93 protein-coding genes, 13 tRNA genes and 1 pseudogene are annotated in these 115,343 nt (G+C 37.9%); 28 read left to right on the top strand and 79 right to left on the bottom strand.

Translation table 11 applies throughout. From position 1 onward, the window contains the following. Positions 1-750 precede the first annotated feature (750 nt). A pseudogene (locus tag RUMAL_RS17240) lies at positions 751-1,907 on the top strand (IS110 family transposase). A gap of 530 nt (positions 1,908-2,437) precedes the next feature. Continuing rightward, on the top strand, positions 2,438-3,310 hold the full coding sequence (locus tag RUMAL_RS17235; protein WP_154662931.1) for a hypothetical protein: 873 nt from the start codon (positions 2,438-2,440) through the stop codon (positions 3,308-3,310). 258 nt (positions 3,311-3,568) lie between these two features. Here RUMAL_RS17235 and RUMAL_RS20980 read toward each other — a convergent pair whose 3' ends face one another. Both RUMAL_RS20980 and RUMAL_RS17225 read right to left on the bottom strand, forming a co-directional pair. After that, positions 3,569-4,972, bottom strand: coding sequence for an Ig-like domain-containing protein (locus RUMAL_RS20980; protein WP_013483387.1), 1,404 nt, complete (start codon positions 4,970-4,972; stop codon positions 3,569-3,571). A 745-nt stretch (positions 4,973-5,717) separates the two neighbouring features. Continuing rightward, a complete protein-coding gene (locus RUMAL_RS17225; RefSeq protein ID WP_013483386.1) occupies positions 5,718-6,143 on the bottom strand; it encodes an SH3 domain-containing protein in 426 nt (141 codons plus the stop codon). A 417-nt stretch (positions 6,144-6,560) separates the two neighbouring features. Here RUMAL_RS17225 and RUMAL_RS17215 point away from each other — a divergent pair, with 417 nt between their 5' ends. From RUMAL_RS17215 to RUMAL_RS17205, 3 genes are read left to right on the top strand one after another with little or no spacing between them, the layout of a single operon-like run. Next, the gene (locus RUMAL_RS17215; protein ID WP_013483384.1) at positions 6,561-6,815 is read left to right on the top strand and encodes a hypothetical protein; all 255 of its coding nucleotides are present in this window, start codon (positions 6,561-6,563) and stop codon (positions 6,813-6,815) included. After that, entirely contained in the window at positions 6,812-7,042 is a 231-nt protein-coding gene (locus tag RUMAL_RS17210) for a DUF1653 domain-containing protein (RefSeq protein ID WP_013483383.1), read from the top strand. Before RUMAL_RS17215 ends, RUMAL_RS17210 begins: the two co-directional genes overlap by 4 nt. A gap of 1 nt (position 7,043) precedes the next feature. Beyond that, positions 7,044-7,826, top strand: coding sequence for a GIY-YIG nuclease family protein (locus RUMAL_RS17205; protein ID WP_013483382.1), 783 nt, complete (start codon positions 7,044-7,046; stop codon positions 7,824-7,826). 68 nt (positions 7,827-7,894) lie between these two features. Here the strand turns inward: RUMAL_RS17205 and RUMAL_RS17200 are convergent, their stop codons facing one another. Then, a complete protein-coding gene (locus RUMAL_RS17200) occupies positions 7,895-9,220 on the bottom strand; it encodes an IS200/IS605 family element transposase accessory protein TnpB (protein ID WP_013483381.1) in 1,326 nt (441 codons plus the stop codon). Positions 9,221-9,238: 18 nt separating this feature from the next. Further along, positions 9,239-9,328, bottom strand: coding sequence for a transposase (locus RUMAL_RS21455; protein WP_242843417.1), 90 nt, complete (start codon positions 9,326-9,328; stop codon positions 9,239-9,241). Between the two features lie 437 nt (positions 9,329-9,765). On the opposite strand from RUMAL_RS21455, the gene RUMAL_RS17195 reads away from it, so the two are divergent. Together RUMAL_RS17195 and RUMAL_RS17190 are read left to right on the top strand one after the other, a co-directional pair. Beyond that, complete coding sequence (locus RUMAL_RS17195) at positions 9,766-10,083, top strand: low molecular weight protein tyrosine phosphatase family protein (RefSeq protein ID WP_013483380.1); 318 nt, start codon at positions 9,766-9,768, stop codon at positions 10,081-10,083. 23 nt (positions 10,084-10,106) lie between these two features. Beyond that, positions 10,107-10,484 carry a hypothetical protein gene (locus RUMAL_RS17190; RefSeq protein ID WP_013483379.1) on the top strand — a complete coding sequence of 126 codons (378 nt, stop codon included), beginning with the start codon at positions 10,107-10,109 and terminating at the stop codon, positions 10,482-10,484. A gap of 62 nt (positions 10,485-10,546) precedes the next feature. On the opposite strand, the gene tnpB is transcribed toward RUMAL_RS17190, so the two are convergent. The 20 genes from tnpB to RUMAL_RS20975 all read right to left on the bottom strand — a co-directional run bounded on the left by tnpB (position 10,547) and on the right by RUMAL_RS20975 (position 21,724). After that, on the bottom strand, positions 10,547-11,665 hold the full coding sequence (gene tnpB, locus RUMAL_RS17185) for an IS200/IS605 family element RNA-guided endonuclease TnpB (protein ID WP_013483378.1): 1,119 nt from the start codon (positions 11,663-11,665) through the stop codon (positions 10,547-10,549). Positions 11,666-12,265: 600 nt separating this feature from the next. Beyond that, positions 12,266-12,352, bottom strand: a tRNA-Ser gene (locus RUMAL_RS21935). Positions 12,353-12,355: 3 nt separating this feature from the next. After that, positions 12,356-12,450 (bottom strand) — tRNA-Ser (locus RUMAL_RS17180). 3 nt (positions 12,451-12,453) lie between these two features. Then, a tRNA-Ser gene (locus RUMAL_RS17175) sits at positions 12,454-12,539 on the bottom strand. A gap of 101 nt (positions 12,540-12,640) precedes the next feature. Beyond that, positions 12,641-12,726, bottom strand: a tRNA-Tyr gene (locus tag RUMAL_RS21930). Positions 12,727-12,730: 4 nt separating this feature from the next. Continuing rightward, a tRNA-Tyr gene (locus RUMAL_RS17170) sits at positions 12,731-12,816 on the bottom strand. Positions 12,817-13,058: 242 nt separating this feature from the next. Continuing rightward, positions 13,059-13,130: transfer RNA gene (locus tag RUMAL_RS17165), tRNA-Trp, on the bottom strand. Positions 13,131-13,348: 218 nt separating this feature from the next. Beyond that, positions 13,349-13,421 (bottom strand) — tRNA-Phe (locus tag RUMAL_RS17155). 10 nt (positions 13,422-13,431) lie between these two features. Then, a tRNA-Cys gene (locus RUMAL_RS17150) sits at positions 13,432-13,502 on the bottom strand. A gap of 6 nt (positions 13,503-13,508) precedes the next feature. Continuing rightward, positions 13,509-13,579, bottom strand: a tRNA-Gln gene (locus RUMAL_RS17145). A 6-nt stretch (positions 13,580-13,585) separates the two neighbouring features. Then, a tRNA-Asp gene (locus RUMAL_RS17140) sits at positions 13,586-13,659 on the bottom strand. Between the two features lie 25 nt (positions 13,660-13,684). After that, positions 13,685-13,915 (bottom strand): helix-turn-helix domain-containing protein, encoded by a 231-nt coding sequence (locus RUMAL_RS17135; RefSeq protein WP_013483376.1) that lies wholly within the window; start codon positions 13,913-13,915, stop codon positions 13,685-13,687. Between the two features lie 334 nt (positions 13,916-14,249). Beyond that, positions 14,250-14,696: a hypothetical protein gene (locus tag RUMAL_RS17130; protein WP_013483375.1), complete on the bottom strand. Its 447-nt coding sequence runs from the start codon at positions 14,694-14,696 to the stop codon at positions 14,250-14,252. A 145-nt stretch (positions 14,697-14,841) separates the two neighbouring features. Beyond that, positions 14,842-14,913, bottom strand: a tRNA-Glu gene (locus RUMAL_RS17125). Positions 14,914-14,937: 24 nt separating this feature from the next. Next, on the bottom strand, positions 14,938-15,162 hold the full coding sequence (locus RUMAL_RS17120) for a helix-turn-helix domain-containing protein (protein WP_013483374.1): 225 nt from the start codon (positions 15,160-15,162) through the stop codon (positions 14,938-14,940). A gap of 35 nt (positions 15,163-15,197) precedes the next feature. Continuing rightward, positions 15,198-15,270: transfer RNA gene (locus RUMAL_RS17115), tRNA-Leu, on the bottom strand. 7 nt (positions 15,271-15,277) lie between these two features. Further along, positions 15,278-15,352 (bottom strand) — tRNA-Leu (locus tag RUMAL_RS17110). Positions 15,353-15,836: 484 nt separating this feature from the next. After that, positions 15,837-17,006, bottom strand: coding sequence for an ATP-binding protein (locus RUMAL_RS17105; RefSeq protein ID WP_013483372.1), 1,170 nt, complete (start codon positions 17,004-17,006; stop codon positions 15,837-15,839). 478 nt (positions 17,007-17,484) lie between these two features. Then, positions 17,485-20,160: a discoidin domain-containing protein gene (locus RUMAL_RS17100; RefSeq protein ID WP_013483371.1), complete on the bottom strand. Its 2,676-nt coding sequence runs from the start codon at positions 20,158-20,160 to the stop codon at positions 17,485-17,487. Between the two features lie 118 nt (positions 20,161-20,278). Next, a complete protein-coding gene (locus RUMAL_RS20975) occupies positions 20,279-21,724 on the bottom strand; it encodes a BspA family leucine-rich repeat surface protein (RefSeq protein WP_013483370.1) in 1,446 nt (481 codons plus the stop codon). 487 nt (positions 21,725-22,211) lie between these two features. Here RUMAL_RS20975 and RUMAL_RS17090 point away from each other — a divergent pair, with 487 nt between their 5' ends. The 3 genes from RUMAL_RS17090 to RUMAL_RS21450 all read left to right on the top strand — a co-directional run bounded on the left by RUMAL_RS17090 (position 22,212) and on the right by RUMAL_RS21450 (position 24,697). After that, a complete protein-coding gene (locus tag RUMAL_RS17090) occupies positions 22,212-22,391 on the top strand; it encodes a transposase domain-containing protein (RefSeq protein WP_050793323.1) in 180 nt (59 codons plus the stop codon). Between the two features lie 327 nt (positions 22,392-22,718). Further along, positions 22,719-24,245 (top strand): leucine-rich repeat domain-containing protein, encoded by a 1,527-nt coding sequence (locus RUMAL_RS17085; protein ID WP_013483369.1) that lies wholly within the window; start codon positions 22,719-22,721, stop codon positions 24,243-24,245. Between the two features lie 278 nt (positions 24,246-24,523). Next, entirely contained in the window at positions 24,524-24,697 is a 174-nt protein-coding gene (locus tag RUMAL_RS21450; protein WP_080557320.1) for a DUF434 domain-containing protein, read from the top strand. Positions 24,698-25,776: 1,079 nt separating this feature from the next. Here the strand turns inward: RUMAL_RS21450 and RUMAL_RS21445 are convergent. The 3 genes from RUMAL_RS21445 to RUMAL_RS21925 all read right to left on the bottom strand — a co-directional run bounded on the left by RUMAL_RS21445 (position 25,777) and on the right by RUMAL_RS21925 (position 29,047). Next, entirely contained in the window at positions 25,777-26,895 is a 1,119-nt protein-coding gene (locus RUMAL_RS21445; RefSeq protein WP_013483367.1) for an ISAs1 family transposase, read from the bottom strand. A 7-nt stretch (positions 26,896-26,902) separates the two neighbouring features. After that, positions 26,903-27,334: a hypothetical protein gene (locus tag RUMAL_RS17075; RefSeq protein WP_013483366.1), complete on the bottom strand. Its 432-nt coding sequence runs from the start codon at positions 27,332-27,334 to the stop codon at positions 26,903-26,905. A 1,539-nt stretch (positions 27,335-28,873) separates the two neighbouring features. Next, positions 28,874-29,047 carry a hypothetical protein gene (locus RUMAL_RS21925; protein ID WP_013483365.1) on the bottom strand — a complete coding sequence of 58 codons (174 nt, stop codon included), beginning with the start codon at positions 29,045-29,047 and terminating at the stop codon, positions 28,874-28,876. 468 nt (positions 29,048-29,515) lie between these two features. On the opposite strand from RUMAL_RS21925, the gene RUMAL_RS22605 reads away from it, so the two are divergent. The 7 genes from RUMAL_RS22605 to RUMAL_RS17035 all read left to right on the top strand — a co-directional run bounded on the left by RUMAL_RS22605 (position 29,516) and on the right by RUMAL_RS17035 (position 36,725). Beyond that, positions 29,516-29,848, top strand: a complete 333-nt coding sequence (locus RUMAL_RS22605) for a hypothetical protein (RefSeq protein ID WP_024859135.1) — start codon at positions 29,516-29,518, stop codon at positions 29,846-29,848. 136 nt (positions 29,849-29,984) lie between these two features. Continuing rightward, positions 29,985-30,428: a hypothetical protein gene (locus RUMAL_RS17060; protein WP_013483363.1), complete on the top strand. Its 444-nt coding sequence runs from the start codon at positions 29,985-29,987 to the stop codon at positions 30,426-30,428. A 749-nt stretch (positions 30,429-31,177) separates the two neighbouring features. Next, a complete protein-coding gene (locus RUMAL_RS17055) occupies positions 31,178-32,503 on the top strand; it encodes an IS200/IS605 family element transposase accessory protein TnpB (RefSeq protein ID WP_013483362.1) in 1,326 nt (441 codons plus the stop codon). Between the two features lie 164 nt (positions 32,504-32,667). Next, the gene (locus tag RUMAL_RS17050; protein WP_013483361.1) at positions 32,668-33,411 is read left to right on the top strand and encodes a DUF4046 domain-containing protein; all 744 of its coding nucleotides are present in this window, start codon (positions 32,668-32,670) and stop codon (positions 33,409-33,411) included. Position 33,412: 1 nt separating this feature from the next. Next, entirely contained in the window at positions 33,413-33,964 is a 552-nt protein-coding gene (locus RUMAL_RS17045; RefSeq protein WP_013483360.1) for a hypothetical protein, read from the top strand. Beyond that, complete coding sequence (locus RUMAL_RS17040; RefSeq protein ID WP_013483359.1) at positions 33,961-34,737, top strand: PP2C family protein-serine/threonine phosphatase; 777 nt, start codon at positions 33,961-33,963, stop codon at positions 34,735-34,737. Before RUMAL_RS17045 ends, RUMAL_RS17040 begins: the two co-directional genes overlap by 4 nt. Before the next feature lie 5 nt (positions 34,738-34,742). Continuing rightward, a complete protein-coding gene (locus RUMAL_RS17035) occupies positions 34,743-36,725 on the top strand; it encodes a DNA topoisomerase (protein WP_013483358.1) in 1,983 nt (660 codons plus the stop codon). A 167-nt stretch (positions 36,726-36,892) separates the two neighbouring features. Here the strand turns inward: RUMAL_RS17035 and RUMAL_RS17030 are convergent, their stop codons facing one another. From RUMAL_RS17030 to RUMAL_RS16995, 8 genes are all read right to left on the bottom strand, one after another. Further along, entirely contained in the window at positions 36,893-38,413 is a 1,521-nt protein-coding gene (locus tag RUMAL_RS17030; RefSeq protein ID WP_013483357.1) for a ribonuclease III domain-containing protein, read from the bottom strand. Positions 38,414-39,085: 672 nt separating this feature from the next. After that, complete coding sequence (locus RUMAL_RS17025) at positions 39,086-39,364, bottom strand: hypothetical protein (RefSeq protein WP_013483356.1); 279 nt, start codon at positions 39,362-39,364, stop codon at positions 39,086-39,088. Between the two features lie 21 nt (positions 39,365-39,385). Beyond that, positions 39,386-39,736, bottom strand: coding sequence for a hypothetical protein (locus RUMAL_RS17020; protein WP_013483355.1), 351 nt, complete (start codon positions 39,734-39,736; stop codon positions 39,386-39,388). Next, on the bottom strand, positions 39,733-39,948 hold the full coding sequence (locus RUMAL_RS17015; protein ID WP_013483354.1) for a hypothetical protein: 216 nt from the start codon (positions 39,946-39,948) through the stop codon (positions 39,733-39,735). Before RUMAL_RS17015 ends, RUMAL_RS17020 begins: the two co-directional genes overlap by 4 nt. A gap of 79 nt (positions 39,949-40,027) precedes the next feature. Then, complete coding sequence (locus RUMAL_RS17010) at positions 40,028-41,449, bottom strand: hypothetical protein (protein ID WP_013483353.1); 1,422 nt, start codon at positions 41,447-41,449, stop codon at positions 40,028-40,030. A 188-nt stretch (positions 41,450-41,637) separates the two neighbouring features. Then, positions 41,638-42,132, bottom strand: coding sequence for a hypothetical protein (locus RUMAL_RS17005; protein WP_013483352.1), 495 nt, complete (start codon positions 42,130-42,132; stop codon positions 41,638-41,640). Between the two features lie 4 nt (positions 42,133-42,136). Beyond that, positions 42,137-44,527, bottom strand: coding sequence for a cobaltochelatase CobT-related protein (locus tag RUMAL_RS17000; RefSeq protein ID WP_013483351.1), 2,391 nt, complete (start codon positions 44,525-44,527; stop codon positions 42,137-42,139). Between the two features lie 64 nt (positions 44,528-44,591). Then, positions 44,592-46,253 (bottom strand): AAA family ATPase, encoded by a 1,662-nt coding sequence (locus RUMAL_RS16995; RefSeq protein WP_013483350.1) that lies wholly within the window; start codon positions 46,251-46,253, stop codon positions 44,592-44,594. A gap of 323 nt (positions 46,254-46,576) precedes the next feature. Here RUMAL_RS16995 and RUMAL_RS16990 point away from each other — a divergent pair, with 323 nt between their 5' ends. Then, positions 46,577-48,319 carry a leucine-rich repeat protein gene (locus RUMAL_RS16990; RefSeq protein WP_013483349.1) on the top strand — a complete coding sequence of 581 codons (1,743 nt, stop codon included), beginning with the start codon at positions 46,577-46,579 and terminating at the stop codon, positions 48,317-48,319. A gap of 66 nt (positions 48,320-48,385) precedes the next feature. Here RUMAL_RS16990 and RUMAL_RS16985 read toward each other — a convergent pair whose 3' ends face one another. After that, entirely contained in the window at positions 48,386-49,579 is a 1,194-nt protein-coding gene (locus RUMAL_RS16985; protein ID WP_013483348.1) for a hypothetical protein, read from the bottom strand. 392 nt (positions 49,580-49,971) lie between these two features. Between RUMAL_RS16985 and RUMAL_RS16975 the strand changes: the two genes are divergently transcribed. After that, positions 49,972-50,241 carry a hypothetical protein gene (locus tag RUMAL_RS16975; RefSeq protein ID WP_013483346.1) on the top strand — a complete coding sequence of 90 codons (270 nt, stop codon included), beginning with the start codon at positions 49,972-49,974 and terminating at the stop codon, positions 50,239-50,241. 27 nt (positions 50,242-50,268) lie between these two features. Here the strand turns inward: RUMAL_RS16975 and RUMAL_RS16970 are convergent, their stop codons facing one another. Then, positions 50,269-50,526, bottom strand: a complete 258-nt coding sequence (locus RUMAL_RS16970) for a DUF370 domain-containing protein (RefSeq protein WP_013483345.1) — start codon at positions 50,524-50,526, stop codon at positions 50,269-50,271. A 332-nt stretch (positions 50,527-50,858) separates the two neighbouring features. Between RUMAL_RS16970 and RUMAL_RS16965 the strand changes: the two genes are divergently transcribed. From RUMAL_RS16965 to RUMAL_RS16955, 3 genes are all read left to right on the top strand, one after another. Then, positions 50,859-51,320: a hypothetical protein gene (locus RUMAL_RS16965; protein ID WP_013483344.1), complete on the top strand. Its 462-nt coding sequence runs from the start codon at positions 50,859-50,861 to the stop codon at positions 51,318-51,320. A gap of 306 nt (positions 51,321-51,626) precedes the next feature. Continuing rightward, a complete protein-coding gene (locus RUMAL_RS16960) occupies positions 51,627-51,938 on the top strand; it encodes a hypothetical protein (protein WP_013483343.1) in 312 nt (103 codons plus the stop codon). Positions 51,939-52,050: 112 nt separating this feature from the next. Beyond that, positions 52,051-54,759, top strand: a complete 2,709-nt coding sequence (locus RUMAL_RS16955; protein ID WP_028504252.1) for an RICIN domain-containing protein — start codon at positions 52,051-52,053, stop codon at positions 54,757-54,759. 68 nt (positions 54,760-54,827) lie between these two features. Here the strand turns inward: RUMAL_RS16955 and RUMAL_RS16950 are convergent, their stop codons facing one another. The 8 genes from RUMAL_RS16950 to RUMAL_RS16915 all read right to left on the bottom strand — a co-directional run bounded on the left by RUMAL_RS16950 (position 54,828) and on the right by RUMAL_RS16915 (position 69,737). Continuing rightward, the gene (locus RUMAL_RS16950; RefSeq protein ID WP_013483341.1) at positions 54,828-56,621 is read right to left on the bottom strand and encodes a coiled-coil domain-containing protein; all 1,794 of its coding nucleotides are present in this window, start codon (positions 56,619-56,621) and stop codon (positions 54,828-54,830) included. A 147-nt stretch (positions 56,622-56,768) separates the two neighbouring features. Then, complete coding sequence (locus RUMAL_RS16945) at positions 56,769-57,752, bottom strand: hypothetical protein (RefSeq protein ID WP_013483340.1); 984 nt, start codon at positions 57,750-57,752, stop codon at positions 56,769-56,771. Between the two features lie 15 nt (positions 57,753-57,767). Next, the gene (locus RUMAL_RS16940) at positions 57,768-59,429 is read right to left on the bottom strand and encodes a single-stranded-DNA-specific exonuclease RecJ (protein ID WP_013483339.1); all 1,662 of its coding nucleotides are present in this window, start codon (positions 59,427-59,429) and stop codon (positions 57,768-57,770) included. A gap of 165 nt (positions 59,430-59,594) precedes the next feature. Further along, positions 59,595-61,061, bottom strand: coding sequence for a CAP domain-containing protein (locus tag RUMAL_RS16935; protein ID WP_013483338.1), 1,467 nt, complete (start codon positions 61,059-61,061; stop codon positions 59,595-59,597). A gap of 14 nt (positions 61,062-61,075) precedes the next feature. Then, the gene (locus RUMAL_RS16930) at positions 61,076-61,966 is read right to left on the bottom strand and encodes a class B sortase (protein ID WP_013483337.1); all 891 of its coding nucleotides are present in this window, start codon (positions 61,964-61,966) and stop codon (positions 61,076-61,078) included. 58 nt (positions 61,967-62,024) lie between these two features. Beyond that, entirely contained in the window at positions 62,025-62,393 is a 369-nt protein-coding gene (locus RUMAL_RS16925; protein WP_013483336.1) for a hypothetical protein, read from the bottom strand. A gap of 77 nt (positions 62,394-62,470) precedes the next feature. Next, a complete protein-coding gene (locus RUMAL_RS16920; RefSeq protein WP_013483335.1) occupies positions 62,471-64,507 on the bottom strand; it encodes a midas domain-containing protein in 2,037 nt (678 codons plus the stop codon). 106 nt (positions 64,508-64,613) lie between these two features. Next, positions 64,614-69,737: a hypothetical protein gene (locus RUMAL_RS16915; RefSeq protein WP_013483334.1), complete on the bottom strand. Its 5,124-nt coding sequence runs from the start codon at positions 69,735-69,737 to the stop codon at positions 64,614-64,616. A 121-nt stretch (positions 69,738-69,858) separates the two neighbouring features. Here RUMAL_RS16915 and RUMAL_RS16910 point away from each other — a divergent pair, with 121 nt between their 5' ends. The 4 genes from RUMAL_RS16910 (at position 69,859) to RUMAL_RS16895 (ending at position 73,132) form a co-directional block, all read left to right on the top strand. Beyond that, positions 69,859-70,899, top strand: a complete 1,041-nt coding sequence (locus RUMAL_RS16910) for a hypothetical protein (RefSeq protein WP_013483333.1) — start codon at positions 69,859-69,861, stop codon at positions 70,897-70,899. A gap of 117 nt (positions 70,900-71,016) precedes the next feature. Then, the gene (locus RUMAL_RS16905) at positions 71,017-71,700 is read left to right on the top strand and encodes a helix-turn-helix domain-containing protein (protein WP_013483332.1); all 684 of its coding nucleotides are present in this window, start codon (positions 71,017-71,019) and stop codon (positions 71,698-71,700) included. After that, entirely contained in the window at positions 71,697-72,590 is an 894-nt protein-coding gene (locus RUMAL_RS16900) for an IS3 family transposase (protein WP_272868113.1), read from the top strand. Before RUMAL_RS16905 ends, RUMAL_RS16900 begins: the two co-directional genes overlap by 4 nt. A gap of 293 nt (positions 72,591-72,883) precedes the next feature. Next, on the top strand, positions 72,884-73,132 hold the full coding sequence (locus tag RUMAL_RS16895) for a transposase (RefSeq protein ID WP_161635457.1): 249 nt from the start codon (positions 72,884-72,886) through the stop codon (positions 73,130-73,132). A 186-nt stretch (positions 73,133-73,318) separates the two neighbouring features. Here the strand turns inward: RUMAL_RS16895 and RUMAL_RS16890 are convergent, their stop codons facing one another. From RUMAL_RS16890 to RUMAL_RS16865, 5 genes are all read right to left on the bottom strand, one after another. Continuing rightward, positions 73,319-73,945, bottom strand: a complete 627-nt coding sequence (locus tag RUMAL_RS16890) for an ABC transporter ATP-binding protein (RefSeq protein WP_013483330.1) — start codon at positions 73,943-73,945, stop codon at positions 73,319-73,321. Further along, the gene (locus tag RUMAL_RS16885) at positions 73,945-75,924 is read right to left on the bottom strand and encodes a hypothetical protein (protein WP_013483329.1); all 1,980 of its coding nucleotides are present in this window, start codon (positions 75,922-75,924) and stop codon (positions 73,945-73,947) included. Before RUMAL_RS16885 ends, RUMAL_RS16890 begins: the two co-directional genes overlap by 1 nt. A 78-nt stretch (positions 75,925-76,002) precedes the next feature. Continuing rightward, positions 76,003-76,551 carry a hypothetical protein gene (locus tag RUMAL_RS16880; RefSeq protein WP_013483328.1) on the bottom strand — a complete coding sequence of 183 codons (549 nt, stop codon included), beginning with the start codon at positions 76,549-76,551 and terminating at the stop codon, positions 76,003-76,005. 175 nt (positions 76,552-76,726) lie between these two features. Beyond that, positions 76,727-77,101: a hypothetical protein gene (locus RUMAL_RS16875; RefSeq protein WP_013483327.1), complete on the bottom strand. Its 375-nt coding sequence runs from the start codon at positions 77,099-77,101 to the stop codon at positions 76,727-76,729. 562 nt (positions 77,102-77,663) lie between these two features. Next, complete coding sequence (locus RUMAL_RS16865; RefSeq protein ID WP_013483326.1) at positions 77,664-78,314, bottom strand: phage tail family protein; 651 nt, start codon at positions 78,312-78,314, stop codon at positions 77,664-77,666. 89 nt (positions 78,315-78,403) lie between these two features. Here RUMAL_RS16865 and RUMAL_RS16860 point away from each other — a divergent pair, with 89 nt between their 5' ends. Beyond that, positions 78,404-79,087 (top strand): hypothetical protein, encoded by a 684-nt coding sequence (locus RUMAL_RS16860; RefSeq protein WP_013483325.1) that lies wholly within the window; start codon positions 78,404-78,406, stop codon positions 79,085-79,087. A gap of 47 nt (positions 79,088-79,134) precedes the next feature. On the opposite strand, the gene RUMAL_RS16855 is transcribed toward RUMAL_RS16860, so the two are convergent. From RUMAL_RS16855 to RUMAL_RS16820, 8 genes are all read right to left on the bottom strand, one after another. Continuing rightward, the gene (locus RUMAL_RS16855; RefSeq protein ID WP_028504256.1) at positions 79,135-79,347 is read right to left on the bottom strand and encodes a hypothetical protein; all 213 of its coding nucleotides are present in this window, start codon (positions 79,345-79,347) and stop codon (positions 79,135-79,137) included. A 27-nt stretch (positions 79,348-79,374) separates the two neighbouring features. Further along, a complete protein-coding gene (locus RUMAL_RS22180; RefSeq protein WP_013483324.1) occupies positions 79,375-79,764 on the bottom strand; it encodes a helix-turn-helix domain-containing protein in 390 nt (129 codons plus the stop codon). A gap of 97 nt (positions 79,765-79,861) precedes the next feature. Next, positions 79,862-80,224, bottom strand: coding sequence for a hypothetical protein (locus RUMAL_RS16845; protein ID WP_013483323.1), 363 nt, complete (start codon positions 80,222-80,224; stop codon positions 79,862-79,864). Next, entirely contained in the window at positions 80,175-80,603 is a 429-nt protein-coding gene (locus tag RUMAL_RS22985) for a prepilin peptidase (protein WP_419247560.1), read from the bottom strand. The genes RUMAL_RS16845 and RUMAL_RS22985 overlap by 50 nt, the downstream gene beginning before the upstream one ends. Before the next feature lie 5 nt (positions 80,604-80,608). Further along, entirely contained in the window at positions 80,609-81,463 is an 855-nt protein-coding gene (locus RUMAL_RS16835; RefSeq protein WP_013483321.1) for a 3'-5' exonuclease, read from the bottom strand. A gap of 51 nt (positions 81,464-81,514) precedes the next feature. Continuing rightward, positions 81,515-82,276 carry a hypothetical protein gene (locus tag RUMAL_RS16830; RefSeq protein WP_013483320.1) on the bottom strand — a complete coding sequence of 254 codons (762 nt, stop codon included), beginning with the start codon at positions 82,274-82,276 and terminating at the stop codon, positions 81,515-81,517. Positions 82,277-82,380: 104 nt separating this feature from the next. Beyond that, positions 82,381-83,661, bottom strand: coding sequence for a hypothetical protein (locus tag RUMAL_RS16825; protein ID WP_013483319.1), 1,281 nt, complete (start codon positions 83,659-83,661; stop codon positions 82,381-82,383). A 20-nt stretch (positions 83,662-83,681) separates the two neighbouring features. Then, positions 83,682-83,897, bottom strand: coding sequence for a hypothetical protein (locus RUMAL_RS16820; RefSeq protein ID WP_013483318.1), 216 nt, complete (start codon positions 83,895-83,897; stop codon positions 83,682-83,684). Positions 83,898-84,252: 355 nt separating this feature from the next. Here RUMAL_RS16820 and RUMAL_RS16815 point away from each other — a divergent pair, with 355 nt between their 5' ends. Beyond that, positions 84,253-85,158: a hypothetical protein gene (locus RUMAL_RS16815; RefSeq protein ID WP_013483317.1), complete on the top strand. Its 906-nt coding sequence runs from the start codon at positions 84,253-84,255 to the stop codon at positions 85,156-85,158. 68 nt (positions 85,159-85,226) lie between these two features. Here RUMAL_RS16815 and RUMAL_RS16810 read toward each other — a convergent pair whose 3' ends face one another. From RUMAL_RS16810 to recD2 (RUMAL_RS16705), 21 genes are all read right to left on the bottom strand, one after another. Next, positions 85,227-87,020, bottom strand: coding sequence for a hypothetical protein (locus RUMAL_RS16810; protein WP_013483316.1), 1,794 nt, complete (start codon positions 87,018-87,020; stop codon positions 85,227-85,229). 16 nt (positions 87,021-87,036) lie between these two features. Further along, complete coding sequence (locus RUMAL_RS16805; RefSeq protein WP_013483315.1) at positions 87,037-88,410, bottom strand: hypothetical protein; 1,374 nt, start codon at positions 88,408-88,410, stop codon at positions 87,037-87,039. Between the two features lie 13 nt (positions 88,411-88,423). Then, a complete protein-coding gene (locus tag RUMAL_RS16800; protein WP_013483314.1) occupies positions 88,424-88,930 on the bottom strand; it encodes a TadE/TadG family type IV pilus assembly protein in 507 nt (168 codons plus the stop codon). Further along, positions 88,927-89,439 carry a prepilin peptidase gene (locus RUMAL_RS16795; protein ID WP_013483313.1) on the bottom strand — a complete coding sequence of 171 codons (513 nt, stop codon included), beginning with the start codon at positions 89,437-89,439 and terminating at the stop codon, positions 88,927-88,929. The genes RUMAL_RS16800 and RUMAL_RS16795 overlap by 4 nt, the downstream gene beginning before the upstream one ends. 4 nt (positions 89,440-89,443) lie before the next feature. Continuing rightward, a complete protein-coding gene (locus tag RUMAL_RS16790; RefSeq protein WP_013483312.1) occupies positions 89,444-89,704 on the bottom strand; it encodes a hypothetical protein in 261 nt (86 codons plus the stop codon). A gap of 82 nt (positions 89,705-89,786) precedes the next feature. Continuing rightward, a complete protein-coding gene (locus tag RUMAL_RS16785) occupies positions 89,787-90,647 on the bottom strand; it encodes a type II secretion system F family protein (RefSeq protein ID WP_013483311.1) in 861 nt (286 codons plus the stop codon). Further along, the gene (locus tag RUMAL_RS16780) at positions 90,648-91,526 is read right to left on the bottom strand and encodes a type II secretion system F family protein (RefSeq protein ID WP_013483310.1); all 879 of its coding nucleotides are present in this window, start codon (positions 91,524-91,526) and stop codon (positions 90,648-90,650) included. 17 nt (positions 91,527-91,543) lie between these two features. Next, positions 91,544-92,869, bottom strand: a complete 1,326-nt coding sequence (locus RUMAL_RS16775) for a TadA family conjugal transfer-associated ATPase (protein ID WP_013483309.1) — start codon at positions 92,867-92,869, stop codon at positions 91,544-91,546. Between the two features lie 12 nt (positions 92,870-92,881). Continuing rightward, positions 92,882-94,423, bottom strand: a complete 1,542-nt coding sequence (locus RUMAL_RS16770) for an AAA family ATPase (RefSeq protein WP_013483308.1) — start codon at positions 94,421-94,423, stop codon at positions 92,882-92,884. 22 nt (positions 94,424-94,445) lie between these two features. After that, complete coding sequence (locus RUMAL_RS16765; protein ID WP_013483307.1) at positions 94,446-95,207, bottom strand: CpaB family protein; 762 nt, start codon at positions 95,205-95,207, stop codon at positions 94,446-94,448. A 121-nt stretch (positions 95,208-95,328) separates the two neighbouring features. Then, on the bottom strand, positions 95,329-99,774 hold the full coding sequence (locus tag RUMAL_RS16760; RefSeq protein WP_013483306.1) for a serine-rich protein: 4,446 nt from the start codon (positions 99,772-99,774) through the stop codon (positions 95,329-95,331). Positions 99,775-99,789: 15 nt separating this feature from the next. Beyond that, positions 99,790-100,308: a hypothetical protein gene (locus RUMAL_RS16755; RefSeq protein WP_013483305.1), complete on the bottom strand. Its 519-nt coding sequence runs from the start codon at positions 100,306-100,308 to the stop codon at positions 99,790-99,792. A gap of 249 nt (positions 100,309-100,557) precedes the next feature. Then, positions 100,558-102,066 (bottom strand): hypothetical protein, encoded by a 1,509-nt coding sequence (locus tag RUMAL_RS16745; RefSeq protein ID WP_013483303.1) that lies wholly within the window; start codon positions 102,064-102,066, stop codon positions 100,558-100,560. Continuing rightward, positions 102,067-102,900 carry a hypothetical protein gene (locus RUMAL_RS16740; RefSeq protein ID WP_013483302.1) on the bottom strand — a complete coding sequence of 278 codons (834 nt, stop codon included), beginning with the start codon at positions 102,898-102,900 and terminating at the stop codon, positions 102,067-102,069. Positions 102,901-102,917: 17 nt separating this feature from the next. Then, positions 102,918-103,652, bottom strand: a complete 735-nt coding sequence (locus RUMAL_RS16735; RefSeq protein WP_157865498.1) for a single-stranded DNA-binding protein — start codon at positions 103,650-103,652, stop codon at positions 102,918-102,920. A 169-nt stretch (positions 103,653-103,821) separates the two neighbouring features. Continuing rightward, the gene (locus tag RUMAL_RS16730; protein ID WP_013483300.1) at positions 103,822-104,313 is read right to left on the bottom strand and encodes a hypothetical protein; all 492 of its coding nucleotides are present in this window, start codon (positions 104,311-104,313) and stop codon (positions 103,822-103,824) included. Between the two features lie 115 nt (positions 104,314-104,428). After that, positions 104,429-108,472 (bottom strand): DNA polymerase III subunit alpha, encoded by a 4,044-nt coding sequence (gene dnaE / locus RUMAL_RS20965; RefSeq protein ID WP_013483299.1) that lies wholly within the window; start codon positions 108,470-108,472, stop codon positions 104,429-104,431. A 103-nt stretch (positions 108,473-108,575) separates the two neighbouring features. Next, positions 108,576-109,370, bottom strand: coding sequence for a CHC2 zinc finger domain-containing protein (locus RUMAL_RS16720; RefSeq protein WP_013483298.1), 795 nt, complete (start codon positions 109,368-109,370; stop codon positions 108,576-108,578). Positions 109,371-109,475: 105 nt separating this feature from the next. Next, positions 109,476-110,804, bottom strand: a complete 1,329-nt coding sequence (locus tag RUMAL_RS16715; protein WP_013483297.1) for a hypothetical protein — start codon at positions 110,802-110,804, stop codon at positions 109,476-109,478. Positions 110,805-110,898: 94 nt separating this feature from the next. Next, positions 110,899-113,076 (bottom strand): SF1B family DNA helicase RecD2, encoded by a 2,178-nt coding sequence (gene recD2, locus RUMAL_RS16710; protein ID WP_013483296.1) that lies wholly within the window; start codon positions 113,074-113,076, stop codon positions 110,899-110,901. Between the two features lie 17 nt (positions 113,077-113,093). After that, positions 113,094-115,271 (bottom strand): SF1B family DNA helicase RecD2, encoded by a 2,178-nt coding sequence (gene recD2 / locus RUMAL_RS16705; protein ID WP_013483295.1) that lies wholly within the window; start codon positions 115,269-115,271, stop codon positions 113,094-113,096. Between the last annotated feature and the right edge of the window lie 72 nt (positions 115,272-115,343).

Below are 115,343 nucleotides of genomic sequence, written 5' to 3'. Positions count from 1 at the left end.
TTTTTGATTTCGTTTAGTGCATCGTAGATATGCCTTTTGTTTTTTCTTCGCATGAAATCAAAGATGAAGGTTTTATTTGAAGAAATTTCTGAATAGTTTTTTGTCTGGAGGATACTGTCTAGAAGAGCAGCATAAATCAAACACTCGGATGCTCAGTAGTGTCAGAAAACTGACTTACAAAAAAAGTTGTCATATGTAGCAACCTTTAGGTCGTGTATAAACTGCTTGACATCGAGCGCTGTTTATGATATAATAATTTCGAATCATCAATCACTAATCCTCCTAAAATTTTTTTGGGGAAAACAATTAGAAAAGACCTCACTTTACCGGTGAGGTCTTTTTCTGAATTTTAACGGTCAGAGGAGTGGAATGCTTGCCTTGTTCCTAATGCGATTAAGCTTACTAATCTTGTAGTTGTTGCAACCAGTAAGTGAGTAGATAATTTGGAGACTTTGTCCACTATAAGAAAGTGAGCCTTTAGCTTGAATTTTCCATGTATAAAAATTACAGTTTATGATGGGACTGGTGGAATTACAACAATACATAACGGAATAGTATCTAAGTATTGATTACACAAAAATACTAGTCCTCAAATGCAGTACAAAGCAGTGTGATTGTTTTATAAATAAATTAAGGAGCTTCCTGTAACCAAACAAATCAAGGGGTTGCAAAAAAGAACACCTCAGTGTAGAATGTAAATACTGACGATGCGAAAGTTAGTAATACAAACTACAGAAAGGTGTCCCCTATATGTATTATACACAAAATGAAAAGATTTTGCAAGTAGGAGAAGAAAAAATAATTGTCGGGATCGATGTAGGCAGCGAAAAGCACCATGCCAGAGCATTTGACTGGAGAGGGATGGAATATTCAAAGAAGGCCTATGTGTTCACAAATGACGCAGAAGGATTCGCAGGCTTTTTTGAATGGATCACCGGGATCATGGAAAAGAGCGGAAAAGAAACCGTTATGCCGGCTATGGAGCCGACAGGACATTATTGGTTCGATCTCGCTAAGTTTATTCAGGATAACGGAATGCAGCCGGTACTGGTCAATCCGCTCCACGTTAAGCGAAGCAAAGAACTTGATGATCACCTTCCCAGCAAGAACGACAGGAAGGATCCCAAAACAATTGCGAAACTCGTCATCGAAGGCAGATACGCTTATCCGTATATGCCTGAGTGTATATACGCCGAGCTAAGAAATGCAACCGTTCTTAGGTTTCAGGCAGAGGCAGAACTCACACGGATCAAAAATCGCATACAGCGCTGGTTTACGATATACTTTCCGGAGTATAAAGACGTTTACGGTAGTTTCAGTGCAGTCAGCAGTATGATGATACTGAAAAAAGCCGCACTGCCGTGTGACATCATAGCGCTCGGAGAGGAAAAGATCAATGAGATATGGCGTGAAGCCAAGCTGAGAGCAGTCGGTAAAAAGAGGGCTAAGACCCTGGTAGAGGCTGCAAGGCGAAGCATCGGTCATACCGAGGGACATGAAACTGCGAGGTTGGAGATATTTCTGCTGCTTGAGGACTACGACAGACTTCAAAACCGACTTGAACAGATAATGGAACTGATCGAAACACTGGTCAGTAAGGTGCCTTATGCAAAGAAGCTGATGCAGATAAAGGGCAGTCAAGGATAAGTAAGCGAGGGCGGAAGCGGCTTAGGTTTCTTCTGTTTGAGGCAGTCTTATCACTGACAGCGACAAATCCGGAATTCAAGGAAATACATCACTATTACACAGGCAGAAAAACGAATCCGCTGAAAAAGAAACAGTCGCTAATGGTACTGTCAAACAAGCTGATACGAGTGTTTTATGCCATACTGAAAAGCGGTGCTGACTATGAGCCGGAAAAACTGTTAAGAGACATCAGGCGTCCCGAAGAGCCGCAAGCAGCTTAACGGGTGTAAGACCTACAAGCTGAAACTGCAGGCAGCGTCCGCCGAAAGGTGCTGCAGAGGAAGCAACATTAAGAAAACAACAAAGGATGAGCCGGCAGTCGGCAGGAATTATTACCAAGGGGCAAGACCTCGCAAAGGAGCTGCGCCGACGCCCTGTTATGGATAGGCAGAACGAAGGAAGTTGGGACTTCGCGTGACGAATGATCCCGTTGGACAGAGGAGATTTGCTGCCGTAACGGATATGGGTCGCATCAAGGCTGTCAAAACAGATCTCTCAAGACGTTTTGTTTGCTATACCCTGATAACGTTAAATCCGGCATTCAATGCTTTGGATCATCCATAACTTGGTTCATTTCTTGAACTTATCATTATGAAATACTGAGATTTCGCGAGTATTTACGAGATTTTACAAGATATTTTGAGGAGGGATAATTATGAAAAGTAAATATCCATGTATATACGAAGAACGGATCGACATTCAGGATTTCTTTGATTTCATTAAAGCGAATACAACGATGAAGTGTGAGCCGATGAATGAAACTGATATATCAACATTAATAGGCAGAGTAAGCCCCAAAATCATGCCGAAAGCATATATCGATTTCCTGAGAAATGCAGGACAGAATTTTGGTATGTGGGACGGTGATGATTATAAACAAATAGTCCATAATAAAGATGGTTCGCTCTCGTTTTTGGATATAAAGAAAGATATATTGTATGATAAACAACTTACAGAGAATTTCTGCAAATTTGGATTTGATATCGACGATTGTTTTTTCTTCAAGTCTCACGCGACAGAATGTATCAACTTCTTTAGGTTTGGTGATGGTGACGACCCGAAAGTATATTATCTTGATTCAAACAGCACCGATATATTGAGTTTGAAACGTCATACATTTACCGAATGTATTATTGGTCAATACAATTACATGGTTAAAATACAAGATAAGCTGGATGATCCGTACACTGTATTCAAAGAAGTATTTGTGAAAAACTTCACCTCGGATTGGGAAAGACGGTTTTCCTTTTCGCTGAAAGAACACCGCTTTGTACCGCCGATGCCATATGATGTATATACATATCACCCTTCTGATGATGTGCCCTATTCAGATGACTTATATAAATTGTTCGTGAATGTTATGGAAAATAGTGTAACAGATATTTCAAATGTGCGGATTTTTACGGACGGTGTATTCTACAATTATTGTATCGAAAGAGATAAAAACAGAAATAATTCTTTACAGATATCGCCTTTGCATGATTTTACTATTATAGTAGATTGGGATAGCTCCTGGGGTTGGATATCAAACAATGGCAATATTTTTGTTTGGGGAGAAAAATACAGAAAAGAAATTAGTGCTATTTCTGATAAACTTAAAATATACAAAAAAGAGAATATATGAAAAAACAAGTTTTGGCATAGAATGATTTTTCTTAAGAAACATATTCTTTTAATGAAAAAGCGCTTAGTATAACTTACCAAACGCTTTTTCTCTAATGGTGAATAACACCTCTCTTTTTTTCTCAAACAGCTTTCTTCGTTCTTGTAGTTTTTCTGTATTTTTTTCCTTCCAGTCTATCTTTAGGTGGTTTAACTTCTGCATGACAAAAACAGACCGCCCACTTGGGGCGGTCTGCTGTGTCAGATCAATATCAGATCATTATTCGTCTTTCTTCTTTGAAACGATAAGTGCTGCGGCTGCGAGGGCTGTTGCGCTTACTCCTGCTGCGGCTGAGCCTGTTGCAGGGTTAGAGGTCGTTGCTGCTGAGGCTGCCTTTGAAGAGCTGTCAGTCTTGGTCGAATCAGACTTGCTGTCTGCCTTGCTTTCATCTGCCTTGCTCTCTGCTTCGCTGCTTTCAGCTTCGCTACTGTCAACTGTGCTGCTGTCGGTCTCGGAGCTGTCGGGAGTGCTGCTGTCTTCGGGCTCTGCGATCGTTACCTTTACAGATACAGGCTCGCTGTCGTTGTGGTTCTCGTCACCGATGACCTTGTACCATACATAGTAATCGCCTGCTTCGGTGCCGCCCGGGATATTCTCGGAGAATGCATCGGCATTAGGTGCGGTATCTGCGCTCTCGCCGATAGCATATACGATCGTTCCGTCCTCGGTCTCACCCTTTGCTACAAGATCCTGTCCGCTGCCTGTGTAGGTCAGCTCGTTGGCTGTGGGGGCTACGGTAACGGTGCTGTCAGCCTTGTTTACGGTCACGGTCAGTACGGCAGATATGTCATCATCGATCGTATCTGTCCAGCTGTCACCGGTAAATGTTATAGTCGTTGTCCCAGCCTTCTTGCCTGTTACAATAATTCCATTGGGATTGGTCTGATCAAACTCATAATCAGCAATATCGGTGTCACCGACCAGAACGGTAAGACGCTTGTTCTCGGCATCAAACGGGAGCAAAGTTACCGATACAGTATCGCTCTCGCCGTAGGTCAGCTCCATTTCGGTCTTGTCAAGCGTCACTCCGGTCACATTTCTGGTAAATGTCGAGACAGGTGTATCCCTCGAAGTGCCGTTTACCGTGGCTTCGTTATCGTTGTATGCAAAAGAATAGTCATACGCTGACTCAAAATATGCATTATCCAGTGTGACACTGCTTGCTGAATTAGCAATATTAACAACACTATACGATGTATACAGATTAAGATCCTTCAATGTCAGTTTAACTGTAGCATAACCGTAAAAATAGCCACTACCCGATCCCTTGTTTATCGTACCGTTCTGAAACGTTACTTTACAGTCAGCATTGAACAGTATCCACGCCGAATGGGACAAGGTATAACCGTTAAGGTCTACTGTCAGATCTCTGTTGATATATATGGAAGAGCCAATGGTAATATCACCGGCGAACAGAATATACGAAACGGAGCTGTCATCCAAAGCGGCATACAGTTCATCGGTGGTCGATACAACAGTTATTGTACTGCTGTCCGCGCTCGCCACTATCGCCGTATCAAACAGCTTCACGCCGCCGCCGAGAGCCGCAGGCGCCGCACCTGCAACAACGAGCACAGCCAGTGTGCCTGCTATAAGCTTCTTCCATGAATTTCTGATAGTCATATAAATACCTCCTGTTTTTTACAAAAGCAAGCCTTTCGGGGAAAGACACCTCAAGAGAAAGCTTCTGTTACTATTTTGAAAAAAATCTTTACAACTAATTGGCATTATAACACGTTTTGGCAGATTCGTCAAGAAAATGTGTCGGTTATTATCTTTATTAACTAAATGTTTGGCGATAGTGACAAATGCGGCGGGTAAAATTGGGGCAGGGTGAGGAGAACGCTCAGCCTGCCTTTTTTGATTACGATATATTCCGCTGTCTTAGTCTGTCTTGGACAACTTTTGGTCAACAAAGTTATATGAAGCTGCCCGAAGATGTACGAATGTGATTTTTGCTGTCTTATCATAAATGATAAAAAACAGCAAATATATCATATAAATTGTTTTATCAAGCAACAAGAAGAAAAAAGCAGAACAGATAATATAAACAATATGCTGCAAATCCTATCTGACACTAATTTATTCGGAACACACCATAATATTGGTCATTATAGGTTATTAAAACCCATTAAAAGCTATGCAAAACAGCTTTAAATAAAAAGCGCTAAGTTCCCGTATTTTCGGGCTATTGTGAAAAACATTAAAAAACACCGTCATCAAAAAATACAATTCGATTTTGTGCATATCAGACACCTCTTTATCTGATGATGGGTTCTTTGATGTAATGATAGAAGAAAATTCGGGAAAATAAAAAAGAACTTGAAAGCTCAAGTTCTTCTAAATTCAACATATGTCTATGAAAATTCTACCATATATAGTCTCTATTAACAAAACCAATACCGTCATTCCATTCAATAACTATCCAATTATCGACATTTGCATCGCCGATATCCACAACTACATCCCCTATTTTAAGTTCACCTATCTGCTCGAAATCTTCTGAAGGTTCTGCATAGACGTAAGTATCGAGCCCGATCGTCGAGTGGTACGTATCACGACGATGCCATTCTTCGTCGGAAGTCGTCTTGGCTTCAGGTTCCGAGATCTCAATTATTTTAGTTACGCCCTTATGACGTGATGATTCGGTAGTTGTAGTGGTCGTTGCTGTTGTTTCACTCTGGGTAGATGTATTATCATGTTCTGGGTTTGTAACTGAACCGCAGGCAGTAAGACAGCATGCAGTAATTATAACTGTAACTATATTTTTCTCATAAAATAATCCTCTCGTCATTCAAAATATTATTCCTAGTTATCATTCTCTGAATCAGTTATATTTTTACAGATATAAGCGTTTATGCCATTGTTTTCACAAAATTGTTTATATTCCTTAGCGTCTTTATTGTGAAAAAACCATTTAAGATTGGAATTTTCAACTACTACGACCCAAGTTCCGAAGATTCTTTCTTCCTGTGTACGTTTATGCATTATAATCATCCTTTCTGAAAAGTCATTCAAGTAAATTATACACAAGAATTTTAAAAAAGTCAATTAGATTCAAATGATAATTCCAAAAGATGGAAGAATCTTTTATATGATAATAAGCCTTAAAGTTCGAATTTCAGGGCATTTTGCCAACAAATTTATTGACTATCGAATTTTGGTATGGTATAATTGTTATATTCTTTATAATGAAAGGAGTATCCATATAATGTCAGAAGAAAAAGATAATTCATTTGAACTGCCACGTTCCCTATACAAAGAGGTCAAGAAAATGAGCCGAGAGAAGATGCAGTCTGTACTCAGAAATATATACAATCAAGGCGTTGCAAGCGCCGAAAGTACATATGTTGACCTGACCGATCTGCGTAATGCGATAGGTAAAATCAACGGTATCGGCGAAAAGCGACTTGATGAAATAATGGCAGTTATAGAGAGCTTTATAACCGGAGATGATACTGAATGACCTATAAAGAAGCATTAAACACTATTCCAAAAGGCAAATACCGTCACTACAAAGGTAACGAATATGAAGTTCTTGAAATAGCACAGCACTCGGAAACACTTGAACCTATGGTCGTTTATCGTGCGCTTTACGGCGAACACGGTGTATGGGTGCGCCCCGCTGAGATGTGGAATGAGTTAGTTGAAAAGGACGGAAAGTCATTCAGGAGATTTGAGAGGCTGGAATAATATGGTAATACTGTATTTTTCTGATATTCTGAAAAAAGTAGGACTGGATCCCAAAAAAGTTAAGCTAATAAGACACGCACTTTCTGATAAGGTTTTCAAAGAGTGTGCTGACAATGGAAAAGTTTATGAATACTGGGTCGTATTTATAAGTGGTAAAGGCACTTTAGCTCAGCTTTATGCCATATACAAAGTTGGTGATTATGTTTCTGACACTCCAGATATGCTTCCCGAAGGAATGCCTGAAAAAGAAGCGGAATGCTATAAAGGCGATAATGCAATATACGAGCTAACAAAAGTTGATCTGCTAAAAGAATACGAAGGCAAACTGACCATTGATTGGGGTCCGTCTACTCGTAAGTGGGATCAAAAAGGAACGACAGAAAAGCCTGTTATCTCAATAATGCCCGACCAGAAGAAAGTATTTATGGGATATGATGAAGCGTTGCTTTCCTATGACCAGCTTAAAGAAATCGTGGATAACAAAGAGATATACGAAGCATGGCACATTGCGCTCAAATCCGTAAATGCCATCTATCTTATCGTTGACACGGAAACAGGAAAGCAATATGGCGGCTCGGCTTACGGTGAAGATGGTTTATTTGGCAGATGGTGCTGCTATGTAAATTCACATCACGGATACAACAAAAAGATGAAAGAACTTATCTGTTACTACCCTGAAAGATACCATGCTTTCCAGTTTTCGACACTGCAAATTCTCCCGAAAACAATCATCACAGAAGACGTTGTGAAGCCTCACACGACTAAAGTCGCGTGCTTCCTATAGTGTCTAGCGGACACGCCCACTTTAGGCAGGCGGACTACGTTTCTACCATACAGCCTGAACTCAGAAAATTATGCTGTTTGAGCAATAATTTCCGCATTCAGGTTAACTAAGGTAGAGAACGTGCAGGTGCTTCTCTTACTGCATTGAGGTACTTTTGCCTCAATGAGCAACCTTGAATTCTCATCCAAGGATTTTAATATTTCACGTATGAAATATCTTGCCCCAATATTATACGAAGCAGATAGATTACAGTTGTAGGACTTGCCATTTTGAAATTTGCATAGCTCATAGGTATTGAAACCACCGAATTTACCACGAAGTACAAAACCACTGCCATCGTAGGCAAGGCGTGACGTATTCCATGCACAGATATGGCTTACTCTCATACCCAGTCTGTGAGCTTTATTCGTTACAATAGACTGAACTTCCTGACTGCGCCACAGCTTGAGTTTCTGCTTTTTAGAACCGCGGACCTTACCGTTCTTGTCTAAATGCTCAAATACAATAACATCTGCATTATAAAGAACAGCTATATTTACGATGCAGTTCGCAGTTTTTATGGCAATGTCGTGATTGATGCCTTTGGCTTTTGCCCAAAGCCTTGGTGTTTTATAGTTACCATGCTGCTGAGCTTTTTTTATACGGTTAATGCTATGCATCAGATGGTCTGTTTCTTTGGTAAGCTTACAAAAATGCCTTCCAAGAATAGTGCCATCTGAACGCATTACGGAAACCGTAGCGGCAGTGTTGATACCAAGATCTACAGCAACAATGGTCTGTTCATACACAGATATATCTGCAAGTTTGACCTTTTCCTCAAACGGAAAGTCCAAAAACCACTCCTTGCCTCGTTTTTGAAGTGTTGGAGCGCATTGTTTGCGTAAGCGGCAATGTCTGTATATATAATCCATATCAGACTTTTTAAGGTTTATCGTTATCCAGTCCCATGTATTACGGATGTAGACTTTGATCTGGGCAGTATAATCACCGGTCTGATTGTACATTCCTGTACGATACATAGACGGGAATGAATAACCTGCTTTTGGATGCGATGGTTCTCTTCCGACCGGATCTTTGATCCAGTTATCGAGATTGCTTTTGTAAGATGATACCTTGCCTATAGCCTCGTTGATTGCACCACGGCGCAGATAGCTTGGCATCTTATAGAATTTGGCATCAAAATCATAAATTGGATCGGGATTATCTTTTGTAGCATGGATCAGTGTTTCAATATATGTGAGTCTACTCACCCCTTTGAATGTAACAATGTTATCCCAATGATCCAGACAAACGCTGATAAGGTAATCTACAGCATGTCTGTATACGATAACGGTATCTTTAAAGATGTTGTTGTAATGCTTGATCTTAACGCTGTAAGTCGTATATATCTGCATACTGCAGACTCCCTCCTTCTACTTGGTTTTTTGAGAATTAATGTAATCTGTTACCTGTTTAAGACTTCTGTCGCTTACAGTTGCTACAAAATACGATGGTTTCCATATATATTTATTATAGTAGATTTTTTTAAGAATTTAAAATTTTATATACTTAAAAGTTGTTCTGTGTTTGTGTCACGCGTGACAAAAACAGAATTCAATTTTTCTTTTTATGAGGTTTAAGATGCAGAAAGACAGCTAATCTTACTCACTTAGCTGTCTTTCACTTAAGAATTATAGTATCTGACGTTCTTAATTGAGGCTTACAGTTTACAAGACGAAGTATATGATCAGGACTTCCTGTATTTGGTAGCTCTTACGATATGGTATTACAATGAATATACATACCCTCGACCATGCTCAACAGAATGTCAAGAAATGCCGCCGCACGCTCATGACTAAAGTCACGAGCGTGCGGCGGCTAAATCGTCAAAATCGAGAACAAGTGGAAAGCCAGATTATTAAGCAAAAAATTCGGAATGAATGACAACTAAAGGAACTCCATGAAAATACTATTTCTATGTAGTCAAAACAAACGCCGAAGTCTTACAGCCGAGAAATACTTCGACGGATACAATGGACATCAGGTACGTTCTGCAGGAACGGAAAACAATTCTCGTGTGAAAGTCACGGAAGGTCTTATCGGCTGGGCCGACATGATCTTTTGTATGGAAAAGAAACATCTTCGTAGAATAAAGGATAAATACAGTTCGTCACTTTCGAACAAAAAGGTTATCTGCTTAAACATTCCCGATGAATATGGGTTTATGGACGAGGAACTTATCGCTTTGCTTGATAGCAGCGTAAGTGAATATTTGTAATTTTATTTTCGGAGGAATTGTCCATGAAAGTAGAGTATTATGATAACAACGAGTATGGGTTCTTCATCAAGGTCGCGTATGATGACTATATTGCAGGTGCTGAATCTGAAGAAGAACTCGACAGTCTTTGTTATGCTATCGAGGTTTTCACGTCAGCAACGGATTCTGATTTCATCTTCGACAGAAAGGTTTATGAAAAAATACTACAACAACTGATTCCCGACAGCACTGTTATAATAAGATATGTAGATGATGAATACAGCATGAGCGGACGTTCACTTCTGATACAGGTCAAGAATACAAATGAGCTTATTCCTGTAGTATACAAGGGTGACATCCTCCCCCGCCTAAAGAGGCGGGGGCTTCCCCTGACCTCAGCGAGTTCGGTTCTCGTTCGATAGTACTAATGCACTAAGCATAAGCGAGCTAACCCCGTGTGTCCCACGGTTTTTATGATTTAAGGCTACGCTAATGCTATACGCATACCTTCATTTCTTATATTTATTGCAGCATTTACATCTCTGTTATGGTGAGTTCCGCATTCGGGACAGTCCCATGCTCTTATAGCAAGGTTCTTTGTTTCCTTATTGATGTATCCACAGCACGAACAAGTCTGACTGCTCGCAAAGAATTTATCTATCTTTACAAGCCTTTTGCCTTGCTCTTCCAGTTTGTACTTCAGGAATGTTACAAACATTCCCCAGCCGTTATCTGAAACCGACTTGCCGAATTTAAGTGCCTGAGACATTGCTTGCATGTTTAGATCTTCTATACATACACAATCATAGGCATTGGCTATCTGTCTTGACTGTTTATGTAGAAAGTCCTTTCGTTGATTTGCAACTTTCTCATGCATTTTAGCAACCTTGATACGTTGTTTATCACGGTTTTTAGAGCCTTTCTGCATAAGAGAAAGTTTTTTTTGTTCTCTTTTTAGCTTTTTTTCAGCTCTTCTGTAGTATCCGGGGTAAGCCGGTTCATTGCCGTTGCTGTCTTTGTACAGCTCGTGCATCGAAAAGTCAAGCCCTAAGAAGTCATGCAGTTCCTGTTCCTGTACTTGGTTTTCGTACTCATACAGAATACTTGCATAGTATTTTCCGCTTGGAGTCTGACTTACTGTCACAGACTTGAGAACATATTCATTAGGAATGTTCCTGTGCTGTTTTACTTTGACTTGTCCGACTTTAGGTAATTTCAAGTATCCATTGGATATGGCTATGTTACCATTGATACAAACGGTAGAATAGCTGTTCTTTTTACATTTTTTTGATTTGAACCTGGGAAATCCTGTTTTAGGCTGTTTATAGAAGTTCTGAAACGCTGTATCCAGGTGTCGAAGCGACTGCTGCAATGATACGCTGTCCACTTCCCGTAAGAATGAGTATTTCTCCATTTTCTTAAGTTCAGCCATTTCTTTGGCACAAGCATTGTAATTTAAAGTTGTCTCATATTCTTTATACTGCTTGATCTTTTTGTATAACCAATAGTTATATACCAATCTCACACAGCCGAAGGTTTTGGCAAACAAAACCTTTTGCTCGTTATTTGGGTATATTCTGAATTTAAATGCTTTGTTTGCCATAGTGTTCACTCCTTTTATGGCTTTATGTTCCATAGTGTTATATTAGTAGTATTATTTGATCTGTCTGACCTCCAGTTATTAATTATTATCTACAATATTATTATACAAGAAAATTTATAAAAAATAAAAAACAGGGCTTCATCCCACAGCTAAAGTAGCGTGTGTTCTCGCCCTGTTAAAAAAATCGCTCCTCTTGTAAAGCAAGAATATGCTTTATTATCCAAATCAACTGTATTTTAGCCTCTACATTTTATTCGACTGAATATTTTATGCTATGAGCATAGTGAAAAGTCCAGTGAGTAAGAAACGCAATTCATCTCCCACCTAAGAGGTGGGAGTCTTCTTGCTGAAAGAGGATAAAGGTCATTGGTATCCCTTTGATTGTAATATACCCCAAAACAGAAAATATTATCTTTCTTAAAGCAAAACACTTGACAACAATCGCCCGAAGTGATATACTATAATTTGGGCAATACCGTAAGGCGAGACGGTATAAGGCAATGGACAATTGAGCTTCGGCTCAAAGATCGTGGGGCTACTGCGTGGTAGCCCCCTTTCTTTTTGCTAAAATCACATTCTAATGAATATAGTTTATTATAGCGCCGCGTGAGGGAATCGAACCCACGTACCGTTTTTTACGGTATACTGTTTTCAAGACAGTTTGCAGAGCCAGCCTGCATACACGGCAGATGGCGGCCACACCGAGATTTGAACTCGGACATCAGAATAACCCGATTACTCACGGTTTAGCAAACCGCTGCCTTACCAATTAGGCTTATGTGACCATATGGCGCTGTGTACAGGACTCGAACCTGTAAGTCCAAAAGGACGCTGCTTTTCGGGAGCAGTGTGTTACCAATTACACTAACACAGCGCATAACGTCGGCATTCGGATTCGAACCGAAACATCGGAAAACTCCGATTACTCTCGCCTTTCCAAGACGATCCCTTACCAGTTAGGGTTATGCCAACATATGGTGGGCAGGGTGGGTGCCGACCCCACTACGCATAAAGCAACGGTTTTACAGACCGCCGAGTTTGCCGATTCTCTGTACCTGCTCATATTGGTGGGAGAGGAAGGACTCGAACCTTCGATGTTTCTAATGTCACGGTTTTACGGACCGCTGCCCTCGCCGCTGGGTGACTCTCCCGAATAACAAATAAAAATACCGCCTGACCCGAAAGCCAAACGGTATATGCTGAAGCTTATCATCAAGCAGTATCAACATTCACGCATAGCCAAACGAGCCTTATTCTTCTGAACAACGCTTGAATAACTATATGAATATGAGAATGCAAATACTGTGTTTTTCATAATGAACTTCCTTTCTTGATTTCTTTAATGACATTATAACATAACTTAGTACAGATTTCAATAAACCTGTAGTATAGACAGGAGAACTCAGAGTCGAACTGAGATCTACGGTTTTGGAGACCGTCATTCTAGCCATTGAACTATTCTCCTATTTCTATCATCTCTATTACAAACTACTCCTTGAATTCTAAAGATGATACCCGATAGAATTTCAATACATAATTTGTAATAGAGACTTATTAGCTTCCGTTGAGAGGATCGAACTCCCATTGACAGAGTCAAAGTCTGTTGTCCTGCCTGTTAGACGAAACGGAAATTTAGTACAGATAACATTTGTGATATTCAAAAAACATTTGTACTTTTACAAGTGCCTCCGGCAAGAATCGAACTTGCGACGCTATGCTCTTCAGGCATACGCTCTACCAACTGAGCTACAGAGGCATGTGATTAAAGACTGTGATAGGGATCGAACCTACGCTCGTCGGGTTGCAGCCGACAGCCTTTCCACTTGGCTACACAGTCAAATTATTTCCGCTGAGAGATTTGAACTCCCGTTTTCGGTGTCAGAAACCGATGTCCTACCACTAGACGAAACGGAATTATGACGACTCCGGCGGGACTTGAACCCGCGCTCTCCGACGTGACAGGCCGGTGTTTTAGCCGGTTAAACTACGGAGCCGTGTGTCCTGAATGAACAGGACGTATTAGTTAAGGATTATTATCTCATCAATGGTGACATTCAGTATATGTGCCAGAATCACCAGATTGTCGATAGAGGGTATGGACTCCCCTCTCATCCATTTGAATATGGACTGAGGTGTGTTGAACACCAGAATGTTCTGAAGCTCTGTCACTTTAAAACCTTTTGCTTTTATAAGAGTCTTTATATTGGAACCTGTCGCTGTCATATTTATGACAGGCATCTCTTCAGTCATAATAATACCACCTTCCGATAGAATAAAAAATCGCCTGTATGAGTTTGCACTACATACAGGCGGTCATATTCTCTCAGAAGATGGTCAATAAACTCTATCTTTGAACTGAACAATTACCGGTGTTCGTATGCAGCACAAATAAGCCTTCGTCTTGCCAATCAAAACTAAAGCTAAAGAAGCACTGGTAATCATCATATGATCTGACAACAGTATTGTTCATGATAGAATTCATTGTTTTCACCCTTTCGTAATATAATTTCGGGAGATCGTTGCTCCCCTCTTGTTGTAACTGATTATAACACTCATAAAGAGAATTGTCAAGTAGCTTTGTAAGCTACATTATACTTGTTAACTCGTCTATTCTTCTCTTTATCTCGTCTATAAAATTATACTTTGCAACATTTGGATCGGTAAAGATATAATCCTTTGCAATATCACTGCAGGTCATAAATATTGAATATTCATTGCTTATTTTCCTGATATTAATGCTTATGAACATAGAAAACATTATTTGAATATCGCCTTTAAATCTTACCGGACCTAGTAAATCTGGAATGCCGTCCTGAATTTCATCGATTGATATTTCTTCATTTCCCAGCTTCTTTTCATATTCTTTTTTAGTAAAAACAATGGTTCCGTTATCAGGATTATCGTCATTGAACTTTTGCAGATACATCATTAACAGACCTAAAGACTCCGATGGCAGTTTTGAACAAAACTGATTGAATATAGTCAATGACTCTTTTTTTAGGATCATTTCGGTTCTTTTATCTATGGACATAAGAAAACATCCTTTCATTATCTCAAATAAGTAATACAATATTCTTATTTAATTATATAAGAAAATCCCCGAAAAGTCAATTAAGGATGGAAATATTTTTTTTGAATACTTATAATATAGCTGATGTCATATACGGATGAATTAATGACCGCAGTGGGAGTTGAACCCACGTTTCAAGGTTGAAAACCTTGTGTCCTGACCATTAGACGATGCAGCCTTATGACTGTTACCGCAATAACAGTCAGATCTTCTTGATTATAACTATCTGATCGATAGTCACGCCGAACATATCGGCTATGATTATCATATTATCTATAGTTGGCACAGCGTCTCCACGCAGCCACTTGAAAATAGCCTGCGGAGTATTGAAACCGCACCTTGCCTGAACATCAGCGATCTTGAAGCCCTTCATTTTCATTATAGCTTTAATATTCGCTCCTGTTGCTTTGACGTCTATCACCGGCATTGAAAACATCTCCTTTCTAAGTATATTGATCCTGATGCTCCCGGTGAGATTCGAACTCACACTACACGGGGTTTAAGTCCGTTCACTCTGCCGTTGGTCTACGAGAGCATATAAATGCGGAATCAGGGAGTCGAACCCTGAATAAAACGGTATTTGAGACCGTCGCGTATGCCTGTTCCGCCAATCCCGCAAAAATAATACCCGTGGGGAGACTCGAACCCCAAAAAGCCTGTTTCTAAAACATAAATGTATGCCAGTTATCAACTATGGTGATAACGTTCATACACATGGGCATAACAAAAACACCGCCTGCTGCAAACAGACGGTGTTTCACTTACAAGGATCAATAATACTTAGAAACAAGAAATCCCGAAATGTTCATCCACTTTATCTGTACGCAGCACAAAAGAAGTCTCTTCCGATTCGAGGACGAGGCTCAATAATGATTCGCTATACAGATATGAAACAGTGAACTTATTCATCTCGGTTTTCTCCTTTCTTTGATGTTGTGGTCATTATATCATATCTACAAGAAAAAATCAAGTAAACCGTAGGTATATTTTTTATTATAGAGTGCTTATATCACGTAAAAATTCCTTCTATAATAAAAACAGCTCTATTACTTGATAACATGGAGTAGAGTTGGATCTAAACCTTAATAAATTTCGATCAGATTAATTAAGGTGATCTCCCCAATCCTTCCAGCTGACATACATTGTATCATTGATCGTCATGCTGATATCACCGAGATAGAATACTGCATTATGGGCATTGTCGTCATTTCGCAGTGTAAGATACTTTTTAGTGTTTGCAGACAGCTTTGCTTCCGCATCGCTTGAGCTTTTTATCTCTACTGCAAATGTGTGTTTCCAGTCGGCTATGGTGTCTACCTCAAAACCGTTGCTGTCTCTGTAAAATGTCAGATTCGGCTTTTTTGCCTGATTCATTCTGTTTTTCAGCATCTCTGCTACTGCACAGGTCTCAACAACAGCACCCTTGTACTTGCTCAGAAGCAGATCTTCTTTGCTCTCCAACCTTAACAAATGACACAGCAGTCCCGAATCGACGAAATACAGCTTTGGTGTCTTTACTATCGAACGCCCAAGATTGTTCGTATCAGGCTCCAGCAAATGAATGATATATGAGTTTTCAAGAATAGACAGCCAGCTTTTTACTGTGGGTTGGGAAATACCTATCTGCTTAGCTATGCTGTCCATTGAAAGAAGCTGACCGCTGTATATAGCACATATCTGAATGAACTTTCTGAATGTTGACAGATTGCTCTCATTGATCTGGTCTTTAACATCTAGATCAAGATAAGTGTCGATATAGCTCTCAAACCAGTCTTCTGCAATATAATGCTTTTCACTGTCAAAAAGCGGAGGATACTGTCCTACGAAAATAAGGTCGTAAGCGTTCTTTGGCAGAAGGTCAGCATCTTTAAGCTCTTTAATGGAAAAAGGGAGCAGTTTCAGAAAAGCAGCCCTTCCTGCAAGGCTGTCGGACATATTCTTTCTAAGCCTGAACTGGCTTGAACCGGTGAGAATGAATTTTCCCGGTGTGAAAGGAGCGCTGTCAACATGAAGCTTAAGCGCATCAAATATCTCAGGCACCTTTTGAGCTTCGTCAATAACGGCACCATTTGGAAATGCCATAATAAAGTCGGCGGGGTTTGATTTTGCAAGTTCACGCATATTTTTATCATCAAAAGTTACATACTTTTTGTCGGGGAAGGTGATCTTTGTAAGCGTAGATTTGCCACTCTGTCTTGGACCTGTGATTCCTACTATCGGGAACTGCTCTGCAAGACGAAGCAGCGCTTTTTGTGCTATTCTGTTCAGCATAATAATGCCTCCTCAAAAAACGAAATTTCAAAGTTTTAAGTTACTGTAATTCAAAGTATAACATAATTGCAATTCAAAGTCAAGCGTTATGTAAAACTAAAGTTTTGATTATTATATGCATATTAAACTCTATTATGAAGAGTATTGAAGAAGAAAAAGAGATTGAAAAAATGAAGGCTGCTTGTGAAAGAGTCGGCTGCACATTTACTCCCGCATGATCCAACTTATCTGACCTCACTTTTATGTGGGGTCTTTTTTTATACAGAAAAATATACAAAGTATATTTGATCTATGGAGTTGTTTGGAGTTTATTATACTTCTTTAGATATTGGTGGGGTAGGTGCGGAGGTTTATACGCTTACCCTAATTATCATTTTGATTATGTCAGGATAAGATGTAAAGCACCCACGTAGATACTCACATTTAGTATCCACGTGGGTGTTACGTCTTCAATAAGATCAAATATCAATGCCGCCTGTTATCTTATGGTGACGGTACCTGAATGTTTGATAGCGTTTGCGGTATCCCATTTGCCGTTCACCCTTGCAGCGATTGCGACTCTGTATTTCTTACCGGGTGTCAGGTTCTTGGGAGATGTATAAACCGTACCGGTGATGTTCTGCGCCTGAACTCTCCACTTGCCGGCAAGATATACAGCAATTCCATATCTGTCGGCGCCTTCGACTTTATCCCATGTGAATCTTACCTGGTGATATTTCTCGCTGTATTCAACTTTTATAGTGTTGCTGATTACCGCATTCGGCAGTACAGCGCCATAGAACGCAAGCTCCGCAATATTGCAGCAGTACACATCATCGGTATTCACGCCGTTATTCGGCTTTCCCTCCGGAACAGCGTAGCGGATATACCTTGCTTTCACCGATGCATCGAGCATAACGGTCTGTGTGTCCGATGTGGGCATCCTGCCGATCGTGTGTACCGTCTGCCAGCTTGTGCCATCCTCGGAAACGCTGAAATAGCCGTCCACCATTCGTGCTTCGTAGCCCTTACGGGGAGTGTAGGCGATCGCATTCAGCTCACATATTTTCCCAAGACCAGCCTGTACCCAGCCTGCACCCACACCGTCAAAGTAGGTTGCAGTATCGCCATCAAACGCCTTTCCGTAATTGTAGCCTTCCTGCTGCTTCCACGAATCTGTACCGCTTGTTGCTTCGGGCGCTAATTTTGTAAAGCTCGTCTCCGGATTCAGCGTGCCATAGAGCTTGATTTCCGCTACATTACAGCAATAAACATCATTTGTGTTGTAGCTGTTGCGCGGCTTGCCCTCTGGTACTGCATAGCGGATATAACGTGCCGTGATCGGCTTTTCAAGTTTCACTTTGTGCATGGCAAATGTGGGATTCTCACTAATTGTGTGTATGCTCTGCCAGTCTGTGCCGTCCATCGACACCTCGAAATAGCCATCCACCATACGGTATTCATAGTTCTGACGAGGGCAGTAAGCAAGTGCGCTCAGATCGTAGACCGCACCCAGATCTGCCTGTACCCAGCCGACTCTCGTGCCGTCGAAGTATGTTGCGTTGTCGCCGTCAAAAGCCTTGTGGAAATCGGTATCTGCATTTTGCTTCCACGAGTCAGAGCCGCTTAGCTTGTCAGCCTGCACCTTGATCTCATTGCCGCCTATACTGCCATTTCCCTCAATGACAAACGTTGTGATGGAATTGCCGGGCAAGGTTGCATTCAGCGTTTTGCCGTTTAGATTGATAGTGCCCACATTCTTCCAGTTCTCATTCTTGCTCGTGCGGATCGCATTTGCCGTGCTGCCAACCTCAGCAAAGTCTGAAAGATCGAAAGTTATGTCAGCACTGCTGCCGCTTGTATTGTAGGAAACAGCCACGATCTGTCCCGTCTCAGGATCATAAGCGGCAACAGTATTGCCGGAGGAGTTCAGCATAATCATACCGGGGCGAATATAGCGCGAGTACTGTCCGAAAGCGTAGTATTTCTTCGTCAGAACGATCTTATTTGCATCATGGTTGGCAACTGCCACGCCCCAGTAGCCCTTCTGCGTGTCCACCATACCGGTATCCTTTCGGCCGTTGTAGCCGTTCTTTGAAATGTGGCTGTCGATCACCTGCCACATGATCCACGCCGATGCGTTCATGTCGTTGACATCGGTCGTGATACGCTGTGCCAGCCAGAGTGCCGCACTCATTTCACCTGCATTCGTCCCGGCCGTGCCGCTGCTGTCCACCTCGCTCATCCAGAGATTTTTTCCGTTGGACAGGGCAATATTTTTTAGCTCGGCACGTTTGCTGCCGCCGTAGGTGTGGGTGTCGATACGACCGATCGCTTTTTTGGCATCATTAGAGAGCTTGTTAAAAGAGCTAATCTGCGTGTCAATGGAGGTCTCATCCGTACCGCAAAGAATAACATCGCCCATTCCCTTGTCACGCATCGCCTTTTGCAGCTCCACGATCATGGTTGACTGCGAGCTTCCCTGATCGAAGTGACAGCCCTCCTGCTTGTAGCTGTTGGCCTTCCAGAAGTTGGTATACGGCTCATTCATAGCTTCCGCGCTCTGGATCTTCACGCCCCAGTCGTGCTGATAGTGATAGCAAACCTCCGCGAAATACCGCGCAAAATCATCGTATTGGTCGTCCTTCAGATTGTTGCTTTTGGCATCTGCCGATCCTGACGAACAGCCGCTCTTCGTCATGTAATAGGGCGGCGAATTGGAGAACATTTCCACAATCATATCATCTCCGGCAGCCTGAATAGACCGCATAAGCACATTGCGCTGATTGGCATCAGCACTCCAATCATAGGTAATTTTTCCGTTGCTATACTTAGTATATCCCGGCATATTGGAATCGGTTCGTGTGATATGATTGTGGCTTGGATCATCACCGCCGCCGATATTAAAGCGAGCAATATTAAGACGTAGACCTTCATCACCGTAGAACACATCCGCTGCCTGCTGTGCCAGCGAGTCAGAATAGCCGAGGCGATTGGCCCACCAGCAAAGAGATGTACCCCAGCCCTCAAATTCGCCATTGTTTATGGTAAAAGTATTATCCGGTGACAGCTTGACTGTTTGTGCCGCATGAGAGGTGAGAACACAGTGTGGTGCTGACATAAGGAGCATTCCACCGGTACAAAACAGAGCGGTCAAGCGTTTGAAAATTTTCATATGATCCTCCTCCTTTAAGAATAAAGAGCTTGTTCTTGTTGAGACAAATTTGAAGGAGCTGTTGCTTAGTTGAAACAGTCCCGTTTTGCATTTATCAAATCGAATCAATTTTGAACTGTCACCTTATAGTAACAGTACCCGAATGTTTTATAGCATTTGCTGTGTCCCATTTTCCGTCAACTCTGGCAGCGATAGCGACTTTGTATGACTTCCCCGGGGTGAGATTTTTGGGAGATGTATAAACAGTGCCGGTGATATCCTGTTTCTGAACTCTCCACTTGCCTGCAAGGAAAACAGCAATGCTGTATTTGTCAGCACTTTCGACCTTATCCCATGTGAATCTTACCTGGTGGTATTTTTTTATGTACTCGACTTTGATGTTAGTAGGGTAGGTAAGCTTGGTTTCTTCAACGATAGGTAAGCGCTTATAGGTGTTCTTGCCGGTGTTTTCGATAACTGCATACTCTCCGTTACCGCTGACTACAGTCGCGATGTCTTTGGAATTTACCCAGCCTTTGTCATTATAAAGTTCTGCTTCTTCGGGAACATTTTTGAAATTCTCGCCAAGAGTAAGGGAACGTAGATTAGAAGAGAACATCCAGTTCATCTTTGTAACTTTGCTTGTATCAAACGAGCTCAGATCAAGTTCGGTCAAATTTCTTGAAGAGAACATTGCCATCATATCGGTTACTTTGCTTGTATCAAATCCGCTTACATCAAGTGTTGATAAGTTAGTTGAAGCGAACATTCCTGACATATCGGTTACTTTGCTTGTATCAAATCCGCTTACATCAAGTGTAGTCAATTTATTACAGGCACAGAACATACCACCCATATTTGTAACTTTGCTTGTGTCAAATTTGCTAATATCAAGTGACGTCAATTTTGCACAGCCCCAGAACATATCACACATATCTGTAACATTGCTTGTGTCAAAACCGCTAACATCAAGCGTTGACAAGCTAAGACAGGAATTGAACATACCACTCATATCTGTAACTTTGCTTGTGTTAAATCTGCTTACATCAAGCGATGTTAATTGGTCACAAAGAGAGAACATATCACCCATATCTGTAACGTTGCTTGTATCAAATCCGCTTACATCGATAGAATAAAGTTTGCCACACTCGTTGAACATATAGCTCATATCAGTAACATTGCTTGTATCAAATCCACTTAAATTGAGCGATTTAAGATTGCAACAGTTATCGAACATTCTGCTCATATTTTTTACATTACTTGTATCCGCATTTGAAAGGTCGATGGAATAACAAGGATATTCGCAAAAAAGCTTGCTGCAGTCTTCAGGAAGAACAGTTCCTTCCAAAACTATGACAGACCAAACGTTATCGCGATAGGTATTGTTAAATTTACGTAAAGCATCACCATCAACAGTACCGCTAAGCGTAAGCATACCTGTTGTTTGGTTAAATGAAAAGCCGCTTGTTGCTGAATCAGCCGCCTGCGCAGTTATGCTCTGTGTTATAACAGGTGCGCCGTAGCTGACAGTTCCTGCCACCATACAAAGTGACATCACTACTGCTAAAACTTTTTTTAACTTCATATTTATGTCCTCCTGAATTCTAGTGCCGAAACGGCAATATATCAATAATATGTTAGCACACATGACCATCAATGTCAATAATATCGTTCCGTTTTTCTTGACCATTCGTCAATTTTTATATTAGAAAATATTATTAGTTTATACTATTGACGGAAAGTGAAACTAAGATAACCGTCAAATAAACAGAGTATATGAAAAGAAAATGTACTATTAGGAAATATAATGAAGTATTCAGGAAAAATAATAAGCGAATGATTTTAGATTGCAAGTATATATAAATTCATAAGTGAAAATTATATATAGTTGTTTTTTTTTGAATGATGAGAAATAAGGAAAGGGTAAATGATGCGTCTGTTGATAATGAGGTGGATGAGAGAATGAACTCAAAGGGATAAAAGAAGAAAAGGATGATAATGGGGATGGCATCAACCGAAAGAATTTCCTTTTTAGCGACACGGAAAAGGGAGCCGCTGCAAGCGCAGCAGTTATGAGCATCATCGAAACAGCAAAAAGAAATGAGCTTGATGTCTATGGGTATATGCTCTATCTGCTGACCGTCCTGCCCAAGTGGGGGGCGGATCCAACTGAAACACAGCTTAAATCGGTAATGCCTTGGAGCATGGCACTTCCATCATACTGTAAGCAAACTTACAGTGAGGTAAAGTAATTGGCTGTAAAGTAGAGTTACAGCCGTTGGTAGAGAAGTATAGTAACCGGTAGTAAAGTACAAGTAGATGGCTCTAATGATCAAAGCCGAGGTTTCATTGGAAGCCTCGGCTTTTCTCTTTAGGGGCTGGGTTTGGTTGGCGCTTACCTTACGATAATTTAAAATCATACGATCAAACCAATTTAATTTCCCGATATGCACTAAACCGCCTATATATCTTTGTTTAGCTTTGCCCTTGTATATTTCGGATTTTCGTGGTATAATACATTTTTGGCGGCGTTAATGTTATCTGCCGCATAACATATTAAGGAATAAGGGGTAGATCTCATGAAAAAACAAATCATCTGCGGACTTGCAGCAGCAGTGCTCACTGCATCTATGGGCGGAACAGCTCTCGGAAATGCAGTCATTATGCATTCTGAGATCACTGCAAGTGCAGCAACCATCGCAGAGCAGGGCACCTGCGGCGAAAAACTCACATGGAAGCTGGATAGTGAGGGCACCCTGACTATCAGCGGCTCAGGCAATATGGACGATTACACTGTGGCTTCATGGGAGAAAGTAAAAGCTCCCTGGTACCCATTCAAAGATGACATCAAGAAGGTAGTCATCTCAAAAGGCACAGAAAGCATCGGTGAACGCGCTTTCATCAACTGTAATAATATCACAAGCGTAACTATCCCCACAGGCGTAAAGAGCATCGGCATTGATGCTATACGTAACTGCAAAAGTCTTACGAGCATAACTATCCCCTACGGTGTTACAGCCATTTCCACCAGAGCTTTCCAGAACTGCTCGGGTCTTAAAAGTATAACTCTCCCTGACAGTATCACAGACATCGGCACAGATGCTTTCTTTGGCTGTACGAACCTTACTGACATAAATATCCCCGACAGCGTTACAAGTATCGGTGTCCATGCTTTTAAAAACTGTACAAGCCTTTCCGGCATAACTATCCCTGACAGTGTTACAAAGATAGGCGGCGGAGCTTTTGACTGCTGCAGAAATCTTATAAGCGCAAATATCCCTGACGGTATCACAGCCATCAACGATTGCACCTTCCAGGACTGCAGAAGCCTTAAAAGCATAACTATCCCCGACAGTGTAAAGACCATCGGTTCAGATGCTTTCTATGGCTGTAACAGTCTCCTGAACGTAACTATTCCTGCCTCCGTTACAAGTATCGGCCAAAAGGCTTTCGGTTATTATTATGCTATCGGCTTTGACGAGATAAAGATCAAAGAATTAAAGATATACTGCTATCCTGACAGCGAAGGCGAGAAGTATGCAAAAAAGTATAATGTCCAGTACGAATATATCGGCAATAAAAATAAGACCGACATAACATTTGTTCCCGGTGCAGGTTATGCAGAACTCAGCTGGAAAGCTGATAAAAACGCAGAAAAGTACGCCATCGCAGTCTATCAGAATGATAAGTGGAAGCTTGTTGAAAAGACAACAGACAATTCATACACACTGCGCGGTCTGAACTTCATATCTAAATATAGGGTAGCTGTCTTCGCAATGTATAACGGCAAGTGGGACATGAACTTCTCGAATCCGGTGCTCGTTGTGATAGATGAATGGCAGCCTTCCGAAACTTGGAGCGTATACTCCCCGACAACTCACCAGTACAGTTTCGGATGGGAGCGCATCAAGAATGCCACCGAGTACGGCATTGCAGTAAAAATCGCAAACAAATGGAAAGTTGTAGAATACACTGAAAAGACATCTTACACCACCCCAAGGCTGACTCCCGGAGACAAATACAAAGTCGTGATATGCGCCAAGATAAACGGCAAGTGGGATACAAGAGACCTGGATAAACGATCATTCACGATAACCATTAAATAATTTATCCGCTTAAAAACATATTTCATAATATCCAAAAGAGGGACAGTATTTTCAGCTGTTCCTCTTTTTAGCTCACACTGAGATTCATTCGGGTCTATGCCCGAAGCTTGACTTTTCAGATTGAGCATGATATACTAATGCTATCCAAAAAAACAGACTATCTTCTGATATCAGACAGGCGTTAAAACTGTCCATGAGGTGAAAATATGGCTCAAAATGCTAAACGATGCTTTATGCCCACAGATTAACGTGATTTTTCCGAAAAGGCACTCCCAAAGCTGCATAAAGCGGCTGAGGAGGTCTATTTTTTGCTGAACCGTGGTTATCCCGTCACAAGCACCACACGGTTCATCGGCGACCATTATCAATTATCTGAACGTCAGCGTCTTGCATTGGCACGCACGATTGACCTCGCATTATGCGGGGTCTTTTCTTTTATACGGAAAAAATAACGGAGTATATGAAAAGAAAAAAAACACTATAAGTAAAACAAAATGAAGTATTCAGGAAAAATTAAGAGCATGCAATTTTGATTCTCAACTATATATAATCTTTAAGCGGGAAATTATATATAGTTGTTTTTGTGGGAATGATGTACCGGAAGATGATAGAACGGATGTTTATAAAAAACGGGAAGCGAGAAAGATGTTTGAATGAAAAAAATTTGATAAAAGGATTGAGAGGCGGAAGAATGAAAAAGGTGCCATAAGGTCGGAAGGAGTATTTTGGCCTTTTTTTGATGATTTCAAAATACAATATATAACTGTCTAAAAAAGAAAAAGTGAAAAGAGAGGGTAAAAAAGAAGGATAACGGTTATTACTAGGTTCAATGCATTATTTCGTGAAAAACAAAATGTCAGTAAAAAGTGTCTAAAAGGATAATTGAAGGAAAGGTATGAGGAATGCTCCCCTTTTATTTTTTTGGGGGCTGTACGGATAAAAAGTTGACCGCATTCAAAAGAGCGATAAAAGAAGTATACGTAAGAACTTTTTTGATACAATCAAAATAATCAACAAAGCTGTCTAAAATAATACTATACGGTATTTTTATATTAGTGTTGTCAGAAAGTGCTGCAGGGCTGTTTTTTCTTTTGAAACTTCTTTTTTATGTTCATTCCCCAGGGTGAAAGAGAAAGTTGGTATCAGGGCGATCTTCTTTTTGATTTTCTTTTTATGGAGAATTGTTTTTATCTATTATGGATTGTTTCGTAATATACAGGAAAAATATTAGTGGTTTATTTTTATGTTGCATGATTTTTTTTACGTTCTTTTTATTATGAGGGAATGGAAGTTCGGAGAGATGTGATGAGGATGTACGGTTCTTCAGCATATAAATAATACCTCTTCTGTAAATTCAGAAAAGGTATTTATATTTTATGGAATTGAAGCTTAAAAGAAAAATGGCGGTCATAACAACCGCCAATTTTCCTGAAAACGATTTTGGTTTTAGCATGTAGCAATCCCACTACGAGTATAAGTATATCACAAAAAGTAAATGATGTCAACAGGATTTATACATTTACCACGGAAATCAATTTTCAAAAATCACCCTCGAAATCATCTGCGGCTCCATAAGACATTCAAACATAAGTTTGGATATGGCGGCTTTAGAATTGTTCCGATTTTTAAAGTTCTTGATTAAATTTATCGCAGCTTTTCTGAACATATTCAGGCATTGCTGAACGTCTTTGTTTTCGACTCTGCACCAATCTTCTTCAAAATGAACATCAAGCAGCCAGTGCATTGACTCAACCGACCATTCCATTCTTGCATGATGAAGGAGCTGTTCCGCTGTCATTTCGCGGCTTGAAAGGTAATAGTGCCATTCGCTCGAAGTGCCTTTTTTCGTTGAAAATTCAGTATGAATGGCTCCTATGCACTTCAGATTTTTCCACTCTTTTTTCTGTTCCAGCCAGTTGATATCTGTTGTTACATACGCTGTCCTTGTTTCAACTCTGCCACGGTTTTTCTCCGTTCTTGAAACTGTTTGCATAGTGTCTCTGAGAGAACTGTCCTGCACATAATCCTCGATATCTTTCTTCAAATTTGGGTGATTATCCTTAACGCAAAGCAGATAATCTGCCTTTTGTTTTACGATAATCTCAGCAGTTTCTTTCTGACAGTTCAGTGCATCCGCAACAACTATATTACCCTTTATTTTCAGTTCTTTCAGAAGCTCCTGCACCGCAGGTATCTCGTTGCTTTTATCGTCCGTGCTGCGTTGTGCCAGGGTCAATCCAAGTTCGCATATCTGTGCGCTGATGATGTGCAGAGGACTTTCGATCTTACTCATTTTAAGTGTCGAACAAACAGTTTTCCCGTCAAGAGAGATCGTCATACTTTTGGACTTTTCGGGCATGAATGAATAGACCCAATCCGCAAAACAGCGGTTGAGCGATTCGGGCTTGACATATTTCAGCAGGCTCAATATCCAATAATAGCAAGGGACATGATCGATTCCGAATTTCTCCTTTAAGAATTCGCTTACTCTGTCATTTGTCGCCCATTGATGAATCTGATGAATGTTTCTAAGTCCACAGATACTTCCAAGAATTGCTATTGTAATGATATCGGGGATACTGCAAAAATAGCCGTCATATTCCTCATATAATTCAATATCTTCAAAATACTCGGTTATTCCATTATTCATGCCTATATTATATCATTTTCCAGGTGCTCTGTCCAGTAATTTGTACAACCTGAAATATAAATGTAACTTTTGAAACCTGATTTTTTGAAAATTGATTTCCGTGTACATTTACTTCGTAAATTTCAGTCGGGTCATTCTGTTTTTGCAGGTAGTCAAGTATTTTGTCAGCTGACATGAGAACGATCCTTTCGTTCTCTCCTTTTTCAAATTTTCCGTACAAGTAATCATCATTAACTTCAAAATCTTTGAACGGGTCATCATCTTCATCAATTATGAAGTCATAATTTACGATAAATTCTACATTATATTGGGGGTACTTTCTTAACCATACAGCATAAATTTCTTCTCTTCCAAATTCTACGATATCCCTCTTGATTTCCTTTATGAGTTCTTTACTGTCAAAACTGAATCTTCCGCCATGTATTCCTTTTAATGCCATTTGATTTCTCCCCTTTCTTACTTACAATATAACATACATAAAAAATCAAGTCAAGTGATTTTTCAGTATGGTATCATTCTTGTTTTCAATAAAGCTTCTTTTTTTGAGGGAAAGAATGTTTTGTAATAGAGAAATGTATTCGTGGGTGGTTGATTTTGAAGTATGACGGGAAAATGTAATGAAGATGGGATGAAACGATAGGATTTTTTACTGTCTAATTTTTAGACACCTTACAAGAGAGCAGAGCTGCATCTATGTTTTATATTTTCTTTGTCCGGCGGGTGTATTTTCGTTTTAATATTCTTTCATGAGGTCGATTTTTCTCTTGAAAAAAAGTTGGTCCCCCCTGATTTTTGGTTTAAATTCAAGGTTTGAATTTTTGGAGGTAAAAAGGGAAGAAAAAACGAATGAAAAAATCCAGTTTTGGTGCAGTTTTAGGGTAGTTTTAGGGCAGAAATGAACTCAAACGCTGTTTGTAGCCCGGGATTTCCTCCGATTTGGGTATGTTTTGGGTATCATTTGGGTATGTTTTCGTTTCTATTTTCCTTTATGAGTCTAAAACTAACTTTTCGAATTAGTTTTAGGATTTTGAAGATTTTTGCTTCATTTGAGGCACTTTTAAATTCAAGCTTTGAATTATTTTTCCAGAATTTTCCTTCGTCACGCTAAAACTAAATTTAGTTTTAGAAATATGAAATTAGTTTTAGAAATATGAAACTAATTAGTTTTAGCGTACTAAAGATAGTTTTAGCGTGCTAAAGCGTTTTATTCAAGACTTGAATAATAATATTCAGACTTTGAATAAAAGTATTCAAGGTTTGAATTATAATATTCAATTCGTGAATAATAGTATTCAAGATTTGAATACTTTTTACAATAATTGGTTATATATGGCAAATTATGTAAGTTTTGGCAAAATCTTAATATATTTATATAACCGCTTCATTCGGAGATCAGAAAACATCCCAAACTACTAAAATCAGCCTAAATTTTAGACTATTTATGTTATTTCAGAACACTATCTGTCTAGTTTTAAGACACTTATTTGTCTAATTTTCTATCATCTGCGCCTTATCAGTTGCATTTCTATCTAAATATTAGTCAATAATCAGCCTAAAAATTAGACTTGGTTGTTTGTGAGCTCTTGCATTTATCTAAAATTTAGACATTTATCTATCTGAATTTTAGACACTTAATTTAAGACGAATAAATAACTGCCTGAATATTAGACAGTTATTTGTCTTGATTTTAGACAGATTAATTCAGAGTTTTTCTTGATATAGTTTAAGCAGCAATTCTCCAGCTCTGTTATTATGTATTATTCTCACGGATAAGTGTATAAAGAATTATGTGTTTTTCTGTTTCGGTCAAATATGCTTCGCGATCTTTATAATATTCTTTCTTTAATTCATCGTATTGTATTATTAATTGAGCTTTGATTTTCTTCTCTTTTTAAACTTATAATTCTGTATTCTATCTTGTATTATAGACATTTGCTTTTTGATATTGGGATCTCCGGAGTAGTCGGGGTAATTGATATCAATTAATCCCCCCATCTGTGAATTTAAGCTTGTTAGAACATTCCGGACAGTGTATTTCAATGTCTCCGCTTCGTGTCTGATTCCAGTCATTCATGGAATCACCACGAATAATCTCTCCTTTTCCGCATGGACATTTACATCGAGCGGTGATACGATATATCTCGTAACTCATTTTACCCTCCTGGATCATTTGATCGCTTTTCGCTAAAAAATAAAAAACCCGCCTTTCGTTTGGCGGGCAATTATGATAATTATCACTCCGGTCACATGCAAACCGGGGGCATAAGATCTTTTCCGTATAGGCAATCCCCGAAGATCACGGTTGTTTGATCTCTTGGTTTTAGACATTGCTTTTTGCTGCGCTGCAGAAAGTCAATCTGATTTTCTGTAGATTACAATTAACCGACGCAATGTTTACCGGTCTAAGAACGTCAAATGTCACCCATTTTTTGTCCTTAATTTTACATTATGATTATAACACACATATACCTGTTTTGTCAATTGTCAGGAGTCGATTTTTATAAATTATTCATTTATAGTTAATAAAGCTGATTCAAAAAACTATTTCATAGTACATTATTATACCCAGCTATTTGTAAAACAAAATATGCTGTTTTTAAAATAACGGTGATTCGCAGTCTTGATTTTTGTCATAAAGCAAGCTTTATATTTTATCACACTTGAGGTTTTGGCTGAACAATTTGAAAAAGTATTTAGAAAAGATGTCTTGAACATCATGCCTTTATTCTGCTATAATAATATCATCGATAAAGGAAAGGAATGTTTATGTATGTCACGAGTAACGGTTGGAGAAAAAGTTAAGATTTTAGAAGACTATCTGGATATCCGGAAAGGTTCTGTCGCTACTATTATTTATATTGACGATTTTGATCAGGTAACTGTTTCCTGGCATAGTGGCGGACAGTCCAGTTTTCCTGAGGAATATCTGTATAAGATGTTTGCTGTAGCTTAATTAATTGTTATCTTCCCTGTTCGATTTATAGAACAGGGCTTTTTTTATCTATCGAAATTTCCACATATAATATTATCAGATACTTTTTTGATAACTGGAGCTAAAAAGTAAATACGTTAGAAAGCAGGTGTTTAAAATGAACACAACTCTCCGAGAATTTATATGTAATATCGAAACAATAAAAGCAAAAAATACTGAAATTGATTTTTATCAAGACGGGCTCAGCGGGAACAAACTTCATGAACTGCGGATCTCTAAAAAAGCATCTGAACGAACGCTTTTAGACATTTCAAGGCTGACTGAGGCTCAGAAAGACGGGCTTGCCAAATGCGGTACCTTGTGTTGGTGCTGTCAGCATTCTACAGATCTGGAATGCAGATGGTTTCAAAACTTCAGGCCGGTTCCGGGGTGGGTAGCTATTCCGGAAAGATGCATGAATGCTATATCTTATATGGTTTTTGATTGTCCGAACTTCTTGAGGACGTCAAGATTTGCCGCCGAAAAAGAACAATATAAAGAACCTATCACTTATAAAGTAGATATTGCGGATGATGTTTTAGTCGGTAATATCCGGATCTGAAATAACTAAGTTATGCATAAACAGAGTAAGCTACGGTTGAGGCTGCAGGTGTATAACGTATGTATTCAAGGCTCTCTTTTGGGAGCCTTTTTTGGTGTAAAAAAAGAGTTTCCTGTAATCGGAAACTCTTTGAAATAGCCTTAGGTTGTTGTCGTGACATTCTCCCAAGCTTTTAGTCGGGGGGGGGGAGAATGTTATTATATAGAAAAATTATTTTCAATAAAAATAACTATATAAAATTTTTAATTGACGATTTTGCCGCCGCACGCTCGTGACTTTAGTCATGAGTTAGGCGGCATTTCTTGACATTCTGTTGTGCATGGTCGAGGGTATGTATATTCATTGTAATACCATATCGTATGGACTACCAAATACAGGAATGCAGTCCTGACCATATAATTCGTCTTTTAAACTGCAAGCCTCAATTAAGACTGACAGATGCTATTATAATTCTTAAGGGAAGGGGCTGTCACCAGTAAATATGTTTTTTTACTCTGATGTTCGGATATAGTTAGAGGGTGCTGCGGTTGCAACACTTCACCCTTTCTGCTTCTTAGATCTAATAAAAACAATTAAAATTTTGTTTGTGTCACGCGTGACACAAACACAGCAAAACTTTTAGTATATATAATTTTTTATTCTTAAAAAAATCTGCTATAATATATATAACAGTAAGTGATAGAATTCTTAAACATGTAACAGATTACATTAATTCTCAAAAAAACAAGTAGAAGGAGGGAGTCTGCAGTATGCAGATATATACGACTTACAGCGTTAAGATCAAGCATTACAACAACATCTTTAAAGATACCGTTATCGAATACAGACATGCTGTAGATTACCTTATCAAAGTATGTCTTGATAAATGGGATAACATAATTACATTCAAAGGTGTGAGTAGACTCACATATATTGAAACACTGATCCATACTACAAAAGATAATCCCGATCCAATTTATGATTTTGATGCCAAATTCTATAAGATGCCAAGCTATCTGCGCCGTGGTGCTATTAACGAGGCTATAGGCAAGGTATCATCTTACAAAACCAATCTCGATAACTGGATCAAAGATCCGGTCGGAAGAGAACCATCGTATCCAAAAGCAGGTTATTCATTCCCGTCTATGTATCGTACAGTAATGTACAATCGGACCGGTGATTATACTGCCCAGATCAAAGTATACATCCGTAATACATGGGACTGGATAACGATAAACCTTAAAAAGTCTGATATGGATTATATATACAGATATTGCAGTTTTCGCAAGCAATGCGCTCCAACACTTCAAAAACGAGGCAAGGAGTGGTTTTTGGACTTTCCGTTTGAGGAAAAGGTCAAACTTGCAGATATATCTGTGTATGAGCAGACCATTGTTGCTGTAGACCTTGGAATAAACACCGCTGCTACGATTTCCGTAATGCGTTCAGATGGCACTATTCTTGGAAGGCATTTTTGTAAGCTTACCAAAGAAACAGACCATCTGATGCATTGTGTTAACCGTATCAAAAAAGCTCAGCAGCATGGTAACTATAAAACACCAAGGCTTTGGGCAAAAGCCAAAGGAATCAATCACGACATTGCCACTAAAACTGCGAACTGCATCGTAGATATAGCCGTTCTTTATAATGCAGATGTTATTGTATTTGAGCATTTAGACAAGAACGGTAAGGTCCGCGGTTCTAAAAAGCAGAAACTCAAGCTGTGGCGCAGTCAGGAAGTTCAGTCTATTGTAACGAATAAAGCTCACAGACTAGGTATGAGAGTAAGCCATATCTGTGCATGGAATACGTCACGCCTTGCCTACGATGGCAGTGGTTTTGTACTTCGCGGTAAATTCGGTGGTTTCAATACCTATGAGCTATGCAAATTTCAAAATGGCAAGACCTACAACTGTGATCTATCTGCTTCGTATAATATCGGTGCAAGATACTTCATACGTGAAATATTAAAATCCTTGGATGAGAATTCAAGGTTGCTCATTGAGGCTAAAGTCCCTCAATTCAGTAAGAGAAGCACCTGCACGTTCTCTACCTTAGTTAACCTGAATGCGGAAATTATTGCTAAAACAGCATAATTTTCTGAGTTCAGGCTGTATGGTAGAAACGTAGTCCGCCCACCTAAAGTGGGGGTGTCCGCTAGGACACTATAGGAAGCACGCGACTTTAGTCGTGTGAAGCTTCACGAGAAAATCTGCTATAATATATATAGCAAATAAATTTTAATAAGGAGTTGATCTTTGTGATCATAACTGATAAACAGAAAATGGCGATTATACTTGAATATGAGGAGATACTTGTAGGAAAAAGAAGGCAGGCCTCAACATATTACTTCGGGGACAACGCAGATAGAAACAATTCTATCGCTGTTGAGATCTTTAGGTATCTCATCGAAAATATTCTAGGTTGGGATCCTGAGACAGCTGAACAGAGACTGGATCTTGAAATACTGAAAAATTATAAGGTTGACAAGTATTTGTCTTATATAAATTTCTACAATGAACCTAACGGCAAGGCTAGGTTTTACACATCAGAAGAAAACGGCGAAGCGCATAAAAAAATGGTCAAGTCTGATATTCAGGTGTTGCTCAAATATGTTTTCGGTTCCCGTTACCATTTAGATGAAAGGGAAATGATAATCGTTACATATAACGATCTTCTTAACGGAGTTATAAAGAAGTTTCCAAAACATTTCTTCGATGTTATAAACGATGGTAAGCTTAAGGTTGCTATATGTTTACAGCATGCAATCACACAGCAACAGAATTTTGAAAACATAGAAGATGTATACAGGCTTTTTGGTGATCGTAACATCCTGAAGTGGTTGGATAAATGGAAGCTCCGCGATATCGCAGAACAATTCTATGATTCTCCGATCGACTTTTTGCATGACGCTTTACCTGAAACAGAAAAAGACGAGGTTTTCTATAACTATTATAAAAGACAGTACGAAGAGTTTATATCTGAATCCGGAAGGAAATTTTAGTATGAGACTATCGAAGAAAATTGCTCCGGTATTGTTTTCTTTATCGCTGTTTTTTTTATCAGCCTGCGAAAAAGAAACAATCGAAACTAAAAAAGAAATAAAAGCCGAAGAATGGATAATGTCTGTTGATGAAACGGAAGATAAGCTGAATGAGCTGATAAAGTCAACACAAGACGTATACACTTTATATGTCATTGGTAAAATGTCACCAGAGGATTTTCTTGTTGAGCTTGAAGTTCAGCAAAATATGTTGTTTTCTATTCAACAAAACTATACAGATAAAAAGAGCGATCTGGTTATCGAACCTGAAAGCAGTGAAGATGCAAAAAAAGGGATAGCTTCTTTTGAAGACCTTTTTGAAGATATCAACGGATTGTATGTAGCCTCGGTCAATCAGATCGGAACTCCATATTCTGCAGCGGAAGTATCTTTTATCTACTTGAATTACAAAGATAAGATCATTGACGATTACGCTGTGTACAGTGCAGCTGTAATCCTTTCAAAAAATAGTGACTCCGGGGAGGTGACGGCTGATAATTCAGCCGAGAAATGATAGTATTTGATGGAATGAGTGACATTGGCGTTAATCGTGAAAGGCAGGAAGATGTTATTTATCAGTTCGCCTTAGATACTGAAACTTTTGTATTTATCGTAGCAGATGGTATAGGAGGAATTGAGGGACAGTATAATCCTGCAAGTATTGCATGCGCCGAAGTGATCAACCTGATAAAAAGGCGCTTTGACCGTGAAGGAACAGCCATCTTTGATAATGCGGACAGTTTAATGGATGAGGCTTTTTATCTTGCTAACAGAGTTCTCGGAGTATTCAATGCTGTTAATGACGAACGTTTTCCCAACTTCGGCTGCAGCATGACCTGTTGTGTTATTCATAAAGAGAAGGTATATTTTGCACATTGCGGAAACACAAGACTTCAGTGGATCACCACAAATAAGAACAAAGAGCCAAAAATCATTCAGATGACAGTTGATCATACGGCAAACTACAATGAGTACCTGCAGAATAAAATAGATGAAAGAGAGTACATGGAAAGCGTGGCTATGCACCAGCTGACGAGCAATATAGGCTCATTTGCTGAACCTCAGATACAGACAGGTTCTTTTGATTTTAAGAATGGTGTCATAGTGATAACATCTGATGGTATTCATTGTGCTCTCTGGCAGCATATCATTATGGAACTTGTACTTACAGCTGATAATACAAAATCAGCTGTAAGAGCCTTGATAGATGCTGCAAAGATCAGGAAATACGAAGATAATATGTCAACCATAGTTATTTTTAATGAGAAGAGTAGCGAGAAAGGATAACGAATTTGGTAGGGATTTTAACCGAAAAAAATAGTGCTTATGAGAACTTTAAAAAGGCGCTGGGCGGCGTAAGCGGTATATACAACGGAGAGCAATTTATTCTTACTCATGCAAAAGGTCATTTGTATCAATTCGAGGAACCTTACAAGCAGGTCGATGCTTCTTTATCCGGAAAATACAAGTCTTGGAACATCGACTTTCTTCCCTGGGATGAAAAGGAATTTAAATGGAGAAGGATAAAGAAGCCCGGATCTGATGCACTGCTTAAGGAAATTTATAATGTACTGTCTAAGTGTGATGAAATCGTCATTGCAACTGATGATGATCCTTCCGGAGAGGGTGAACTGCTTGCATGGGAGATATTGAGTGAACTGAAGCTTAGACCGAGAAAATATTCAAGAATGTACTTCCCGGATGAAGCAGCGGGAAACATCCAGAAGGCTTTTGTAAGCAGAAAAGAGATTCCTTCTATGGATAAAGATATGGACTATATAAAGGCTCTATATCGCACCAAATGGGATTTTATTTCCATTCAGTTCACTAGGATCGCTACCATATTCGGAGATGGAAGGTCCGTACTCAGGCAAGGACGTTTAAAATCTGCAATGGTATGGCTTGTAGGCGAGCAGCTTAAAGCTGTAAGCGAATACAAAAAAACGCCATTTTATCAGACGAGGTTTAAAGATGAAAATGGTAATGTGTATACCAATAACTCCGAAGAAAAATATAAAAACAAATCTGATGTTCCTAGTAAATATAAGCCTTCCGGCGTTGTTGTTGATTCAAAAGAGATTAAATCACAGCCACCCGGGAAGCTGCTGGATCTTGCAGCATTATCTTCAATATTATCTGCCAAGGGAATAAAAGCAAGCGAACTTTTGGCTACCTATCAGAAAATGTACGAAGACCAGATCGTAAGTTATCCACGAACTGAAGATAAAAAGATAACTATAGATCAGTTTAATGAACTTCTCCCCAAAATAGACGCAATTGCTAATGTAGTAGGAGTCAAGACTTCCCTGTTGACACATAGGATTCCGCGTAAAACTCATATTTCAACGGGTTGTGCGCATGGAGCTAACCGGCCCGGCCCGGTAGTCCCTAAATCGCTGGCAGATCTAAAAAAGTACGGAAAGGGAGCTGCAGAGATATACACAACGCTTGCCAAAAACTATTTGGCAATGCTGGCGGAAGACTATGAATATGAATTTCAAAAAGGGCATATAGAGATGTATCCAGAATTTATTGGAAAAATTGCTGTCCCGAAAAAAATAGGATACAAAGCGGTATTTAATTATGCAGATGATGACGAAGAAAAAACTATAGGTAAAGAACTCGGAAAAACTGCATCACCGTTTATACATGAGGGATTTGCAAAGAAACCCACTGTGCCAACACAGAAATGGTTAATGAAACAACTTGAAAAATATGACGTTGGCACAGGTGCCACACGAGTAAGTACCTATTCTGAGGTTACAGACGAATCAGCCAAATTTCCGTTACTTGTAGATAAAAAGGGTAAGATAACTATGACCCAGTGCGGTGAAATGAGTTACAGGATCTTGCCGGGAACGAATATAGGAAATATAAAGATAACAGAACAGGTCATGCTTAACATGAAGGAAATAGCTGCAGGAAAAAGTGATCCGGAGAAACTGCTTGCTGAGATCCGGGAATTAGTAAAGCATGATATAGAGGTCATGAAAAAAAACGGAGCTGCTATGCGTACTGCATTGTCTATCAAGCCGGTTGAGATCAAGGATAAGGTCGTTGGTGAATGGAAAGGAAAAACCATTAGGATCAGTTCTGTATGGGGTGGGCATACATTTACAAATGAAGAATTAAATGATTTGTTTGCGGGAAAATCCATCAAACTAACTGGGATCAGAAGTAAAGAAGGAAATGTTTACAACGTGATTGGAAAACTTGCAGAGCAAGAATATAAGGGACATAAATTTATAGGCTTTCAACGAGAAAAATATGTATAAACGAAAAGAGAACTCTTTTGCTGTTAAGCGTTAGAGTTCTCTTTTTTGGCTCTTATATTCTGAATATTTGACGTTCAAGCCTATTTACCGATAACAAAACAGAAAACATATTTTACAATCAGAATGGCAGCATATGCATTTCAATCATAAAATATCTATTTGTAAGTTCAGTCTTCAGTTTTTGATTTTTTTCGATCATATTCCAGGATACATTCGCGTAACGGTCGTTCTTCTTCTATCAGATCAAGCATCATTGAGAACCATTTATCATATTCTAAACCTGATTTCATGATGAATTCAGTAAGCGAATAGAAAGCTGCTTTCTTTTTAGCATCAGTTTTGTTTTTGGAATATGCAAAGTTTTGTATACCATTGTATTTGCATTCACACGCCCAGACTTTAGCAATACGTACAAATTCGTATTCGGGTTTGTCAATATATTTCTTTTGATACAATTCCTGAAGCTGATTTATCGCATCTTCTACTCTCGGCTCGATATTTATGTTTTCTAAAACAAGCCATAAACCGATTTCCTTTAAAAAATCCACTGCTTTTTTTGCGGCATTTTCTTTTGCCAAAGAACGAGTTGATCCTTCTTTCCCGACTTTTTCCTGAATCGTTTCGATCCCTTTATCATTTTCGGGCAGAGAAAATCGTATCACACATTCAAAACACTCTGTATCATCAGGCTTGTTTTTTTGAAAAACTTTATACTCTGGTATCTTGCCAAAATGCTTCTGATGCCATTTGTTCATTTCGTCAAAATAACACTCATGCCCCAAATGTGGTATACAGAAATTGATCAAATTAAATACGACTTTCTCAAGAGTGGACCAATCCCAGTTGCAGTCAAAAGCTACAGCACCTATGATTGCTTCTATAATATCTCCGCGGCTGTTTTGTGATTTTTTCTCGCCTTTACCATAAAGAATGAAACGGTCAAACCCCAGTGTAGTTGCGCGTTCGGCAAGGAATTCCTTGTTAACATACTGTGTACGAAGTTTTGTCATATAACCCTTGTCTCGTTCCGAATTTAACCATGCTACTCCATCGACGTACTCCGGTAAATTTAATATGCTCTGTTTGACGATTTCTTTTGTCACCATTGCATTCAGTACTGCATTACCTAAAAATTCAAATTGTTCGCTGCACCGCGTAAGATGATATTCTTCCTTAAAGGCTTTCCTCGTAAAAGCTTGTCTTAGCAGGTTCTCATTTTGAAATTTGTATCCAGTTATACTGCTCAGATAACTTACAGGATCATTTCCAGCGTCATTAACGGATATTTTATGAAGGTTTGCAAAATCAGCAGGGGCGCTCTCATAATTTTCGATAAGGAATTTCCCATCCCAAAATCCGTCTCCTATTTCAGGGCGCCACTCATACTCACATTCTTCATCTTGTTCAAGTTGAAGAAGCTTAAGTTCCTTCAACTCCTCTGGAGTTTTACAGGTATGGTTTTGGATATATATATTATAATAGTTTTTATTAAGTGTATAATCAGGATTCAGTCTGCCTATCCTTACCTGTTCGTCCATATACTCTTTGATTTTGGGGTAATCTTCATTAAAATATTTTTGAACATCTTTTGAGTTCCTAATAGGTATATTTGAATGAGATAACTTATCTGCTAAATCCCATCTCGGTCTCGGCCACACACAGTTTTCCGGCCACTTTTTTTCATGCATAAAAAATACCTCCCATAAATTTGGTTGAATGATCAACTCATGGAGGCAAAATCAGCAAATATACAGCAAAAACTATATGAGATACACAGAGGTAGCCCATATTGTGATATACTAAAATAAACCCATTTCTTAAATCAAACTCTGCAAATAAATCATTTCATCAAGAAAAACTCCATGTTCAATAATCTTTGATGAATCTGTTTTTTGCACAACTCTAAACAAAGAAATAGAATCAAATATATTATTAATTCATTAATACCATAATAAACATTTTTCTGAATGCCGCCACTCTGCCCAAAAGCTGTTCATAGCTTATGACCAGGCGCACGAACACACAGCAAAACGATCTATGCCATCCATGTTGTGTACATTGTAGCATATCCAATCTTGTTTGTAAACTGTTTCTCGCTTTTTATAACTATTTTTTGTAAATTCGCACAAAAGAAGCCGTTATTTTATAGGCATATTCACAAACATTTTCTTGCTATGGTTGTATTATATAATATATGGAGAAATTTATATCATATGCATGATGGATTGTCAGGAAATACCGCCTAACTCATGACTAAAGACACGAGTTAGGCGGTAAAATCGACAATTATAGTTATTTATCTGACAACAGTTTGTTCCTTTGTATTTCAATCACACTCGGAATAAAACAGTTAACTTGTATTACTCCCCTTCTATTGCAACTTCTTCGGTTTTTATAAGTTCCTTATTATTATCATCCCATGCTCGCATAAGAATATCAAGTTCGTCATCATCGATAGAAGAAAGCGTTTCTCCGGTCAACGTGTGTAAAGCTATAATTATAGCGTAATAAAAAGTGTTTTGATTATTGCTGCGTGTTTTGGTTCTCATGGTTTTTAGTATGAATTCAGCGATTTTGGAAGCGGCATGATACATTTTCGAATTTATATATAATTCTTTATTGTTTATTTTTATGATCATAAAAATCTCTCCCTTTTAATTTCAATTCTTCGCAAAAAATCTCGGGAAACTTTCGGTGTGAGCAATAACTCCGGTGGCGTGACATTTAATTAACCCTTTTTGAAAATTCCTATCTGAAATCACTGCTTCGATTCCGTTTTTGGAATAGATAATGGCTTTTCCAAAATAACCCTTTCGATAAAAATATAACGTACCTTTTTTACGTTCCAAAATATACTCACCGTCATTAACTCTTCCGAATTTCAATTCGACGGTTATTTTTTCTCCGTCAATCATCTTTTCAATATCTGACATGGATACCTGTTTATACAGTTCATATGGTTTGTAAACGAAATCAAGGAAGTCTTCACGCATAACCTCTTTGATCGTCATAATACTTCACTTCCTTTTACCTTGTTCTGAATTATTCTGACTATTATTTCAGCACATTCAACATCTCTGATGATACCTGACTTTGTTACATCGGGTATTTCATCGTTTTCTATACCATTTTTTATTCGTTCAAGTGTCCACAAGAGAGTATCTATATTTTGTTTAACATCTCTTTTTTCTTCTTCACGAGTGATCATTTCTTTCAGTTCCATTAACTCACCTTTTCAAAGACTATTTTTTTGAGGAATAATAAGGTTTTATTCCTACACTACGTTTTTTATGGGTATATAACTAATGCTCGGGCTTTACTATCCAGCTTGAGCGTTCAAATGGCTGCACATAAGTTTCGTTATCATTAAGGTCATAACCGAGTGATTGAGCAAGCGCCAGCGCTCTTTCAGATGCTTTTTGTCCATCCGGTAATTTACGGATATAACCGCTGATATGCTTTATCTCAGATTCGTAGCGATCGTCACCGGCAATTGTTCGAATGTGCTTGATTTCCGTTGGAACTCTCAGTTTGCCGCCTATTGAAGTAAAAGTTACATCTGCATTTTTATCTAAGATATAATCATTATAGGACTCCGATGTAGGTAAAACATTTGTATCTGAACCAACAAATGCAGCATAACACCATAAAATTACAGTCTCAACAAATCGTCCCAGAAGAATAATTTGTTCTTCTGTGAATGCAAACATTGACGCAAATTGTTTATTCTGTGTATTATAAAAACCTGCCGTTTCGCCTTGTGTAGTTTCCATTCGATAAAGGCATACAATAGCTCCGTTGTGATAGATCTCTTTGAGCAGCACGTCTTTCATAAATGTACTGTTTTCAAAATGGATCTTTAAACCGTTAGAAGAAAGTGTCTTTCGACGATGACAAAGAGTTTCTTTTAATGTATTGTTGTCCTTAAGCAATTTGGGAATACTATTCAAATACATTCCCAGTTCAGGATTGAACCTTTTTTGCGGAATAATGTCTATCGTAAACTCGTTTATATATGGAGTCAGGTAAGCTACTGAGTTTGTGTGGAGCTGCTGAGTAACACGAAGTACATCTGCATCTTCCCATGAATTGATCTTATATCCTCTTTTTTCGTATATTCTGAACATTGTGTCAGGTTTTAGCTTGTCTGGTGCCGTAAGCGCTATGTGTTCGAACTCGTGAACGCAAGAGTCCAAATTCGGGCAGATATCATCTACCTCGATGAGCTCCCCTTTTGTGGTCACACCTGCGACCATTTTGTTTAATTCAAACTTATTTTTGCGCAAAAATTCAGCCTGATTCATCAATAGATTGGTATAAGCCCGATAAACGAGCTGTCGTTTTGTGTCCATGATTTTCATATCTTCATTCTGAAAATAGGACACGAATTCGAAAAAGCGCAAATAATAGTTGTTCTTCTTTATAGTAGATGCCATTTTGAGATAAAAGTCATAAAGTTGTTCGGTGAAAACATCCGGTTTCTCTTTCGCCATTTCTAAAACATACTGATATCTTCCGACAAAACTGCCAAAGTTTTTGTCCTTAACAAGCATATACAGTTCAAGGTACAGGTCGTCGGCAGGAATATCATTTATCAAATCAATAATACTTTTAGCTGCCATCAGAGTTCTTCTGTGCAGAACGTAGACCGGTTCTCCCTTGTTATAATACTTTTTATCAAGCTTTTTGGCATGTTTTAGATACCATTCTGTTACATCATTCATATAAACGCCGCAGAATACCTCAACGCTTTATGTTGAGCAGAAAAGCGGCTCCCCTCCTCTCAATTAGCTATCTGTAGACGAAAATATCTTATTAATGGTTTAAGCTTACCCTCTATAATTATATTATAGCAGATTTTTCAAAAAAAATCAAAAGCTCCTGCCGAAGCAAGAGCTTTAACGATCAAATATTAATTCAGATAGGGCTTGATCATATTTCTCAATCTTTCAAGTATTTCATTAAAAATACTTTCAAAATCCTGAGAGCCATCATTGAGCAAGTCGGATAATTTTTTAAATCCTTTGCCTCTGACAACATCTCTATATATAGGCCTTACCAAATCAGGGATATCTTTGGGAAATTTGTTGATTTTTTCTGCGTATGAAAGATTTGCATCCTCTTTCACTGACCGTATATATGAAATAACAGTGCGTATCAGTTTCTTTTTATCTTCTGTAGTCTTTTCGCTCCACTGAGACATAGCGCTTTTCACATCAATGGTATCAGGAAGCTTTGTGTTGTTGATTTTTGGTTCAGGGGCTGTATCGGGCATTTCAATTGGAGTAAGAGGCAGTCTTTCAGCTTCTGGACTACCGCTATATTTACTTTCCAGTATCCTCATTTCTTTTTGGAGCTCCGGATCATCCGATACTAGGTATAGTAATTTACCATCTTCAATCAGCATTATATCACCTTTCCTTAATTAATTGTTTTAGGATCGCTGAGCCAAAATCCCTGAGTAGATCAGAGAGATTGTCGTTTTCTGTGAAATTTACTCCATAGATTTCTTTCAAGACCTCGTCATCCGTTCCGCCAATAGCGATTCCGTGAACGACAAGACCATCAGCGGTTGCTTGACGTACAGCATCTTTAGTGTCTGCAACGCCAATATTTGAATAATTTCTATATGCTTGCGCTGCAGGCTGACCATCAGAAATTACAATCAACAGCTTATTTTTCTCGGTTCTTTTTTGAAGAAGTCTCGAAGCATATCTTATACTATATCCGTCAAAATTATTCATTCTGGCAGATATATTCATAAGAGAATAACGTTCATCGATGGTGTTTTTCCATCGAACGTAATGTAAGTGATACGCCTCGTATCCGTCTATATCTGCAGTAAAGCCCATGATATAAAGTGGTATTTTAGCTTTAGCACACGCTTCAGCTATGCCGATCGCTGCCCTCCTTGCGGAATTTGAACGCCGCCCGCAGCTCATAGATCCGCTTTCGTCAACAGATATAAAGACTGCTAAATCATTTTCTCCGGCTGTTCTTCTTTTGTCAAAGAGTTTTGTGGTAGGATGAGCATCAAAACGCGAATACCTGTCAACCGATAAACGACCCGAAGAACGTCTTGTTTTTACAGTGTTAGGTTTTGCAGATGCTCTTTTCAGCTTTTCAGCAAGTTTATCTATATCTCCGGCAATGCATGATACTTCGTTTTCATATGCCGTTGAAAGAGATGATGATGTACCGTCAAGAACAACGTTTTTACATTTTGCTTTTGTAAAACCTCTTCCTTGTATATCCGGGAAATCGATCAATTTATCGTCATTTATATTCTTTTTTTCAAAAATAATTTCGTTACTTATGATTTCGTCGATCTCTTCGTTTATTCTGTCGATCTCTTCGGGGCTGATTTCAACATCTTCCCAAATATCATCATCTTCGAGATCAGTATTGATGGATTCAACATCAAAGTTTTCCATTACAAGGTCATTTGAACCGCTTGTATTGTCGTTTTCATCCACTTCTGAATCTTTTTTTGAGGAATCGTTAGCTGCTTCTTTTTCATTTGATTCATCATTTTCTGCTTTCGCCTCATCAGAGGAATCATTATCCGCAGGCTCATCTTTTATATTTGAATCCTCTGCTCCATCTGATTTGTTTTCATCAGATTTGTCGGAACTATTACTTTTACAATGGTCTTCATTATCAGTAGATTCAGATTTGATCCCGTTGTTTGAATCACCATTCTCATCATTGGTACTATCATTCTTTGAAGAAACAGAACCGCTGTTTCCATTTGATTCAGCATCTTCCTTCTCTTCTGGCTCATTATCATCATCGATGATTTTGATGGTAACTTCTTCTCCTTCAGAGTTATCGTCATTTTTTTCGAGATTTTTAAGAAGTTTTTCAAGTTCCTTTTTAGTCATCTCGATCGTTCTTTTTTTTCTTGATTCCTTCTTTTCTTTCTTTTTGATTTCATCTTCGCTTTTTTCGCCCGGTGATGCACTTGAGGCATCTGATGAATGTGTACCTTTACCTTGTCGAGCAAGATCATGAGCCAGATTTTTAAGCAGCTCTTCCATTAACTCTTGTTGCTTAAGGAGTGGTTCCCAGAAAACCTTTAGCTTCTCGAAGACAAAATAAGCGATTAAAATGCGCTTTTTTGCGTCTCCTTCTTCGATAGCTTCATCGTATGATGGTTGAATTTCCAGAAACATTTTTCTTGCTTCGGGAAATGTAAATTTTCCTTTGAGTAATCCTATATCTCCGTACTGCAGCATTGCGGCACAAACTTGGCTAAATGGATCATCGTACTCTTCCAGGCTCGGGCCTAATTCATAAGTTGATGTTACGGTAAAGCGAAGATCGTTAGGAAATTCGCCGCCTGTAGTTTCGTATGTCCAATACTCTATAGAAGTATCTTCGATTATATTCCATATACGATGGAATAAAGATACCTCCTTTTTTGTATAAGCCCTGGAGAGTTCCAACGGGGGGTAATCGTATTTCTTAAGCCAGTTAGTGAAATTTATGTTGGATGCAGTCTCCATTATTTTTATAAAGTTGTTGTGAGCATCAAAATCCGAGAATCTTTGGTGTCCGACCTCATGAATGTTCAGCCCGTTTATGAATCTTTTTGCATTCACCAGATACTCCGGTACACTCGGACTAAAAGGATTAATGGAAATAATTCGTTTGTCTTTTTTTGTTGTAGTGTAGGCTAAAGAATCGTCACATCTTTTGACAGCGATTTTTTTTCCTACTATCATACTATCTATTTTCGATAGCTTTTTAAAATATCCATTCCAGAATCTTAAAAGTTCCGTCTTTGATTTTTCATTCATAAAATTCTCCTTATATAATTTGAAATAGCTGCGGTCAGATGACCGCAGCATTTCGATCGTTGTATTACTTTATTATATCGATTATTCCGACTTTTACATCCTCTGCGACATCTGGAGCATAAACCTTCAAGGGATTTACTAAAGTCCTTTGAAGTGCTTTTTTTGTTGAGATCCCTGCCGCAATCTGATCGAGGGCTGCAAGGCAATGTCTGAGAGTTAGTACCTTTATAAGTTCCGGCATATTTTCGGTTTTCAACCAGTCCAGAACCTTCCTATAAGTGCTGTATACAGTTTTTATCTGCTTTTCTGATACATCCTCGGTCTGTTTGCCGAGGATCTTTACGAATTGTTCATCCGCCGGATCATCGATCTCAAATACGTGTGGCGTTCTTGAGAAAAGTGCTTCAGACGGCATCTGAGAGCCTTGTGTGCCAATGTTACATGTCACACAGATCATGCACAGAGGATGTCTTACAGTTGGCAAGTATCCGTCTTTTTCGATGATAAAGGGTTTCTCGATTGCTTGTCCTATGGCACCCATGAGCATACCGGGATCGGCCAAATTGAATTCTTCAAGTACTACTATTCCTCCCCGTTCGAAGCCTTTAAGGAATGGTGTTTCACAGAACTTAAAGTTACTGCTTGAACCTGTATATGCTGCTGAGGATGTTTCTTCGGACGATGATATTTTAAGTTTTCCCTGATATTCATCTTCCTCGGAGTATCTTGTTGTTGTACATGGATAGTAGGGCATGCCTAATGCAGCGCATAGAGCTTTGCTCATGGTTGATTTACCTGTACCGGGCTTCCCGATAAAAGCGAAGCATTTACCGTAATTGCCGATTGCGTTTTCTCCTGTTTTACCGAGATCCATATTTTGGATGATTTTTGTTCCGGCTCTGTGCATAGTGATCAGTGCGTCCTCAAAATCTTCACTAGGGATATACAAATCAAGGAAACTTAGAGAAGGAATGAGCTGTCTGTCGTCAGCGCTCCATTCATAAGGAAGAATGAATTCTCCTGATTTGCATCTTGATATTATATCTACTATTGTTGTTTTTTCGGATTCTGATATAGTAGCTTTCTCTTTAAAATCGATTGCTGAAAAAATAGATGTATTTGCCGGGAAGTCGTTTGAAATGTTAGGTTTAAAGAACCTACCCATTTCTTTTATGCTTTCATCGCTGAGTGGTTCTCCATCTATAAATGCCGGTGAGCCTGAAGCAGGATCCTGACTTAGTTTGTTTTTGGCTGTGTAATAAAAAGAATCACATAGCAATAATGCGTCTTCATAATTTGCTTTTCCAGAAGATCTGATATCACTAATTACTTTTTTTGCTGTCTCTTGAAATTCTTCGTAATCAGGGTCTGCATTTGTCATATAATAAACTGTAGCAGCTGCTACAATATCTTTTGGAGAGAGTGTTTCTATTGAAGATAATTCTCCATTATTGAATACTACAGGCTTTTCGTTGATTTCTGCGTATATTTTGTCACTCCCGCAAACAGCGCAGGCAACTTTTATTTCTTCTTTTACTATTCCCACCAAAATGGTGAAAACGTTTGAAAATTTTGATTTATGAACCCTTGGCATTTTTTTTGAATTACCGACTCCGGGAGCACCTGTCGCTCCGGTCTTAATTGTTGTAGAGCCCGGGTTTCCTGATATGTATTCATCGGGAAATTTCATATTAGCTGCATAAATAGGCATTGATAAGTTGATCATTTTTAGTCCTCCTAAAATTATAATATATTCGATCGAATAGACACTCCAGCTTGTCAATCCATGATCTACAATAATTATATATGAAAATTTCTTTCAATATAATCGATATAAATCGGGGAAAACTATTTTAGTGACAAGTATATTTACTGTTAAGGAAAAAGAAAAGATCTCAACTCAAAGAGTAAGGAAAACCGCGTAAATACGTCCACATCTGGATTTTCCGGATCTGGAAAGCTACGATAATTATTAAGTATAAGGTTATCTTATATTGATTTATTATTTTGATTGTGCTATACTTATAATAAGAAAGTGAGGTGTTCTGAATGAAATTCAAAAACATATTCTCAGGACTTGTTTCAGCGTTAATGCTGAGCGCAAATTCAATGAGCATAACAACTTATGCAGACGTTTCAGAAGCGAAGCAGTGGGGCGATAACGCAAGTTATGTCATTGATTATGATACGGCAACAGTAACAATAACAGGAAAAGGTAAGCTTAAAAACACCGATACTGCAGGAAATTACGATTCACCTTTTAAAGGAGATACGTTTATTGAAAAAGTCGTTATCAGTGAAGGCATTACTTCACTATGCAATAATGCTTTTAACGGCTGTGCAAATCTAAAGGAGGTAGATCTCCCCGATAGCCTTGAATTTATAGGCAGAAACGCATTTACCGGGACTGAACTGTTTAACAGCCAGATAAAGGAAAAATCTAATGAGTTAATAATGGTAGATAACTGGGTAGTTGATTTTTCAAAGAAAGGTGAAGATATTACTGAACTTGTCATTCCGGATGGATGTGTAGGAATAGGTACAGAAGCCTTCAAAAAGCTGATAGTAGGAATAGATCTTTTTTACAGAACTAAAAGTATAGAAAATATAGTTTTCCCCAATACTCTCAAATACATTAATTATGGTGCTTTTAATGAATCTGAGATGAAACTTACAAGTCTGGAACTGCCTACTGAAAATGATCTGTATATAGACGATTATGCATTCAGTAATGCTTTTAGTGATAATGTTAATGATACTGTAAAGGCATTAGATATTGATATTCCCGGAAACGTAAAAGGAATCGGCGCCTTTGCTTTTAGTGGAAACAAGAGATTGCAAGGTGTTACTTTGAATGATGGTCTCCGTACATTATCTCATAATGCTTTTGATGGATGTTCGATATCAGAACAAGTAGTTATTCCTGATTCTCTTGAAAGACTGGGAAACGGAGCATTCAAGAATACACCGTTTGAAAAGCAATTTGACTCATCAGCTGAAAAGGCACTTTATCTTGGAAACTGGCTTTATAAAATCAATGGCAATAACCCATCTTATATAGACATTCGAGAAGGTACCCTCGGTATAGCTGATTCTCCCGGGATACCCGTAACTGCCGAATTCAAGCTACCCTCTACACTGAAATACATAGGTTCAAATGCTTTTGCGGGACAAAAAAAGGAAAAAATACTTCTTCCCGAAAGCATTGAAGCTATCTATCCAAGTGCATTTGAAAATTCCGGAATAAAAGCAATAAATTTTCCTAATGGTTTAAAATATATAGGTTCAAAAGCATTCAAAGGATGTAAAGGCATAACTAAGGCGGTGATTCCTGAAAGCGTTGAATTTATAGGTGATGGCGCTTTTTCGGGTTTGAACAACTCCAACAACGGAACAACAGTTATTGTATACTCCAAAAATTGCATCATTGAACAGATAGAGTATGTAAATGTATACGCAATTAACTATGCGTTGGACTTTAATTATATTGTTGGCTATAAGGGCAGCACAGCAGAAGAATATTCGAATAAATACGCAACGGTTCAACATCCGTATATGCAGGAAGACGTATATTATCGTACATTCAAACCGCTACTCTTCGGAGATGTAAATACTGATAGCGTTATAAACGTAAGCGACATTACTAAGATTGCAGCGCATATAAAAGGGAAAAAACTTCTCGATGAAAACGCCCAGAAATTTGCCGATGTAAATGGTGATGGAGTGATCAACGTCAGCGATATAACAAAAATCGCTGCACATATTAAAGGTAAGAAATTACTGACACAATAAGTACCCATATTTCTCCTGATGCAAAAAATCTCCTATGGTTCATTATTCCATGGGAGATTTTTTTTATTATTCAATTCCGTCAAGTAAAAGATCGGTTGTGGGATCACTCCATCCTTTTTCTTCAACGTCTTCTGCTTTTGATTCGCCTGATAATAAAGTATCCAGTTTTTTAAACAGATCGCCGCGAAAATTAGATTCTACATTTTCATAGCCATCAGAGAATTTATTTTCCTTTAAGCGTTTTGAAATATTGTCGATATCGCTTAGGTTTGGATCGAATCCCATATCTGAGATCATTTTATTTTGTACTTTAGGGTCACGGAGTCCGTCAGTTCTTATATCATAAGTCTCATAACGACCCATATAACCGTTGTCATAGCTCGGGGGAATAAAATCATAAGCTATCTGAAAGTCTTTATCCGCTGTTCTTCTTAATTCCGTTTCCAGATCCATGATATCTTGCTTTTTCGATAAAAAATCGTTCCGGGTGATAGATTTGTCGCTGTCTTTACCATCAAAATCATTCTTTATTGAGCTTATTTGTCCAACTGCATAATTATTGACTTTTGTTTCCAGCGAACCAAAACTAAGTAGCTCAGGTGTGATATTATTGGGATTGATACTGTTCTTATAGCTGTTAAAGCTGTCCCATGCATCACTTATATTCATCATCTGACTTATTTCATTGTATCCTGTTGAGTTTCTTGCTGCACTGAAAAGAGAATCCCTGTTTGCAGAAAAATCCGCAAAAACCGCTTGACTATCAAAAGTAAACTCTGTGTATGGAGTGAATTCTGATTTTAATCCATCACCGAAAGAATCTTTAAAGGAGCCTATTGCATTGAGAGTGTAGCCGGAATTATCCGGTAATGTTGCTTTTTGTCCGAATCCATACGCGGAAAGCCCTGCGACCATTTCGGCATATTGTTCTTTCATGTCAGCCTCCGTAGATATGTTTGTCATGTCCGGCAAAGAAAACTTCTGAGATGTAAATTCAGAATAATCAAACCCTGCCGACTCCAAAAAAGCATCCATTTGCTTATGAAAACCGTCAAAATCAGCTGTTATTCCCGTTGTAGGCTGAGCTGCCGGTTGGTTTAACTGTATTTGCTCGGCTCCGTTTTGCATTACTTCGGAAAAATCAACGTTATTTCCATCATCAGCTATCATCATTCCGTTTGTATTATCAGAAGCAAAAGCTGTTATCTGTGTAGTAAGCACTGTAAGCGCCAAAACCGAAGCAATCATTTTATTTTTCATGATAATTTCCTCCCTGTCTTATTTCATTATTTTGAAGTCTCCTCTTTTAGTTGCGCTGGAATTATCGACGGATGGCTGAACTTGCTGCACTTCAAGATCCAGCTTAGGGACAAATTTGGCCGGCTGTTTGAAGCTTTTGGGTTGTCCCTTTATCATTATCCTTATTTTGCATATAAGCAGATATATGGATATAAACAAAAAAACCAGTATGAAAAATAATATGCAAATACAGAATAAAAACCAGTAAGTCATACATTTTCCTCCTTTTTTTCACGTATTTACAGTTAAACTATATGTAAAAATTAAAAGCATGAAAAGATCATATAAAATTTTTCATTCTTAAAAAAAATCGAATATAATATAAGTAGTAAAATAAATAGTGAGGTGATAACATGTATTACATTACACGTTCTGATTACAATAAAATAGTTTCCGGGTTTAAGATCAAACCTCTTTCTTTGCCGCCACTTTCATTCGCAAAAGAGCTAAATGAAAATTTTGCGATGTATATCGGATGGGCTTTATGGATCGAATCTTATCTTCCCGAAAATCCTGATCCTGAAGAACTGAAGGTATCTGAAATGATAAGAGGTTTTTTGAAAAGAAATCTAACTGTTGTTGAAGATGATAAGTCAAGAGATCTTGTAAAAAAAGAATGGTAGCAAAGGCTGTCACGAAAGTGACAGCTTTTATTTATCATTGATGTTGCTGTTAACTGTCATCGAAAATTTATTAAATAATGTATCAGGGTTATAATCCGAAGAGATAACTTCATTGTTTTTAAGAACTATGATACTTTTAGTTGCCTTCCCTTTTGTAGCATTGATCAACGTATTGTTTTTCTTAGCGTTTGATGCAATTTCTTTTGCCGAATTTGATTTGCAGGAAAGAATAAAACGTATCTCGTCTGTGTTAATGATAAAATCATTACTGATCTTAGCTATCATATCGTGCTCTCCTTTACATTATTTATTGCTTATAATGATTATAGCAGAAAATTACATTAGATAAAAACTCTGTTATTATCGAACCAAATTTTCGTATATAATAATTACAGACTTTTATTATTGATAACATGGAGTTTATTATTTAATAAAAGATGGACAAATTCCTTTTTTGCATGAGATGACGAGTGCGACTTTGTTTCATGATCATATACATATATATATACATAAATCAATCATTCACTTACAAACGAATCACTTATAGAATCAATTGACCATCGTTCGCACCGATGGTCTATTTATATATTATTATACATATTAAAGGAGAAATTTACATGTTCAAAATATTCTATGCCGCTTTTCTTGCTAACAAGAAAGGTGATGAAACAATCAAGCCGAAAGTAAACGGAATCACGATCTTCTTTATGATAAAAACAGTGATCTCAATTTGCGTTTTTATTTTCCTTATGAAAAGAATGGCAAAATTGATGCCTGAACTTCTTTGGAATATTATGACAGGTTTTCAGTATCTTTCAATGACACTTACAGTCATATTCGCTGCTAAAGCCGTTTTAAAAAAGTCTTGGCGCTGCGCTGTAGCGTCATTCTTGTGCTTTATTCTGAACTGTGTGTTCAGTATTGCAAAAATAATCGCAATAAAAAATATCAGCTTGTCAACAGTCAGAATATCCCCAAAACTCTTCTTGGTGTTTATAGCACTGTTTTCACTTGGAGTGCTCTCAGGCATTGTAATTAAGGAAGTCGCTGCAATTAAGGCGAAGTCTAAGTGCAGTTGACAAAATTACCGCCTTTTTCTCCCCTGATTTAGGGGAGTTTTTTTATGTAATAATTGATAATACCTAAAATACACTAGAACGTCAAGGAAAAAGTGTGAATTTTATTATGCATATTGTTCATAATTTGCTGAATGTATGCAAGCCATAATGTTAATGTTATACAATTTCGTATATTTATAACATTGACGAACTGCAGACAAAAAGTTATAATAAATACAGCGATAAGGGTAATTTTCAAATACGTTTATCGTAAGCCGATACGATTATTATTAAATAATCGATAATGTAATTTTCGGAGGTATTTTTATGAAAACGAAAACAAAGTTTGGCTTCTATGTCCGCGAGATCAGTTCAGTTGTAGCAGCAGTATTAATGACGGCTGTAAATGAAACGATTGCGTTCATTGCATCAGCAACAAGATTTTTAACTGCTAGTTCAGAACAATACGTAGCGAGTGAGAAAAACAATTTTACCAATAATCATAAAAGCTTAAACTCTGTTTATTTAACGTTTTCAAGATTGTATCAGAAAATTCATATAGCTACTTATCTAAGATTTTACGGCAATCTAAAGCGGATTCTATGGACTATTCCTTATTATACAGCGAATTTTCTTTGAGAAAGATTTGCGGTAAACAGATGTGTAAGAATAATCGAATCTGTGGAAGCTGCTTTTGTTTCCAAAATGATTTATAATTTTATTGTGCGTTGATTTTAGAAAGGGTGTTTTTATGAAAAAACGATTGTTGAGCGTGTTTATGTCATTAATGATGATTTGTAGCTTGGGGGTGTATCTGCCCAATAAAGTTATTACGAATTTGGCTGCCAGTGCAATTACGCAAAGTGAATTTGATAGTAAACTAAGCAGTTTAAGGTCAGCATACCCTAATTACTCGACATGGAATGATAGATTTGATGGCGGTACACAATGCTTTGGCTTCGCAAGACTTATTGCTTATAACGTTTTTGGATCACACGTATCGTCATGGACTAAGTCATACAGTATCAGTGAAGTAAAGGCCGGCGATGTTATACAGTATGGAAATACGATGGGTAGTGGTCATACAATATTTGTAACCAGTGTATCTGGAGATACTATAACATTTGTCGATTGTAATGGTAATGGTAATTATAGTGGAGGTAGTAAAGTCAGAAGTTGTGGTATAAAATGGGATAATACAATTTCTAAATCTGCAATGATGTTCGGAAGGTATTCCTTTGCATATCTTTATTCTTCACCGTCTAAGGAGCCTTCAAACCACTCTCCTGTTGGCTATGTTGATTTAGTAGAAGGAGGAGAAGGTTCAATCCATGTTAGGGGTTGGGTATATGATCCTGACTCGTCTTCACAATCATTAGAGGTTCACGTTTATATAGGTGGAAATGTTGGAGAAAGCTCAATTATAACAAGGCAGACCGGTGTAATGGCAAATCAATACAGGGAAGACGTTAATTCGACATTCGGAATTACAGGAAATCATGGATTTGATCAGTGGATTGAAACAACAGCTAGAGGTAGTCAGCCTGTATATATTCATGTCGTTGATGCTAATGATTCAAACGGGAACACAGCTGTAAGACGAGATAATCAATTTTGTTTTACTGTCAATATTAACGAAAAACAGGGACACGTGATGAGTGAATCTGAAGCTGCTGGGCAAACTGTTCCTGATGGGAATTATTTGATAATTAGCGAGTTGGGACGAAGAGTATATCTTGATATACCGGGTACAAAATACCCCGCTGATGAACAAGAGAAGCTGATTGCGACAGAAGGCAGTATTCTTCCTAATAAGGATTATGATTCATGGACAGTGACCTACCTTAATAATGGATTTTACAAAATCACTCAGAACGGACAAAACATTGCATTAGATGTACCCGGAGCCTCATTGAACCACAAAACAAAGGTTCAAACATATAAGGATAATGCAACGTTTGCACAACAGTGGTCAATTAAACCAACAAACCACGGATATACCATACAATCACGAGCAAATGGTTACTATTTGGATGTCAAAAATGCTATAATTGGAGATACTGGATATATTCAAACACATGAAGCTAACGACAGCAAGGCTCAGTCATGGTGTTTTATTCCGTATATTTCAAATGATAGACCTATAGCCGACGGAACGTACTATATAAAATCAGCTTGTGGAGTATGGCTCGATGCAGATGGCGACCATAATTACAAAAATGGTTCAAATATACAAATACAAAACTCCAAAAACAGTAGTGATACATTTGAAATAACTTATGTAGCAGACGGTTATTACAAAATCATAGAATCATCATCACATCTATCTTTGGACGTTGAAGATAGTGATGCGACTGCTTTTTTACATAAGAATAATATTCAGTTGTGGGAATATAATCCATCAAATAAACGAGGTCAGCTTTGGCGAATACAGGCTGAAGGCGAAGGATACTACCGTTTGATATCAAAACTCAGTGGTTATTCTGTTGACCTTGCAGGAATGCAAACAGCAAATAGTTCAAACGTTCAGCAGCACCCATATAATACCACTAATGCGCAGAAATGGTCATTTGAAAAAGTTGATACAGAGCCTCCCAAAATATCTGACGTTAAGGTTACAGATGTCTCTTGTACAGGTTATACAATAACTTGTAAAGTAACTGATGATGGCGGAAGTGGTCTTGATAGAGTACAGTTTCCTACATGGACGATTGAAAATAATCAGGATGATATCCAGCCTTCGTGGGAAACAAATTCAAAAGCAAGTGGAACTATAGATGGTGATATAGTTACTTACCGTGTAAATGTAAACGATCATAATAATGAATTTGGTGTTTATCGAACACATATCTATGCATATGATAAAGTTGGCAATGCAAGTGAATATCATGTAGATGATGTCTATATTGATAATACAGTTCCTGTTAATGAAAAACCTACGGTTTCATACCTCCCCGGTGACGGTTGTGTTATGCTCACATGGTCAGAAAATAAAGGAGCTGAAAAGTACGCTGTATGTGGATATGTAAACAACAGATGGCAGAAGCTTGCCGATGGTAATGGCACCTCATACACGCTAAGGAACCTCAAAGCAGGAACAAATTACAGGGTTGCTGTTATCGTGATGATAAACGGAAAGTGGAAACAGGATTTCTCTAATGCAATTACAATAACGCCCAATGAAGCAAAGATTTCTAAATATCCGATAGTCACCTCTGAGGTCTCAGGAAACCAGTTCAGGCTGAAATGGTCGCCTGTTGACGGGGCAGAAAAATACGGTATAGCTGTTTTTCTATCTGGTAAATGGAAAGTTCAAGATTATATGCCGGGTAATTCCAGCACATATACTTCCAAAAAGATCCCTTCCGGCACTTATAAAGCTGTACTTTGCGCTAAAGTTAACGGTGAATGGGATACAAGTAATATCAACAGCAGAGCTTTTGAAATAGTTATAAAGTAATGCCGATAATTCTCATATTGAATTAACAAAGTAAAACGAGCTGAAAATTATATCAGCTCGTTTCTTTTTTAAACGTTTATGACATTTATATCACTGAATTTTCCGAGTACGTCTTCAAATTCGGTGTGGTTGACCGTTGCCACGAAGACATGGTCGTAATACTCTGCAACCGCTGGCTGCGAGAGGAAATCAAGCATTTTTTCAAAGTTGGCTTCATCCAGCTTATCAAGATTATCCATTACGAGAAGTTTAAAACCTGATAGCTGATTTATTTGAGTCATTACCAGAAACTGAACGAGCAGTTTTTCTCCTGTAGAAAGATCTCCATAGTCCTGGGTACCGCTTGGAGTTTTGCACTGAATAATAACGTTTCCATTGGAATTAATGTTAAGATCCAGTGTAAGCTGAGGACAAGCTTCTGCAGCCATATCGTTGATGGATTTTACAAGTCTGCCAAGAAGAAGCTTGAGTATTTTTCCTTTGACATTTCCCTTTTTACTTGTTATCCTTTCAAGAATAGAGTATTTTGAGAAATCATTTTCGTGTGAGATCAGATTTGCTTTTTCATTATTTGCTGCCTCGATTCTGTTGGCTAAAGCAAGTTCATCTGCCAGAACGCTTTTCTTTCTTGCAATCTCTGATGCATCAAGGTCAGGCCTTTCAACAGCCGATGGTATGGAAGTCTTAACTACATCTATCTGTTTCAGTAAGTTGATTTTCTCCGTGTAAGCTTTTTCCTGATTCCGGTAAGCTTCCAGAACTTCTTGTGCTTTTTTCAGCTGATCTTCGTATATCTCTTTATCCTGTTCAAGAAGTTCGATCTGATCTTTGTTTCCGGAAATAGTAGTATTGATTTCTTCAATAACTTCGGTCTTATCCTGAGTACAGGATATTTTTTCAGAGAGAGGACAGCAGTTACTTGAAAGTCTGGATAACTGCTTTTCCAGCATAGAATTGTTTGCGTTCAATGTTGAAATGAATTTTATAGATTTTTTTATTTCACTGTCCATTTGCTCGATAACTTTTTCAGCTGAAATTTTTTCTGCAGGATTAGGTTTTGTTACAGTATATTTATCGTATGTTTCCTGCAGTTTTTTGAGCTTTTCAAGAGCTGTACTTCTTTTTACAGTTATTTCCTCATAAGCTTTTATCGTAGCTTCATCAGCAATCAAGAGTTCATATTCTTTTTTTATCGTTTTTGGTTCTCGAATGCTTGTTGTGTCAATTCCGTCAACCGATGAAATAATAGAGGATAATCTTTCAATTTCTTTCTTTTCAGCTTTTATTTTTCCTGAATAATAATCGTTTATTTCCTGTATATGATCGAGACTGAATTTATCAGGCATTGCAGGAAAATTTCCTTTCAATTCTTCTTCAATGCTTTCATCAATAACTTCTGTTTCCTTTACAAGTCTCAACAGCGTTTCTATATCTAAATTTAGAGGAATAAATCCGCTGTTAAGAAGAAATTCAGTAAATTCCGATGAACTTGCCTTCTCAAAGACTTCTGATGAAGTCAAAAATTGCATTGCTTCTTTAGTTCCGCCGTACTCAGCCTGAAGGAGCTCAACAATGCTTTTTCTAGTCGTTTTCTTTCCGTTAAGATATACTGAAGCACCTTTACTGTTGTTTATACTTCTTATTGAGTAAGCGTCAATATCGAGAGATACTTCAGCTGCGCAAGCTCCATCTTTGATAAGTTCACTTCTTGTCTGGCTGCCAACAAGACCGTATTTAACGGCTTTAAGGAATGTTGTCTTGCCGTGTCCGTTAGGTCCGATTATTACGTTGACTCGCTTTGGTATTGTTTCTAAATGAGTAATTCCGCCAAAATTTTCGATACAAATATTCTTAAAGTTCATAAAATGACCTCCTAAAAAAAATACTTGATCCGATTTGATAAAACTCCAATTATCAATAACAGATCTATATATATTATAATCGAATTTTGAATCCGATAAAAAAAGCCACTGTATAAAACAATGGCTTTGATAAGGTGCTTATTCAACTTAAAAGTCGGAAAAATAGGCATCACTGTCATTTTCTGCATTCTTTTTGCTCTGCTCAATATTACTCTTTACAAGCTCATCTGCTTTTTTTAGCTGACGGGCGTAAAAACTGATTTTATACGCCATAGCATCATCTTCCATAGATTTTATGAAAGCAAGTCCATCGAGCTCACTCATTCGAACTATTGAAGAAACTTTATCGCAAACCGAGTTTCCCTGAACATTCAGTGCTCCTGTATCAGTTTTCTTTACAAAAGCATAGTAGTTTGTGATAGTTACGTTGAAAGGATAATTCTGTCCTATAACATACGCGATCTTTATATTATAGACCTGAACCTTACCATCTTCCCTTTTCTGTGAGACTCTGGGTTTTGTTCCTGACTCATAAATAATCAACTCTCCCGAAGGTGCCATAGTGCTTCTATCCTTAGTGCTTCGTGTTTCTTTCATAAAAGAAACGCATTTGTTCTGAATTTCTTTCGATGCTGTTAAAAACAGATCAAGCTTATTTATAATTTCTTTGTTTTTCGGGTATTTTTCAGCGTTCTTTCCTAAGAATTCTCTGTATTTCTTTATTTCCTCCGCAGGTATTGACCAAAAAGGCTTTCCTTTGTTATTTCCCATTGTAGGAGACAGTTCAAGCGCTTCGCATATTTTCTTATTTCTTTCAAGCACAGGCCAAGGCTTTTCTGTTGCTACTTCCGAGCTGTCAGCATTAACATTTATAGTATTTGTCAGTACTGATTTAGCTCTCTCAGCAATCGCAGGGACAAGCTTTGCCGGAATATTGCCGATCAGAATAGATGTTTTACCGCTGGAATTCTTTTCCACAGCAGTTAGTACATATCTTGATAACGAAGACATCATTGCCAGCGGCTTATCCTCGTCGAACTGAAGATTAGATGCTACGCTAAACGTCTGAGCTCCGCCATTTTTCGTTTTGATGTTGGTGAAAATTTCCTTTGGGTATTTTGTAACTGCCATTTTAGGGCCTCCTTATTATAAGCCTGAAAGAATATCATTTATACATAATTTTGTCAATTCAGACTGATTTTTGATTTCTGTGACCTTCTTAAAATCACTTATTTCGATTTGTGCTTCTGGTTTTCCATAGTTATTTTCGCTTATCACGCCAATTATATCTAGTGTTTTGGGCATGTTCAATGAATTGAACTTTTCTACGGCATCAAATCCGATCGCTATGCAACCGTTACCGAATAGCTTCAGTGCTTTGCCGTCATCGCCTAATATCTGGAATAGTTTTCCGTTTCTGGGTAAACATTTAAAGTTATTGATCTTGAATACAGGCGGTCTGTTCCCTTCTCCAAAAGGCGCATACGCTTTTAGTAGTGACAACGTATCAGGAATTTCCTCTGCATTGATTTCAAGATCATAGAATATTTCATCTTTTTCTTGAACTTCGAAATCTTCGAATATACTGAAAAAACAATCGCGGATGTTATCAAGCTCATCAATTTTAAGTGATAAGCCGGCAGCTCCCGCGTGTCCACCGTAATGAAGTAAATGGTCAGATACTTTATCCAGTGCTTCTTTTATATTAATATCCTCAGTAGATCGTGCGGATCCTTTAATTACTCCCGGCGTTTCACTGTCCGTCAGGCAAATTACAGGACTTTTGTAAGTTTCCGTTAATCTGCCGGCAACAACACCGACAATTCCTTCGATCGTTTTTGGATCATATATAATTTTTGGAACATCTGAAAATAAGCACTCTTCTACTACTATATTCTGAGCTCTTTCGACTGCTTGAATAACAAGTTCCTTTCTTACTTCATTATTATCAACCATATGCTGAAGCATTTCAGGATTTCCGCTAGTAAAGTACCGGTATACGTATTCAGCATCATCCTCAACACGCCCCATGGCGTTGATAATAGGTCCGATCTTAAAGCCTATAGTTGTTTCATCGACATTCGGCTTTCCTAACCCGGTAATTTCGTTTATAAGAAGATGTATGGAATTAACGGAACTATTGTTTATCAGTTCCAATCCATTTTTTACAATTGTGCGATTATTGAAACGTAAAGGAACAACGTCTGCTACTGTAGCGAATGCTGCGAACTGCAGGCATACTTTCTGTCTTTTTTCATCACAGATGAGTTTAGAAAGTTCGTAGCCAAGTCCGGCTCCGCACCAATCTTCAAAATTTTCTTTTTCTTTGAATACGTGTGGATCAACTATTATATCAGCGTTTGGCAGACCTTCCGGTGATTGCAGATGGTGGTCTATAACTATAACATCCATTCCTCTTGCTTTCGCAGCATCGATGCCCTCAAAAGCGGAGATTCCGTTATCAATAGTTATCACTGCATCATATTTTTCATCGATCATATCTATGTATCTTTTTTGTAAGCCGTATCCAATTCCTCTTTTCGGGAAATAGATCTTAAAATCTATTTGAAGGCTTTTTAAGATCACATGCATGATCACTGCAGAACATATACCATCGCAGTCATAGTCAGCAAATACCGCTATTTTCTTCTTAGTATCTGAGGCATTTCTGAGATAATCTGCAACATCATACAAATGCATTATCTGTGTATCCCATTCAGTTTTCATGAGCTCTTCTTCAGTCATACCTGAATTTCGAGACACAACTTGTTTTATGGAATCTAATTCGTCTCTTTTTGACCAAATCATGATTTTTCCTCCTTTTTAAATTGAAAAACAAACTCCAAGATATCAATGTAATTGACTATTATAATTATACATGAAAATTTAAATCGATAAAAACTACATATAAAAACAGGTTTAAGTCCTATATTTTGGACTTAAACCTGTTTTCAGTGTATTATATGTTGTATACTAGAATTGCAGCATCAGTAATTCTGCAACATAGTAATATCCGTTATTTTTGAAAATAGCAACACCGACCTGATTAAAATTCTCGTTCATCCTCGCGTTACGGCAATTGTCTATGGATTGAAACCTTTGATGTATCTGCTGAGCGTCATCGGAAGTTGTTCTCCAGACATTAAGACCATAGCCCTGGTTAGTAATTCCATAACGTGTCATTAACTGATCTATAGAGCCGTATAAAGGTGAGATATTGGTCGTGTTATCGTATGTAGCCATATCTGCTGCAAATAACGTAGCAATTTTCTGAGCATCACCATCGGTAGCAAGAATGGAAAGATTGTTATTGATTCTCTCTGCATTAAGTGAGTTTATCACTCCGCTTGCATCGCTTTGTTCCAAAGCGCCAGCAACTCTCATTATCTCGTTATCCAGATTTGATTCTATTAGTGAGGGATTAGCAGTTACCTTCTGATTTCCAACGTATTCCTTATTTCGCAGGAACGGTCCTTGTTTATCAGAAGATAACATATTACCTTCATCATCATAGGTTTTGATGATTGTGTATTCATAAGTAAGTTTGTAATCCCCCTCATACTCTGTTGTCTGATAAGACTCTTTTTGAGTATGCGTTTTTTTGCTTTTGGAGCCTGTGTTAACAGAAATATCCGGATCAACAACCACAGGGGCAGTTGTTACTTTATTTCCACCGGGCTTACCGACAACATACTCGTCCGGTTTTTGATCTGTACTGTCAGGCAAAGTCATATCCGGATTCTTAACTTCTCCGTTATTTCTCTCATTACCTGTTATATCAGCAAATACCTTTTCTTCGCTAATAGGATTCCAGATCAGATTTCCGTTTTTATCTTCATTTTTCTTGACGTATTCGACAACGACTCCGTCCTTGTTTTTTACGCCGTAAATATTTCCATCGATCTGCATATAGTTTGTCGGGATCGAATTATCGCCAGCCTGAGATTCACATGATGTTATGTACTCGTCAATGATGTTTCCGTATTTATCCACTTCTACGAAGGTGAACGAATTATCTCTGTTTCTTATGTATTTAAGGTACTTGACCATGCCGTTTGCATCAGTCACCTTATATACATCCTCAAGATCTTCTACAGCTTCATAATTATCGGGAATGTCGGGATTGACTTTTTCCCAGTTCAAAGCCGTACCATCTTCAGTGCATTTCCAATAAGAAAGAATCGTGCCATTTTCATCGACCTGCATATACAGTCCGTCTTCTCCCAACACGGGAACATAATCCGATGGTATTCGGGGATCCAGATACCACTCTTCGCTAACTTCATACGACAAAGGAGCGATATCGTTTTGAGTATCCCACCAGTTGCTTGCGTTGTTTGATTCGTTTAGATGCCTGTTTATTGGCGTTTTACTTTTAAAGACCCATAAAGCGCAAAAAACACAGAACAGAAAAACGAATAGTATCACAATTTTATTCATTTTATACTCCTACTTTAAATCTGTCTGCAAATTACTACTGTACGGCAATTGCTCGTATGATACGAACAAGTAACTAGCGTAAGGAGATTATCATCTGCCTGAAGCTCAAATCCGTCTTTTTTTATTACACAGTTATCTAGTAATGTATTTCCATAGTCGAGGAAATCATTATCATCAAGGAAATCACATTTGTTAAACGACTTGTGATCGTTATTAAGGTCAACGATCATGCAGCCTATCACTTCCCATTCGGATGAATCTCCGCCGTAATCGAATTCCACAACGGGATGTTCATCAAAAAACGCTTGATCCTCATAATTAACAAGTGGTTTGAACATTGATTCATAATAGGCATTTATATTGTGACCGTATATGGTCATGTTTTTGGCACCTATATACTGATTTCCATCAAGATAGATCGAGCCGTATGAATCGTATTGTTCCATATAATTATGCGTGAGATAATATTCATTATCTCCTTCAAGATAGAGAACCGGGTAATCTATCGAAGTCCCGGGTATTGATATCCAGCCAAAAGTCCTGTCAGTATACTCATATGTATAATAGCTTTGTTCAACTGAACTTGTTCCACTATCTGCTGAAGCTGATGAACTTGAATCTTTGTTCTGTGAAGATTCCTTTTTTGATTCAGGAACTTCCTCATGGCTGTCATCGTCCTTATCATGGTATGCATCTTCATTATTTCCTTCATCTACAAAGTCATTTTGGAAACTAAGTTTTTTGTTTTGACGTTTTTCTCTCAAGTCATCGTACTGAGAATCCTTAGTTTTTGGTTCAAAGTACTGTTTATATCCTACGTAGCCAAAAGACCCAACTGCAATAAGAGATAAACATACTGCTATTATTTTGATTTTTAGTTTTGAATTTTTATTATTATCAAACATAGGTTCCCTGCCTTTCGATTTTTTCTCTAAATATATTATAGCAGAAAATTTGTAATTTTCAAATTTTTATTTTCTTCTGAAGAACAGCATAAGCTTTGTCTTCATTTTTTCTATATATTTCAATGCTTTTTTCGTCTGATAAGCATTTTTTTATGTCTATATATGAAATAGGTTCGTTAGCTGCATTTGTTTCAGTTTGGAGAAAAGCTGAATCATCTTCGAAAAAATCATTATCTGCCAAATCATCGAGATCTGAAAAAAGGTCATCCGAAATCAGATCTTTTGTTTCGTTGGTTCTATTATCACGTTTAGGAACACTTTGTTCGGTACTAAACATTGAAGCTAACAGATTGAAACCCAATACTATACCGAACATGGCAAACAAATAGCCGAGTAACGAAAATAACAAAAGAAAAGAAAAACTCATACAAAAACTCCCCTTCCAAAATAAACGAATTATCTTGCTTTTGAAAATATTATACAAGATTTTTACGTCCAATAATATCAAATAAGAAGTTCTCCTATTTCTTCTATATCAACTGATGCCAGATCACTCATGTATACGTCAGTTCCATCATATGGTATCTCAATATCGTATTCACCCTGCTCCATTCCGTAATCAACAGGATCACTTTCAGGGAGAATTGCATCATCAGAAAATTCACTTGCGAAATCTATAGTGTCGGAGATATTTTGTATGCTATCATACGGATCCCCAAAAGCAATGCCGTTATCTTCAAAACCCTGCGGTATTTCAAAGTCTATCGCGGATTCTATAGCATCTTCAGGCATCTCGTTTTCTATTGAATCGCTTACATTATCGATTTCGATAATTTTTAAATTTTCAATTTCACTATTTGCTGAAACATCCGTAGATACGCTATTATCAGGAATTTCATCTTTGTCTGAATCGTTATTGTAAAGTTCCTGATCCTGAACAGAATCATCATTCCAGTCAGATGAAAGGTCATCAAGACTGTCACCGATGTTATCTACATCCTTAACAGCATCTTCACTTTCTATATCTGTATTTTCAGAGCCGTCTGTATCTGATGGTGACAGACTCTCATTATCTGTCAGGGTTCCATCGTTCTGATCCATCAGCTCAACATCTCCGCCGATTTCAGGCGTTTTTTCAGGTATATCATTACTCGTTTCCGCATCATAATCGACAGTTCCATCTTCCGAGAATTCAGGAAATGAAACATCTGTTTGAGCATCTGCTGCAATATCTGCAGATAGATCCTCATCTTGGACAGTTGGATCAGTATTATCCTGCTCATTTACTGTTCCATCGCCATCAACATCATTTGCGCTTAATAAAGCAGATTTTCCGGGGTCAGCAATATCGTCAACGGCATCTAATTCTTCCTGACTGCCGTTTTCTACCTGTTTTTCACTGGAATCAGCGTCTTCCAGTGTCACTGTTTGATCATCAATCGATACGATAGGAACATCATCTATTTTATCAAATTCCAATGCTTCATCTGTTATATCCGCATTTTCCTCTGTATTTTTTCTGTCAAGTTCATCGTCAGGTTCTTCCAGACGTTCAGGCTTTTCGTATTTATCAAAAGATTCCGAATCATTGGTATTATCGTTTGTGCTGTTATCTTTTTCAGGTTCTTCATCCGAGTATACAGTTTTGGATTCAGCTATTGCCGAATCATCCGAAGAATAATCGCTGATATTATCATGTGGCTTTATTTCTTCGTCTGTAGCTTTTGTATCAGACGAACTGTCATTTTCATTCTGAAACTCAATTCCATCATCGGTGGATAGTGTTCCTTCGATATCCGATTCATTACCTTCAATTTCATTTGATTGTTCATCGGAAACAGCCGGATCATTTACATCCATGTCAGACAACCGGAGTTCAATGTTGTTTTCAGCCCTGTTTTCCATTATATCTTCACGATGGTCATTATCTATCGCGTTATTGTCATTATTCTCGATTTCCTTTAGATTGTCCTGAGGATCTTCTGTCTCTTGGTGTTCAACGTCAGTCGTTTCAAAAGGCTCGATCTCATTAACTTCGACCTTATTATCTTCTTTTTCTAAATCATTTTTCTCATTCTCAATCGCTTTTTCTTTTACATCCTCGATCAAATCTAAAATAGTATTGAGCATTTCAGGCAAACTCATTTTTGAAAAAGTATTGAACTTATCAATGGCAGTCAAAGTTTTTTCTATCGGTTCCTTTATACTGTCAGGTATTTTTTCGATAATTCCGGCTTTTGCCTCATCGTAGCCATCAACTCTGTAACTTAGCTCCTTGTCAACGATCTTTGTAAAATCGGTCAGTTCTGTTTTGCTTATGTCAAGCACGAAAGCAAAGTCCTTTAGGACTTCTTTAAGAACAGGGTTATCGACCTTCTCCGCCCCGGCTCTTATTTTGTCGGCCATAACGTGTTCATACGAACCCGAAACAGTAGACCGGGATTCTTCTTTACTCCCATCATTATTGGTTATATCTGTGCTCAGATCTATGAGAACAGAGTTATCGTTGGAGGAAAAATCGCTGTTTGCAAAATTATCCATAAACGCTACACTCCTTTCAGAAATGCTAATTCTGGACAGAAATATTAGCTGCCGCCATAAGCAGCAGCTAAAACATTCCTTGTTCTAAAACTTTAATGCACGATAATTAATCAGATTTCTGATCATTGCTTATCCTGCTTTCCTGATAGTCGTACTCATCAAGTACTTCCATCACTCTGTCAACGCCTAAATCGTCATTGTCTCTTTCCTCAAATTCAAATTTATCCAGCTCCTGACAGATAGCATCATTATCGTTTTTCTCAACTGCACCATTGACCGCAGACAAGACTTGGGTGAGTCTGTCGAGATACGTTCCCTTATCCTCAACGCTTGTTCTGGCATCGATTATAAGGTCTTGGATCTTTTCTTTTACGTCATCGTCTTTGTCGCTTATCATTATATCTACGACAGCATTAACTATCTCTCCTATTTCAGCCTGTGCAGCTTCGACCTTATCATCATCGATATCGATGTCGTTTATATTACCATCCTCATCTCTAGTAACACCGTATATGCTATCGATCATATCGTCTACTCTGGACATGAATACATCGTTGAGAGTTTTAGTATCCACTCCCAGTTCGGAAAGCTTTTCATCCGCTATGACTTGAACCTTGGAAATGCATCCGGTATCCTGAGCGATTCTTGATATTGCATTAGCGATCTTATCGCTTTCTTCAGGATTATCCTTAGCATATTCGGCTATTCTGTCCATTACGATCTCAAATCTGGCTTCAAAGTTTTTGTAGTCAAGTTCTGACGGTTCATATGCTTCAAATGCCCCGTCTACAACTTTAGTGTTTTCGGCTGAATTAATTCCCGAAATAAAGTTATCAAGAAGGTCAGACGTTTTGTAGCTTTCATCATTTATAAATTCTTTGACCATTAGTTCCTGGTCTTTATGGCAGTCGGTTGATACTGCTTCAAGTTTTATTGAATCTTGTTCAATTTTATCGACCAGCGAAGCTTTAGATGTCAAGTAGCTCGATATCTGTTTAGGACTTTTGTTGAGATCAACACCAGAATCCCGGATAGCACTGACTATTATTTTTGACACATCCGATGAATCCGGCACGGAACCGACAGCTGATGATACAGTCTCTGTTATATCGTCTGCCATACCATCTATTGCCTTGGTTATAGCGTTTATTATTGATTCATCGTTTCTGCTATTGTTATCTATCAGGGCGCCGTCTTGTATCATCTCCTTTGCCCCTTCGATACCTTCTTTTATAGCTTCCCTTTTATCGTCAACATCATTGTAAGCTACTTCGTAGACTACGCCGTATTCTTTAACAGCTTCAACCATTGAAAAATGTTCCTTGGCATCATCACGTTCAGTTTTGTTTTCGACTTCCAGAGAAAGAAAATCTCTTTTTACAGAATCGATCAGTCCCTCTGCATTATCACCTTTTGCTTCCAGCTCAGTCATAAGCTTAGAGAAAGTATCGGCATTTTCTTCCGGAGATCTATCACTGGTCAGATCTCCAAAATTCATATCACTTATTACTTCAAAGTTATCCGTGTCCCCCAGGAGAGTAAAAAGTGATTCTATCTTATCATTTTCCTCTCCATCCATATCTTCCCATAGAGCTTTATAATCGACTTGAATGTTATCTCTGAGGACATCCGTTGTATCGTCAGGTGTTTCAGACTTGTCAATTTCGGCTGCAGTGTTATCATTTGTTTCGCGGATCAAAGTAGGATCGGACGTATTTTCGTCTTTGGCATCATACACCTCAACTTTATCTGCTCCTCTATCTTTATCCTCATATGTTGTTTCAATAAGTTTATCATCCTTATCGTAAGTGCTTACAGATACTCTGTCTCCGTCATCATAGTTATAGATCATGCTTTTTTCGATTTGACCATCTTCATCATAGAATCGTGTTTTGGTAGGATTATCTTCCTTATCAAAAGATTCTACTGAACTCAGTACACCATCGTCATATTTGTAGGAGTCTTTTTCTATAACTTCACCTTCGTCATAATAAGTTGATTCAATTACAATATTATCGCTGCTGTAATTATCGGTCTCGACCAGTTTATCATCTCTATCATAGACCTCTACGAAGAAAGAACCGTCATCATTGTAGCGGTATTCTTCCCGAGAAACTATTTCTCTCTTTTCATCAACATGTTCAGTCCTGACTACCCTGCCTTCGATGGTAAAAGTGATCTTTGCTTCGTTATCGGTTTTGTCGTAATCGATCTTTACGTTATCCTCGGTTTCGATCTTGAGGTATGTGTCCTTGCAGATATCAGATTTAAAGTCATCAGGATCATTGCGGGTTATATCAGTATGGTACATTTCCTTTATTACCGATTTGACCTTATCTCCATCGTCAAAAGTCTTATCTTTAAGCGCTTGGTCAAAGGTTGAAAAGTCCTTGCTTATAGCGTTATACATTTTTTGTTTGTCGCCGTCAGACAAGTCTGATGATTTGATGTACTCGATTCGCGAATCAACAAAATCATGATCCTTGTCATTCATGTTAGTTCTAAGTATATCTTCTTTGTGTGTCAGTTCAGCAGTGGTCGGAGATATTTCTCTGTTATAGATATCAATTTTGTCCTTAAAATCAATATCATCAGACCTTAACTCAGCGGCTGTGCTGCCCAACTCCTTGATCTTGGCATCTATCTCGACTTTTTCATCATCGGTTATGAAAGGCATGTCCTTGATCGAGTCAAGCTCAGCTATCTTATTATTAAGCTTATCTACCTTATCATCAATATCTTTATCGGACAAAGATATGTTTTTCTCAAAAAACGAAGACAGTTCCTTTACATCATCATTCTTGATCCCGATATTATCTTCCGCCTTGTAATCCAGAAACTGTGTTTGTTCTTTTGAGAAATAAACATTATCCTTACTTACATCGATTTTATCTCCGGCAAAGTGTTCAAACCTAAGATCACGATACTCCGTTTTATTTGATTCAAGGTCAAAAACCGCATAACCTAATGTGATCGGCCTGTCTATACCGGATACTTTAGAATCGCTATAGGTCATTTTATCCTTGAAATCATCGGAAAATTTATCAGTCGAGCCTATAAAGCCCTTTACCGCAACTACGAGTTTTCCGTCATTTACTACATTCCCGCCTTTAAAGGAAACGATATTATTAAAACCTCTTTCGGAAATGATCTCTATCCTGTTTTTTGTAACTGATCCTATATCAGATACTGAAATCTTGCTGTCAGAATCTTTTATATAGTATTTATTGTCTTCTCTTACGACTTTTGAGCTTTCATCGAGCTTGAGCGAGCCTAAATCGTAAGTTTTTGTCTTCTCAACATCATTACTCTTTTCAATCTCTACGTCATTCTTACTTACCTGTTCAACTCTATCTGACTTAAACTCATAATCAGCGTCGGATGCTTTTTTGAAAATTTCTGATTCAAAATCATCCTTGGAGGTGCCGTCAAGTTCCTTGCTGTATATTTTTTCGACAATACCCGATACTGCTTTTTTATCTTCAAAATCAACGTTTTTTATCTTATCATCCGTATCTTTGGGATCGTGCCTGAAATTTTTGAGCAAAGATTCTTTGTCGCTTGTGGAAAGGTCAGATTTTTCTATATACTCTTTTTTGGCATTGTCAACGTCGTCTTTTGTTGCCTGACCATTGCTTTCTTTTTCGACAGCTGCCTCTATCTTATTCCACGCGGTTTCCAGCTTGTGCTTGCTTTCTATTTCCGTTTCAGAGTGATCTTTACGGATAACTTCGCTTTTCTTTTCAGACTGTTCTATCCTTTCTTTGTCAGTATTTCCCTTATCTTCGGACAAAACAGCCTTATCTTTTTCAAGCTCGTCTTTTATCGATTCAAGCTTCTGCTTCTCATCATCTGTAATTGACGATTTTTCATCCTGAAGGATAGAATCTATGTTTTCAATCCTTTTTTCTATGTTGTCGTATTCTTTTTCAATATCCTTGCTTTCCGGTTCGACCTTGTTGGCTAAAGCGTTTGTAAGTCTATCAACATCACTTTCGTTTCTGGTAGAAATCAGATATTTCTGCTCATTATCGAGTTTGAGTTTATAAAAATCAACTTTGTAATTTTCGCCGCTGATGTGATTACCGCGAACATCAACTGTTTCGGTCTTTTTGGTTTCAACATCGATTATCTTGTATCCGACAATAATGGGAGAATCTACGCCTCTCAGTTTCTCGTTGCCGTTTTTATCGGTATATGTCATTTTTGATGCAAAATCGGAAGAAAGTGTATCTCTATCATCTTTTGCTACAAATCCATAAACAGCAACTGTAACTTTACCATCAACAACAGCGTGATTTCTGTCATCCGTAACAATATTTATCTTTCCGTTTCTCTCAGTTAGTTCAACGCCGCCAAGCTTTACTCCGTTAAGATCTACGGCATTCACGCTTCCTATTTTCTTGTCACGCTGATCAACAGTATCATTAGCTGACAATACTGTTCCGTTATCGAGAGAAAAAGTCACATCGTTATTGTCAGTCTTATCCAAAAAGCCTGTTCTATGGTAACGCTCTAAATCTTCTGCATTGTCAATACCTTCGATATGATCCAGATACTGCTCTAATGCACTAAGGATAACGGCTTCAACGGTCAGTCCGTTGATAAGCCTGTAAGCGGACATAAATATTTCGCCTTTGGTAACGTATTTGCCGTTAAGCGGAAGGTCATTTTCCTTAGCAATGATCATTAATTTCAGGTCATTGTACTGTTTAAACACGTTATGCCTGTCCAGATGAGCATAATTATTCGATTTATCTATCGCATCATTGATCCTATCTGCCTTATCTGTAAGTTCTACCAGTGAATTCTTAAAAGCATCGATTTCTTTTCCTTCAAATACCGGCAGGTGATCAGCAAGATTACTGCTAAATAGCTCTGCTGTTTCGGTATCGTCCCGGAAGATTTCATCCGAGTTTCTTATTTCGCTGCTTACAGCATTTATCTGATCTATAAATACAGCTGTTAATTCAGCTTTTGATGCGTAAACTGCGGAACCACCATCTGTATCTACGCCGTTGCCGACTTTTACAAAACAATTATTATCTTCGTCGTACTTTACTGAAGATTCCTTGTTTTCAATAAAAAATCTGCTAAGTGCATCTCCAAGCCCCTTCTCTTCAATCAAAGAAATGACTTTTTGCATTTCCGGCTCGATAACCTTCTGAAAATTAGGGTCGGTAAAAACGTCACCCTTTAATCCCATATTATTTGATATAAATCTAGCCATAATTTTTATCTCCTTTCAAGCTTTGATAACTATTTTTATTATAGTAGATTTTTATCTTGAGTAAAAATTTCAAAATAAAATAAATTTTCTTGTATAATAAATTTATGAGGAGGTTTTCTTTATGGAATTCAATGATAAGGATCAATTTGAGTTAAGCCGCTACAGGTGGATAATCCCTTTTGTTGTAATTGTATTTACAGTATCGATGATATTTGTAAAATGCTCATCAAATAACTTAAAGGGCTATGTTGATGATGGAGCAGATAATTCTTCTTCATCGACAAATTCTTCAATAACAGAAGAAGTGATAGAATTGAAGGAAGATACAACGATGTATTCAGACGATAATTATAATTTCCGATTATCTATCCCTGATTCGTGGAGCAAGGTCAACGGAACGGGAAGTAACGTGTCGTTTGTTAACAGGCAGACCGGTTCTCAGCTTCAGGTCATCGTAATGGAATATGACCCGCAAATCAACACTGTGGATGAAAATCTTCTGACACAGCAAGCTGTATCAAACGGTATGGAATTAAGAGAGTATTCAAAGCCTGATAATTCAAGCTATTATGTATCTTATTGTTCTTCGGACTATGGATTTATTGAATATTCATTCTGGGATTATTCAGCCATAATCAAACTTAACTTTTGCGTTGATATAAGATACTATAATGATGAAACGATGAATAAAACCTTGAAGTATATAGTAAATTCTTTCGATTGGACTAAACCTGATCCTATTCCATCGGGAATCATTCCAATATTTGTTTCCGGCGGGAATTACGAATTTGGGTTCCCGGAAGGCTGGGATTATGGAGAGTCCGGGGATACGGTCTATATGACAAATACAAATGGGTCGGCGTCTTTTTCTGTTACAGTCAATGAAGCAGCTTCTTCGTTGGAAAACATTTCTCAAATCGATTATATAAACTATATCTCACAGTCTAAGCCTGATTTTATGCTTACTAATTTTAACAATGATGGACAAAAAATTTCAATTACAGGAGAATATTTCCTAAATGGTAAAAAAATAAATCTGCAGCAGTTTATAATTATAAATAATGGTTCGGAGTATACTCTATCGTTTGATACTGAAGAAGAGGTAACATCTGAGCTGGCAGTAACTATTCAAAACGTAATAAATTCTTTTAAAATCTACTAATAAAAATGGGATGTTGCAGCCCCAACAAAGAAAAAGAGCCTGGCACAGCTGATATAATCCCCTTAGAGTAGACACACGAAAAAACAAAAATCGTGAAAAACTCTAGGGGGTTATTTTATGTCACGAAGAAAACTGACAGATGAAGAAAGAATTCAAGCAGTGCAAGAATATCTTTCAGGAAAAGGGAGCTATGCATCAATAGCCAAGAAATATGGGGTTACAAAAGAAACGTTTAGACAAATGGTAGTTTTCGCAAAAACAGATGGAATAGAATCGGTCAGGATCAGCCATACAAAGAAACGGTATTCAGCGAAAACTAAGTTGAAAGCAGTAACTGAATATCTTGACTGTAAAGGAAGTCAAGTAGAGATATGCCGAAAGTATCATATTTCATCCACAAGTGTTTTAAGAAAGTGGATTTCATGTTATAATAGCGGTAAGGACTTTAAAGAGCGCACACGCTCGGAAAGAGGAATTACCATGAACAAAGGCAGAAAAACAACACAGGAGGAACGTGCGGAGATCGTAGCGTTCTGCATTGAGAACGGCAAGGATTATGGGCTTGCGATGGAGAAATACGGCGTATCCTATCAGCAGATCTATTCCTGGGTACGCAAGTATGAAGCAAAAGGAGTGGAGGGACTCACAGACCGACGTGGCAAGGCAAAGTCGGAAGATGCGCTCACAGAAGCAGACAGGCTTCGTATGGAAAACAAGATACTGCAAGCCAAGCTGAAAGATATGGAAATGGAGAATAAGCTGCTAAAAAAACTCAGGGAGCTTCAAGGGGGTGGTCACTGAGCGGAGTACGAAACGAGGACAAGTATATTGCGATCAGATACATGAATGAAGCAGAGCATTATCCGATTCAGAAGCTCTGTGCTGCTGTTCACGTCGCACGCTCTGCATATTACAAATGGCTGAAAAGGAAGCAGAGTTTAAGCCAGAAAGTCAATGAACAGCTTGTAGAATGGATCAAACAACACTATGAAGAACGCAATGGTATCTTAGGGTACCGTCAGATGACAGTCGTAATCAACCGTGAGCATGACGTGCATTACAACAAGAAACGGATTTACAGATTAATGCAGATTCTTCATCTGAAATCAGTCACCCGTGTCAAGAAGAATACATATATTCCGTCAACACCGCAGATCACAGCGGAGAATATTCTGAACAGAGATTTCCACGCAGATAAGCCGAATGAGAAGTGGCTCACCGATGTGACAGAGTTCAAATACTATGTCGGTTCGGTCATCAAGAAGTTGTATCTGAGTGCAATTCTGGATCTTTATGACAGACGCATCGTAGCTTACAAAATCGGTGACAGCAATAACAATCATCTTGTATTTTCCACATTTGACGAAGCGATAGAACACAATCCTGATGCCCACCCGATCTTCCACAGTGACAGAGGTTTTCAGTATACCAACAAAACATTTCACAAAAAACTTGTAGATGCAGGAATGATACAGAGTATGTCCCGAGTCGGAAGATGCATAGATAACGGACCGATGGAAGGCTGGTGGGGCGTTCTGAAATCCGAGATGTACTACCTTCGTAAGTTTACAGATAAAACCAGTCTGATCGCAGCGATTGAAGAATACATCAGATACTACAACACTGGTCGGTATCAAATCAAACTGAACAGCATGACACCGATGGAGTTTCACCGGGCGTATGCTGCGTGACCGGGCGCCGCGGCATTTCACTTTCTTCGTTCGTCGCTACGCTCCTCACTACGAAAGTGAAATGCCAATTACTGCTAACAAATAGCAGCCTGCACATATTGCACAGACTGCTTTTGGTCACAACATAGAATATTTTTGTTTTTTACACTGTCTATTTGACAGGGGGCGGGTCAAGCTGTTGTGTCAGGGGGGCTCTTTTTTTTTTGCCGGGCAGTGCCCGTGGGCAGTCAGCGGCAGGGTGTTGCAAATATTCCGTGCAGCTGTGGCAGTCGGAGCGGTATATACACTTGAATATGTTCCGTCTGGAAAACATAACGACCGAATTCGGAAAACAGCTCAGAATGAACCGAAGCATACAGGCTGAAGGCGTATTAGGAGTGCTGAAACAGGATCATGGCTTCAGAAGATTCCTGCGCAGGGGCAAAAACAACATCAGAACTGAGTTCCTTTTGCTGGGACTTGCATACAACATAAAGAAGCTTTTTGCTAAGATCTCAGAAAACCGACTTGGAATTTCTCTTTTTGAACTGAAAACGGCATAAAAACCAGCAGAACATAACACCCCCGAGTCCTCTTTTTTTGAAGAGGGCTTGGGGGTGTGCGCACTGAAACAGCTTATTTCACCGGTTAATATGTTTTTTTGCTCTGATGCTCGGATATGGTTAGAGGGTGCTGCGGTTGCAATAGCCTCTTGTAAGATGACAAGTATTATGATGTAATTCATTTTGTTAAACTATCTTTCCATCGCATATTTCAATAACATTTTCACACTTCTTTGCAACCATTGGATCGTGCGTTACAATTATAACTGTTTTCCCTTGCTTATGTATAGAGGAAAGTATATTCATTATAATATCTCTGTTTGTCGCATCTAAAGAGCCGGTTGGTTCGTCAGCTAAAACTATATCACACTTTTTTAGCATAAGTCGAGCTAAAGCAACTCTCTGCTGTTGACCGCCTGACAAAGTGTATATTTTACTGCCCTTTTTATCTTTCAACTCTACGCACTCTAAACATTCCTCTAAAGATATGTCATTACGATATTTCTTTTTTACTATATCCAGATTATCATATACAGTCATATTCTCAATCAAAGCAAAATTCTGAAATAGAAAACCAATCTTATCTCTGAACAATTTCAATTTGTTGAATTTTTTTGAAAGTTGAATGCCATCAATTGATACTTCACCTGAATCAAATGGTTCTATCGCTCCTATAATGTTAAGGAGAGTTGTTTTTCCAGACCCACTTTTACCCATTATCGCTACCATTGAATTGTCGGGTATTTCAAGTGATATTCCCTCAAACAGTGGTTCACCATTGAATGATTTATATAGATCATTTATCTTTATCATTATATGGCACCGCCTTTCAGTATATTACTGATTTTTTCATTTTCAAATTTGATTGATCTGTAAACAATAAATATAGATTCAAATACAAGTAAAACAGAACCAACTAGCACTATATATTTGTAAGACAATTTTTCATTGACAATTTCATATTTGTGCGATAGAAATAGCAGTATGAGTGTTTCTGCTACTATTGTACCAAGTGATATTATCAATTGAATTGAAAAACGTTCAAAAATTGAATATCCGTGTAGTTTGTATACACACAACTCGACTCCATTTATAATAAAGTCATTCTTTATTATGAATATCATTATACTGATCTCAAAGAACAATATCCCGCATGAAAATAATCCAAATAACAATAATTCAGTTTTCGTGTGATGCCAACTGTAATTGAACTGTTCGCTGACACTAGTTACCGTTACACTGTAAAAATCGTAATCACTGACTATAGCTTTAATATCGTTATCAGTGAACTCATACATGACTGTGTTGTAAAGATCGCCTTTATTGACAGAGTAATCACCATTTGAAATCACAGGACATGTGTTATTGATTATCAGCACGGGATTTTTCACTCTTTCAAAATTTGAATCTGTGTTTTTACTTATTCCTACTACGCTGTATTCAAACGGGAGTTCATATCTATCATATGAAAACAAGTCATTTGAAGCGTTATTTTCTTGATTGAAGTCTGTTGAAGCTATAAATTCAAGTGAACTCTCCAAAGTACAGGTACTATTCTGACCGTAAAAAATAGTATAATCACTGTCACAACTGTATCCTTTTATTTTAGGTAGCATATCGAAAAGCATATTTTTTCCGTTTGAATTGACATAGACGATATCTGATAAAAAGTCACCGTCAATATCAATACATGAGAACATAATCGCCTTATCGTAGTATTTTCTGTATATTTCTTCGTTATATTGCTTGTAATTATTTCTTGCTTCCAGAATGTCATTGCCAAAGAAATCAACATCAAAGTTAGTCAGTACAGCCTTACTATCTGAGTAAATCTTTTCTGATTTGAAAAATGTCATACTTTCGTTCAGCAAATTAAAAAAAGCTGAAATTGAAACAATGCATAAAAAAACAATTGGAATGTTAATTAAATATCCGAACAATAATACTTTTGATTTATGGCTTTTTCCTTTTATTGTAGAATTTATATCCGGACATATAAACATAGAATACGGAATCAAGTCAGCCAATAGCATTGAAATAACAATTAAAATGATTTCTTTGTGACATTCACCGACTGAAGAAACTTTTTTGAGAATAATAAATGCAGTCAAATAGTATGCTGCGATAAGTAGTGCATCTGCAAAAAATTTTTTCAGTATTATTTCAAAAGGTGAGTATCCCATTATTTCCTTTATAACAGCTTGCCTTTTGGTGTTTACTGCTTGAAAAGCTCCAAGTATCAATACTATTATTCCGGAAAAAGCAGCCAAAACTAGGAACCTCTTTTGAAGATAACCGTCATAGTCTGCAGGCATGTGTCCAAAAACATCATATGAATCGCTTATTTCATTGTACGCCTTACAAACTGATGTTTTATCACCAAGAAGAATAAATCCTGTGTTTATATCTATGTATTCTATTTCACGGATATTATTGTACGAAATATTGACGTTCCCGGATATGATGCTTTTTATCATTTTCGGAGTAACGCCTGTTGTATCGATTAAGAACTGTTTCGAATCGTCATAATAATATACTGAAATATTACATTCTATTAGAGTGGGGTTAGTTTCGTTAGCTATAAAAAGGCTGACATTATTATTTTTACAAATATTATTTATTTCATCGGCAATCTCCATCACAGTGTTTTGATCTGATATCTGCGGTGTATTAATAAAAATAAGATCCCCTTTATGGTATAATCTCTGAGTCTGATCTACTGAATAGATTTCTCCCACTAGCAGCATTACGAAAAATACTAGTATAAATGTAAGAAAATGTTTTATCCTCATGTGAATGCTTACTCCTTCTATAGGAAGTGTAATTAAGATACGCTTTATGTTGATATGCAATCATCTTAAATTGTAATATCAATCAAAAAAATCTTCACCGAATGAACCTTTAATATATTCATCATAATAGATCTGCATTTTATCTTTACATTCATTGTAGTTTAGATGTGAATCGGAATCGGGATACTCCTCTATAAGATTTAGTTGGGTGTCTGTAATTATAACACAGCCTTTGTCACTTAATCTTCCATCATCCTCATATTCCAAGGCTTGCCAGCGTATTGTATTATTGTCAGTAATCTTAGGCCAGTATGACATAGTGAGATCATAGTCTGTATCATCGTATTCATAATCGATGCAAATGTCCTGACAGACAGTAACGTGTCCCGAAAATGACAAAAAGGACGGTACTCTCATACATATAGTTGCCCAATTAATTGGTTCGCTGTCTTTACAACGCAATGTATAATAATTATGGTCGTCTTTATCTTGCTTAAGCTGTGTATTTTCTAAAAGCGGTTTGAACAGTAATGTATATCTGATGTACCATACTAATGATAATACTGCAAAAGCAAAAACAATGATTATAAATACTAGTTTTATTATATTAAGTGTTTTTCTTTTCATACTCTCACCTTGGGAATGCGTAAATTTGTCAGGTTTTATCGCTTGTCAATGACATCGAAATCCGGACGTTCTGATTTCAGAATGTCCGGAAGTCTAATGTCCTGAAAATAGAAGTTTTAGCTAAAAAACATAATGTTAAAACGACTGTTTATTTTAAAGAAGCTGTTTTGAAATATCAGGTCACAACCGTACCGCCATAATAAATGGTGTCGTTTTTACTAGGCTTAACCTTGTCAGTTTTAGCTGTTTTAGTAGGGCCAACATCTGCTGAAGCCGAATTGGTCTTTCCGTTTGCTACTGCAAAATGTGTATATCCATCTGATGTACACTCAGAGTATCCTTTGCTGCCGTTCCAGTACCAGTGTAACTCGCCGATATCACCATTAAGAGTAGTACAAGAAATGGTTTTTGTTCCATCATCTTTACCGGCACTTTTGGCCTTTTTTAAAGTATAGCTTGTTGCATATGACGCGCTTGCACCAATAGAAGCCAAAGATACTGACATTAAAACTGCAGTACAAAATGCTGTGATTCTTTTTCTGAGTTTCATATAAAACCTCCAAAGTGTATTAATTATTTATAGCATACTATTTATAGAAATCGCGCGCTTTCATAAACAGAAACTATCATAAAAAAGTATAAATGTATTACGAATTTTTTAAAAAAAGCTTTTATTTTATATAGTATATTGCAGCCTAGCATTAATCGATAATATTAGTCTTATCCTTAGGTAGTTATTATAGCATAAATAAACTTAATTTACAAGTGCTTTACATGAAGTGTGTTTTTTTTACACAAAAAGTGTATGAGTTTATAAAATATCTAATTTACCTTTCTTGTTTATTCATTTTTACATGATTATAATATAATTATGTCACATATAGAAACATTGATTCCTAAGTACCAAAGTTTGATGGAACAACCAAACTTCAAAATCTGCTTAATTTCCATTAAAATCATAGAAAAAAAGGGGGCTGTTGCAACCGCAGCACCCTCTAACCATATCCGAACATCAGAGTAAAAAAACATATTAACTGGTGAAATAAGCTGTTTCAGTGCGCACATCCCCAAGCCCTCTTCAAAAAAGAGGACTCGGGGGTGTTATGCCGTTTTCAGTTCAAAAAGAGAAATATATTATACCACAAAAAGAAGAATACACGATAGTACAGCGTGGGAGAACGAGCATCCTCCAACGCTTCAATAACAAGCGTGAAGCCGATCTCATCGCCGTCATTAACAATGCTCATCATGTTTTGTGTGTTGTATTTGCCGAGGATAAACGCCTCCGGATTACTTCCCGTTGGAAACGGAAATGTGAACGCTCCGGTGATATGTGAATAGTACGCCATGACCGAGGTCGTGGAATACCAATAAATATCCGGGCAGAGAATAGAAATCTGCCCGATTGTCAGCATCTCGAAGTTTTGTACCTCACAACTCTCCACATAACCCTCCGCAAACAAATCAATGCCAGCGGTCGCATAGTAAATCTTGATGTAGCGGGAGGGCTTCACCTCCTTGTAAAGCTGATGCCTGCGGGCTTCCACGCCCACGCCGCGCATCTCAAAGGAAATGACGACATTTCGCTTTTCGATGAAGGCGTTGTTGAGGTAGCTGCCGTCCATACCCGCATAGCTGGAGGTGCTGATTGTGCCGGTGGGAGGATTTAATCCTTCCACCCGCGATGTCATATACTGATTTGCCGTGGCGGTCATGTCAATCTGATCTCCAGCTTCATTCTCTAAGATAAGGCTAAATAACATTGCATCGCCTCCTTGCTTTTTCTTTTGGTTTGATGTATAATATATGTATGTAGCAATTCTAAGCCATAGAAAGGATGGACAATAAGAACATGGATATCATTAAAGAAATCAATAACATACAAACTCAATTTGTTCAACAACTAGAGACAATTCGTAATGTTTATGCTACCACACTGTATTATAATGAGAGTAATAATCCATCTAGCATCATCTTCGGACGAAGCGAAGACGGTAGTCTATTTTCAGAAGTTGATTCATATAAATGCTCTATTCTGAAAGCCTCTGGGGATAAATACTATGGCACAGTTCGTAATCTACTATTAGTTTCATTACTAACAATTTTTGAAACGTTCTGCGACTCTCTCCTTCAAATAGCTAATGACTACAGAACTACTCAAGGCATGGATATAATTAGCGATAAAAAAATAGATAACTATCTAAGGGGAAATTTGAAAATAAGGTGGGAAAATATCTTTAAAGCGTTTGATGTTGATTTTTCAAGTATACCCACTTCACACCAAAATGATCTAAAATTGCTAGATAAATATAGAATTTATCGCAATCAAATAGTACATGAGAACGGAAAAATTACCGAAGAATTCAAAACAAAAGTATTGGCGATTAGCAACCATGCTAAAGAATTGGCGCAATTAGACAACACTGTATCGGATAGTTTTTATATTTCTTCTTACAATTTCAGCGAAGGAATATATTTATTTGAGTTAACCACTAAAAGTATGATTAGAAGCATTCTCGAAAATCTAATTTCATAATTGTCTTTATCTTAATATATACAGAGGCAGGATTGCTCCCACCCCCATTACACATTCAGCGCATTCCGCGTCATACGACAAATCTCCAGCCGCGACAGCGATTTCGGACTATTATCAGTCTGATTCACTATCCGGCTGTTGTCGTTGTTGTAGTAGTTGTTGACCACACCGCCACTGCCGCCGTTCATCATTGCTCCGGAGATGCCGTCCATATCAACGTTCAGTCCAGACTGCATCGTCAGTGTCATAGCATCAGCCACACAGGATACTGCTGGAACTGCCCCTTTTTAGTCTTTTTCGAGGTGCTTTCCATACCGGATTATGTCTATACATTTTTCGACTTGTGATAATGATAGAGTATTGCTTTTCACCGTTACCCAGTACAATAATTTCAAAACATAATCCCTTTTATTTTTTGTAGAAATGACTATACTCTTGTTGGAGATAAAAATAGCTTCCTTCAGAGCGTACTGTTCTTCTTTAGTAAGTTTAAGGGCAAAACATAATTTTTTTTCAATTTTAGGTGTTATATCTCTAGTACCGTTAAGAACATTAATGATATGAGAGTACGATAATCCTGTGCGTTCTGCAAGTTCTTTAACTGATACACGCTTATCTTTTGCATATTGTACTAAAAGGCTACTTGCTATTGTCGGCTCAGTAATTTGTATTTTCATTCGTGTCACCTTCCATAGGATTAGATTTACTATAATAATATTATAGCAGATTTTTTAGTAAAAAAACAAAAAGGCTGAAAAATCAGCCTTTTTAAATTTACAGTTCCTTTGCCTGTCCCATCATGATCTTTTGATTATCGACCATAATAGAAATACTGTCACTGAACGTATCATGCTTTATTACTTTGTATTCTACGCCGTTTTTTGACATTTTATAGTTTGTCAGATCGGGCATATCCCCCATTAGATTAGCCCCTGTGAGATTATCCATTATTTTCTGAAGTGCCTTTTCAGCATCTATCAGATTAAGTCTGTTGTGGCAGGGATTGTTTTCGTCGAATTCATGAGAACACCCATAGTAAGCACTGTAAGCTCCCTGTTTTAGCTCCATTGGCTGTTCAGGATGATTCTTACAGTAGAAAGTAACCGTTTTCCAAAAACCTGTAATCATAGATGCCATAAAAAATTCCTCCTAATAGTAAAAAAATGAAAGATATAGTTACGAACGGTGCGTAAGGTACTGTTCGCTTTGTTTTTTTTTGTATTTTCATGATGATATAATAAACCAGTATCATAATTGAAGAGATAATAATTATATGAGACAAAATTTTTGTCCCATAAGCAGCTCCTATACAGCTCATCATTATGATATCCCCTCCCCCGCCTGAAAATTTCCAGGCGAGAATCGAGAAGGATATCGCACCGATAACAAATCCAAGCAGAGAATCTATCGGATGAATTACTGCATGATTTATTGTAATAAAAATGGTGGTAAATAACGGAAATAAAAAAATGGGGATTTCTTTCTTTTTTATGTCTGTTATTGACGCAATGATCATCGCTATCAGCATTTTACACTCCCCTTAAATTTAGATAGTTCAACAAGGTCGTCTGATCCTGTAAGCACAAATGCCTGTTTGATCAGAGAATCCATGTTTATCATAGATATAACATCTTTGTCTTTTTCACCCCATGTGCTGTCAGTTACAGAAAACCATACAGTGCCAAGATTTGTAAAGATGTACAATCTTTTTTGATCATGTCTTTTTCCTTCCCAGTAAGAAACGGAATGGACTTTAGGCGTGATTTTTTTTGATTGATCATCATTCTTAGCATCAACATACTCACTTAAAAACCTTGATAACAGCCTTCCACAAATTATAGTATCGTCACGGGCATCGTGAAATTTGACTCCATCAGCTATTCCGTATCTTTCTGCAATAACTCCGAGCTTATGACTCTTTTCTTCTTTATGAAGATCTCTGCTCATTTTCAGTGTATCTATGATCTCTGCAGGCTTAAATACACATCCGTTTCTTGCATACATCGCATTCATAAAACTTTCCTCAAAGGCAGTATTATGACTGCACATAATACAATTATCCATAAATTTTTTTATTCTTGGGAAGACGGTTTCTTCATCTGCTTTATCTTTCAGATCTTCATTGGTAAAGCCTGTTATTTCCGTAATTCTTTCGTTTAACGGAACTTCCGGCTTTATAAAAACGCATAAGCTTTCAATGATTTTTGGAGTAAGAGATTTATCTATAATGCATTTTAGCCCGGCAAACTGGAACACATAACTATCTTTTGCTGATCTTCCTGTTGTTTCAAGGTCGATAACGCAAATAGGAATGCCGGCACGAGCCATTTTAACGCATTGTCTTACATGTTCTTTGTAAATATAAGAGTTATACATTATCTTTTCCTTCCTAAAAAAGGAGACCGTGCGGCCTCCTTTTCACCATAATCAATTTATGTGGCCGAGTTTTTTACCCAGTTCAACGAACCGGTTAAATTTTATAAGTGCTTCTGCTTTTTCGGGATCCGTGAATTTTATGTGTTCAGGATCCATCTTTCTTGCAATATCGATCATATGAACGATATCTTTAGGATGATGTTTCAGGATCCATCCATGTGCAGGATAACCTTGTTTTCCGGATGCATCCTTATATAATTTAAGGTTGCATTTTTCTTTGCTGAGGGCTGCAAATTCCTCATCTTCGTTAATTCCGGCGACTACATCTGATTCACCGAATACATCATCGAATGATTTAATGTTTATTTCTGATTCGGAATCGGCAGGATCAGATTCGGGCTCGGAAATATTTACCGGAGTTGATTCGATATAGCTCTTTAATTTATCCTGCTGCACATTTTCTGAGGCAGCATAGACGTTGTTCAAACCGAGGTACTTAAGTACTGCCCGATCAAATGCTCTGTTGTCTGCTGTGATAACAGGATTGGCTTTTGCGATATCAGTTGTTAATGACATTGCTGTCGCCTCTCCAATTGCCGTGATACACCTCTGAGGATTATCCGACGAAATACAAACCTCGACAACCGAATGATCAAGCTCCATTTTCAGAAACGTTCTCTTAAGCTTACAGTTTGTCATTTCGGAGTAAAAATAATTCTCGATAGAAGAATGTTTTGGTCCGTAGATATCATTTGTTTCAAAGGTGATCTCCTTCTTGATGGTTGGTGAATAGAGTCTGATTTTGTTTTCCATGATGATTCCTCCATATATATTATAGCAGATTTTTTATGCCACGTAAAATTTTATATAGTTTAAGAGCCTTGTTTTTTTCAAGGCTCTTTGACTAACAGATTATTTTATTCTTCAGGTGTAAGATCGTAATCTACAGTCTCACACTCAAATGGGCAGTAAATAGCTTTACTCAATGCCTCGTTAAGTACTTTGAGAGTAGATTCCGGTATTACTTTTGGATCGCCCGATACCTTTTTCGTCATTATCAGCCTGGACGGACTGGATATCAGTGCTGTTACGAGGTCATATGCGGTGTATGTTCCTAAACTCAGTTCGGTGCATAGTAATGTTTTTATATGCTGTACGACGTATTTCATACCGGCTCTTTTCTCTATGCAGGTGAAGTTAATAACTTCATCTATAGCTGCAGCCATATCAGTAAGTTCAATTCCAAGAAGTCTTGCAAGCTCCTTAGGGACTGCATTATACTGTTTGAATATGCAATCCTGAACTTTTTTCATAACGGATGACATTTTAAAATGTTTGTTATGTTCAGCACAAACTGTACCGTCTTTTGATACGATCCTTGTTTTGCCGATCATAAAGCCGGAAGTAACGTGAAATGCGGATTTTCCGACGTCAGATGTGTAAATATCAACTATTGGCGTTATGTCGTCCGGCAATTCCGGGTACATATCTCTGATTTCCCCGGTCTTTTCGGGAAATGTAAATACTACATTTATTGACTCATTGGTTATTTCCCAATGGCGGCATTCTGCTATACCCAGTCCGATGTCTTTTTCCAGAATCGTTTGCGCTCTTCTTATAAAAGGACCCTGATTCTGTCCTTCGAACACTCTGCCTCTGACAGCAAAGATCTTCCTCATCGATCCGTCTTCGGATTCTCTTATTGTAAGAGTGACAGTTGCTTCCGTTAAATTTTCGGAAAGCCATCTTGATTTGTTTATCGATTTTTTTGAAATGTTGGCACAAAGTATTCCGGTTCTGTCGGCAAGATCCTTGTAAGCCCATGCAGATAAAGGCATTACTATTGATGTACCTCCATCATCAAATGATACAAGAGCGCCCATGCTATCTATTTCTTTTTTTAGTTCGGCGCATGACGGATCGTGATTAGGTACTGCTCTGTTCTTATTGAGCAGTAACACTTCTTCGACTTCATTTCGTGGATTCATAGGTATTATCGGCCACATATCATTAGGAACGATATTTGGATCGATAGAAAACTGAGCGAGATCATGCTCGTCACAAATATGAAGAAGAGTTATAAGATCCATTCTTATCTTGCGGTAAGACGTTCTTGAATCCATAGTGTCAAGAATATTGTAAAAATCGGACATGTTATCAGTTCCTGTTTTACAATAGTTCTCTGTTAATTCTTTCATTTTTTATGTTCCTCCTTATGTTATCCTATTTGAATTGCCTTAAAAATTTCATCCAGCATCAATTTACCAATATCAGTTACGGGCTCCAACTCCATAATGAGCTTATGTAATCTAATATCATTATCATCCAGCAATGATGCTGATAATTCTTTTTTCTTTTCGGAACTGACTTTTTCAGTCTGATAGTAGTTTGACAGTTTTTTCATCAGTATTACTCTTTGTGATCTGTTAATCATTTTTATCACCTCCAGTTTTCGATCAACAATTCTAAATGAATTATAGAAGAAAACTGAAACAGATAAAAACAAAAGATAAAAGTATTTATTTTAATTACGCTAAGTGCTTGATTTTTGCTTTTTCACATTATAACATATTAACTGTCCGTTTGTACGGATTTCACTGTAAACATTTGTTCTTTTTGTTGAGCGTCAAAACAAAATTATTTTTGTAGTGGAAATTGCACTATACGAAATTTTTAAAATTTGAAATAATCTGCTATAATATAAATAAGAATCGGAAATACATTGACATAATGGAGTTAACGTGTTAAAATAAATAATAATAGAAATTTTAATGAGGAGAATACAAAAAATGAAAAAGATAATTTCTGCAGCTATAATCTCAGTTATGCTCACTACAATTTTAGCGTCTTGCAGTGATAGCAGTATGAATGATGATGAAAAAGTAAATGAAGCGGTTGTAACCGTATCAAATAAAGAAGAGAGTGTTCCGGAAGAAGAGAAAGATGATATAATATCTTCAGAAACAATGGAAGAAAAGCCTGTTACGACTGCTCCTGTAGAGATACCGGATAAGTATACAAAAAAGCATGAAAATGGAACAATAAAAATCGGAGCAAAGGCCGAAACGACAACGACCACCAAAGTAACGACATCATACCGTCCGTTTGAAACAAATCAGGTGTTTCCTAAAAATGGCGATCCGAAATCTGTTAACCACTACGATTTTTACGAGGGACCATTTACATGGGAAGGTGTAAGCATAAAATTTGATGTCCCGGAAAATTATAATATGACTCTTAATTTTAATGAAGTACCGATGCTGTTTAGTCCTGATAAATTAAAGGATCAGGCTGTTATAGCCGATTGTTCCATCTCTTTTCTTCCTTATGAGATGCAGTCAAACGGATATGATAACCTGGATTATTTTACTGAAGAATTTGCTCGATCAAAATCAGAAAGAAGTTCGAACATTTTTTATTCGAATCAGCTTCGTTTGGGAACCAAAAACAATAACGAAGGCGTTAATACAGAGAATGCTAAATATGAAAAGACGGATGATTATGTAATTTACACATATGATTATTATTGTAACATTGAAGACGTAGATACGATCATCACATTATTCCAGATGGCGAACGGAACAGAAATGATAGCACATGTAAAAAAAGGCTCTGAGTATGAAAGCCATTATCTCGATGATATGAAGGCTATAGCTAAATCGTTCTCATATTCAGACATACCTTATGTACCGTAAAAAATTAAAAGGACTGTTGCAAAAAATTGCAGCAGTCCTTTACTTATGCCTAAATCTTTATACTTTTATTATCCAAGTCTTTCAGTGTCAAAATCTTTTCTCAGGCCGTTATCCGGGTCTTCAAAATCGAAAATAGTCTTTCCTACTTCCGCATCGGAAATATAAAAATTCCAGACGCAGGAGTATTGACTCAGATAATACGCCTGATTTGAATTTGCGTCTGAAGGAAACATTCCACAATCAGGATTAACATCACCATGAGCTCTGAGCTCACCTTCTGTATAGTCTTCCTGGTAGTCTATATTCCTTCTTATTCCATCTACTGTTTCAACTCCGGGATTCTTCTTAGTTGATGTACTCACTATCTTGTCGCTGTCGATTTCTCCATCATAGTTATTTCTCTGTACATTTCCTGCCATAAAGCCGTCATGATCAAAAAATACGATAGCGCCTATATCGGATAAAACCGTGTATTCACAGAAATTAACGGCGACTTTATTACAGATGGTAGGCTTGTAGTTCCTGTAACAGGTTATCCTGTAATGACCTTCTGATGTGGGCCTGAAGGAAAATGACTGTCCGTTTGCTCCCACAACATCACCGTTTGCACCTATTGTTCCCGCATACGGCTGGAAGGTGTATTTACCGTCTCCTTCATCATCTGCCTTCTCTATTGTCCATGTATACATATTATAGAGCTTATCGTATGAGGAAGTACCTATCCATAAGGTCGTTATTTTTCTGTCCAAAACTCTTGTGACATCTACGGTTTCTGCTCCGGCGGTCTCAAAAACATCCATCAAACTTTCAAACCACGCTATTCGGTCAGATATCCTCAAATAATCAAATGGAGTAAGATTAATTACAGAATTATTGAAAAACTCTATATTACCGACATTAAGCACCATCGTGCCGTCGATATCAATGCCAATTGGCCATGTAGCACTATCGTCAAGATTCCAGCCAAGAGCTTCATAATCGTAAGCATGAGCATTACACCAGTCAATAAATCTCTGCTGTATCTCCTCTCCTGATAGGCCGTCAGGGGCTTCAGTGAAGTATGTCGCATTTACAGGAGTAAAATAACGAATTCTTCCCTCCGCATCCAGTTCTGCTATCGTCCTGAGCCAATTCAACACAGCTTCCACTTTTTCAGGTGCAACATCCGATTCAGTAAGACCTTTTTCTATCAGTTCTTCTATCTTTCTTCTCTGTTCATCGTTGGCATCGAGATACATTTCTGCTAAAGAATTGTAGGCTTTTTCACCGATCATGAAACGCGCTTTTGAGCCTGTCCATTCTTGTTGTGAATGATTAAATCCGTTTGACTGATTAGCCATGAAATCCTGATTATTAATATTCATTGCCTGTCCGTTAAGATAATAAGCATCATAATCAGGCATTCCGGTGCATATTTCAGTACCGTAATCACCAAAAGTAGCGTACATTTCGTTCATAGAGTTCCTTACTTCATTTATAGGTACTCTGTAATTAGAAAACTCCGGGAAATAGCCGAAATTGCCCAAACCATTCAGAAAATCTTCATTTGCGTAATCGGGAGTGCGAGGATGACAAACAAAATCATCGTCTATCCCGTATCCGAGATTTTTCCAGTCTATATACTTTTTTGTGCCGCTGAAGTAGTTCACTATTCCATCGTTATTGGAACAGATAATAGTCGGATTACCGCTATTGTCTACAGCTTCCATGTGATAATCCTGTCCTCCATGAGCTCCAGATCCCGCCCACGTAAAAGTAAGACTCGCTCCTTTTTGGTAAGTCTTGGGCGCGGCGGAAATTGATGCGGAACACTGAAACATGATTATCAGTGCAAGTACCGAAGCCGAGAACTTCTTTATCATCTTAATTTTCAACTCCTTACTGTAACGGTTTGTATGTGATAGCAAGATAATTTCCGTTAGGTACTCTGTATCCAGCATTTACATTCTTTTTTAAGACATTCGTTGCAGCAGCTTCTTCTTCGGTAGCATTTGAAGCTGCTGAAATATAAACGCCTCTGCTTCCATCAGATACTTCATAATCCACATCATCATCAACGGTGCTTGCCTCGGGAAGAACGACCCAGTTTTGACCGTTTGTGAATACCATTATTGTTGGATATCCGAGATTAGCCTGAATCTGGATCCTTCTACATGTATCCGCATCAGAACCGTCTCTTGCTGTTAAGCGCCAGTTATTGTACTTGTCACAGCCTATATATTCTTCGTCTGTAGGGAAAACAGCACTGTGAATATGGAAGAAGTAGTTTTTTACAAACGTGTAGTAACCTTCCGGCTGATCGTAAACTTTACTCATATCAGCAGAAGTAGCTCCATTTGAAAGGATAACTCCGTCATAATTCTGTTCATTTCCCTCAGATACAGCCTGCCAGGGCTCTCCTGTGAATTTATTGTAGTAGCACGGTATCTCACATCCGAGTGCGCATGTTACATCCCACATAAAAATCGCTTCTCTGGTATACGGCGGATCACCCGATATATTCTGGCTTGCCTTGTATCTGTTAGAAAGTTCTACTTCAAACTGAGTAACGTCTCTGAGATAATCCGACGTCGGCAATGGAAATGTTGGATTTTCGCAATAAGTATCTTTGTTTTCATCGCCGTTCATGTACGTAGGTCTTGCTCTTATATATGCGTCAAGCGGAAACTTTTGCTGCATAAGGGCATCATTGGATGTAAGCATCCTGGTGACATTCGTTGCATGGGTATATATGTAATCCCACGAAGTATCCTCACTGTCAGTTTTATGATAATCAGCATTTATAAAAGGAGTTTCGCCTTCCGCTGTAACATACAGTATTTTATCGTTGCTTTTTACTCCCAGACTTTCAAGGTATTTATCAGTTTCGTTCAGCGGATCTATCTCTTTTCCAAGAGCCCATTCTTCATTGAATTTTATGGATTTTATTTTTGTAAAAGGACTTGTAAGACCGGGAGTCACGATAGGTGTCATTATACCGTGTTCTCCGGATTTATAATCCGCAGTTATATATTTCTGAGTCATTTGGTGTCTGACTTTAGAAATTCTGTATAAATTCGGCACACCGCTCCCATCATTAGCTGCAACAGCCATAGCGTCAGCAATAGCATCTGTTTTTGTCTGTGTTTCTATTACAGCATTGAATCGATTAAAATGATCAATAAGGATCATGATAAAAACAAATGTTCCAAAAATAATGACCATTCCTATCATAGAAGCTCCATTACCTTTTTTAAAGAAAGATAGTTTCATAAAAAGACCTCCGTTACGATAAATTAGTCCATTCGCTTGTATACGGGTCATTAGGAACAGGGCGTTCGATCATCATAACCATAAGCATTTCTCTTGTTCCATTCATATCGATCTCTTCATCAGAGAAAGGAATAGCACCGCTGATAAGGGAATCTGTTGTATACGTTAGCCTAACTACTATATACTCCCCTTTTTGCCATGAGATCGAATTTATATTGCTTTCCGTTATAGGTTCGCCATTAAACAGGATATCAACGTTTACGTTGCTGAATCCTGAAAGATTTGATGACTCATCCACAACTGCCTGGGCGTTATTAAGCGCGTCATTTGCATTTTCGGAGACAACTGCAGCTCTGCCGGCAGCATATGCCAGATACGTGATCTGTTCTTTGGTGATAGATAACTGTGCTATCGAAACTAACAGCATAAGCAGCCAGACGAATAATGGCATACAAATAACGAATCCCAGGAGTTCTCCGTTACCTGAACGAAAAAATCTTTTGATTATCTTTAATTTCATAAAAATCCTCCGAACACCTCGAAATGAATCGGTCCCGCCGGATCAAAAATTATCGAGTATGACAATGCTCCAAGCATTATAAACGGCGCAAATTTGTATTTGGTCGATTTTTTATATAATGGTTCTTTTTTTAATTTGAATCTATTCAGCATTTTTTTTGCATAGAATCCTGTTTCATATGGAGAAACCAAGAAACCGAAGATCATCAGATAAATTGATGAAAGCGCAAATGTAAATAACCCCATCTTCCATGTTCCTATTAAAGACAAAGCCATTAACAGCTTTATATCTCCCAAACCCATCCATCCTGTCATTCCAAAAAAGAACAGAAGTACGACAAATAAAACCGAAAATCCGGTATTTATCAAAGGGTAGCAAATAAGAGAAAAAATAAAACTCAATATAATAACGGGGAAAATGAATTTATTTGGTATCTTTGTAGTTTTATAATCGAATATAGCCGCCGCCAAACATATGACGGCGGCTATTACAGTCCTGAGGATATACATATTATCAATCCAGATTCTTCAAGGCATCGTTTACTTCCTTGTCTTTGTCTCCGAGAGCAGCATCCCAATCTACAGCAGTAGAGTCATTGCCTGCTTCATCGATTTTTTTGGCAGATTTTAAACCCTTGTATTTTACGACCATAACTACAACAATTATTACAGCTATAAGTATAGCCGACAGACCTATAATAACTGCGTATTCGAGGAATTCAGCACCTTCCTCTCCTTCTTCTTCGTTAAAAAATCTTTTTGCGTAATCTTTCATTATAATCTCTCCTTTTGAAAATTATATGTTATAAAGGTTTCCCTATTTATTATAGCAGAAAATTTTGAAAATAAAAAATTTTTTACATCCCATTAAGTATTTGCATGATGACAGGTAAAAATAAAATTATCATCAGCGGTATCATTTTGAACACCACAACAGGTATCAGTATCAAGCTTGTAGTTTTAGCTGCTTGCTCTTTTGCACTGAGTAATGTCGATGATTTTATACTTCTGCTTTGTCTCTCTACAGATTCGGTTATATCCGAACCTTTTTGAAAAGCAGTAACGATGTCAAGAACAAAATCCGAAAAGCTGTCCACTTCGTATTTTTGTGCTATATCATACAAAGAATCCTGCCAGTTGCTTGTTCCAAGCTCTGTCACAACAAGTGCTCTTAAAAGCTCCTCCGATAAGATTCCATCAATACTTTCGGCTGTTATTTTAATGGCCGTTGCAACGGGTAGATTTATTTTTATTGCTGTCTGAAACAGATCCAAAAAACGCGGTATCTCGGATTCAAACTGAGCTTTCTTCTTTTGAGCACGGTCATTAATTGTAGCCGTTGGTGAGATAAACACCAATATCGTAATTACAGCTGTTGCTAATCCGATAAGCAAAGATATTAGAGGAGTATTGATAAGAAAAGCTATCAGGATTCCCAGAACAGCAATGGTCACAGCCAGTATTCTCGTAATTATCAGTTTATCGAGATTAGGCTCAACTCCGATAAGATTGCAGTTGAACATATACTTATCGGTCTGAATCCCCAGCTTATCTGCCAGTACTTCAGGTTCCTTCTTTATTATCTTGCTGCATAAGTGCTCTACGGTAAGTTTTTCTTTACTTATGAGCGCTACATTTTCTGTTGATAAAAACGTCGCTACAAGTAAAATAAGAAGAAAAACAGTTACGCCTGTAAAAAGAGCAATAGCAAACTCCATTTAATCTACCCCCTTTACTCGATTTAGGAATTTTCTGTCAATGTAGCTTCCGATCACCATTAAGATGATAGCAAGTACAAAGACCAAACGCCCTATAAGCGTTGAAAACAAAGGTCTAAAATACATTGGGGAAGAGTAATACAGAAATAATATAATAATAGCTGGAAGAATATCCATTCCTATTATTGTCATTTTAGTGCTTGCAAACAAGGTTTTTATTTCTTTGCGAAGCATCATTCTGGAGTTTATGTTATTTGTTATGATCTCTATTGATTCCGCTTCAGATCCGCCTACCAAACTTTGCATCTTGATCGCAGAAACAACATCTTTTACATCAGCGGTCGGTATCCTTTCCGCCATGTGTCCAAAAGCTTCTGATATTGAGAATCCAAGCTGAATATCCGAATTTATCTGTCTGAATTCTTTTTTTATCTCATAATGGATAAACGGACATTTACAGAGATCTTCCACAGCCTGCTGTAACGTCATTCCGGCTCTTAAAGAGCTGGATAATTGACGTAATGCTCTTGCGTATCTCTCTTCAAAATTTTTCTTATGCTTTTTTTCAGTATAGCTTACTATAAATTTCGGAATAAACAGACCGACAAAAAAGATAATGATCGAAAGCCACAACTCTTTACTCAAGAACCATGCCCCAACAGAACCGGTCAAAGGGAAAAATAACATCAAAATCAAATATGTTTTGATCGACATTGCACCGGGAATTGACGCTAGATACTGTTTTTTCTTTTCTATAAAAATATCAATAAAATCAGCATCTTTTTTATTTATGATATTTTTCTTTTCCCTAACATTTATTATAACTGCGAGAAATATCAGTATAACAGATAATCCGGCGAAAAAAATAGCGTAATACATTGTATCCTTCTTTCCTTTTACGATTTTTTGGGGTCGAATACTTTTTCATCAATCTCAGAACCATACGCTTTGAGTCTGGATAATAATGTTTTGGGAACGTATCCTGTTGCGGAGAAACCTCCGTTTGAGTCATAAGTAAAAATATCTTTGAGGTTTATCCTGTAATCTGAAGCACCCGAAACTTCTGTTATATGTGTTATGACTCTTTTTTTATTTCTGAATCCTATCTGAACGATAAGATCCAGTGCTTCTGCTACCTGAAGTGCTTGTGTTTCAGCGGTAAAGCTTGCATTAGCCATACTATAAAAAATCGGGATCCTCGAATTGACAAGATTGGCAGGACTATTAGCATGAGTCGTAGACATTGAACCTTCATGACCGGTACTCATGGCAGATATCATATCAACGATCGTCCCGTCACGTATCTCTCCGACAATTATCCTGTCAGGATTCATTCTCAAAGAGTTTTTTACCAAGGCTTTTATATCTATCTTCATCACTCTGTCTGTAGCCAGAGAATCTTTAGCTTCAAGTCTTCTTACATTCGGAGATTTGAGCTGAAGCTCACATGAATCTTCTATTGTAATTACCATTTCTTCTTCCGGGATAAAACCCGAAAGCATATTCAAAAGCGTAGTTTTTCCCGTATTTGTTCCGCCGGATACGATTATATTTGCCTTCCCTTTTACTGCAGCACAAAGAAAATCAAGCATTTCCTGATTTAATGTACCGAGCTTGAGATAATCTTCTCCGGTCAAAGCTTTATTAGAAAATTTTCTAATAGTTAAAGTTGCTCCATCCACGGATACGGGCGGTATCGTCGCATTTACACGAGAACCATCAGACAATCTCGCATCAACGATTGGTGTAGAGAGATTTATCTGTCTGCCTATTGGCTGAACTATACGCTGGATCACGTTTACAAGATGCAGTTCGGACTGGAATTTGACGTCGGTATTGATCTTCTCACCGTTCTTCTCGATAACGACATGATCATATCGCAAGACCATTATTTCGGTGATATCCGGATCTGACATAAATTCTTCAAGAGGACCCAGGCCTGATATATTCGCAGCAATGTTCTTTTCAAGCTTCAGCTTTTCCTCATATGAAACATCCAGTGCTTCAATTTTTTTATGAAGCTGATCTTTCAGTTCATTAACCGAATTATCAATACCTTTCAAAGTGATAGTGTCGAAGTTTTCGGAACTGATCTCTTTTATCAAGGCATTGGCTGTATCCTGCTGTTGTGAATCAAGAATAACGGATTCTGACTGTATTTTATCGGCCAAGCTCTGTTTTTCTTTTTCGGCTTTATTAATTATTTTTTCAATAAGGCTCATTTTGACTTCTCCTTATTTCCTCAAGAATGAAAAAATACCTTTTTTCTTCGGCTTGATCTCAAGATCTTCATCGATTATGGCTGATACTATCTCAGAAAGCTCCCTCGTAAACGGAGCACCCGAGTCAAGAGCCGCAGGGATACCCTTATTATTAGCAAGAGTTACACTTGTATTTCTTCTGATCCTTCCAATACACGGAAATTCCGGCACTGCCTCTTCTATATCCTTTACTGAAACGCCTGTTTCTTTTGCAGATATAATGTTATTTATAACCAGATAAACTTTTCCTTTATCAAAATCAGATATTTCATCCATGGTCTTAAGGAAACTGTCATTGCAATCTACAGTCGTAACGTCCTGAGTAGCTATAAGCAGAATTTTATCCGAAAGTTCGAGCGCCGTAAAAGACGAATCACGGGTATTGTTGCCTGTATCACAGATTATATAATCAAAATCGCCGTTTTCTTTTAGATTTCTCAGCATTACTTCAAAGCTTTTTTCGGGTATGCCCATGGAATCTTTATGTATAAGCGGAGCAATAAGACCATAGATCTCGGTTTCGTCATTACTCAAGGTTTTCTTAAAAGATTTCTTTTGCAGGAAACACTCGATCTCTTCCTTTGAATATTTTATTTCCTTTGGGTCTATACCTTCACCGATTTTTGCATCGATGTTAGCAAGCCAGTCGATCATTGTTACATCCTTACGCGAGAAATTCAGTGTAGTCCGAATGTTTCCAAAATCAATATTGAAATCTACGATACACACCCTGGTTTTGCGTCTGTCTGTAGTAGTACGTGCCAGAAGTACTGCCAGATTTGCGGCAATAGTTGTCTTGCCAACACCGCCTTTAGCAGCATAAGATGATACCACTTTACATTGATGGCGCTGGAGTTTGAGATCTTCAGCTACAAGTTTTTCAATATCATCCGTGCGATCATCTCTGTCTATAGCCGCATTTCGTATCATAGCATCAGCATCGTCTACAGGAGTTCCGCATATATGACAGAATCTAGTTTCCGGCAGTAATTTCATTCCGCAGTTCGAACAGAAAAAAGCTTTTTCAGCCGCATTTTCTGCTTTTGTTTCACTTCTTATTCCTCTTACTTCCTCTGCATCAGGCTTTATAGTTGTTTCTGCGTTTGTGTTTTCTACTGATAAAGCTGTTACAGGAGTTTCATTTTTGGTTTCATTTTTTATTTCAGCATCGTTCGGCTGCATTTTTTCAAGCGTTTGAAGCATTTCAAACGAATCATTGAAATAGCCGAGATCAACAATACCGCTATTAACAAAAATAGAATTATCGGAATTTTTCCTTTCAAGATATCCAAGGAGTTTCTGCTCAGCCGGTATCACAAAATCATCAGACATTATAACTCCGCTTACCACAGCTATCATGTCATAGTGATTCTTTGTAATATGCTCCTGGAATTCGCTGTAATCAGTATACAGGAAAATTTCTGCATCGAGTTCAAGTTCATCACTTATTTCGATTCTTGTTTTAATGTTTTGATAATAAGCTGCTCTGTTATCTACTATCAGTACTTTATTCAAATTAAATCCCTCCGTTAAAGATTTATTTAGATGATGTATCCTCAGGAAGATTATCCTCCGGGATCTGAACATCTTCGGTATAATCAGGATCATTATCATTTATAATAATGGATTCTTCCTTTTCTTCTTCCGTTACCACATAGCCCGAATGAGCATTTTCATCAAGTACAGGTGATACCAGTGAGAAGTAAAGTTTTTTGTTGTTTGCTGCATTTATAAGATCTAATGTATCATCCGGTGATGTTTCAAATGTCACCTTGGATACAGAGTTTTCATTATTTCTGGCAATTATTCTCATGTTTTCAAACAAGAGTTTTGTTCCACTTGCGTCGCTTGAATAAATGTTGACAACAGAACCGACTCTTAATTCGTCCGTAACAGCAGCTGTTCCGGATATAGGGATAGTAACAGCCATTCCGTTGCCGGACAGCGACCTTTCAATACTCGAACCGCTCGTCATAGCAAGATCTACGAGTGTCAGCGGCTGATTTTTCACAACATCGTTAAGCAGATACTCATTACGTTCTACGACCTTAGAGTAATTTTCACCGGTTATGTAGTAGCTTTCAAGACCTCCCTTTTGTCCTGTCTTGATTATCTGATCGTCAACCTTCATAGGCGAAAGCATACTCTTTTCGATCTTTGCGCCGGCTTTATAATCATCATTAAATACGTAAATAAAGCCTTTGGTTGAATTGCAGTACTTATAGATCAAAGTACCAGTAACTATTGCAGATATGACCGCCAAGATCAAAAGAATGGTAATTTTATGAGATTTTGACATTGTATATCTCTCCTTTTTTTATACTAATTATATTATAGCAGAAAATTTTTTATTTTGAAAAAAATAAATAGAAATATCCCGACGAACTTTAGTCGGGATATTTTTATATAGTATGATCCGATTAAACTGTAACCGAGATCTGAGAATGATCGAGTGCATCGTTCCTTGCATTGTTGCGAAGCATGATATCTATCTTTTTACGTGTCAGAACTTCATCTATCTCATCATTTGTAGGCGGATCAAAGTTAAGCGGAGCGATATTAACAAGAACGGGTTCGGCGTCCAAAAAGTCATAACCTCGTGATGTCTGGCAAATAAACCAACCTGTAGGTGATCTTGGGAACCACTTAACTATGTCACGATCTTCAAACTTCTCTTCACGCGCTATCGTTCTGATTACTACATTTATATCCTCTACTCTCTTAAGACGTCCCGCAAACACAAGACCTGCATTTGCCATGATCGAGGATGGCATGTCAGCTATTTTCTGTGTTATAGCAATTACAAACAGACCATAGCCGGCTGACTGGTCAAGTATTTCTTCAAACTCAGATTGTCCGCCGAGGCTCAACGATGAACCTCCCCCTGTACCTGCTGTATCATTACCTGTAAGGACTTTATTTGCCTCCTCTATGACCAGTATTGTTTCATACTGATCAGGAGCTTTATAGCCTCCTTCCTGAGCTTTACCATACTGATAGAATCCTGATGTTATTACACCGAATATGAAGTTGGAGAAAGTTGATTCCAGCCCCGAGGATTCAAGAACTGTGATATCATCGTCTCCTATCAGATCATCTATTCCCATTCCATCTTCTTCTCCGAAAAGTTTCGATTCTATCGAATATTCTCTTCCGAAGCATGACAGACGTTCAAGAATTCTTGAATAAGCGTCTCTTGTGTCGTTTCCGGCTCTGCCTTTAGGATTGCTAGAGTCATCAAGAGCGATCTTGCATGATTCCATATGCTTGTAGATCTTCTTGAAAGTCACCTTCTTGGAAAGTTCCGGCACTACATCCTTCCAATTAGGATCGTCCAAGGCATCAAAAACTCCTGCTTTTCTGTAAAGAGCAAAAATAGTTTCAGCCATGATTTGTTTACCTCTTTCAAGGAGCCCGTAAGCACGGCAGAAGATCTCGATAAGACCGTCTACCCATTTCTGCGGGAAAACACCGTATGGTATCTTACACGGATTAAAATGAATCGGATGGAAATTCGGATTGCCAAGGCTGTAGAAATTGAATCTTTCGGGCTCGACGAACCTTGCAAGTGATCTCCAATCAGATTTAGGATCCATACATACTATTCTAAAACGCTTTCCTGTTTGCTTTCTTCTCGCTCTTGATAGTTCGGCAATGAATCTCATTGCAGCTACGGTTTTACCGGATCTTGACTGACCTGTAAAATAACCGTGCATAAGCATAGATTCATCTATTCTATAATCAAACGGCGTTTTATACCCGTTGTTTATAGTCCATCTTTCAGCAGAAAGAATCGTACCCATGTATATCTCACCCTGCATCATCGAAGGTACGGCGAATTTAGGAACGTCATTTACATCGCTGTAAATACCGCCTTCCGAAGCTCTCGGTGGATGAGTATATGCTACAAGTTCACTTGGTAGCAAAACTGTAGTATATTTGTATTCAGATACTCCGTACACCGAAGTCCTTGTAATATCCGCCGAAAAAGCGCTAAAATGATAAAGCAGATGTCTCTGTTCTTCTGATTCAAGGTCAAGAACTTGAATAGGCATTCTAAGTGCCTGGTCGTTTTGCCAAGATGACTTGGCGAGAGCTTTTGCTGCTGCAAGTGCATCCTGTGACGTACACGCAATATAAACGTCAGTGTAAAATGCACCGTTACCTTTTAAAGCATTTTTTAGTCTTTCATTCTCATAATTGAGAATTTCCAGAATGTCTTTAACTTGCTGATCAAGCCACTGATAAGATTTACCATAGCTTATCGAAGGGCCGAGTCCCATAGATCCGCCGGTTGATGTCGCAAAAGCACCTGAAGTACCCATAGACTGACCTAAGCTTCTTCCATTGCTTTCCGAAATACTCTGTCCCTGTGAAACAGATTTACTGGATCCGGTGCTCATTGATGCACCCTGAGAAACATTCTGTGTGTATGACTGTGATGATGTTTCTCCGAGAGACATTCCTCTGCTTATACCCTGAGAATAACCCTGAGACTGTGAAATAGATCTTCCGAAGCTATCGGAGTTTGAAATACTATTTGTAACAGACTGAGATACGGAATCGGACGCAGATCTTGAATATCCCATACTTTCGGAAAAACCTTCCGACTGACCAAGACCCCACGATTCTCCGGAGCCGACAGACTGGCTTTGAGACGTTCCAACGGATTCCGATATAGATTGGCTGTCACCCTGACTAAAGGATGACCCTGAACCATAACTCTGAGAGAATCCCTGATTCTGACTCTGAGAAACGCCCATGCCAGCAGATTCACCGTATGAATAGCTCTGACCCCATCCGTTTGAAATGCCTTGAGTACTGGATAATGATTGACCTGTACCAATCGACTGGCTAAAGGATGTACCGTTTGTGATACCCTGTGACTGCGATGAATTAAAGCCATATGATTCATTTATCGAACCGCCATGACCGAAACTCAAGCCTTCGCTTGTGGACATTCCTTGAGATAAAGAACTGCTTGCACCCCAATTTTCGCCCTGGGAGAAAGAACCACCATTGCTGAAGCTATTGTTATGACCATAATTATTCGAATCACTTGTACCGTACCCCGTGCTGTGGCCCAAATTTTCAGAAGTGCTGGAAGAGTAGCCTGACGAAGATGAAAAATTCTGTCCGTCGCCGCCACTGCTGTTGACCGGACCGATTCCCAGCGAAACATTATTCGACACAGAATTGGATAAACCGCTGTTTTCCGATGAACCGGAACTAACAGAACTTCCTGATGATGTTCCTGAATTCATGGATGATCCATGCGACCATCCATCCGAGAATCCTTCCGAATTATTCCAACTGCTGCCTGAGTTTGCACTATGACCATAGCTCTGTCCTTCGGATGAAGTCAAAGAATTACCATGAGAAAAATTCTGACCTTCGTTCCAACTTTCACCATGACCGAAATTCATAGATCTGCCGCTTGAAATAGAGTTGGACATTGAGGATGACTGACCAAGGGATTGATTATATGATTGACTCTGGCTAAAGCCCTGTGATTGAGATATCGAGCTATTGATACTCGAACCGTGATTTAGCGAATGACTGGAATTCTGAGATATACTAGCACCATACCCCTCTGAAATTCCGGCACTTTGATTGATACTTTCCCCGATATTTACGGAATTTCCGTGAGAATAGCCATGATTTTGGCTCAATCCGAAACTGTTGGACACATTATTGCTTATACTGTGATTAAGACTGTTGGATGTATTATGACCAAAATTTTCTGAAACGCCCTGAGTAAGGCCCTGTGTATGCCCCTGAGAAAGCCCGAGACTTTCTCCGACACTGTGAGTCAGAGATTGACCGTGACTTACACTTTGAGATATGGATTCAGTGTTGGAAATGGTATTAGAAAACGAATGACCGGAAGACTGACCTATAGCCTGACCATAATTCATGCTCAAACCATTACTGAGGTTCTCACCATAGCCGGTATTAAAGGACTGTCCGGTACCGTGAGACAAAGTTGAGGAATCAGAATATGCTTGATTCCATCCCTTAGAATTTGATGTATTTGCCATATACATCATAGGGATACTAAGCGAAAAATTAAGACTTTTAGTACCCTGCAGCTGTTCATTCCATTCAGTCATGTTCATCTGGTTTGCCATGCTCCAGGCTGTCAAGGTATCCATCTTAACAGGAGTTGAAAGAATCTGAATTACATACTCATAATCAGACATACCGAGAATTATTTCCTCAAGTGTGCCTGTTCCGTCGGGATTCTGGGGTTTATTATCCATTGTCGTTTTTGAAACACTAACACCAAGAGAATTCGCCTTCGGGATACCTCTTACAGCAGTCAGGTATTCCATATTGAACATCTTTTGTCTCAGCCATTCGGTCTCCTGCTGTTCTATGTGAGACATATGAAGAACTTTATACGTTCCCTGCAGCGCTGCACCGAGAGATACATAATCTGTATCCGCTATCATTTTTGCTTCTTCGAGATCTTTTGAAACGCCCTGAACACCGTACAGGAAAAGCAGTCCTAACGGAGGATCCATGATATTTGCTATTATAGTTACAAAATTGATCTCATTTTCGTAAAGAGCTGCCAAAACCTGTGAGTGCATATCCATAAAGGTTTTTGATTCTTTTGAGGACTTAGGCAGTCTTTTAACTCTGTAAAATTTTAGTGCTTTATAAATAGTGTTTTTTTCACCGTTTCCGGGATTAATGACCTCTATCTTAAAACAGAGATATTTGATCGGTCGTTTGGGAACAGATTTGGATGAATTTTCATCGACTTCTACCCAAGAATCAATGATCCTGAAATCATCAGAAGGCATAGTTGAGATTTTAGGCTGTAATATTCTTTTGATATCAAATACTGTTAAAGCCATTCCCTATTCTCCTTTCTATGGTCTGATGCCACGAACTTGATTCAAAGCTTTGTTTTTGTCTGTTTTTTTAGTAAACCTATATATTCGCGTTGCTTCTCTTCCGAGAAAACCCGCCGGCACAAGGATCGTTGTCGCCCATAGTGCCGTTTGAAGGTATCCGGGCAATGCAGAACTCTGGTTTAACGATATCACTTGATTATAGGATGCCATGATCTGCTCAGTGGATACGTTCGATACTAACTTTATAGCCTCTCTCCATCCGAGGAGAGTTGTCTGATAAATACCGATAAAAGCAAGCGTTTCTTTTAAGATTTCTTTTCTCATCGATTTTAATACAAGAGCTCCGATCACACCCACTCCCCACATTGCGGCTGTCAATGGAGCGATAAGTCTTGTGCCGAATCCGGAAAAAACACTTATAGAAAACATCGACAAGAGCAGTATCAATACAGGATAACCAATGGCTTTTATATAAGCAGTTGCTTCCTGAGATGTCATGGGCTCTTTGTATACTTCTTTATTAACACCTTTCATATTTATCACTCCTTATTAAATCATTGGTCTCTGATCACGGGTAGACTTAACTACGACATCCTTGAGCGATAAAACAGCCGTTAGAACGGCAGCAATCAGAATAATGATAATAGAGATATTCTGAGAGAGTAAATATACAAGATGATTGAACGCGTTAACATTGAACGCTATAAATGAATGAATTATATCAGCCATAAAATCATTCTCCTTTCACATTTTAATTATATGAGAAAATTGCATCTGACAAAATTAATTATCGGGCATATCTACTTTCGTTTCCGTTATTGGTTCAATGTCATTGTCACCCCAATAAAACTGCCATTTTTCCTTTATGTCAAAATTATTAGCTTGAAAACTTTTTACTGTAGATAAAAAGATCTTGGCTTTAATTTTTCTTTTAGCAGCTTCTTTTTTCCATTTTGTAAGCTGTTTAGCTAAATTATTAGCGTGGTTACTATTGTTGGTCAGAAAATACATGTTTCGTGTAAAATGACACATTTTATTGCATTTTTCAGCAATTACATCATCGGGACGACTACATCTTTCATACTCAAAGTAGCATTTTTCGTCACCATTTTTGTAAACAGCAATTATATCAGGAATGTATGTTACATTTCTATTTTTGTTTTTATCAACTATAAACGGATCTCTTCGGCAATCCATGCTTACATGCGAGTAAAGATCACAGCTTTGCATACTTTGCGAGATAGCTTTAATACCATACCCATGATGGATATTATCATGTTCTGCCTGAAGTCTGTTTGCTTCGGAAATAACAGGCTTTTTGTTATGCATCATAGAATACAGTCGGTTTCCAAGTTCTGTCATTCTTATTATCTTGACATTTGCTTTTCCTACAAGAGGAATAGCTGTATTTTCCGAAATTATAACACCGGTTGCCTGTAATTCCCTTTCTGCTGTGTATATCATAGAACTTAAGCTATCTTTTGTTTTTGTCTTGTTTTTTTCATCCTTGTACAACTCCTGGATTATTTCCATATTTTCGGATAAACCCTTTTCGCCTATTATAGTGATGATGTCTTTTTGAACAGGAGACAGATCATTCAGAACTCTCCCGACATCCATTTCGGATGCAAATTTTTTTACAACGTTATTTTGACGCTTTTTTTCTCTTGCCAAAGCGATCTTTCCGTTGGAATCTTTGATCGGAACAGATTTTTCGGTTGGCATAAATGTATCCAGTTCTTCCATCGCATCAAGAATAAGGTCACTCACTCCGGATTCATTGTCGATGAGCTGAATATTAGCGTTATTGTTTTTTATCTTCTGCTTCTCCTCAAAATCAAGCCCTTCAATCGCCTCTTCGAGAGCTTTTTCCTTTGCCTTCGATTCCTTTTCTTCTGCGTAGTCAACGTTTTTCCCGCTGTTGTTTTTATAGAATTCCAGTTCGTCTATTAATCCATCGATAGTATGTTGTTTTTCTTCCGCAAGATCCAGCAACTGTTGTAGAGTTAATGATCTTTCCCGGTTGTATTTTTTATAGCTGTCGATTGATTGGATGATCAGATCTCTTATCTGACAAGCGTTCCATGAGCCACTGTTTGAACCGAGATTTATCTGCGATTTATCTTTTGCCAGAATTAGTATGCATAATTTTTTTATATTATCTTCTACGATTTTATGTTCTTCCGCTTCTATATTCCACTGCTGTTCCTTACTTATCAGTGTTTCCTGCAGGGACTGGCATCTAGCTACCAGAGTATTGTACTTATTAAGCAGATCATTATATGCCGACACTTAGACATCACCCATTTCTTTCTTTAAAAATTCTTCAGGAGACCACTCCTTCAGTTCAGAAATACTTACGCCCTTTACATGTTCACCAAGGCTTATCATATTAGCTGTAAGCTGATGGCAGTCATTATATGTTCTTGTTTTATCATTTATTGCATTCTGCATATGTTCCGCATTATTTTGCGAGATAGCTGCAGAAATTTCCTGTAAAAAAGATGCAATGTCCGTATCTACCCAACTGATCAAAAGTGAGTAAGCCTGAGAATACTGCTTTGAGGGAGTAACTGCTTTTAGTTGAACTATAAGCTTATTTACATCTTCAAGCACCGTTTCATACTCAGGCACAAGATCAAGTGCATCTTCTTCGCTTTGATCATAACGATAATTCAAAATAAGTATTTTTTCATAAATGTTTCGTGCTTCTATATAATAGCCCATAAGAGCTGAATATTCATTCTGATTTTGTATATCCTCTATGCTTAATATCTGCGCAGTAACATTTCCCTTTTCGTCGTAATCGTAGTTTGTTACCATTACGCCGTATATCAAGAAAAGCAGATACGCGCACATAAAACACATAAAGATTTTCGTAAAGTAAATTTTTCTATTGCTTTTTTTGATCGCTTTTTGCTCACGAATGTATTCATCCGCGGTCAACGCTTCCAGTTCTTCGTCATAAATAGAGTTATTATTTTTTTCTAATACTTCATTTTTATTTATAGGTTTTATTATTTGGCTTTGTGGTTCAGTTTTTTTTCTTTTTATTTTTTTTGTTTTTTTCTTCTTTGGTGTATCATCATTATCCAAATTAAGTCTTTCGTTAAGAAGATTAGCCATTTCAGCACATCCTTTCGTTATCCGGGGAAATCAGTATAGTCTTCGGTATATTCATCAGCAGGAAGATTACAGTTATGCAGATATTCCACGGAGTACGGATGTATCTCGGTAACAAGCTCATTTATAACGTGTTCGTTGCCGCATTTTTCACAGTATGTTTTCTTCTGGACCATCTTTGTAAAAATAGATCCGTCAATAAATACGGTTGAATTTACACTAAGAACTCTTGCTGCTTCTCTTGCTTTATCTCCATGAAGCTTTACCCAAGGATAATCCGTTCTGATATCCGGATCGCCTTCTATCAGTCGGAAACTACGATTAACAGCGATCTGAAAGTTAAGTGTAGCCGAAGTTCCGTTATCGTAAAGTTCGGTCATTTTACAAACAGTACCGATAACATGTATTATATTGGAGACTTCGTTGTGAGATTTAAGTATCTTAATGCCTTCCGCTTCGCAAAGCTGATCTCTCTCATCAGAAGACGAAAACGCCTGTGACATATCCATGGTTTTTTCCATAAAGATAGGAGTGATTAAAGTATACATACCAACAGGCTGATTTGTATAATCGCACTCAGGACAGATCCATGAACGGGTAACATTCATTGTTGTGAGCACCCCTTTTAAGGAGCAAATATCCCACTTTTTAAGATTTGTCATCATTTTAGCCACTTTGGGGTTTCCGGTAACGATTATAGGGTCAGAAAACTCGATCCTTCTGTTTTCATCAACAAAACGCCTTACGACTTTCATGACCAATCGGCCCTGAAAGATTTCCGAATTCGAATTCATCTTAAGCTGCGGATCATTCAAGATCTGACCTAAAAAAGAAATATAATTGGCCTTTGCCATGTTTCCACCTCATTTAAATACTGTCTATATCCGAGAGACAGCAGATTGTTATTACATCCTCGGTAATGTATCAAACTACGAAATTAAGCGATTGTATGGATGTGTAGATGTCTGAAAGTCTGGATGATAATTCGATCGCTCTATCACTTGTGATATCGTTATCGGATAACTCATCGGATACTTCCTGCAGTTTATCTATAGCATCCTGCCAGTATGTAAGAGCATCTTCTCTGGTTCTTGAGTAGCTGTCAGGGGGATAAACATAAGAGAGATCCACTTTGTCTTCTTTTAAAGTCTCGATTGAAGAATCAATGGCGCTTATTTCATCTTCATACGAGCAAGAACCATCAGCTACATTTTTTATCTTTGCCATATGGGTATTGAGCTGTCCTGTTGCTACGGAAATTTTGTTTGCTATGTACATTGAGTATTCAAGCGCCGACAAATTTGTTTGTGTATAATAACTCGAAGGCTCTTTTTGTATTGCTTCTTTGCCGGAACTCCCGCATGCACTCAGGCAAGCAGCTAAAGCCACAAGACTCATGATAAGTTTTTTCTTCATTAGTATCACCTCCTCAGTGTGTTATTTTTTCTACAAATATATTATAGCAGAAAATTGTCTAAATAAAAAAAATAGCGAAGCTAATTTTTTTAGCCTCGCTTTTTTGGGGAAATAATTATTCCATTATCTGAACTTTTTGGGTTTTTAGATTTTTATCCATCAGTATAGAGGACTTAACTATCAACCCTTTATCTGTTCTTCGTATCTGTGAGAAGGTCTCATCGTATACAAGAAGATTGTAGCCTATCCCGTTCGGTGACTCATAATTTTCTGTTATATAATCGATAAGTTTCTTCCCATCTATCGTATTTGCCAGCAACATAGCAGAAGTTTTAAGAACGAGAAGTATTGAATACTGTTTTTTTATCGGCTTTTTGCCAATGTTGTTCGCGTAGAATTTTAAGATCTTTTCTTCGTCTGCATCATCCTCCTCGCTGTTTGAGAAAGACTGTACAGTTTCCTCTTTTATGAATCCTGTAAGACATACGACCTCATTTTCTACAAGCTTTTCTCCAAAATTTTCATAAGCCTTTGTGAAAACCATCGCTTGGATCACTCCGGTACCGTCATCAAGATTAAAGCTGCAGAAATTTTCTCCTGTAGATTTTTTTGTCAGTAAACGAAAATCTGTTATTAATCCATATACTGTAATATCATTTCCGGGCTGAAGATCTTTGATCTTGACACTGTTTTCCAGTTTATAACTGTTGATCGGATGGTCACTGATAAAAGTTCCCAATATATTCCTCTCTGCGGTCAATCTTCCGATCTTATCTTCGTAGCCCTGTTCGCAAATAAGGTCTTGATACTTTGTTTTATATTCATCACAGTTCTTTTCAAGCTCTCTTAGCTTTTTCTTGTCCTTTTCAGAAGCATCTTCGTTCATCTTTTCTGTCAAAACATCAATTTTTGACTGAATACTTTCTATTTCGCTTTTTATATCTTTTAAGCTTTCAACATAACTGAACATTGATTTCCTTGTCTGTCCAAAACAATCAAAAGCTCCACCGAAAACAAGGTTTTTCAAGGTATCGATAGATAAATTAGTTCTTGAAATAAAATTTTTAAGTGACTTAAATTCTCCTTTCTTGCGTTCTTCGATTATTTTTTCGATATCTACGTCTCCGACACCTTTCATTCCGCTAAAGCCAAAAATGATAGAATCTTTTTCAGCTATGAACCCTACGTCTGATTTATTGATGTCCGGGATCTTAACAGTAAGTCCCATATCTCTGCTATTATAAATGTACATAGGCAGTTTGTCATATTTGGAATGTTCCATGACCGCAGCCATGTATTCGGTCGGATAGTGATATTTCAACCATGCTGTCTGATAAGCCACATAAGCATAAGCCGCTGCATGACTCTTATTGAATGCATAAGATGCAAAATCCATCATTTCGTCAAAGAGTATATTGGCATCAGCTTCATTTATTCCGTTAGCAATACAGCCTTTTATTCCTCTTTCGGGATCTCCGTGCAGAAAAGATTCTTTTTCTTTTGCAAGCTCTTTCAGTTTTTTCTTAGACATCGCCCTTCTAACAAGGTCAGCCTGTCCAAGAGAATAGCCTGCAAGTTTTTTGAAGATTTCCTGCACTTGCTCCTGATATACAGTTTTGCCGTATGTGCCGTTAAGAATAGGTTTAAGTTCCGGTATTGCGTATGATTCCGGTTTTCTGCCGTGTTTTACAGCAATGATATCTGAAAGATACTGCATCGGGCCGGGTCTGTAAGCAGCAACAAGCAATATGATGTCTTCAAAAGATGATGGTCTGAATTCCTTAAGCATCTGTTTCATTCCATCAGATGAAAACTGGAATACAGCATCAGTATTTCCTGTAGAGAATATTCCCTCAAAGACTTCATCTTCAAAATGAACATCCGTATTCATATTGATCTTGCGTCTTGTGTTACGATAAATTTTTCGTAAAGTCGCTGTAATAATATCTAAGTTTATGAGCCCGAGAAAGTCCATCTTCAATAATCCGACTTCTGCTTCTGCCTCTTCTTTAGTACACTGTACTGCCCAGGCACCGCCGGTACTCATCAGCGCTACCTGATCGGACACGTTACCCGTATCCGATATGATGACTGCCGCAGCATGTCTTCCATAGTTGACGGTTAATCCTTCGACACTTGATGCATCTTCGATTATTTGTCTTTCTATGCTTCCTGCAGAGTATTTGCTGAGCATAAAGCTTTTTATGTCGCCTTTGCTTTTATCTGCCACATCGATTAGATCTGTAAAATGTTTTGCTCCTTTGGGGACTAATTTAGAGATTGCACGAACTCTCTGAACGTCATCATGAGTTTTAGGGTTTACTCGTCCTGCAAGCAGGATAGCTGCTTTAATTCCGAGTGTTCCCTTTGTAGTAACTCCGCAAACGCCTTCAACTCCGTATTTTTCTCTCATATAATCAATACAGTCTTCTCTTACAAAATTAGCAAAGTCCGCATCGATATCCGGCATAGATACTCGTTCGGGGTTCAAATATCTTTCAAAGAAAAGATTGTACTTTAATGGATCAAGGTCGGTTATGCCGAGCAGATAACATACCAATGAACCTACAGCTGAGCCTCTGCCGGGTCCTATCGTATATCCTACACCTTCCGGGCAGTTGAATCCGAGTTTTCTTCCGAAATTGAGATAATCCTGAACTACCAGATGATAATGGTTATATCCCATTTTTCCGATTATTTCCAGCTCTGATTCCATTCTGTTGATATGTTCCTGATCCCATACTGTTCCGTCAGATGCTTTACCGCCTGGGTATCTTTTTTCTACACCTTCAAGAACAAGCTTTCTAATATAGGACGAGTCTGTTTCACCTTCGGGAAGATGATAAACAGGATAATGATGTTCTTTGGGAAGAACAACATTGCAATTGTCAGCTATAAGTCTGAGATTTTCAAATGCCTGTTCAACGTCCTTTTTAGTGAGTATCTGAGTCAACGCTTCAGTTAGTTCTTCATCAGATTTGATGAAAAGCTGACAAGATCTTTCATCCAATGTTTCTATGATTTTCTTGAAGGAGTCAGCTACAAGCATTTCTCTTCTTTTTGCGTCTGTTTTATAGGTATAGTGTGCATCGTTGGCAGGAACACATGGTATGTTCAATCCTTTAGCAATATTACAAAGTCTTGGAAATACATACTGTTCATCTTCAAATCCATGAAATTGAAGTTCTATAAAAAAATTGTTTTTACCGAATAATTCAGAATAGTACAAGGCTTCTTTTCTTGCATTTTCCAGTAAGGTTTTCTCATCAAGAAGCTTTGCTTCGTATTCCTTTACGATCGAGTCGTATTTTGTATAATTTGCAAAACTGTCCTTTAACGGCTTTATTTTCGATTTTATTTCATTTATGTGTTTTTTACATACTGCAAGCTCAGACTGAACAGTGATAAGTTCTTTAGCTGCAAGTTCTTTTCTTTCTATAAGATTGTCATAAGCTGCTTTTGCCTCGTCGTAGTCAGGTGTACCTTCCTTCTTTTTCATGTAATTTTCAGCTTTTTTAGTTGCCAGATTAGCTTCTTTCTTCAGTTCTTTTTGTTTTTCTTTCATTTCCTTATCTTTTGCGGAAGCATCCTCAAGCTTTTTTGAAAGTTCTATAAATATAGTAGAAGAGGGATTGTGATAATTCTTTCTTTTTTCTAATGCTTTATCTATGTTCTTCTGATACTTGTTGTTCTGTGTAAGCTCCGTCGCAATAACGCCCTGCACGCATGCTGATGTAGCTATTGTATGGTCATGCCCCATAGCTCCTTCTCCAAACCATTTTGTCAGGATAGCCTTATTCATAGTAGGTATGTCCTTTTTCATGGAAGGGATCGTCACCAGGCGCTGATTGCTTTCCGTAACTGCTTTTTCAATCGCTTTGTAGCCCTGCGCATCTTTAGCAAGAATAACAAGATGTCTTCTCGTTTCATCTTCATCTTCTTTTATATATGCTTCCACACCGGGGATACCCTTTATGTTTTCTTCTTCGCATGCATTCATAAACTCGAATATTCCTGTAAGCACACCATGATCCGTTAATGTTACAGCAGGTGCATCAAGCTCTTTAGCTCTCTGTACAAGTTCTTTCGGAGTCTGTGCTCCATCTTTAATTGAGTTGTCCGTATGGTTATGCAATAATAATGTTTTTATTTTTCCCATTTTAATACCTCCATTCATCAATACGGGATTCTATATATAATTATAGGTGAAAACTGACTACAACAAAAAAGACATTTTCAAATGAAGAAAATGTCTTTACTGATCATAATGAAGACAAGTCTATTAAACTTTGATTTTTGAGCACCGGGATCTTTATTCTCGACTCTTCTCCGCCTATATTTTTATATATAGTACGAAGTGTTTCAAACTCAATTTTTATAACATCATAAGAATCAGCTGCATAGGGCGAATTTTCCCAGATATCGAAAATTTTCTTCAATTTTTCATACTTCCTGAAAATTGCATTTTCTATTATTTTCAGGTATAGTTCATAATTTTGGGATGCTATCTTTTTTAATGGGTTTGTGAGGTATGTTTTTTCAGTGAAATAAAATAATACTTCATTTTCATACGTTACCGGGGTCGCATTAAGTTCTGATGCTAAATCAAATTCGTCAGGTTCGATCAATTCAGAAACCCCGTAAACAGCAAAATTCTTGATTCCTAAAAAATCTTGCTCTTTTTGAGAAATTATTCTTCTTAATACATCTTTTTCTCCGTTATTTGAAGTGTATTCCTTTCCTTCTTCTATGTAAGACGGTTCTATTTCTACGAAGTTGGATAAAAACTTTACCGCTTCCAGGAAGGAGCACCCTGTTGCTTGCTGCACGAGTGTAAGCGCATCACCTTTATTGCCGCAGCTTTTACATATAAAGTTTTTGTGATTTTTGGTTATGTAGCAATTGCCGATATGCCTGTCGTATTGACCGCCTCGGTGATTAGGACATCTTATTGCCCAGTGACTGCCCGACCTCTGCATATCGATATCCAGTTCTCTTGCGAGATCCACAAGATTGCAGGCATCTTTGATGTCTTCAAGATTTGTGATCAGTTTCATTTGCATTCCCTCCACTTCTCATAATAATCACTTACAATTATTATACGAGGAAATTTAATGAAATAAAAAGAAGGATCATTTTATGAAAACGATCCTTCAAATAGGTCATGAAAAATAATCTACATAGTCATCTGATGTTTCCGTACCAAAGAAATTAATCCTGGAACCCTTTTCTGAATCAAAGCCAAGTCCGGTAAAATCAAAATAAATAAGTTTTCCTATTTCATTATTTTCATCCACAATTTTTCTTGCCTTAAGTTTGATTTTTATCTTACCCGAATAATCTCCTGTCTCGGGGTCGGCTACAAGCAGATCTCCTTCGGGAGTATAACCATACACGATGCCTACACTTTCTCCTTCTTCAGGGTCAAACAAAGAGACGTATACGCACTTGTTACTTTCTATAAATTTCAATACAGAAGAAAGGTCAGCTGCTGTGTTTGTGTTTTTGGTCATTCTGTCCTTAAAATCATTTGTGTATTTTAAGACCTTAACATCTGTAATAATATTTTTGCTCTCAGAATCACTGAACAAAGGTGTTTTTTGGCATTTCAAGTACGTCTTCCCCTTTGCCGGCAAAACAAAAGCAAGTGTATTCCCAAAGAAAGCGTTTTTTAATTTGTAATTTGTACCGAATGCAGAAAATGTATACTTGTATTTCGGCTTATTATCCAGAATAACGATATAACTGTCTTTATTAATGTAATAAGCATCTTCAACTTTTCTGTATTTCATCTTTTCGAGTTTTTGTGCTTTTGTATTGTAGTTATACACGTATTTGTGCAAGGTCTCTGGGAACTGAGCCCATCCTTTAAAATTTCTGATATAATATCCGTTCTTATCTTTGATGACATAGCCATTTGCCTTATCCTCATAACTATCCGCCCATAATATCACTCCGTCGTCTTTATACGGATCACTTATAGTTTTACCCTCAGCTTTATCCTTCTTTTTAACCGCTTTTATAAGCGGATCAGCTTTTACCGGATCTGTATTAAGTGCAAGTTCAACTTTATCGCCAAAGCCGTCACCATCTGTATCGTCACTGAATATATCCGTTTTTGATAAAATTTCATAAGAATTAGTTATTCCATCTCCGTCGAAATCTTCATCAGGATAATTTACGGCAGCTTTTTCATTAAATTCAATGGCTTTAGGGTCTATAGGCAAAGAGTAATACTCTTCTTTTTCTGTACCTGTGATCCATGATGGAATATATACAGAAAGCAAAAATACTGCGACCGAGACAGAAGCAATAGACAGTCCTTTCTTGGTTCTTCTTGATACATTGAATTTTATGAAGCTATCAGATATTTTTTCAGCTTTATCTGCAGTGTATTTTGAACCTTTTTTGAGTTCGATTTTTGTGCGGTTGAATATTTTATCCTTATAATCCTCAAGTTCCCTTCTTCTAAGTGGATTAAAAAAAAGCATACTATCCCCTCCTGTTATAATTATATCAGAAAATTTAAAAAACAAAAAAAAGAGACCGAAGTGGTCTCTTTTAATGATAACTGATTTCTGCAAATTATATCCTGTCATATTTGGCGATCTTTTCATTTATAGAGGTGTTTCTAATAATGGGTTCAATATTATTGACAGCTCTGTACAACGCCTGTGGGTCAGCTATCAGTATCATTTTATTTTTTGCTCTTGTTACAGCAGTATAGAGCAAGTTACGCTGAAGCATTACATAGTCTGCATTACCGTATGCAGAAATTACCGTCATGTATTCAGAACCCTGGCTCTTGTGTACGGTGATCGCATACGCGATGGTAAGGTTTGTAGACTGGAGTTTATTGTAGGTCTTGCGTCCGCCTACATCCATCATTACGTCCATTGATGCATTATCGTTGTCTATGGCATATACTATACCGCAATCGCCGTTTGCAACTCCAAGTTCAGAATCATTTGAAGTCTGCATAACTCTGTCTCCGACTCTGAACTGACTGGGACCAAAGACTTGCTGCTTTAGTCTTAGTGGATTAACTTTATCGCGTATTATTTTATTAAGCGTATTTGTGCAGGTGTCTCCTCTTTGTCTCATAGGAACGATTATCTGCACTCTTTTATAATTACCTCCTGCATTTTTTAGTTCTTCGTAATACTTGGCTAAGACTAATTCCTGCCTTCTGATAGGATCTTTCTCTTTGATGATCTCAAATTCATCGTCTTCTTTGAATTTGCTTGAACCTCGATTGATCGACCTTGCATTCTCCGCAATTGAGCCTTTGAATCGGTGAGTAAAAGTAAGTTTTACCATAGGAACAAGCCCTGAGCTGACAAGATCTCTGAAAAAGTTTCCTGCTCCGATAGATGGAAGCTGATCGATATCTCCGACCAGCACAACGGTGTCTGTTTTCTTTATCAAGTAAAACAGCTTTGCGGCATTTTCTACATCTATCATCGATGTTTCATCAACTATAAACAGCCTGTTCGGTTTGTTATTTATCTCATCGCCAACGATAGCACCTTTACTGAAAGTGTATTTTGCTATCGTATAGGCTTCAAGTCCTGTACTTTCTGCGAGTTTTCTTGATGCTCTTCCTGTTGGAGCCAGAAGTATAACCCCGAATTTCATTGCAATCGCTGCTTTAGCAACTGCATTGATAATAGTAGTTTTTCCTGTGCCGGGGCCGCCGGTGATAATGCTGAAATGATTTCTTAAAGATGTTTTTACAGCTTCGACCTGAAGCGGCTCAAACTCAAAATCCGGATTTGTTTCTCTTGAAGTAATTAATTCGATTGTATCATCTACAATATCTTCTCTGTAAGCTCTGTTCCTGTATTTCTTCATAATGCTTATTTTTCTTGCAAGGTCATTTTCAGCGTCATACAGTTCTTTCAGATAGACACGAACGAAGTCGCCATCCTTTTCAAGAATGATCTTTTCCTCCTCGTAAAGACTTTTGATCTCCTTGATTATAACTTTATCAGGTACGTCGATGTTATCTATCAGGCTTCTTATATTATCACCAAGCTCATCAAGCATGATGAAGCAGTGCCCCTGATCATTGCTTATTGTATCAAGCGTGTGGATTATTGCTGCTTTTACTCTTCTTGGATCATTAAGAGCTATTCCGGAAGAAACAGCCAATTCATCAACTGTTTTGAATCCGAATCCTCTTATATCACATATCAGCTGATAAGGATTATCCTGAATGATCTTTTCGGCCTTATCACCATAAGTCTCGTGGATCTTTACGCATTTTTTCTGAGTGATCTGACCTTTAAAAAGATTCATTATGTGCATCATACCACACGTATTAATATATGAATCATGGATCTTTTTTGCCTTTGCTTTTCCGATCTTTGGTATCTCTGTCAATTTTTCAAAGTCATTACTGATTACGTCAATAGCATTATCCCCGAATTTTTCAATTATTGCTTCTGCTATTTTTTTCCCGCAGCCCTCGACGAATCCTGAAGTGAGATACTTAAATAGTGAGCTCTTGTCATTCAGCAGAAGATTAGAGGCAGTTACCTTGAACTGCATTCCGTATTTAGGATGATTGACCCAATCCCCATTGAATCCCATTTCGCACTCTTCTACAGGATTTGGTATATTCCCTACAAACATTATCTGATTTTTTGAAAGTGCAAATCCTGCATTTTTCAGTTCTTCTTTAGGGAGTCCGGAAACTAATATAGATGCCCAATCTCCTCTTACGGCAAAGATCTTGTCTATTTTTCCTTTTATAATCATTTTAATTTTTCTCCTTTTTATTGCAATTCGATACATCTTTCGATTACTATATCATGTAATCTTTCAACCAAGGTCGTATTTCTTTTTCCTACTTCGTTACGTTTAACAGCCATAGAAATTGAACCTTGCTGCTGGACTATGATTACTTTCTTCTTCGCTCTTGTTACCGCTGTATAGAGCAGATTTCTTTTAAGCATTCCCGAATTTGGCAACGCTATGATAGTTATTGGAAATTCAGAACCCTGACTCTTATGGATCGTCATTGCGTAAGCAAGTTTGACGTCATCCAGATTTGATTTACTGAGTCTTATTTCTGTATCCTGTATCTTTACAGTCATTTCTTCCTCTCCTATTTCGGTTATATAGCCTACATCACCATTATAATATCCTTTTTCGGGATTATTTTTTATCATGATGATCTTATCGTGGAGCTTAAATTTTCTGTTTCTTCCATAGATCAACTCCGGAACGATCCCCGGGTTTAGCTCTTTTTGAAGTCTGTTATTTATATCAGCAACTCCGCCGTCATTTTTATGTGATGGAGAAAGTATCTGGGCGTAAAAAAGATCATCTGGTTTATGATACTCCTTTATTATATCTACGATTTTGTCTGTTATGTTTTGAGTCTGATAAATTTCAAAGTCACTGTCCTGCCTTAAGCAGTCATGACCATTGTTTATCTCATTTGCGTTTTTTATTATATTGCTGTCCGCAGCCTGTCTGTATGTTTTTATCAGCTTTTCTACCGGGATGGTTTTACTTTTGATCATATCATTCAGTACGTCTCCGGCTCCTACAGACTGGAGCTGATGAATATCACCTACCATAATGACCAATGCTCCGGATTTTACCGCTGAGAAGAACAGCGAAGCAAGCGGACAGTCAAGCATACTTACTTCATCAACGATTATAAAATCCGCATCGATCGGATCATATTCATTTTTACATCTTATATCAGACTCTTTCCCTTCAAAAGGCTTGTATTCAAGGAGCCTGTGGATCGTTGTTGCAGGTCGTCCGGTAGATTCGGTCATTCTCTGTGCAGCTCGTCCTGTCGGAGCGCAAAGTCTGACCTTATTATCGGGATACATTTTTTCGTATGCATCGATTATCCCCTTCACCGTCGTTGTTTTTCCGGTTCCGGGTCCTCCAGTGAGGATACCGATTCCTGTCTTTCGCAGAAGTCTGAAAGCTCCTCTTTGCTCGGGAGCAAATTTGAATCCTGCAATAGATTCGGCGTAATTGGCATATTCTTCATTGTATTTGGTTTTTAATCCCGCGCTCTGCAATCGTATTATTTGTTCAGCTAAATTGTCTTCAGCTTTCTTCAAGTATTTCAGATAGATCTTTGAACCATCATCATCTTTAGCATAAACCACTTCATCAGAGTTTTTTAACGCCATGAGCACTCTGAATCTGTCACTGCCTGAGAATGTGTCAAAATTCAAAACTTTTAAAACATCCGGCAGGAGCTGTGGTTCTTTGATAAATATATTACCGGACATCATCTGCGTTTGAAGATAATTTTCAATATATGCTTTAATCCTTTTTTGATCCTTCATATCTTTTTGCTGTGAAGAAGCAATAGAATCACAGGATTTAAGGGGAAGCCCTATCTGTAATCCTATTTCATATGGTTCGTCCTTGATTTTTTCAATACCTTCTAGTCCGTAGTTGGAATAAAGCCTGTCCACATGAAGCATTTTAGCTCCATGAATAAAAAGAAATTTCATTATTTCTCTTTTTTCGGACTGATTCTTTATCTGATTTATGATCTGCTGGCTTTTTTCAGCTGTTACTCCGGAGATCATGGATAGTCTGACTGAAGCTCCCGGAAGTTTGATATCATTAAAAAAATCATCAAATTCTGCTATGATCTTTTTTGCTACGATATCATTTATTCCCTTTATGCTTTTCAAAAAATCCAGGGTTATCATATCATCCCAGTTTTTCTCAGTATAATCCATTACACTGAATGTCCATCCATGGTCATTTGATTCCCATGTTCCTGATAATTCCAGTGGGATCTCAGTATTGATCGTAGCTAACACACCTTTGCAGATCACAAATCCTCCTTTCATTTTATCTGCAATATTTGCCGACAGTTGAGGTCTTAGTCTGAATATAGTAAAGCCGCTTTCTATGTCTCTATAAATGTAATTTTGATATTTTCCCATTAATTTTTCGGTTATCATTTTTATGTACCTCCATTTATCAATAAGTATGCTAAAAATATTATAGTCGAAAATTATAGGAGATAAAAAGGA

This window comes from Ruminococcus albus 7 = DSM 20455 (genome assembly GCF_000179635.2).
GTDB classification, from domain to species: Bacteria; Bacillota; Clostridia; order Oscillospirales; family Ruminococcaceae; genus Hominimerdicola; species Hominimerdicola alba.
Note: the sequence above shows the minus strand (reverse complement) of the source record. Positions and strands in the feature narration are given on the sequence as shown.

What these genes read in the sequence shown, in the direction of transcription:
- RUMAL_RS17235 (WP_154662931.1), top strand. Translation starts at nt 2,438, where the DNA reads ATGAATGAAACTGATATATCAACATTAATAGGCAGAGTAAGCCCCAAA.
- RUMAL_RS20980 (WP_013483387.1), bottom strand. Translation starts at nt 4,972, where the DNA reads ATGACTATCAGAAATTCATGGAAGAAGCTTATAGCAGGCACACTGGCT.
- RUMAL_RS17225 (WP_013483386.1), bottom strand. Translation starts at nt 6,143, where the DNA reads ATGACGAGAGGATTATTTTATGAGAAAAATATAGTTACAGTTATAATT.
- RUMAL_RS17215 (WP_013483384.1), top strand. Translation starts at nt 6,561, where the DNA reads ATGTCAGAAGAAAAAGATAATTCATTTGAACTGCCACGTTCCCTATAC.
- RUMAL_RS17210 (WP_013483383.1), top strand. Translation starts at nt 6,812, where the DNA reads ATGACCTATAAAGAAGCATTAAACACTATTCCAAAAGGCAAATACCGT.
- RUMAL_RS17205 (WP_013483382.1), top strand. Translation starts at nt 7,044, where the DNA reads ATGGTAATACTGTATTTTTCTGATATTCTGAAAAAAGTAGGACTGGAT.
- RUMAL_RS17200 (WP_013483381.1), bottom strand. Translation starts at nt 9,220, where the DNA reads ATGCAGATATATACGACTTACAGCGTTAAGATCAAGCATTACAACAAC.
- RUMAL_RS17195 (WP_013483380.1), top strand. Translation starts at nt 9,766, where the DNA reads ATGAAAATACTATTTCTATGTAGTCAAAACAAACGCCGAAGTCTTACA.
- RUMAL_RS17190 (WP_013483379.1), top strand. Translation starts at nt 10,107, where the DNA reads ATGAAAGTAGAGTATTATGATAACAACGAGTATGGGTTCTTCATCAAG.
- tnpB (WP_013483378.1), bottom strand. Translation starts at nt 11,665, where the DNA reads ATGGCAAACAAAGCATTTAAATTCAGAATATACCCAAATAACGAGCAA.
- RUMAL_RS17135 (WP_013483376.1), bottom strand. Translation starts at nt 13,915, where the DNA reads ATGACTGAAGAGATGCCTGTCATAAATATGACAGCGACAGGTTCCAAT.
- RUMAL_RS17130 (WP_013483375.1), bottom strand. Translation starts at nt 14,696, where the DNA reads ATGTCCATAGATAAAAGAACCGAAATGATCCTAAAAAAAGAGTCATTG.
- RUMAL_RS17120 (WP_013483374.1), bottom strand. Translation starts at nt 15,162, where the DNA reads ATGCCGGTGATAGACGTCAAAGCAACAGGAGCGAATATTAAAGCTATA.
- RUMAL_RS17105 (WP_013483372.1), bottom strand. Translation starts at nt 17,006, where the DNA reads ATGCTGAACAGAATAGCACAAAAAGCGCTGCTTCGTCTTGCAGAGCAG.
- RUMAL_RS17100 (WP_013483371.1), bottom strand. Translation starts at nt 20,160, where the DNA reads ATGAAAATTTTCAAACGCTTGACCGCTCTGTTTTGTACCGGTGGAATG.
- RUMAL_RS20975 (WP_013483370.1), bottom strand. Translation starts at nt 21,724, where the DNA reads ATGAAGTTAAAAAAAGTTTTAGCAGTAGTGATGTCACTTTGTATGGTG.
- RUMAL_RS17090 (WP_050793323.1), top strand. Translation starts at nt 22,212, where the DNA reads ATGAGCATCATCGAAACAGCAAAAAGAAATGAGCTTGATGTCTATGGG.
- RUMAL_RS17085 (WP_013483369.1), top strand. Translation starts at nt 22,719, where the DNA reads ATGAAAAAACAAATCATCTGCGGACTTGCAGCAGCAGTGCTCACTGCA.
- RUMAL_RS21445 (WP_013483367.1), bottom strand. Translation starts at nt 26,895, where the DNA reads ATGAATAATGGAATAACCGAGTATTTTGAAGATATTGAATTATATGAG.
- RUMAL_RS17075 (WP_013483366.1), bottom strand. Translation starts at nt 27,334, where the DNA reads ATGGCATTAAAAGGAATACATGGCGGAAGATTCAGTTTTGACAGTAAA.
- RUMAL_RS21925 (WP_013483365.1), bottom strand. Translation starts at nt 29,047, where the DNA reads ATGAGTTACGAGATATATCGTATCACCGCTCGATGTAAATGTCCATGC.
- RUMAL_RS17060 (WP_013483363.1), top strand. Translation starts at nt 29,985, where the DNA reads ATGAACACAACTCTCCGAGAATTTATATGTAATATCGAAACAATAAAA.
- RUMAL_RS17055 (WP_013483362.1), top strand. Translation starts at nt 31,178, where the DNA reads ATGCAGATATATACGACTTACAGCGTTAAGATCAAGCATTACAACAAC.
- RUMAL_RS17045 (WP_013483360.1), top strand. Translation starts at nt 33,413, where the DNA reads ATGAGACTATCGAAGAAAATTGCTCCGGTATTGTTTTCTTTATCGCTG.
- RUMAL_RS17040 (WP_013483359.1), top strand. Translation starts at nt 33,961, where the DNA reads ATGATAGTATTTGATGGAATGAGTGACATTGGCGTTAATCGTGAAAGG.
- RUMAL_RS17030 (WP_013483357.1), bottom strand. Translation starts at nt 38,413, where the DNA reads ATGCATGAAAAAAAGTGGCCGGAAAACTGTGTGTGGCCGAGACCGAGA.
- RUMAL_RS17025 (WP_013483356.1), bottom strand. Translation starts at nt 39,364, where the DNA reads ATGATCATAAAAATAAACAATAAAGAATTATATATAAATTCGAAAATG.
- RUMAL_RS17020 (WP_013483355.1), bottom strand. Translation starts at nt 39,736, where the DNA reads ATGACGATCAAAGAGGTTATGCGTGAAGACTTCCTTGATTTCGTTTAC.
- RUMAL_RS17015 (WP_013483354.1), bottom strand. Translation starts at nt 39,948, where the DNA reads ATGGAACTGAAAGAAATGATCACTCGTGAAGAAGAAAAAAGAGATGTT.
- RUMAL_RS17010 (WP_013483353.1), bottom strand. Translation starts at nt 41,449, where the DNA reads ATGAATGATGTAACAGAATGGTATCTAAAACATGCCAAAAAGCTTGAT.
- RUMAL_RS17005 (WP_013483352.1), bottom strand. Translation starts at nt 42,132, where the DNA reads ATGCTGATTGAAGATGGTAAATTACTATACCTAGTATCGGATGATCCG.
- RUMAL_RS17000 (WP_013483351.1), bottom strand. Translation starts at nt 44,527, where the DNA reads ATGAATGAAAAATCAAAGACGGAACTTTTAAGATTCTGGAATGGATAT.
- RUMAL_RS16995 (WP_013483350.1), bottom strand. Translation starts at nt 46,253, where the DNA reads ATGATCAACTTATCAATGCCTATTTATGCAGCTAATATGAAATTTCCC.
- RUMAL_RS16990 (WP_013483349.1), top strand. Translation starts at nt 46,577, where the DNA reads ATGAAATTCAAAAACATATTCTCAGGACTTGTTTCAGCGTTAATGCTG.
- RUMAL_RS16985 (WP_013483348.1), bottom strand. Translation starts at nt 49,579, where the DNA reads ATGAAAAATAAAATGATTGCTTCGGTTTTGGCGCTTACAGTGCTTACT.
- RUMAL_RS16975 (WP_013483346.1), top strand. Translation starts at nt 49,972, where the DNA reads ATGTATTACATTACACGTTCTGATTACAATAAAATAGTTTCCGGGTTT.
- RUMAL_RS16970 (WP_013483345.1), bottom strand. Translation starts at nt 50,526, where the DNA reads ATGATAGCTAAGATCAGTAATGATTTTATCATTAACACAGACGAGATA.
- RUMAL_RS16965 (WP_013483344.1), top strand. Translation starts at nt 50,859, where the DNA reads ATGTTCAAAATATTCTATGCCGCTTTTCTTGCTAACAAGAAAGGTGAT.
- RUMAL_RS16960 (WP_013483343.1), top strand. Translation starts at nt 51,627, where the DNA reads ATGAAAACGAAAACAAAGTTTGGCTTCTATGTCCGCGAGATCAGTTCA.
- RUMAL_RS16955 (WP_028504252.1), top strand. Translation starts at nt 52,051, where the DNA reads ATGAAAAAACGATTGTTGAGCGTGTTTATGTCATTAATGATGATTTGT.
- RUMAL_RS16950 (WP_013483341.1), bottom strand. Translation starts at nt 56,621, where the DNA reads ATGAACTTTAAGAATATTTGTATCGAAAATTTTGGCGGAATTACTCAT.
- RUMAL_RS16945 (WP_013483340.1), bottom strand. Translation starts at nt 57,752, where the DNA reads ATGGCAGTTACAAAATACCCAAAGGAAATTTTCACCAACATCAAAACG.
- RUMAL_RS16940 (WP_013483339.1), bottom strand. Translation starts at nt 59,429, where the DNA reads ATGATTTGGTCAAAAAGAGACGAATTAGATTCCATAAAACAAGTTGTG.
- RUMAL_RS16935 (WP_013483338.1), bottom strand. Translation starts at nt 61,061, where the DNA reads ATGAATAAAATTGTGATACTATTCGTTTTTCTGTTCTGTGTTTTTTGC.
- RUMAL_RS16930 (WP_013483337.1), bottom strand. Translation starts at nt 61,966, where the DNA reads ATGTTTGATAATAATAAAAATTCAAAACTAAAAATCAAAATAATAGCA.
- RUMAL_RS16925 (WP_013483336.1), bottom strand. Translation starts at nt 62,393, where the DNA reads ATGAGTTTTTCTTTTCTTTTGTTATTTTCGTTACTCGGCTATTTGTTT.
- RUMAL_RS16920 (WP_013483335.1), bottom strand. Translation starts at nt 64,507, where the DNA reads ATGGATAATTTTGCAAACAGCGATTTTTCCTCCAACGATAACTCTGTT.
- RUMAL_RS16915 (WP_013483334.1), bottom strand. Translation starts at nt 69,737, where the DNA reads ATGGCTAGATTTATATCAAATAATATGGGATTAAAGGGTGACGTTTTT.
- RUMAL_RS16910 (WP_013483333.1), top strand. Translation starts at nt 69,859, where the DNA reads ATGGAATTCAATGATAAGGATCAATTTGAGTTAAGCCGCTACAGGTGG.
- RUMAL_RS16905 (WP_013483332.1), top strand. Translation starts at nt 71,017, where the DNA reads ATGTCACGAAGAAAACTGACAGATGAAGAAAGAATTCAAGCAGTGCAA.
- RUMAL_RS16895 (WP_161635457.1), top strand. Translation starts at nt 72,884, where the DNA reads ATGTTCCGTCTGGAAAACATAACGACCGAATTCGGAAAACAGCTCAGA.
- RUMAL_RS16890 (WP_013483330.1), bottom strand. Translation starts at nt 73,945, where the DNA reads ATGATAAAGATAAATGATCTATATAAATCATTCAATGGTGAACCACTG.
- RUMAL_RS16885 (WP_013483329.1), bottom strand. Translation starts at nt 75,924, where the DNA reads ATGAGGATAAAACATTTTCTTACATTTATACTAGTATTTTTCGTAATG.
- RUMAL_RS16880 (WP_013483328.1), bottom strand. Translation starts at nt 76,551, where the DNA reads ATGAAAAGAAAAACACTTAATATAATAAAACTAGTATTTATAATCATT.
- RUMAL_RS16875 (WP_013483327.1), bottom strand. Translation starts at nt 77,101, where the DNA reads ATGAAACTCAGAAAAAGAATCACAGCATTTTGTACTGCAGTTTTAATG.
- RUMAL_RS16865 (WP_013483326.1), bottom strand. Translation starts at nt 78,314, where the DNA reads ATGTTATTTAGCCTTATCTTAGAGAATGAAGCTGGAGATCAGATTGAC.
- RUMAL_RS16860 (WP_013483325.1), top strand. Translation starts at nt 78,404, where the DNA reads ATGGATATCATTAAAGAAATCAATAACATACAAACTCAATTTGTTCAA.
- RUMAL_RS22180 (WP_013483324.1), bottom strand. Translation starts at nt 79,764, where the DNA reads ATGAAAATACAAATTACTGAGCCGACAATAGCAAGTAGCCTTTTAGTA.
- RUMAL_RS16845 (WP_013483323.1), bottom strand. Translation starts at nt 80,224, where the DNA reads ATGGCATCTATGATTACAGGTTTTTGGAAAACGGTTACTTTCTACTGT.
- RUMAL_RS22985 (WP_419247560.1), bottom strand. Translation starts at nt 80,603, where the DNA reads ATGATCATTGCGTCAATAACAGACATAAAAAAGAAAGAAATCCCCATT.
- RUMAL_RS16835 (WP_013483321.1), bottom strand. Translation starts at nt 81,463, where the DNA reads ATGTATAACTCTTATATTTACAAAGAACATGTAAGACAATGCGTTAAA.
- RUMAL_RS16830 (WP_013483320.1), bottom strand. Translation starts at nt 82,276, where the DNA reads ATGGAAAACAAAATCAGACTCTATTCACCAACCATCAAGAAGGAGATC.
- RUMAL_RS16825 (WP_013483319.1), bottom strand. Translation starts at nt 83,661, where the DNA reads ATGAAAGAATTAACAGAGAACTATTGTAAAACAGGAACTGATAACATG.
- RUMAL_RS16820 (WP_013483318.1), bottom strand. Translation starts at nt 83,897, where the DNA reads ATGATTAACAGATCACAAAGAGTAATACTGATGAAAAAACTGTCAAAC.
- RUMAL_RS16815 (WP_013483317.1), top strand. Translation starts at nt 84,253, where the DNA reads ATGAAAAAGATAATTTCTGCAGCTATAATCTCAGTTATGCTCACTACA.
- RUMAL_RS16810 (WP_013483316.1), bottom strand. Translation starts at nt 87,020, where the DNA reads ATGATAAAGAAGTTCTCGGCTTCGGTACTTGCACTGATAATCATGTTT.
- RUMAL_RS16805 (WP_013483315.1), bottom strand. Translation starts at nt 88,410, where the DNA reads ATGAAACTATCTTTCTTTAAAAAAGGTAATGGAGCTTCTATGATAGGA.
- RUMAL_RS16800 (WP_013483314.1), bottom strand. Translation starts at nt 88,930, where the DNA reads ATGAAATTAAAGATAATCAAAAGATTTTTTCGTTCAGGTAACGGAGAA.
- RUMAL_RS16795 (WP_013483313.1), bottom strand. Translation starts at nt 89,439, where the DNA reads ATGTATATCCTCAGGACTGTAATAGCCGCCGTCATATGTTTGGCGGCG.
- RUMAL_RS16790 (WP_013483312.1), bottom strand. Translation starts at nt 89,704, where the DNA reads ATGAAAGATTACGCAAAAAGATTTTTTAACGAAGAAGAAGGAGAGGAA.
- RUMAL_RS16785 (WP_013483311.1), bottom strand. Translation starts at nt 90,647, where the DNA reads ATGGAGTTTGCTATTGCTCTTTTTACAGGCGTAACTGTTTTTCTTCTT.
- RUMAL_RS16780 (WP_013483310.1), bottom strand. Translation starts at nt 91,526, where the DNA reads ATGTATTACGCTATTTTTTTCGCCGGATTATCTGTTATACTGATATTT.
- RUMAL_RS16775 (WP_013483309.1), bottom strand. Translation starts at nt 92,869, where the DNA reads ATGAGCCTTATTGAAAAAATAATTAATAAAGCCGAAAAAGAAAAACAG.
- RUMAL_RS16765 (WP_013483307.1), bottom strand. Translation starts at nt 95,207, where the DNA reads ATGTCAAAATCTCATAAAATTACCATTCTTTTGATCTTGGCGGTCATA.
- RUMAL_RS16760 (WP_013483306.1), bottom strand. Translation starts at nt 99,774, where the DNA reads ATGGCTTTAACAGTATTTGATATCAAAAGAATATTACAGCCTAAAATC.
- RUMAL_RS16755 (WP_013483305.1), bottom strand. Translation starts at nt 100,308, where the DNA reads ATGAAAGGTGTTAATAAAGAAGTATACAAAGAGCCCATGACATCTCAG.
- RUMAL_RS16740 (WP_013483302.1), bottom strand. Translation starts at nt 102,900, where the DNA reads ATGGCTAATCTTCTTAACGAAAGACTTAATTTGGATAATGATGATACA.
- RUMAL_RS16735 (WP_157865498.1), bottom strand. Translation starts at nt 103,652, where the DNA reads ATGAAAGTCGTAAGGCGTTTTGTTGATGAAAACAGAAGGATCGAGTTT.
- RUMAL_RS16730 (WP_013483300.1), bottom strand. Translation starts at nt 104,313, where the DNA reads ATGAAGAAAAAACTTATCATGAGTCTTGTGGCTTTAGCTGCTTGCCTG.
- dnaE (WP_013483299.1), bottom strand. Translation starts at nt 108,472, where the DNA reads ATGGGAAAAATAAAAACATTATTATTGCATAACCATACGGACAACTCA.
- RUMAL_RS16720 (WP_013483298.1), bottom strand. Translation starts at nt 109,370, where the DNA reads ATGAAACTGATCACAAATCTTGAAGACATCAAAGATGCCTGCAATCTT.
- RUMAL_RS16715 (WP_013483297.1), bottom strand. Translation starts at nt 110,804, where the DNA reads ATGCTTTTTTTTAATCCACTTAGAAGAAGGGAACTTGAGGATTATAAG.
- recD2 (WP_013483296.1), bottom strand. Translation starts at nt 113,076, where the DNA reads ATGATTATAAAAGGAAAAATAGACAAGATCTTTGCCGTAAGAGGAGAT.
- recD2 (WP_013483295.1), bottom strand. Translation starts at nt 115,271, where the DNA reads ATGATAACCGAAAAATTAATGGGAAAATATCAAAATTACATTTATAGA.